General features: G+C 64.3%; 76 protein-coding genes, 1 tRNA gene and 1 pseudogene (1 of these 78 running past the window's edge). 41 read left to right on the top strand and 37 right to left on the bottom strand.

Annotated elements, in window-relative coordinates:
* The 4 genes from C8J46_RS15035 to C8J46_RS15020 all read left to right on the top strand — a co-directional run.
* On the top strand, nucleotides 1-592 hold a 592-nt coding region (locus tag C8J46_RS15035), incomplete at its 5' end, for a transposase (protein ID WP_207894191.1).
* A gap of 931 nt (nucleotides 593-1,523) precedes the next feature.
* On the top strand, nucleotides 1,524-3,269 hold the full coding sequence (locus C8J46_RS15030; protein ID WP_132740743.1) for a type I secretion system permease/ATPase: 1,746 nt from the start codon (nucleotides 1,524-1,526) through the stop codon (nucleotides 3,267-3,269).
* On the top strand, nucleotides 3,266-4,639 hold the full coding sequence (locus tag C8J46_RS15025; protein ID WP_132740740.1) for an HlyD family type I secretion periplasmic adaptor subunit: 1,374 nt from the start codon (nucleotides 3,266-3,268) through the stop codon (nucleotides 4,637-4,639). Before C8J46_RS15030 ends, C8J46_RS15025 begins: the two co-directional genes overlap by 4 nt.
* Nucleotides 4,629-6,224, top strand: a complete 1,596-nt coding sequence (locus tag C8J46_RS15020) for a TolC family protein (protein ID WP_132740737.1) — start codon at nucleotides 4,629-4,631, stop codon at nucleotides 6,222-6,224. Before C8J46_RS15025 ends, C8J46_RS15020 begins: the two co-directional genes overlap by 11 nt.
* Before the next feature lie 298 nt (nucleotides 6,225-6,522).
* Here C8J46_RS15020 and pelF read toward each other — a convergent pair whose 3' ends face one another.
* From pelF to C8J46_RS21415, 8 genes are read right to left on the bottom strand one after another with little or no spacing between them, the layout of a single operon-like run.
* Nucleotides 6,523-8,058, bottom strand: a complete 1,536-nt coding sequence (gene pelF, locus C8J46_RS15015; protein ID WP_243643417.1) for a GT4 family glycosyltransferase PelF — start codon at nucleotides 8,056-8,058, stop codon at nucleotides 6,523-6,525.
* Complete coding sequence (locus C8J46_RS15010; protein WP_132740732.1) at nucleotides 8,034-9,032, bottom strand: hypothetical protein; 999 nt, start codon at nucleotides 9,030-9,032, stop codon at nucleotides 8,034-8,036. The genes pelF and C8J46_RS15010 overlap by 25 nt, the downstream gene beginning before the upstream one ends.
* Nucleotides 8,957-9,925: a hypothetical protein gene (locus tag C8J46_RS15005; RefSeq protein ID WP_132740729.1), complete on the bottom strand. Its 969-nt coding sequence runs from the start codon at nucleotides 9,923-9,925 to the stop codon at nucleotides 8,957-8,959. The genes C8J46_RS15010 and C8J46_RS15005 overlap by 76 nt, the downstream gene beginning before the upstream one ends.
* Complete coding sequence (locus C8J46_RS15000) at nucleotides 9,922-11,397, bottom strand: hypothetical protein (RefSeq protein WP_132740726.1); 1,476 nt, start codon at nucleotides 11,395-11,397, stop codon at nucleotides 9,922-9,924. The genes C8J46_RS15005 and C8J46_RS15000 overlap by 4 nt, the downstream gene beginning before the upstream one ends.
* On the bottom strand, nucleotides 11,394-13,115 hold the full coding sequence (locus C8J46_RS14995) for a hypothetical protein (RefSeq protein ID WP_132740724.1): 1,722 nt from the start codon (nucleotides 13,113-13,115) through the stop codon (nucleotides 11,394-11,396). Before C8J46_RS14995 ends, C8J46_RS15000 begins: the two co-directional genes overlap by 4 nt.
* Nucleotides 13,112-13,990: an endo alpha-1,4 polygalactosaminidase gene (locus tag C8J46_RS14990; protein ID WP_132740721.1), complete on the bottom strand. Its 879-nt coding sequence runs from the start codon at nucleotides 13,988-13,990 to the stop codon at nucleotides 13,112-13,114. Before C8J46_RS14990 ends, C8J46_RS14995 begins: the two co-directional genes overlap by 4 nt.
* Before the next feature lie 14 nt (nucleotides 13,991-14,004).
* Nucleotides 14,005-15,402, bottom strand: a complete 1,398-nt coding sequence (gene pelG, locus C8J46_RS14985; RefSeq protein WP_132740718.1) for an exopolysaccharide Pel transporter PelG — start codon at nucleotides 15,400-15,402, stop codon at nucleotides 14,005-14,007.
* 24 nt (nucleotides 15,403-15,426) lie between these two features.
* Nucleotides 15,427-18,822, bottom strand: a complete 3,396-nt coding sequence (locus C8J46_RS21415) for a cadherin domain-containing protein (RefSeq protein WP_165886565.1) — start codon at nucleotides 18,820-18,822, stop codon at nucleotides 15,427-15,429.
* Nucleotides 18,823-19,513: 691 nt separating this feature from the next.
* Here C8J46_RS21415 and C8J46_RS14975 point away from each other — a divergent pair.
* Nucleotides 19,514-20,455 (top strand): catalase family peroxidase, encoded by a 942-nt coding sequence (locus tag C8J46_RS14975; RefSeq protein ID WP_243643416.1) that lies wholly within the window; start codon nucleotides 19,514-19,516, stop codon nucleotides 20,453-20,455.
* Nucleotides 20,456-20,687: 232 nt separating this feature from the next.
* On the opposite strand, the gene C8J46_RS20885 is transcribed toward C8J46_RS14975, so the two are convergent.
* The 3 genes from C8J46_RS20885 to C8J46_RS14955 all read right to left on the bottom strand — a co-directional run bounded on the left by C8J46_RS20885 (nucleotide 20,688) and on the right by C8J46_RS14955 (nucleotide 24,688).
* Nucleotides 20,688-21,020, bottom strand: a complete 333-nt coding sequence (locus C8J46_RS20885) for a hypothetical protein (RefSeq protein WP_165886564.1) — start codon at nucleotides 21,018-21,020, stop codon at nucleotides 20,688-20,690.
* A 25-nt stretch (nucleotides 21,021-21,045) separates the two neighbouring features.
* A complete protein-coding gene (locus C8J46_RS14965; RefSeq protein ID WP_132740710.1) occupies nucleotides 21,046-22,206 on the bottom strand; it encodes an aminotransferase class I/II-fold pyridoxal phosphate-dependent enzyme in 1,161 nt (386 codons plus the stop codon).
* A gap of 1,309 nt (nucleotides 22,207-23,515) precedes the next feature.
* Nucleotides 23,516-24,688 (bottom strand): alpha-hydroxy acid oxidase, encoded by a 1,173-nt coding sequence (locus C8J46_RS14955; protein ID WP_132740704.1) that lies wholly within the window; start codon nucleotides 24,686-24,688, stop codon nucleotides 23,516-23,518.
* 207 nt (nucleotides 24,689-24,895) lie between these two features.
* Here C8J46_RS14955 and C8J46_RS14950 point away from each other — a divergent pair, with 207 nt between their 5' ends.
* The 9 genes from C8J46_RS14950 (at nucleotide 24,896) to C8J46_RS14910 (ending at nucleotide 35,311) form a co-directional block, all read left to right on the top strand.
* Nucleotides 24,896-25,363, top strand: a complete 468-nt coding sequence (locus tag C8J46_RS14950; RefSeq protein ID WP_207894190.1) for an NUDIX domain-containing protein — start codon at nucleotides 24,896-24,898, stop codon at nucleotides 25,361-25,363.
* A 132-nt stretch (nucleotides 25,364-25,495) separates the two neighbouring features.
* Nucleotides 25,496-26,980 carry a carboxylesterase family protein gene (locus tag C8J46_RS14945; RefSeq protein ID WP_132740702.1) on the top strand — a complete coding sequence of 495 codons (1,485 nt, stop codon included), beginning with the start codon at nucleotides 25,496-25,498 and terminating at the stop codon, nucleotides 26,978-26,980.
* Between the two features lie 9 nt (nucleotides 26,981-26,989).
* Entirely contained in the window at nucleotides 26,990-27,751 is a 762-nt protein-coding gene (locus tag C8J46_RS14940) for a glucose 1-dehydrogenase (protein ID WP_132740699.1), read from the top strand.
* 129 nt (nucleotides 27,752-27,880) lie between these two features.
* The gene (locus C8J46_RS14935; RefSeq protein WP_132740697.1) at nucleotides 27,881-30,037 is read left to right on the top strand and encodes a TonB-dependent receptor; all 2,157 of its coding nucleotides are present in this window, start codon (nucleotides 27,881-27,883) and stop codon (nucleotides 30,035-30,037) included.
* Between the two features lies 1 nt (nucleotide 30,038).
* On the top strand, nucleotides 30,039-31,442 hold the full coding sequence (locus C8J46_RS14930; RefSeq protein WP_132740694.1) for an FAD-linked oxidase C-terminal domain-containing protein: 1,404 nt from the start codon (nucleotides 30,039-30,041) through the stop codon (nucleotides 31,440-31,442).
* A 51-nt stretch (nucleotides 31,443-31,493) separates the two neighbouring features.
* Nucleotides 31,494-32,429 carry an alpha/beta hydrolase gene (locus C8J46_RS14925; protein ID WP_132740692.1) on the top strand — a complete coding sequence of 312 codons (936 nt, stop codon included), beginning with the start codon at nucleotides 31,494-31,496 and terminating at the stop codon, nucleotides 32,427-32,429.
* A 9-nt stretch (nucleotides 32,430-32,438) separates the two neighbouring features.
* Entirely contained in the window at nucleotides 32,439-33,743 is a 1,305-nt protein-coding gene (locus C8J46_RS14920; protein ID WP_243643415.1) for an MFS transporter, read from the top strand.
* Nucleotides 33,744-33,839: 96 nt separating this feature from the next.
* Nucleotides 33,840-34,592 carry an AraC family transcriptional regulator gene (locus tag C8J46_RS14915; protein WP_132740689.1) on the top strand — a complete coding sequence of 251 codons (753 nt, stop codon included), beginning with the start codon at nucleotides 33,840-33,842 and terminating at the stop codon, nucleotides 34,590-34,592.
* Nucleotides 34,589-35,311 (top strand): FadR/GntR family transcriptional regulator, encoded by a 723-nt coding sequence (locus C8J46_RS14910; protein ID WP_132740687.1) that lies wholly within the window; start codon nucleotides 34,589-34,591, stop codon nucleotides 35,309-35,311. The genes C8J46_RS14915 and C8J46_RS14910 overlap by 4 nt, the downstream gene beginning before the upstream one ends.
* 289 nt (nucleotides 35,312-35,600) lie before the next feature.
* On the opposite strand, the gene C8J46_RS14905 is transcribed toward C8J46_RS14910, so the two are convergent.
* The 7 genes from C8J46_RS14905 to C8J46_RS14875 form a co-directional block, all read right to left on the bottom strand.
* Nucleotides 35,601-35,744 (bottom strand): entericidin A/B family lipoprotein, encoded by a 144-nt coding sequence (locus C8J46_RS14905; RefSeq protein WP_132740684.1) that lies wholly within the window; start codon nucleotides 35,742-35,744, stop codon nucleotides 35,601-35,603.
* A gap of 12 nt (nucleotides 35,745-35,756) precedes the next feature.
* Complete coding sequence (locus C8J46_RS14900; protein WP_132740682.1) at nucleotides 35,757-35,939, bottom strand: hypothetical protein; 183 nt, start codon at nucleotides 35,937-35,939, stop codon at nucleotides 35,757-35,759.
* Nucleotides 35,940-36,129: 190 nt separating this feature from the next.
* Nucleotides 36,130-37,254, bottom strand: a complete 1,125-nt coding sequence (locus C8J46_RS14895; RefSeq protein ID WP_132740679.1) for a LuxR C-terminal-related transcriptional regulator — start codon at nucleotides 37,252-37,254, stop codon at nucleotides 36,130-36,132.
* A 283-nt stretch (nucleotides 37,255-37,537) separates the two neighbouring features.
* Nucleotides 37,538-38,326 (bottom strand): aquaporin Z, encoded by a 789-nt coding sequence (aqpZ, locus tag C8J46_RS14890; protein WP_132740927.1) that lies wholly within the window; start codon nucleotides 38,324-38,326, stop codon nucleotides 37,538-37,540.
* Nucleotides 38,327-38,516: 190 nt separating this feature from the next.
* A complete protein-coding gene (locus C8J46_RS14885) occupies nucleotides 38,517-38,801 on the bottom strand; it encodes a CsbD family protein (protein WP_132740676.1) in 285 nt (94 codons plus the stop codon).
* Between the two features lie 33 nt (nucleotides 38,802-38,834).
* A complete protein-coding gene (locus C8J46_RS14880; RefSeq protein ID WP_132740673.1) occupies nucleotides 38,835-40,259 on the bottom strand; it encodes a mechanosensitive ion channel in 1,425 nt (474 codons plus the stop codon).
* A 94-nt stretch (nucleotides 40,260-40,353) separates the two neighbouring features.
* Nucleotides 40,354-40,716: a hypothetical protein gene (locus tag C8J46_RS14875; protein WP_243643414.1), complete on the bottom strand. Its 363-nt coding sequence runs from the start codon at nucleotides 40,714-40,716 to the stop codon at nucleotides 40,354-40,356.
* A gap of 530 nt (nucleotides 40,717-41,246) precedes the next feature.
* On the opposite strand from C8J46_RS14875, the gene C8J46_RS14870 reads away from it, so the two are divergent.
* Together C8J46_RS14870 and C8J46_RS14865 are read left to right on the top strand one after the other, a co-directional pair.
* The gene (locus C8J46_RS14870; protein WP_132740670.1) at nucleotides 41,247-42,755 is read left to right on the top strand and encodes a tryptophan halogenase family protein; all 1,509 of its coding nucleotides are present in this window, start codon (nucleotides 41,247-41,249) and stop codon (nucleotides 42,753-42,755) included.
* On the top strand, nucleotides 42,752-43,423 hold the full coding sequence (locus C8J46_RS14865; protein WP_132740667.1) for a DUF6445 family protein: 672 nt from the start codon (nucleotides 42,752-42,754) through the stop codon (nucleotides 43,421-43,423). Before C8J46_RS14870 ends, C8J46_RS14865 begins: the two co-directional genes overlap by 4 nt.
* On the opposite strand, the gene C8J46_RS14860 is transcribed toward C8J46_RS14865, so the two are convergent.
* Nucleotides 43,420-45,441: a hypothetical protein gene (locus C8J46_RS14860; RefSeq protein ID WP_132740664.1), complete on the bottom strand. Its 2,022-nt coding sequence runs from the start codon at nucleotides 45,439-45,441 to the stop codon at nucleotides 43,420-43,422. The genes C8J46_RS14865 and C8J46_RS14860 overlap by 4 nt on opposite strands.
* A gap of 78 nt (nucleotides 45,442-45,519) precedes the next feature.
* On the bottom strand, nucleotides 45,520-48,075 hold the full coding sequence (locus tag C8J46_RS14855; RefSeq protein WP_132740661.1) for a TonB-dependent receptor: 2,556 nt from the start codon (nucleotides 48,073-48,075) through the stop codon (nucleotides 45,520-45,522).
* Between the two features lie 285 nt (nucleotides 48,076-48,360).
* Here C8J46_RS14855 and C8J46_RS14850 point away from each other — a divergent pair, with 285 nt between their 5' ends.
* Nucleotides 48,361-49,509: an ABC transporter ATP-binding protein gene (locus C8J46_RS14850; RefSeq protein WP_207894187.1), complete on the top strand. Its 1,149-nt coding sequence runs from the start codon at nucleotides 48,361-48,363 to the stop codon at nucleotides 49,507-49,509.
* On the opposite strand, the gene C8J46_RS14845 is transcribed toward C8J46_RS14850, so the two are convergent.
* From C8J46_RS14845 to C8J46_RS14835, 3 genes are read right to left on the bottom strand one after another with little or no spacing between them, the layout of a single operon-like run.
* Nucleotides 49,470-50,318: a carbohydrate ABC transporter permease gene (locus tag C8J46_RS14845; protein WP_243643413.1), complete on the bottom strand. Its 849-nt coding sequence runs from the start codon at nucleotides 50,316-50,318 to the stop codon at nucleotides 49,470-49,472. The two genes, C8J46_RS14850 and C8J46_RS14845, sit on opposite strands and share 40 nt — an antisense overlap.
* The gene (locus C8J46_RS14840) at nucleotides 50,309-51,190 is read right to left on the bottom strand and encodes a sugar ABC transporter permease (RefSeq protein WP_132740658.1); all 882 of its coding nucleotides are present in this window, start codon (nucleotides 51,188-51,190) and stop codon (nucleotides 50,309-50,311) included. Before C8J46_RS14840 ends, C8J46_RS14845 begins: the two co-directional genes overlap by 10 nt.
* Nucleotides 51,187-52,464, bottom strand: coding sequence for an extracellular solute-binding protein (locus tag C8J46_RS14835; protein ID WP_165886563.1), 1,278 nt, complete (start codon nucleotides 52,462-52,464; stop codon nucleotides 51,187-51,189). Before C8J46_RS14835 ends, C8J46_RS14840 begins: the two co-directional genes overlap by 4 nt.
* Before the next feature lie 175 nt (nucleotides 52,465-52,639).
* On the opposite strand from C8J46_RS14835, the gene C8J46_RS14830 reads away from it, so the two are divergent.
* Nucleotides 52,640-55,546, top strand: a complete 2,907-nt coding sequence (locus C8J46_RS14830) for a TonB-dependent receptor (protein WP_132740652.1) — start codon at nucleotides 52,640-52,642, stop codon at nucleotides 55,544-55,546.
* Nucleotides 55,547-55,618: 72 nt separating this feature from the next.
* Complete coding sequence (locus tag C8J46_RS14825) at nucleotides 55,619-56,053, top strand: acyltransferase (protein ID WP_207894186.1); 435 nt, start codon at nucleotides 55,619-55,621, stop codon at nucleotides 56,051-56,053.
* A gap of 204 nt (nucleotides 56,054-56,257) precedes the next feature.
* On the opposite strand, the gene C8J46_RS14820 is transcribed toward C8J46_RS14825, so the two are convergent.
* A complete protein-coding gene (locus tag C8J46_RS14820) occupies nucleotides 56,258-58,864 on the bottom strand; it encodes an HWE histidine kinase domain-containing protein (protein WP_132740649.1) in 2,607 nt (868 codons plus the stop codon).
* Between the two features lie 446 nt (nucleotides 58,865-59,310).
* Here C8J46_RS14820 and C8J46_RS14815 point away from each other — a divergent pair, with 446 nt between their 5' ends.
* Nucleotides 59,311-59,883, top strand: a complete 573-nt coding sequence (locus C8J46_RS14815) for an RNA polymerase sigma factor (RefSeq protein WP_132740646.1) — start codon at nucleotides 59,311-59,313, stop codon at nucleotides 59,881-59,883.
* Between the two features lie 959 nt (nucleotides 59,884-60,842).
* Here the strand turns inward: C8J46_RS14815 and C8J46_RS21225 are convergent.
* Nucleotides 60,843-61,100: pseudogene (locus C8J46_RS21225) on the bottom strand (efflux RND transporter permease subunit); the annotation flags it as partial.
* An 828-nt stretch (nucleotides 61,101-61,928) separates the two neighbouring features.
* Between C8J46_RS21225 and C8J46_RS14795 the strand changes: the two are divergent.
* The 11 genes from C8J46_RS14795 to C8J46_RS14745 all read left to right on the top strand — a co-directional run bounded on the left by C8J46_RS14795 (nucleotide 61,929) and on the right by C8J46_RS14745 (nucleotide 71,933).
* Complete coding sequence (locus C8J46_RS14795) at nucleotides 61,929-63,437, top strand: EAL domain-containing protein (protein WP_165886562.1); 1,509 nt, start codon at nucleotides 61,929-61,931, stop codon at nucleotides 63,435-63,437.
* A complete protein-coding gene (locus C8J46_RS14790) occupies nucleotides 63,434-64,174 on the top strand; it encodes a LysM peptidoglycan-binding domain-containing protein (protein ID WP_132740640.1) in 741 nt (246 codons plus the stop codon). The genes C8J46_RS14795 and C8J46_RS14790 overlap by 4 nt, the downstream gene beginning before the upstream one ends.
* Nucleotides 64,174-65,850, top strand: coding sequence for a serine/threonine-protein kinase (locus C8J46_RS14785; protein ID WP_243643412.1), 1,677 nt, complete (start codon nucleotides 64,174-64,176; stop codon nucleotides 65,848-65,850). Before C8J46_RS14790 ends, C8J46_RS14785 begins: the two co-directional genes overlap by 1 nt.
* Before the next feature lie 11 nt (nucleotides 65,851-65,861).
* A complete protein-coding gene (locus C8J46_RS14780) occupies nucleotides 65,862-66,872 on the top strand; it encodes a type VI secretion system-associated FHA domain protein (RefSeq protein WP_132740637.1) in 1,011 nt (336 codons plus the stop codon).
* Between the two features lie 95 nt (nucleotides 66,873-66,967).
* Nucleotides 66,968-67,624, top strand: a complete 657-nt coding sequence (locus C8J46_RS14775) for a protein phosphatase 2C domain-containing protein (protein ID WP_243643411.1) — start codon at nucleotides 66,968-66,970, stop codon at nucleotides 67,622-67,624.
* A gap of 93 nt (nucleotides 67,625-67,717) precedes the next feature.
* Nucleotides 67,718-67,936, top strand: a complete 219-nt coding sequence (locus tag C8J46_RS14770; RefSeq protein WP_132740634.1) for a hypothetical protein — start codon at nucleotides 67,718-67,720, stop codon at nucleotides 67,934-67,936.
* Nucleotides 67,933-68,193: a hypothetical protein gene (locus C8J46_RS14765; RefSeq protein ID WP_132740631.1), complete on the top strand. Its 261-nt coding sequence runs from the start codon at nucleotides 67,933-67,935 to the stop codon at nucleotides 68,191-68,193. Before C8J46_RS14770 ends, C8J46_RS14765 begins: the two co-directional genes overlap by 4 nt.
* Nucleotides 68,190-69,176: a CHC2 zinc finger domain-containing protein gene (locus C8J46_RS14760; RefSeq protein WP_243643410.1), complete on the top strand. Its 987-nt coding sequence runs from the start codon at nucleotides 68,190-68,192 to the stop codon at nucleotides 69,174-69,176. The genes C8J46_RS14765 and C8J46_RS14760 overlap by 4 nt, the downstream gene beginning before the upstream one ends.
* A gap of 155 nt (nucleotides 69,177-69,331) precedes the next feature.
* Nucleotides 69,332-70,729, top strand: coding sequence for a DUF3987 domain-containing protein (locus tag C8J46_RS14755; RefSeq protein WP_243643409.1), 1,398 nt, complete (start codon nucleotides 69,332-69,334; stop codon nucleotides 70,727-70,729).
* Nucleotides 70,713-71,168 carry a hypothetical protein gene (locus tag C8J46_RS14750; protein ID WP_132740628.1) on the top strand — a complete coding sequence of 152 codons (456 nt, stop codon included), beginning with the start codon at nucleotides 70,713-70,715 and terminating at the stop codon, nucleotides 71,166-71,168. Before C8J46_RS14755 ends, C8J46_RS14750 begins: the two co-directional genes overlap by 17 nt.
* A 195-nt stretch (nucleotides 71,169-71,363) precedes the next feature.
* Nucleotides 71,364-71,933, top strand: coding sequence for a hypothetical protein (locus C8J46_RS14745; protein WP_207894184.1), 570 nt, complete (start codon nucleotides 71,364-71,366; stop codon nucleotides 71,931-71,933).
* Between the two features lie 40 nt (nucleotides 71,934-71,973).
* Here the strand turns inward: C8J46_RS14745 and C8J46_RS14740 are convergent, their stop codons facing one another.
* Nucleotides 71,974-72,162 (bottom strand): hypothetical protein, encoded by a 189-nt coding sequence (locus C8J46_RS14740; protein WP_132740625.1) that lies wholly within the window; start codon nucleotides 72,160-72,162, stop codon nucleotides 71,974-71,976.
* Between the two features lie 756 nt (nucleotides 72,163-72,918).
* Between C8J46_RS14740 and C8J46_RS14735 the strand changes: the two genes are divergently transcribed.
* Complete coding sequence (locus C8J46_RS14735) at nucleotides 72,919-76,086, top strand: YadA-like family protein (RefSeq protein WP_165886561.1); 3,168 nt, start codon at nucleotides 72,919-72,921, stop codon at nucleotides 76,084-76,086.
* A 206-nt stretch (nucleotides 76,087-76,292) separates the two neighbouring features.
* Entirely contained in the window at nucleotides 76,293-76,526 is a 234-nt protein-coding gene (locus C8J46_RS14730; RefSeq protein ID WP_132740619.1) for a helix-turn-helix domain-containing protein, read from the top strand.
* 140 nt (nucleotides 76,527-76,666) lie between these two features.
* On the opposite strand, the gene C8J46_RS14725 is transcribed toward C8J46_RS14730, so the two are convergent.
* The 3 genes from C8J46_RS14725 to C8J46_RS14715 are packed head-to-tail and all read right to left on the bottom strand — an operon-like array spanning nucleotide 76,667 to nucleotide 78,615.
* On the bottom strand, nucleotides 76,667-77,935 hold the full coding sequence (locus tag C8J46_RS14725) for a Y-family DNA polymerase (RefSeq protein ID WP_132740616.1): 1,269 nt from the start codon (nucleotides 77,933-77,935) through the stop codon (nucleotides 76,667-76,669).
* On the bottom strand, nucleotides 77,932-78,408 hold the full coding sequence (gene umuD / locus C8J46_RS14720; RefSeq protein WP_132740613.1) for a translesion error-prone DNA polymerase V autoproteolytic subunit: 477 nt from the start codon (nucleotides 78,406-78,408) through the stop codon (nucleotides 77,932-77,934). Before umuD ends, C8J46_RS14725 begins: the two co-directional genes overlap by 4 nt.
* A gap of 3 nt (nucleotides 78,409-78,411) precedes the next feature.
* A complete protein-coding gene (locus C8J46_RS14715; RefSeq protein WP_132740610.1) occupies nucleotides 78,412-78,615 on the bottom strand; it encodes a hypothetical protein in 204 nt (67 codons plus the stop codon).
* Between the two features lie 135 nt (nucleotides 78,616-78,750).
* Between C8J46_RS14715 and C8J46_RS14710 the strand changes: the two genes are divergently transcribed.
* The 4 genes from C8J46_RS14710 to C8J46_RS14695 all read left to right on the top strand — a co-directional run bounded on the left by C8J46_RS14710 (nucleotide 78,751) and on the right by C8J46_RS14695 (nucleotide 80,739).
* Nucleotides 78,751-78,987 carry a hypothetical protein gene (locus tag C8J46_RS14710; RefSeq protein WP_132740607.1) on the top strand — a complete coding sequence of 79 codons (237 nt, stop codon included), beginning with the start codon at nucleotides 78,751-78,753 and terminating at the stop codon, nucleotides 78,985-78,987.
* Nucleotides 78,988-78,989: 2 nt separating this feature from the next.
* Nucleotides 78,990-79,406 carry a hypothetical protein gene (locus C8J46_RS14705; RefSeq protein WP_243643408.1) on the top strand — a complete coding sequence of 139 codons (417 nt, stop codon included), beginning with the start codon at nucleotides 78,990-78,992 and terminating at the stop codon, nucleotides 79,404-79,406.
* 320 nt (nucleotides 79,407-79,726) lie between these two features.
* Nucleotides 79,727-79,945: a hypothetical protein gene (locus tag C8J46_RS14700; RefSeq protein WP_132740604.1), complete on the top strand. Its 219-nt coding sequence runs from the start codon at nucleotides 79,727-79,729 to the stop codon at nucleotides 79,943-79,945.
* 389 nt (nucleotides 79,946-80,334) lie between these two features.
* Nucleotides 80,335-80,739, top strand: a complete 405-nt coding sequence (locus C8J46_RS14695; protein WP_207894183.1) for a hypothetical protein — start codon at nucleotides 80,335-80,337, stop codon at nucleotides 80,737-80,739.
* Between the two features lie 1,359 nt (nucleotides 80,740-82,098).
* On the opposite strand, the gene C8J46_RS14690 is transcribed toward C8J46_RS14695, so the two are convergent.
* From C8J46_RS14690 to C8J46_RS14680, 3 genes are all read right to left on the bottom strand, one after another.
* Nucleotides 82,099-82,452: a hypothetical protein gene (locus C8J46_RS14690; RefSeq protein ID WP_132740601.1), complete on the bottom strand. Its 354-nt coding sequence runs from the start codon at nucleotides 82,450-82,452 to the stop codon at nucleotides 82,099-82,101.
* Nucleotides 82,453-82,717: 265 nt separating this feature from the next.
* Entirely contained in the window at nucleotides 82,718-82,966 is a 249-nt protein-coding gene (locus tag C8J46_RS14685) for a hypothetical protein (RefSeq protein ID WP_132740598.1), read from the bottom strand.
* Between the two features lies 1 nt (nucleotide 82,967).
* Nucleotides 82,968-83,387, bottom strand: coding sequence for a hypothetical protein (locus tag C8J46_RS14680; protein WP_132740595.1), 420 nt, complete (start codon nucleotides 83,385-83,387; stop codon nucleotides 82,968-82,970).
* Between the two features lie 406 nt (nucleotides 83,388-83,793).
* Here C8J46_RS14680 and C8J46_RS14675 point away from each other — a divergent pair, with 406 nt between their 5' ends.
* Entirely contained in the window at nucleotides 83,794-84,210 is a 417-nt protein-coding gene (locus C8J46_RS14675; RefSeq protein WP_132740592.1) for a hypothetical protein, read from the top strand.
* Between the two features lie 2 nt (nucleotides 84,211-84,212).
* Here the strand turns inward: C8J46_RS14675 and C8J46_RS14670 are convergent, their stop codons facing one another.
* Nucleotides 84,213-84,419 carry a hypothetical protein gene (locus C8J46_RS14670; RefSeq protein WP_132740589.1) on the bottom strand — a complete coding sequence of 69 codons (207 nt, stop codon included), beginning with the start codon at nucleotides 84,417-84,419 and terminating at the stop codon, nucleotides 84,213-84,215.
* 275 nt (nucleotides 84,420-84,694) lie between these two features.
* Here C8J46_RS14670 and C8J46_RS14665 point away from each other — a divergent pair, with 275 nt between their 5' ends.
* Nucleotides 84,695-85,780 (top strand): helix-turn-helix domain-containing protein, encoded by a 1,086-nt coding sequence (locus C8J46_RS14665; RefSeq protein WP_165886560.1) that lies wholly within the window; start codon nucleotides 84,695-84,697, stop codon nucleotides 85,778-85,780.
* Between the two features lie 242 nt (nucleotides 85,781-86,022).
* Here the strand turns inward: C8J46_RS14665 and C8J46_RS14660 are convergent, their stop codons facing one another.
* Entirely contained in the window at nucleotides 86,023-86,856 is an 834-nt protein-coding gene (locus C8J46_RS14660; RefSeq protein ID WP_132740583.1) for a DUF4145 domain-containing protein, read from the bottom strand.
* 237 nt (nucleotides 86,857-87,093) lie between these two features.
* Here C8J46_RS14660 and C8J46_RS14655 point away from each other — a divergent pair, with 237 nt between their 5' ends.
* Nucleotides 87,094-88,656, top strand: coding sequence for an ATP-binding protein (locus C8J46_RS14655; protein ID WP_132740580.1), 1,563 nt, complete (start codon nucleotides 87,094-87,096; stop codon nucleotides 88,654-88,656).
* A 378-nt stretch (nucleotides 88,657-89,034) separates the two neighbouring features.
* On the opposite strand, the gene C8J46_RS14645 is transcribed toward C8J46_RS14655, so the two are convergent.
* On the bottom strand, nucleotides 89,035-89,376 hold the full coding sequence (locus tag C8J46_RS14645) for a hypothetical protein (RefSeq protein WP_132740574.1): 342 nt from the start codon (nucleotides 89,374-89,376) through the stop codon (nucleotides 89,035-89,037).
* 267 nt (nucleotides 89,377-89,643) lie between these two features.
* Between C8J46_RS14645 and C8J46_RS20880 the strand changes: the two genes are divergently transcribed.
* Nucleotides 89,644-90,132: a hypothetical protein gene (locus tag C8J46_RS20880; protein WP_165886559.1), complete on the top strand. Its 489-nt coding sequence runs from the start codon at nucleotides 89,644-89,646 to the stop codon at nucleotides 90,130-90,132.
* 416 nt (nucleotides 90,133-90,548) lie between these two features.
* Here C8J46_RS20880 and C8J46_RS14635 read toward each other — a convergent pair.
* Together C8J46_RS14635 and rodA are read right to left on the bottom strand one after the other, a co-directional pair.
* Nucleotides 90,549-90,624 (bottom strand) — tRNA-Lys (locus tag C8J46_RS14635).
* 156 nt (nucleotides 90,625-90,780) lie between these two features.
* Nucleotides 90,781-90,987, bottom strand: partial view of a rod shape-determining protein RodA gene (gene rodA, locus C8J46_RS14630; RefSeq protein WP_132740894.1) — the final stretch only. 858 nt of this gene lie beyond the right edge of the window; 207 of the gene's 1,065 nt are visible here — the last part of the coding sequence; its start codon lies off the right edge, out of view; its stop codon occupies nucleotides 90,781-90,783.

Genomic DNA, 90,987 nt, shown 5'->3' with positions numbered 1-90,987 from the left:
CCGGCTGATGTTGCTGCACGAAACTGGGCGCCTCGCGTTCTACGGCAGGCTCGCGCACCTCGCCGACCGGCGTGCATTCCTGCGGCACCTGTCCCTGGTCAGGAAGAAGCGCTGGGTTGTCTACGCCAAGCCGCCGTTTGCCGGCCCCGAGACGGTGCTCGCCTATCTGTCGCGCTACACGCACCGCGTTGCGATCTCGAACAGCCGGATCCTGCGCTTCGACCAGACCGGCGTTACCTTCCGCTATAAAGATTATCGCCGGGGTGGCGCCGACCGCCAGCAGGTCATGACACTGACCGCCGACGAGTTCATCCGCCGCTTCCTACTCCACGTCCTGCCGAAGGGCTTCCACCGCATCCGCCACTATGGCCTGCTGGCAGGCGCCACCCGCAAGGCGCATCTCGAAAGAGCCCGCGAACTGCTCGGGGTCGCACCGCCCGCGGCGTCCGACGCACGAGCCGAACCGGACGACATCCGGCCGCCATGCCCGTGTTGCGGCGGGCGTATGGTGGTCATCGAGACCTTCCTTCGCCAGCGCCAGGCCCGCGCTCCACCGGCTCCTGCGCCGTTATCCGGGATACAGGCGTCGTGACCCGGCACGGCCAAGGAGTTATCTATCTCGCAGGGCTCGTGCTTGCGGAGACGATGTTACCTGCGCCGATAGCCATCAGAGGGGCGGCCACACCGAGCAAAGCCGCGCTGTCCGCGCTGGCGAACCCATCATGCTCACCCGGATTCGGGCGGTCTGCTTTCAAGCCCGCGCCTACATCTGCCGTGGCGCTGGTCACCAAGACCGGCCGGAAACCGAAAACCCCATAGCGCATCGCCTGCGGCCCGCGGGTTCGGGCTTCCAAGACTTTCGTACGCCTGCCGGCATCCGAAACTCTTCAGGAAAGCGGACCGGCCGTTTTCGAGCAGCGATCACCGTAACCGGACGTTCGTTCAGACTACGGGCAGGGGGCGAATCCAACTTTTGGTGGAAACCAAACTGGCTTCTTTCGAGCGGCGCTCACCGTAACCGGCGCTTCGTTCATGCGGTCGGGTAGGGGGGGACCTCAACCAGATCGGCGCTCGCATGGCGCTTAGCGCTCGAATGATTAAGCTTGATGGAGATATCGGTATCCGCGGTGTTGTGGAAGATCGTCGTCGAGATGTCTGGACTAGCAAGGAGTGCGAACTAGAGGGCTTCGTTCGCCAACGTTTGGCCAAGTGTTAGACCGTTGTATTTGAAGTGATTCTTGTCTTAAGCTGTCTTCGCTATTCCGACATGCAGTGGTCGCTGTACGCGAGGTAGTCGAACACCGGGGCGATCAGCGAGACGGGGCCTTAGATATGTTCGCCAGTGTAATGATATCTCGATTGAAAAGCCGTAATTGCCTGCGGCATACCGAGAACGGTGTGGCGGCAGTTCATTCGGATCTTCTCGAATTGCCGCTATCGGACAACCCGCTTGTCGGGTGTCCCCGACGATCGCAAGTGCCTGCGAAACCGTTCGTTTAACCTTTGGCGGCTAAGCGGACGGCATGCCGACGTCCTTCTCCGCGCCTGCGACGGCAACGTCCGGGCATCGCCAGAATGCCCTGGCCAACGCCGTTCGGGGGTGTCGACGCCATCTCGTCTTCGCCGCGGTGTTCTCAGGGCTGGTGAACGTCCTGTACCTCGTCCCGTCGATCTTCATGCTTCAGGTGTACGACCGTGTGGTGCCGACGCGCGGCGGTGCGACCTTGCTGTTGCTGACGCTGATCCTGGTGCTGTCGCTGATCGTGTTCGCGATCCTCGACGCGGTGCGGATGCGGCTGCTGCTGCGCGCGAGCACGCGGCTCGAACGTCAGGCCGCGCCGGGCATATTGCTGCGGATTCTTGGCACCGATGGCGCGACGATCGGCCAGCGTAGCCAGGCGATGCGCGATTTCGATACGGTGCGCGGCACGCTGACCGGGCCGACGATCATCGCGCTGTTCGATGCGCCCTGGGCACCGATCTATATCGGCATCGCGTTCCTGCTCCATCCGTGGATCGGTGTGCTGGCGCTGGTCAGTGCGCTGCTGCTTGGCGGGATCGCGATTGCTAGCGACCGCGTCACCGCCGCCGCGGCGCGCGACACGCATGCGCGCGCGGTGTTGGCGACACGCGAACAGGACGTGTCGATCCACGGATCGGAGGTTGTGCGAGTGATGGGCATGCGCAACGCGCTGATCACCCGCCACCTGCTCGAGCGTGCCGAACTCGTTCGCCGCCAGTCCGCGCTAGCCGGCACCGCAGGGCAGTTCCTCGCGATCACCAAGTTCCTCCGCCTGCTGCTCCAATCGTTGGCGCTGGCGCTGGGGGCGCTGCTGGCGATCCGGCAGGATATCTCGGGTGGGGCGATCTTTGCCGCGTCACTGTTGCTCGGGCGCGCGCTCCAGCCGGTCGAACAGATCCTCGGCGCGATGAAGCCGCTCGCCGCCGCGCGCAACGCCTACCGCGATCTCGATGCGTTCTGCGCGATGCCGGGGCCGTCGCTCGATGCGACCACGCTGCCGACGCCGGTCGGCCGGATCGACGTGCGCGGCGTCACCGTCCGTGCCGAGGGGACCGACCGAGCGCTGCTGTCGGACATCAGTTTCGCGATCGAACCCGGCGAGATCGTCGCGCTGGTCGGCCCGAGCGGGGCGGGCAAGTCGACGCTGCTCCGCGTGCTGTCGGGGGCGCTGTCGCCCGACACCGGCGAGGTCCGGATCGACGGCGCGAGCCTGGCCGACTGGAACCGCGAACAGCTCGGCCGTCACGTCGGGTACATGCCGCAATCGCCGTCGCTGTTCCCGACCTCGGTCCACACCAACATCTCGCGGTTCCAGTCGGTGCTGGCGGGCGAGAGCGATCAGCTCGACGCCGCGGTGGTCGAGGCGGCGCGGGCGGCGGGCGCGCATGAGGTGATCCTCGGGCTGCCCAACGGCTATGCGACGATGCTGAGCATGGCAGACGGATCGGGGCTGTCGGCGGGGCAGAACCAGTCGGTTGCGCTGGCGCGCGCGCTGTTCGGGACGCCGACGATCCTGTTCCTCGACGAGCCCAACGCGCATCTCGACAGCGATGGCGAGGCGCGGCTGGTGACGACGCTCGCGGCACTGCGCGCGCGCGGCGCGACCGTGATAGTCTCGACGCACCGCACCGGGCTGCTCCAGGCGGTCGACAAGATCATGGTGCTGCGCGGCGGCACGATCCAGCTGTTCGACGAACGTGCCAAGGTTGTTCGACCGCATGTCGCCGCTGCGGGAGGCGTACGATGATTCCCGCCGAACTGGCGAGCCCGGTTCCTTCTGCGGGCGGCGCGAGCCTCGCCGATCGCCTCCGCCTCGATGACTCGCCTCGTCACGCGATCCTCGTCGGCGGGATCGTCGCGATCCTGTTCTTCGTCGTCGGGCTTGGCTGGGCGGCGTTCGCGCGGCTCGATGCCGCGGCGGCGGGCGAGGGGCAGGTGGTCGTCGCGGGCAATCGGCAGACCGTCCAGCACCGCGAGGGCGGGATCGTCGCGGCGATGGCCGCGCGCGACGGCCAGCACGTCCGCGCCGGCGACATCCTGTTCCGGCTCGAAGGCACGGAAGTGACGGCGAGCGAACGCGCGCTGGCGGCGAGCGTGATCGATCTCCAGGCACAACGCGCGCGGCTGGAGGCGGATGTTCGCGGCGGCGCGATCGTCTGGCCCGCCGAGTTCGCCTCCGCGCAAGGCGACGACCGCCGCCTCGTCAAGCGGGCGAAGTCGCTCCAGATCGCACAACGCACCGCGCGCTCGGCAGCGCTGGCGGCGAACGGCGCGGTGCTCCGCCAGCAGGCGGCGACCGTCGCGCAGCAGACCACCGGGTTCAACGCACAGGCGCAGGCGACCGCCCGCCAGCGCGCCTCGCTCCGCCAGCAGCTCGAGAGCACGCGCACGCTCGCCGACCAGGGCTATGTCTCGCGCAATACCGTGCGCGCGATCGAACGCTCGATCCAGCAGCTCGAAGGCACCGACGCCGACTATGTCTCGCGCTCGGCCGCAGCGCGCGAACAGATCGGCCAAACCCGCGCGGAGGGCGTCCAGACGCGCCGCAAATATATCGAGGACAGCGCCACGCTGCTCCGCGACACGCAGTTCCAGCTGAACGAGGTCATGCCGAAACTCGCCGCCGCCCGCGAGCAGTTGGCGCGGACGATCATCCGCGCGCCGGTCACCGGCCGCGTGGTCGGGCTGCGCGTCTTCTCGGTCGGCGGCGTGATCCAGCCGGGGCAGGCGATCCTCGACATCGTCCCCGACGCCGCGCCTTTAGTGGTGCGCGCGAACTTCTCGCCGAGCGATATCGACGGCGTGTTTGCGGGGCGCGAGGCCGAGGTGAAGTTCCTGTCGTTGCACGAACGCGACCTGCCGATCCTGCTCGGTACGGTCCGCACCGTGTCCGCCGACTCACTGCGCGACGAGCAGACCGGCCACAGCTATTTCAGCGCGGAGATCACCGTGCCGCGCGACCAGATCGCCAAGATCGAGGCGGTGCGGGGGCGCGACACCGGGATCCGCGCAGGCGTCCCCGTCACCGTGCTGGTCAAGCTGCGCTCACGCACTGCGCTCGACTATCTGCTCGATCCGTTGACCGAAGCCTTTTCCAGGTCGCTCCATGAACGCTGACATGATCCGCTTCGCCGCCGCACTGCTGGTCGCAACGCCGGCGGTCGCGCAGACGGCGCCGGAAACGCAGGTCGCTGCACCCGAAACGCTGGGACAGGCGATCGCCGACGCCTATCGCACCAATCCGTCGCTGGAGGGGCAGCGGGCACAGCTCCGCGCGCTCGACGAGCAGATCGTCCAGGCCGGCGCGGCCTACCGGCTGACCGCGGGCGTTAACATGACGCTGCAATACCAGTCGCAGGATCAGCGCGGGCTGCTCGGCGATTTCGCGGTCGCGCGCGGGCGGACGATGGGGGCTACGCTCACCGCGTCGCAGATCCTGCTCAACGGCGGGCGCACCGCGGCGCAGGTCTCGGCCGCCGAGGCGACCGTGCTCGCCGGCCGTGAGCGGCTGCGCGAGGCGGAAAACGCGATCCTGTACGAGGTCGTCGACGCGTTCGTATCGGTCCGCCGCGATCAGGCGTTGGTGGCGATCCAGCAACGCTCGCTCGAGTCCTACGGCCGGCAGGTGACGCAGGCGATCGCGCGCGAACGCGGCGGCGACCTCACCCGCACCGACATCGCGCAGGCACAGGCGCAACGCGAGATCATCCGCGCTCAACTGGCGCAGGCGACGGTCAATCTCCAAGCGAGCCGCGGCCGGTTCGCCGCGGTGGTTGGGCGCAATCCCGGCACGCTGTTGGCGCCGCCGACGCTGCCGGGGCTGCCCAACTCGCTCGATGCCGCGTTCGCGATCGTCGAGAAGGAGAGCCCGACGCTGTGGCAGGCGATTCTCGCGACCAAGGCGGGCGACGCGCGGATCGCCGCGCAACGCGCCGAGCGCGCACCGATCGTCGCGCTGTCGGGCAGCTATGGCTATGCCAGCCCCTATACCTATCAGGTGCGTGATCTGGGCGCGCAGGCGAGTGGCGCAGTGACGCTGACGATGCCACTGCTGAGCGGCGGCGTGATCGGATCGCGCGTCCGCGCTGCCGTCGCCGAACGCCAGCAGCTCGGGTTCGAGGTCGAGACCGCACGGCGCACGGCGCTCGCCAATGCGCAGAACGCTTGGAATCAGGCGGTCGCGGGCGGCGAGCAAATGACCGCGGGGCAGCGCGCGACCGAGGCGGCGGAGTCCGCGCTCACCGGTGTCCAGCGCGGGTTTGCGGAAGGCTTTCGCTCGAATTTCGAGGTGCTTGATTCCGAACAGCGCCTGCTCACCGCGCAACTCGTCTTCGTCAACGCGACCTACGGCGCCTATGCCGCGGAAGCGCGTCTGCTGGCGACGCTCGGCCGGCTCCAGGCGGCAGCGATCGACCAAGGCGTGCCGGCCTATGATCCCGCGCGCAACACGCGGCGGGTGCGCGCGCAGACGTTCGGCCCGTTCGACCCGATCCTCGCGCCGGTCGATCGCGCGCAGGTGCCGAGCAGCCGCACGCGTGCCGCGCCGATCGTCGCCCCCGCCACCGATACGCGGATACGCCCTGCGATCGTCGAGGCCTTGCCCGGCCCGCTCGGCGCCACCCTCCCGATCGCAACGATCCCCGTACTGGCGACCCCGGCAAGCGCCGACCTGAGCGACGCGGTCGTGACCGGCGGGGCCTGAGCCGCCGCGCGACATCCTCCGTCATCCTGACGAAAGTCAGGACCCCGAGCTAAAGGGAACAACACCTGTAACCCTGGGTCCTGACTTTCGTCAGGATGACGGGAGGGGCGCCAGCCCCGCACGCCCGCAATCCTCCCCCGGCACGGAGAGGTGGCGCCGAAGGCGACGGAGGGGGCGGACACGGACCGCGCGTCATCGTTTCCTCCCCCTCCGTCTGGCAAAGGCGTCAGCCACCTCCCCCTGGCGGGGGAGGATCATGCGGCTTGAGCGCTCGTGAACCGGGTTCGGAGCCGGCCATCTATGCCGCCATCAGCGACCCGTATAACGCGGCATAGGCGCCGATAATCGTGTCGTGATCGTAATCGCGCCGCACCCGTTCGCGCATCGTCTCGCCCATGGCCGTCCGCAGCGCGGGATCGCCGGCGATCGCCAGGATGCCCGCGGCGGTCGCGGCCGGGTTGACCAGCGGCGTGACGATCCCGCCATGTCCCGAGTCCGTGCCGCCGCGGCCCTCGATCATCTCGCGGCAGCTGCCGACGTCGGGCGCGACCACCGGGATGCCGCACGCGCCGCCCTCGAGGATCACCAGCGGCTGCGCTTCGGACAGGCTGGTCAGCACGAGCAGGTCGATCCTCGCCATCCAGTCCTCGATCCGCACGCGGCCGGCAAAGCGGAACACCGCACCCAGCGCGAGATCCTCGACCAGCCGGGTACATTCGGCAGCATATTCGGGGTCCTCGTCCTCGGGGCCGAGCACGACGAAGCGCAGGTCGGGGCGTTCGGCATGCGCGATCGCGGCGGCGCGGATGTACGTCTTCACATCCTTGATCGGTACCACCCGGCCGAGCAGCGCGACCAGCGGATGCGCCGGATCGCGCTGATCCGGGAGGCTTGCGAACCGCTTCGAGTCGATGCCGTTGGGGATTACGCGGACCCGGTCCGCGGCGGCGCCCAGGCGGCGTTGGACCGCGGTGTTCTCACCGTACAGCGCGACGATCGGATCGCAGCTGTCGTAACAGGCTGTCGCATAGCTGGTGAACGCGCGCACCCACAGATCGCGCAGATCGCGGACGCTGCGTTCGAGTTCGAGCCCGGTATCGACCTGGTCGCCGATCCAGTCCGCCATCATCACCTCGATCTGGCGTTCGAGCAGGTAGATGCCATGCTCGGTGATGAACGCCGGACGTCCGGTCTCGCGCGCGGCGCGGGCCGCCAGCAGCCCGGCGAACCCGGTCGAGATCGTGTGATACGCCTTCGCCTGCGGCAGGGGCGTGGTCAGCACCGCGAGCAGCCCGCCCAGCAAAACGCGCATCGCCCAGAAATAATGGTGGAACGATGCCTTGGGCAACATCGCTTGGTAATGCCGCCTGAGCCGCGCGAAGACGGCTGGGTGCGATAGGATGTCGCCGGGCGCCAGCGGCCGGGCGTTGCCGCCGATCAGGTCGATCAGCGTCGCGAGCCGGTCCGCGCCGCCGGTCGCGACGAACGCGACCAGCGCATCGGCGATCGGTACCGCGATCCGATCGGGGATCGCACGCGGCACGGCGGGCGCGGGCGCGAGGCCGATCTCGACGATCCCGACGACGTTGGGCGGCGGGGTCAGCTGGAACGGCAGCATATCCGCGCCGGGCTTGATCGCGACGATCACGAACCGGACGTCGGGCAGATGCGTGATCAGATCCTGCAGCCAGCCGGACACGCCGCCGATCACATAGGGATACGCACCCTCGACGATCAGGCAGATGTCCGCCTCGGGGATGTCGCGCGACGCGGACCGGGACCGGTCGGGGGCCAGGGCCGACAGCGCGATCACGCCGCGGCTCCCGTCAGCCACCATGTCGCCAGCGTCGTCGCGCCGCGGTCGCTACCGTCGACGGGAGCGTCGTCCCGCTCCGACGATGCCTCGATCATGGTCGCCATCCGGTCGATCGCGTCGTAATCGCTCACGGCCCAAAATGCCTCGATCATCAACGCATCGCGCGTTTCCGATCGCGGGTCATTCGCCCCGGACGCTACCGAAGCCACCATCGTCGCGACCGCGTCTTCGCGAAGGTGGCGGCGTTGCGAATCGGACAGCAGCACGTCCGAGCGGGCATGATCGCCGAGCAGCGTGGCCAGGCTGAGCGCGGCATCCGGATCGTCGCCCTCGGCAACCCGCGCCGACAGCCGCACACGCGCCAGCACCAGGTTCTCCGCGACCCGCGACGACGCGGCGGCGGCCAGCGCGCGGATCGTCTGGTCGCCGTCGGTAAGCGCCAGCGCGATGAGCGGTGACAGCGCCGGCTCGAACGATCGCACCACAGTCTCCAGCGCCCGCCGTCGCTCGGCGACCGCACCGTGCCGCATGATCGTCACCAGCGAACTCAGCGTGTCGGGGGTCGCATGATGCACCCGTCCATCGAGCATCCGCGCGACCGCGAGACGCGCGCCGCGCTGCGCGGACCCGCCGGCAACCGGGCCGAACATGGCGTCGTCGCTCCGCTGCGTGGTGGACCGCGATAAACGCCCAAGCGACCCGGCGAGGAGGAGCGCGACGAGCAGTCCGAACGGCCCGAGCACACCAAGCATCGCCGCCGCAAAGCCGGTCGCAGTGCCACCGCGAAGCCACACGCCGAACCCGAACGCGCTCACCACGGCGTGCGCAGCGAGGCCCCAGCCGACCGCGACGCCGAATATCTGGCACGCCGTCAGGATCAGCAGTTCGACGATCGCCAGCGCGATCAGGCGGAGGATCATGCGACCAGCCCGGCGGATCGCACCGACGGCCGTGTCGTGTTCGGCATAGCCGCGAGCAGGGGCGTCAGCCACGTGGTGATCTCGGCGAGTTCGGCGGTACGGCTGGCGTTCAGCGCCTCGAAGGGCAGCGTATGGAGGACCAGGCATCCGACGACCTCACCGGTCTTCCGATCGGGCAAGGCGATGGCGGCAACGCCGATACCGTCGAGCACGTGGCGATCGCTGCGCTTGGCGACATGCAGGACCCGCTTATGCCGTTCGATCCGCTCCATGAGCGCGGCGGGCAGGACGTCGCGTCGTCCCGCGGTGACTGGCCCGCGAAGCCAGGCGCGTGCCTCGTCGCCGGTGACGCGGTAGCAGGTGAAGTCGGGGGTCCGCGCGGCAAGCGCGATCAGTTCGGCGATCGCGCCGCGCCGTTCGGCGGGGTCCGGCGAACACAGCCGCGCGGCGGTCTCGATCGCATGACCGACGGTATGCGCTTCGGTTGCGATCTGGACCTGCAACTGGCGATTGGTCTGCGACAGTGTTGCAAAGGCCTCGGTCAGTCGCGCGAGATTACGCGTCGCGACACGGCCGCGCGTCTCGAGCCGATCGTGACGCCCGGTGCGGATGATCGTCACTTCGCCGATGACCCCGGCAACGACGAACCACATCAGTGGCTGGAGCGACAAATGGAACAGATGGTCGAGATAATCGCGCTCGCCCGGATTGTCGTGGACATGGGCGAGCCACAGTCCCGATGCGATCGCGGCGGCTAGAACGCCGGGGCCGGTGCCGTAGGCGAGCGCCATCACCAGGACCGGCAGCCAATAGGGGTTCGGCTGGACGCGCGCAAAACCGGTGCCGCCGGTCAGCCACCAGTCGAGCGCGGCCAGCGCGGCAAAGGCGATTGCGATCTCGACCGCGATGCGCACGGGACGTCGCCACCGGGTCAGCGATTGGATGCCTTGTTCGTCGTGAGTCACTGCGTATCCCCAAGGCTGCGTGTCAGCAGCGCCCGCGCATAGAGTTGGCGTCCCGAAAAGCCGGGGCGCGCGATCGAGGTGATGCCGCCGCTGCCCTCGACCCGCCAGGCCACCGCGATCGGCGCGGTTATGCCCAGGCTGGCGGTCGGGCCGTCGCCGCCGAACCGGTCGATCGTCCACCCCGCCAGCGCGGTCATCTGGACGGCACCGACCGCGCCGCTGACCAGGCCCTGGATAGTATGGTTCTCGCGGGTGGCGAGCGGAATGAGCGGGAGCCCGTTCACGCCCAGCTGTTGGCGTTGAACATATTCGGCCTCGAACCGATAGGTCAGGCCAAGCGCGGGGAACTGGCGACGGATGAGATAATCCACCCCGCCACTCGCGACGATGGTGTCGCTCGCGCCGTTGCTGCCGGCGAGCCCATACCGGCTCGCGCCGATATCCGCCTGCCCCAGCAGGCCGGGTGTCAGGCGGTAGGTAACGCCGATCAGTGCGCGCGACAAATATCCGCCCGCCAACACCTGCGCCGGGGTCGAGTAGTCGGGCATGTGCCGGGTCAGCGTCGCGCGAAACTGCGCATCGGCGGATCCCACGACCGCCTTGGCACCACCGCCGGTAACGCCGTCGTCGAGCGCCGCGGAGGCGAGCAGTTGGACGCGGACGGCGCCGTCGAATGCAGCGGCCAGCGAGGCGTCGAGGATGGTTTCGCCGCTGCGGACGGTCTGCGCAACGGTGCCGACGCGGCTGACGACATGGCGAAGGCCGCCACCGGCGACCAGCGTATTGCCGACCGCGGCGTCGATCCGTGCCCCAAACTCCGCCTGCGACAGATCGCTGCCGTCGCGCGCGGTGACGCCGATGCTTGCGGTCCCGGGTGCGGCGGCGATCGCGCGCCGTGCGGTCAGGTCATCGGCCGCGAGTGCGCGGTATTCGCGCGCCGCCCCGCGCACGTCGCCGTCTGCGAGCCGCGTGGCAGCGAGCATGCGCGCGGCGCGTCGATCGGTCGGATAGCGTGTCGCCAAGGCTGTCGCGGCGCGTCGTGCCGGCCCCGGATAGCCCGCTGCGGCGTCCGCCTCGATCGCGGCCAGCGCGGCATCGGAGGCGGTGTCGTCGGTGCTGTCGGCCAGCGGTTCGCTCGAGGCGGGCGGTGAGAAGGCCAGCGCGACCACCGGTCCCGCCTGCCGCCACGTCATCGTCCAGCCGGCGGCGGGACGCAGCACGAGGCTGTCGTCGTTCCAGCGCAGATCGCCGATCGCATCGCCTGCCGCGTCACGAAATGCGGCGATCCGGTCGGGCGTGATCGGCTGGTTGAACCGCGCGACCAGCTCGCCGTCGCGGTCCTCGATGCGGACCACGGCCGCGTCGGGCCAGGCGAGCCTGGTCTCGGGCGCGGCGATCCGGCTGTCCGCGAAGACTGTACGGGGAACGGTCAGCACGGGTGCATCCGTCAGGCAGAGCAACAGCGCGATCATTGCGCCAACACCGTCCGCGCCCGGCCCGGCTGGCCCTGCGCGATGAGCAGGCGGGCGTGCAGCGCGGCGAGCGATCGGTCACGCGGCATCTCCGACCGCAGTGTTTCGACCAACACTACCGCCTCGGACCGACGCCCGAGCTTTTCCAGGATCTCCACGCGTGCCTTGCTGTCGGCCGGAGTCTGGGCGAGCGCGCGGTCCAGCCAGGGGCGGGCCGCCCGCTCACCGCCGAGCCGCGCCTGCACGTCGGCCATCAGCCGCAGCGCCGGAAGGTCGGTCGGCGCGGTCGCCAGATGTTCGTCAAGCCCTGCCGCCGCGCCCTTGGCATCGCCCGCATTCCAGGCGGTCCAGGCGAGGTCGAGCTGATCGCGGGGTGCCGCGACTCCGGCTGCGACGCGGCGTTTCGCGATTGCTGCCGCTTGGGTCGAATCGATCCGTGCGGGGGCGGCGGCCGACAGCGCGCCGAGCTGCGCCGGATCGAGTGCGCGCCCGTCGAGCAGCGACGTCACCAGCGTGCGACCGGCGGCATCATTGCCCGCCGCGCGGGCCAGCGACAGCCGCATCAGCAGCATGTCGGTCTGGCTCGCGAGCGGATGCCGCGTCACGAACGCCAGCGCCTCGCCCGGCCGGTCCCGCTCGGCATAGCGTACCAGCCAGCCACGCTGCTGGCTCGCGGTGCCCTGCAGCGCTTGTTGCTTCAGCCAGGAGAGATCCTCGGACCCAGGCCGTGGGCCCATCAAGTACAGCAGGCGCTGCGCTACCGGCGCGGTGGGTGGCATTCCGCTCGCCGCCCGGCGCAGGACGGCGATCGCATCGGCGCGATAACCCGCCGCCAGCAAGCGTTCCGCTTCCCGCTCGGGCTGTGCGCCCGGCGCCGCAGCACGGGCCAGCAATTCGGTCCGCAGACCCTCGCGGTCGCCCGCCTTGGTCATGATTTCCTCGCGCGCGGCCGGACGCTGCGCGACCGGGAGATAGCCGGCCGCCCGCAACCCTGCCGCGGTATCGTTCGCACGCGCCGCCACGCGGATCGCCAGCCAGGGATCCGCCGCCCGCCAGTTCGCGGCCGTCGCCTTGTCAAGCAGCGCGATCAGGTCGCCGCGGCCGGCCGTGTCGGCGCGGCGCGCGAGATCGAGCGACAGCGTGGCATCGGGCGGCGGGATCACATGGTTCGCCGCCGCCGCGATCACGAGGTCGGGCCGATCGATCGCATAGGCCGCCGCGACGATGTCCGTGGCCGCCACGCGTCCGCGCGTCTGCACCGCCTGCGTCACGAGCGCGACGGCATCCGCGCTACGCTCGGTCTGGCGCAGGAGGTCGACGCGCAACCGCCACGTCGCGGCGGCAGCGCCATCGGGCCGCGCCGCGAGATAGTCGAGCGCCACCGCCGGCCGCTTCGCCGCGGCCAGATCATAGGCGACTTGCAGCGTCGATACCGGCTGACCTTCCGCGATCAACCGCGTGGTGAGCGCGGCCAGCGTCGCCGCGTCGGCGGTCGCGATCTGCGCTGCGATCGTCGGGTTCGCCGGTGGCAGTACCGGCGGCGATACCAGCGCGGCCGGCATCGAACTCACCGGCGCCGGCACCGGTTGCGCACGACGCTCGGCGTGACGGATCTCGCGCGCGTTCGGCAGCAGCATCAGCCCGCCCGCGAGCAGGCCGAGCCCGGCGATTGCGGGCAGGACGATCGCGAGCCGTCCGCGTCGGCGGTCGATCCTCATCCGGTCGGTTCCGGCATCAGGCGGTCGAGCGCGAGCGTCGCAACATAGGGGCTGAACCCCGCCGCGCGCTCACGCGCATACAGCGCCGCGATCTGCGTCGTATCGGCAGGATTCCAGTAATCGAGCGTCATCAACGCCAACGCCGGGTTCCGGGCTCGCGCGGCGCGCAGGCGAGCCGCTTGCCACGCCCAGTCCGACTCGCTGAGCAATTCATAGCGTTTGGCAGCGAAATTCCACCGCGACGCCATCGCCTCGCCGAGCAGATAATCGATCTTGGGCGCGACGTCGGGCAGCAGCGCGTAGCCGCGGTTGAGCATGATGCGAATTTTGGGAAAGCGCGCGCGCACGGCGGCGATCAGCGTCGCGCCTGCCGCCACCATGCCCGTGTTGGCGACCGGATCCTGCCGTTCCATCGCTTCGGCGTTATCCATCGTATCGATGAAGATTCCGTCATAGCCGAGCGCCAGGATCGCGGGGATGAGGCGGTCGAGCACCGCCGCACGCCATGCCGGGTGGCGCAGGTCGGCGAGCCGCGCGTCGGGCCAGTTGGGATTGGCGGCGTTGAGCGCGCCGGCCTTGTCGAGCGCGGCGAAATACGGCCGGCTGCGCTCGACCTCGCCGAAGCTGACATAGCCGAGCAGAATGCTGCCGGGGCCTCGCAGTGGTGCGATCGGCCGGGCATGATGCGGCTCGAGCACCAGCAGCGCGCACGCCCGCGCGAGCGCGGGATCGGTGGTGGCGCCGTAATCGATGCCCCAGCGTAGCGCCGTGTCCGGGGACGGTTTCGGTGTCGCCTGCGACCGCGATCGCGCGCCGATCGTTAGCCCGATCGCTCCCATCGCGAGCACCCGCCGCAGGATCGTCCGGCGTGCCATATCATCAGATCCCGTCATAACAGACGCCCTCCGTGCCCCACAACCGAGGGATTGTTGCCGACGAACAGCAGATAGGTGAGGCTCACCGTGGCTTCGGCGACCAGCGCGATGCCGACCGACGCTCCGACCACCGCACCCGCCATATAACCCCAGCCGAACGCGGCAAACCCCGCATGCCATTGCGCCAGTGTCGCGATGGCACTGCCGACCGCGAAGGCGCTCCAGGTCAGCAGGATCCGGCCGAACAGGTCGTAATAGGCCAGCACGACGGTCGCGGCGATCACCACGAGGTGGAAGACCGTACCGAGCGAGGTCTGGCGAAAGGTGAAGATCGCGCGCGCGTCCGCCCCGATCAGGTCGAACAGCGGCACCGCGAACACCCAGGCGAGCGCCGCGACGAGCGCCTGCACCAGCAGCATGATCCGCAGCCCGTCGAACATCGTCCGCGCGAGCTCGCTGCGCGCCTCCTCGATCCGTTGCAGCGTAGAGGTGCCGGTACACCGCACGATCAGGTCGCCGAACGCGCGATCGAAGCGCGTCTCGGTGACGATCAGCAGCAGCGTGAGGCCGGGCACCATCGTCAGCAGCCCGAGAAAGCTGCCCTGGTCGTTGATCGGATTGAGCCGCAACAGGCCGATCGCGCGGAGGCTGTCGGGCCCCAGCCATAACAACCATTTGTCGATCCAGATCGCCGCGACCCCGGCGACCCCCGCCGCAGCGACGATCCAGGCGAGCCGCGGCGTCATCGCATCGCGCGTCGGCAGGACGGGCGGGGCGGAGAAATGCCGGCGGATCACCACCATGATCGCCGCCAGCGTCAGGCCGATGCCGCCGGCGATGATGGCGAGCACGGTGACGACGTCGAGCTTGGGCAACAGTGCCAGCAGTAGTGTCGCGAAACCGATGCCGAGCAGATAGGCGAGGGGGATCGCGCGGTAACGGCGAAGCGCGGTGAGTAGCGGTGCGGCGATCCAGACCTGCGTCAGCCACGCGAGGATCAGCGTCGCGAGCGCCGCCTCGCCGAGGGGAAGCCGCGCGAGCATGCCATACACGACCGCGCCGACGCCCAGCGCGATCGCGCCGCCGATCGCGAGCGCCACCAGCATGATCCCCGACACGCCGCCTGCATCGCGTGCGAAAATGCGATCCGCGACCATCCGCGTCGCCAGGATGCCGACCGGCGCCGCGGCGAGCGCGGACAGGCTGAACGCGTAGACCAGGATCGTCTGCACGGTCCGCGCGCCATCGGTGCCGAGATGCGCGCCCGACCAGTGGTTGAGCATCGCCATCGCGACCGCGGTGATCAGCCACGGCCCGGCGCTGATCACCGCACCGAACGCGGCGGCGCCGACAATCCCGCCGACGCCGCCCTCCCGCGCGGTTTTCGCTAATTGGAAGCCTATGCCCGCCATAACACTGCCGGCCTATGTCGCGAACTACATGAAGAAATCGTTCGCAGTCAGGACATGATGGCCGGTCAGCGCGATCGAGAAATCGGCGGCCGAACCGCTGTCGGTATTGCCTTCGACGACGGTGAATTCCTTCCCACCGATCATCTGGTAGCTGTAGCGTAGCTGGCCCGCCGCGGAGAATTTCGCGGTGGTGCCGATGAAGCTGAACGCCTGGTCGCCGCGCGCGAACAGCGAGCTGTTGGCGTCGATCATCGACAGGTCGATTTTGTCCTGCCCGACGGTGAAGTCGGTGATGACGTCGCGCGACGACGAAGGCAGGCTGTCGCCCTTCACCTCGAAGCGGAAGATGTCCGCGCCGGCGCCGCCGGTCATGAAGTCCATGTCGTCGCCACCGATCAGGATGTCGTTGCCGTCGCCACCGTTCAGCACGTCCTTGCCATCGCCACCGATCAGCGTGTCGTTGCCCGCGCCGCCGTTAAGCGTGTCGTTGCCGAGACCACCGATCAGGCGATCGTTGCCGCCCAGCCCGTTGAGCACGTCGTTACCCCAGCCGCCGTCGAGCACGTCCTGCTCGCCGGTGCCGGTGATCGTGTCCGCGAACATCGTGCCCGTCTTGGTGATGCCGACGATATCGGTAACCCCGATCGTCAGCGTCTGAGTGTCGATCGCGCCGCGCGCGTCGGTCGCAACGACTGTCACGCCGTAGATATTGTCGCGGTTGAGGTCGGTCGGTGCCTCGTAATCGGGCGCGGTGACGAACTTCAGCACGCCAGTGGTCGCGTCGATCGAGAAATTGGCGCCATCACCGCCGGCACCGATCGAATATTTGATCGAATCGCCCCAGACGATGTTCGCGTCGGTCGCGGTGATCGTGGTCAGCGCGGTGCCGTTCTCAGCGATCGACAGCGCGCCCGTGGTGCCGCCGCCGAACGAGGTCAGCACGGGGTCCACATTGGCCTGATGGCCGATCTTGACGTCGTGGACGCCGATCGCGCCGAGGTCGATCGTCAGGATCTCGCCGATCTGGCTCGCGATCTTGCCACCGCTCAGCGTCGTCCAGTCGGTGCCCGGCGCTTTGAGGTCGACGGTCACCTTGCCCTCGCCCTCGACGGTGAACGCCAAGTCACGGCCGTCGCCGCTCAGCGTCGTCAGCGTCGCGCGCATCGGCAGCGCGGTGATGTGCGTCACGTCGTCGGCAACCGCGCCCATCGTTATCGCATAGGTGCCGCCCGCCTTGGGCAGGAACACCGTGTCCGCGTCATACGCGTACCAGTTGGCGACGCCCTTGATCACCTGGCCGTTGCTCTGGCCGTCGACGCCGAGCGAGAAGGTGCCGGTGGTCGCGCCGACCGTCGCGGTGATCGTGTTGCCGACCACGGTCGAGGTGATCGTCGCATTCTGGAACGCGCTGACCCGGCCCGCCAGATCGGCGAGCGTCACGAACTCGACGCCGGCGGCGGCGGCCTGCGCAATGAAAGTCGTGAACATCTGCTTGGTGTACAGGCTGGTGGCGCCGTCGCTGGCCCACATCGTCGGGCCATAGTCATGCCACGGCCACACGATGACGGGAGCATCGGCATTCGCGGTCAGCGCGCCGAATTCCTTCGCCCAGGTCGCGCTGGCCTCGGCGACGGTCTTCTTCTGGAACTCGATCAGCGAGAAGTCGAACGACGTGTTCGGCGCCAGATAGACCTTGTCGTCGGCGGCGTTCTGCGGCGTCATATAGCCGATCGCGTTGGGATAGCCCGCGCCGACGCCCGAATAGCCGCCGCTGAGATACGTCACGTATTTCAGGATCTCCTGACTTGTCGCGATCTGCTCGGGTGCGCCCGGCACCGCGGCACCGCCGACCGTCACGGTCTTGCCGAGATACGCGCTCAGCTGCTTTTCCAGCTCGGCGCGCGACTGGCCGAACTCGAACGCGATCTGCGCATCGGTCAGCAGGTTGGTGTCCATCGGATGCGTGTAGCTGTGCGTGCCGATCTCGTTGCCCGCATCGAGCAACGCCTTGTACACCGGCAGCGACACAGCCCAGTCGGTCGCCTCGCCCTTGGCCGGATCGTTGCCGATATTGACGTAATAGCTGCCGACGAAATTATACGCGGTCTTCCACTCGGTCAGGATCGGCAGCAGCTTGTCGTAGATCCCGGGCGTGGTGCCGGCCGGATTGACCTCCTCGATCTGCTTGCTCTGGTCCATGTCGACGCGCGACGCGAACAGCCCGGCCTGGCGGGTCATCTGCAATCCGACCGACAGCGTATCGCCGTGGACCGAGTAATCGATCGCCTTCTGCAGCAGGTTGTCGTCGGCCATCACCGCTTCGCTCGAGAACAGTACGTTGCGGCCGCCGGTCTGCGTCGCGATCGCCGCCGAATAGGTCTGGCCGTTCACCGTCTCGGTGGCGATCGTCGTGCCCGTGCCGCTGACGCTGGTGAACGCGTTCCAGCCGACGCCGGTATATTGGCGGATGACCTGCCCGTCGGCGTAGCCGTCGAGCACGAGGTGCGATGCGTCGCTCGCCTTGACGGTGACGTCGGCGGGGAAGCCGCCGGTCACGCGCGTCGCGTCGAACAACAGCTTCATCCGCGAATACGAGTCGCCGGCGAGCGCGGTGTTGTCTGCGCCGTTGGTCATGAACTCGCCCGCCGCGACCAGGCCGATGCCGAACTGCTTGGTCGCCTGCTCCAGCGTCTGCGCGATCAGGTCCGCTTTGCTCGTCTCGACGTTGCGGAACGACGGGAAGACGATCGTGTCGTATTTGGCGAGCGTCGCGAGGCTGGTGAGGTCGCCTTCGGTCAGGATGTCGAACGGCACGCCGGCCTGCATCGCCTGGGACTGCGCGGCCATGAACAGGTGCGAATAGGCGGTCTTGCTGAAATAGGCGTTGGCGGTCGAATCGGACCAGACGATCGCGATCCGGTGCGACGGGTCGGCGACGATGCCGGTGTCGTTGAAGACGGTGAACGCGGGGTTCGAATAATTGCCGGGCAGGAACGCGGTGTCGTTGACGTCGTAGATCGTGTCGATCGCCTGCGGATTGCCGATCGCCGTCTTGGGCACCTTGAACTCGACGGTGGTGCGATCGGCGGACCACGCCGCCTGCAAGCCGCTGGCGACGAGGGTCTGCTCCGCCGCGCCGTTGTATAGCGACACGGTGCCGTCGGCCGCGAAGTTGACGTTGTACTCGGCGCCACCGGCGAAACCGAACACCTGGTAGCCGGTGGTCGCGTTGCGATCGGTGTTGAGCCACGCGGTGGTGTTCGCGCCGATCGCGGTGGGCGCGGTGATCGCGAACGCGAAGTCCGCGCCGTCGCTGCGCGCATAGATCGCGTATCCGGTGCCGAGCCCGCGATCGATGCGGTCGCCGGCGGTCCAGTCGTTCAGGTTGCCATCGACCGTTATCGGTGCTGCGTTCGCCATCGTTCGTCCCCGTTTCGCCACAGGCCTCACGGCCGGGCTGAGGCTGCCCGCCATGAAACTGACCGTGCCCTAGCGAATACAGCCAGCCTTTCGAACAGCTTAGATGGTCAGTTTGCACCGAACCTGTATCAGCGTGGTACGGGGATGGCTCTTTTGATCCTGGGGCCCGGGCGGGGGGGGCGAGATCAGCCAATACACAACAAAGGTAGGATTTGATATCCGCCAAGGGTTCGGGCTTCCGCGCCGGCTACATAGTAGTTTTGATGCAGGCGTGAACGAGCGCGCGAAGTCGAAAACAGAAAATGGTGTGCGAACGTCTTAAATGGGGTCTTGCCCGCCAAGGACTCTCTATCGGTGAAATACAACCAGGGTATGTAGATCCATAATCGGGTAGCTTGGTGTCAAATTTAGAATGTCGCGGAGATGAACGAGCGCCTAAAGTTGGTCTGATGAGAAGGAAGCGGTAAATCCGACTGTGGGTCATGCCGTCGATCGGCGATGGTACGGTCGTTTTGCAGGTTCTTGGGCCTGTCGGTTTTGGAAACGCAGTCTACTCAGGACTCATCGCCGATGTAAGGCGAAGGGGAATTTGCTCATGTCGAAGGTCAATAGCCAAACCCTGGCGGCGTCGCAGTCACGCTCCTTTTGCACGAGAGCGCTCAGCAACATCCTCCGTTCGGCTGCTTCAACGGTGCTATTGCTCACCGCGACCGCGAACGCGACCGCACAGGATAAGCCTGTCGAAACGGGGCGAGACCTGGTCGAGGATCTCCATACCGCATTTGGCGAGCATCACGCGCGCGCCGTGCACGCCAAGGGTATCATTCTCGAGGGTCGGTTCGAGCCCACGAGAGCCGCGCGATCGCTGAGCCGGGCGCCGTTGTTCGAGCATGCTACGCCGGTCATCGTGCGCTTTTCGAACTTTACCGGTTTTCCAAACATTGCCGACAATGACCCCGGCGCCAACCCACGTGGCATGGCGATAAAGTTCGGGTCGCCTGCCGCTCCTTCACTCGACATCGTCACGCACAATTTCGACGGGTTCCCGACCCGGACCGCCACGGAGTTCGGCGCGCTGCTGCGTGCGATCGGCACGAGTGGTCCCGGGGTTGCCGCACCGACGCCGCTCGACGGGTTTCTTGCCACACATCCAGATGCCAAGACGTTCCTGACGACGCAGCACCCGGCGCCGCTGAGTTACGCGACGACGGCGTATTTCGGGGTCAATGCAGTGACTTTCACCGACCGCAATGGACGTGCGCGACCGGTGCGCTATCGCTTCGTCCCCGCCGCGGGCGAGCATTATTTCGGTACCGGGGCGGGCCCGGCGCCTGACTATCTGCAGCCTGAGATCGCCAAACGCTTCAAGGACGGGCCGGTCCGCTTCGACTGGTATGCGCAGCTCAGCGAGCGCGGGGACCTGCTTGACGATCCGTCGATCGCGTGGCCGTCGCGCCGGAAACTGGTAAAGCTGGGCACGATCACGATCGCAATGCTGGCTGCGAACACCGCCGAAGCCGACCGTGCGCTGACATTCCTTCCGGGGCGGATGCCGGACGGAATCGCTGCCGCCGACCCGATGCTCGCGACCCGCACCGAGGCGTACCCGGTATCGTTCGGCGAGCGGCAATAATTTGCGGCCGCTCGCCGGTGGTTCATGGAAGATCGCCAATGTTGAAGCCGCGCCGGTACGATCCCGCGATTAGCGTGTCGTTCGGTGCAGGCGCGTTTAAGGAAACCCAGTCATGACGGGAACCCAGCATGCAACAGCCGCACGGGACGCGAAGCGGCGAAATGCGGAGGCGCTCGGTATCGACGAGGCCTTTGTCGCGCGAATGATCGAGCGGTTCTACGCCAAGGTGCGGCTAGACGACGTCCTCGGACCGATCTTTGCCGCGCATGTGGCCGACTGGACGCCGCATCTCGTACAAATGAACCACTTCTGGCGTTCCATACTGTTCAGCTCGGGCGAATTCGCTGGAAATCCGATGCTCAAGCACGTCGTCATTCCCGATCTCGGGCGTGCCGAGTTCGCCCATTGGCGCATGCTGTTCGAGGAGACGCTCGGCGAAATCGGAACCGAGGCGGCACGGGGTCACGTGATCGAGCGCGCCCGGAACATCGCGAACAGCCTGCTCAGCGCGGCGATCGTGCATCAAGGCGGCGGCCTTGGCCTGAGCAAGGCCGATATGCTCCAAGCGGCGATGCGCGGGGCTCTCGCGGTCATCGAAGGGGCCGGGTCCGCACAGTCCCATGCTGCTGCGCAAGCAACGCATCGATCAGCAATCGCACTTGTCGCTGGACGCGGGGCACGACCGAAGCATCGCGAAGCGGATCCGCGGCAAACGCGTCATCGGCGAACACGAGTGCATCGGGCATCACGATCACACCCATGTGCTGGAGAATCGTGCGAAGGTGCTGCAGCGCGATCGCGCCGCTCTCGACGTCTTCGGTAATGGACATGATCGCTGCGATCTTGTCGGGGAAAGGGGCAAGGCCGCCGGTGCCGAAGGTCGGCTGAGATCCCCATTCGAGGGCGTTCTTGAGCAGGATCGAGCCCGAGCCGTTATACCCCGGGTAACAGATGAGCAGACCCTCGGCGAGAAAGGCCGCCAGCGCGAGTTGGGTCGTGGCATTCGGCGCGGGATTGAGGAAGGCTGCGACCTCGCCAAACCGCTCGGCGAGCGACAGCGGCGCGACGACGAACCCGAGGCCGAGCGCCGGGCTGAGCATCTTGCCAAAGCTGCCGACATGGATCACCCGGCCGTTCGGATCGGTCCCCGCGAACGCCGGCACTGCGCGTCCCGACAACTGGAGTTCGCTCAGGTAATCATCCTCGATGATCCAGCCGTCTTCGCGCACTGCCCACGCCACGAGCTCCCGCCGGCGCCGTGGCGACAGGGCGACTCCGGTCGGCGCCTGCTGCCCCGCCGTCACCACCGCGATCGCCGCGTCGGGGGCGATCTCGACCCCGCGGGCGACCTGGATACCCTCCGCGTCGACCGGGACATAGGCGATCGACATGCCGGTGAGTTCCAGCGCCCGCCGCGCCATCGGAAATCCCGGATCTTCCATCCAGGCGGTGCGGCCTTGTGCCTGCAACGTCAAAATCGCGAGGCTCAGGCCATTCTTGTAGCCGCTTGTCAGGATGATCTGGTCGGGCAAGCACCGAATACCGCGCGCGATCGCCAGATAGCTTGCGATCTGCGCGCGAAGATCGGGATGGCCGCGCGGATCGGGAGGGCCAACCGGTGCCATCGCATCGTCGCGCACCGCCTTCGTCCGCATCCGTGACCAGAGTTTCGCCGGGAAAGCGTCCTGGGCCGGTACGCCCATCTGGAAGGGGAGCGGCTTCAGATAGAAGCCGCGCTCGATCCCCTGCATCGGGCGCGGAATGTCGACATGAACCGCGGCAGGCAGGATAATCGATTTTCCGCGACACGCGTTCCGGCGGCGCCAGAGGATATCACGAGCGACTCATCGATCAGCCGTTCGTACGCCGTCCTGACGGTACCTCGGGCGACGCCAAGCTGAGTCGCCATGTCGAGCCATGATGGCAGCCGGGCGCCAGGCTCCAGCCGCCCCTCGACGATCGCTTCGCGCAAATTTATCGTTATCTGTTCGGCGATTGGAACAGGTCGATCGCGATCGATGACGATCGACAGGGGCGAAGCAGCCGATGGCATGCTCATGTTCGTTTCCCTGAAAGTTAGTTTGCCCTGCCGGTCAGGTGGTATCGCTGTACAGCTTCGTCGCAGGACTGTCTCGAGGTCTTCCAATGTTCTGAGGAATTATAGATTCTTGGGTCGAGGGTATTGGACAGGCACTGGGCACTGAGCAACGGTAGTCCAAGACTAAGCTTATCACGCAAAAGCAGCGAAGTCTCGTGGCTCGCCTGAAGCCTGCCTAGCCGTTTGCGACCTGAACAGAGATCCGAAAATCGCAACTGAACGAGCGGCAGGTTTCGGGAGGCGATGAGCGCCACTTGAGCGACTGCTTATAGTTCCTGCCGGCCGTAAAAGGATTATAGGCCCGCGAGCCCATGCAGTAACGTCAGTCGATCTGCTGCTGTTATGGCTGGGTGAGAGCCGTAGAAGCCGACTAAATGGTTAAGCTAAGCCATGGAACGTCTAAACTTAGCAAGAATTACGGAATAACCATCGCCGCGTTGTTAATGTTACTGCTTGCTTCCTGCGCGTCTCAAGAGGCGATGCATTCACCGACGCAGGGCATGACAGCGGTGTACTTGCCGCCTGTGCGCTTGGGCGGACAGGGACGCTTGATCTTCCACCAAGCGCCCGCACCGACGCCGCGTGCGCCTCTCGCCGGGTTGACGGCAGATTACATACCCGGTCCCTGGTCGATCTTTTCGAGAAGAGCGACAGGCCCAATTTCGAGTTTCAATTGGCGCTCGAAAGATCGCGGGAGTGCCAAGCGATAACTGGCACGCCCAATTGTGGGCGAAAACAGAATGACCAGAGTGGGAAGAAAAACGGAACAGCCGCTTTCAAGCGCTCAAGTGGCGAAAGCTGACGTTCGCTCATACGGTGAGACAGGGCGATTGCGGAACGACTGTTCATAGTCGTGAACTGTCGGTGCAATGTTGTTAATTAATCGGTTCTAGCTTCTAGACCGACGCGGCATAGACCAAATTTTCAGTCGGCTCGGATATTTCCGACGTATTCTCAAAATGCTACGCCGGATTGCGCGAGTTTACCCGAACTCGAACATGGCGGCGGGAAAGGGTCGCGAGATCGTTTACGCCGGCTAGGGTCATCGTGCGCTCGAACTCCTCGGTCAGCAGCGTCAGCGCGCGGTTGACGCCTGCCTCTCCGCCTGCCGCTAGGCCGTACAGATAAGGGCGCCCGATCGAACAGGCGGTCGCCCCCAGTGCGAGCGCCTTCACGATGTCCGAGCCACGCCGAATGCCGCCGTCGCAGATCACATCCGGCGCATCGCCGACGGCGTCACGTACTGCGGCGATCTGATCGATTGGCGCAGGCGCTCCATCGAGTTGGCGTCCGCCGTGGTTCGATACCATCACGCCGGTCGCGCCCGACGCGATCGAACGTCGCGCGTCCTCGGGCGTCATCACGCCCTTGATCGCGAGCGGCCCGTTCCACTCGCGGGCGAGCCATTCGACATCGCGCCAACCGACCGACCTATCGAACTGGCCGCCGATATAATCGAACAGGCTCATCGGCCCCGACGCGAGCGCGTCGATCTTGTGGCTGACGTTCGCGAGATCGAATTTGGACCCCGTCAGCGCGGGCAGCGACCATGAGGGATGACGCGCGAAGCTCAGCAACGACTTCAGTGTCAGCTTGGGCGGCAGGGACAGTCCGCTACGCCTGTCTCGCTCGCGGTTGCCGGCTACAGGTGTGTCGACCGTCAACGCCAGTCCGTGGAAGCCTGCGTCCCGGCAGCGAGCGACGAACTCTGCGGTAAGGCCGCGGTCCTTGAAAATATAGATCTGGAAAACCTTCGGTCCGGCGAAGGCCTGGGCAAGGTCTTCCAGCCGCGTCGTTCCCATTGTCGACAGGCTGTAGAGGATGCCGTGGCGTGCGGCCGCGCGCGCGACGGCGAGTTCGGCATGGCCGTGGAACATTCGGGTAAGCCCTGTCGGCGCCAGCATCAGCGGCCAGCGCGATGGCTGTCCGAACAGCGTCGTGCCGGTCCGGATTTCCGAGACGTCGTTCAGGACGTCCGGCACCAGCTCGTAGTCCGCAAACGCGCCGACGTTTCGGCGCAGCGACACTTCGTCGTCGGCGCCGCCGTCGATATAGTCGAAGATCGGTCGCGGCAGCCGTTTGCGTGCCATCAGGCGCAGATCGGCTATGTTGTTCGCACGTTGAAGTCGCGTCATGGGCCCTGCCACTGGTTAAAGTCGGTGCGGATTGCTCCCGTGATCAGGATGTCGGAGAAGCCATTTCCATCTGACCGCATTCGGAGCGAGCTACAAAACCATTCGCTGTGCCCGTCCGCTGCTTGGTTGTGCCTCCCAACGCCATCGGGCGTAAACCAAGTTCCCGGGTACTTTGGGACGAGTCGACAAACGCAGAGGGATAGAAGCGTGGGTGTACCTCATCGATTGATCGGCAGGATAGCGAGGCTCGTATGGCGGATCGGCAAGCCGCGGACGATCGGTGTTCGTGCGCTGTTGCTGGACCGGGACGGGCGGGTCGCGCTGGTACGGCATACCTATGCCGATCACTGGTATCTGCCGGGCGGCGGCGTGAAGAAAGGCGAGAGCACGGTCGCTGCGCTGGCGCGCGAGCTTGCCGAGGAAGTGGCGATCGCTGACCCGGTGATCGAGCGAGTACTGGGCGTCTATCACAGCCGCGGGGAGGGCAAGGACGACCACATCGTGATCTTCGTCGTGCGAACCGCGGCGAGCGGGATACTAGACCGTGCTGACCTTCGGGAGATCGAACAGGCCGGCTGGTTCCCGCTGGACGACCTGCCGGAGACAACATCGCCGGCGACCCGACGGCGCATCGCCGAATACCAGCAGTGCGCGACCGGGACCGGGGCCTGGTAACGGGGGCGCTTGTCGGCCCACCGGACTGCACGATAAAAGCAACGATGCGCATAACGTGAGTTCGCGACGTGCGTTGCCGGACTGCTACCTTTGTCCTCCGACCGCGGTTGCGGATCGGGAGGAGAGAACATCGTGAGCCAACCCATCGTCTCGACCGCCGCCGGTATCGTGCAGGGGAGTGCCGCGGGCGACGTGCGGCGGTTCCTCGGCGTGCCCTACGCCGCGGCGCCGGTGGGTGCGAACCGGTTCGCGCCTCCACAACCGGTCGTGCCGTGGTCAGGCGTACGCGACGCGACGGTGACCGGCCCCAATGCGCCGCAGCGGACCAAGGCGTTCCCAGGCCTCGATACCGTACCGCTGATCGGCGAGGGCTGGATGCCGGGCGACGAGTATCTGACGGCGAATATCTGGCGGCCCGACGACGACCGGACTAGCCTGCCGGTGATGGTGTTCATCCACGGCGGCGGGTTCGTGATCGGCAGCAAGGATGCGCCGGTGCAGGACGGCAGCACGTTCGCGCGAGACGGCGTGATCTGCGTCGCAATCAATTACCGGATGGGCGTGGACGGCTTCCTGCCGATCCCGGGCGTGCCGACCAACCTTGGGCTGCGCGACATGATCGCGGCGCTGACATGGGTACGGGACGGCATCACCGCGTTCGGCGGCGATCCGGACAACGTCACCGTGTTCGGTGAGTCCGCAGGTGCTATGGCAATCGCGGACCTGATCGCCTCGCCGCTCGCCAAGGGATTGTTCCGGCGCGCGATCGTCCAGAGCGGCCATGGCGGGATGACGCGCTCGGTCCCGGTGATGCAGCGACTGGTAAAGAAGCTGGCCAAGATCCTGAAGATCACCCCCGACGCGACCGGCTTTAGCAGCGTGCCGTACGACGCATTGATCGACGCGGTCGAGGCGGTATCTGCACCGACCGCGCGGATCGATCTGCGCGACGAAGCGGGCCACGAACCGGTGTTCGGGATCAGCCGCTTCGTCCCCGTCCACGGCGACGACGTGCTGCCGCGGCGTCCGCTCGATGCGCTGGCGAACGGCGCGGGCGCGCAGGTGGACCTGCTGATCGGCACCAATGCGGAGGAGATGAACCTGTATCTCGTCCCCACCGGCGTGCGCGACAAGATCGGACGGTTGCTCGCCACCTATGTCCTCCACAAGTCGCAACCGCATGCGCGCAAAGTGCTGAAGGCGTACGGGATCGGGACGAAGGGCAAGAAGCCGGGGCAGGCGCTGACCGATGCGATGAACGATCTCGTCTTCCGCTGGCCCGCGCGGCGCTTTGCCGAGGCGCACAAGGGGCGCACGCACATGTACGAGTTCGATTGGCGCTCGCCGATGTTCAGCGGCGAGCTTGGGGCCTCGCACGGCATGGAGCTGCCGTTCGTGTTCGACACCCTGGCGTGTGCCACCGGCGAGCAGGGTCTTTGCGGACCCAATCCGCCGCAGGATCTTGCCGAACGGATTCACGCGCTATGGATCCGGTTCGCGACCGACGGCCGCCTGCCCTGGGTCGAATTCGATGCCGAAACACGGCAGGTCTATTCGCTTGTCCGGCAGGAGGCGCGGCACGAGCCCGTCATGCCGGCCGCACCCTTCCTGCCTTGAGGACCGACGATGTATCTCGAACGACTGAAGCTGACCGGCCGCCGTGCGCTCGTGACGGGTGGCGCGGCGGGGGTCGGCCTGGCGTGTGCCGAAGCGCTGGCGGAGATGGGCGCGCACGTAACGATCGCCGACCGCGACGAGGCGGCGATTGTAGCCGGACAGGCGGCGCTCGCGGACAAGGGCTATGCGGTCGACGGCATCGCGATGGACGTGACCGACTCGGCACGCGTCACCATGGTCGCCGATCAGCTCGGGGCGATCGACATCCTCGTCAACAATGCCGGCATCGCGCGCAGTGAAACCCCAGCGGAAGACGTCGCCAACGAGCATTGGCTGAACGTGCTCGACGTCAATCTCAACGGCACCTTCTGGTGCGCGCGCGCCTTTGGCCGGCACATGCTGGCGGCGGGGAAGGGCGCGATCGTCAATGTCGGGTCGATGAGCGGTTTCATCGTCAACCGGCCGCAACCGCAGAGCTATTACAACGCGTCGAAGGCCGCAGTGCACCAGCTCACCAAGAGCCTCGCTGCCGAATGGGCGCCACGCGGCGTCCGCGTCAACGCGGTCGCCCCGACCTATATCAACACCGTCCTCAACAGCTTCGCGGATCGCGAGGGCGAAATGTACAAGCGCTGGATTGACGGCACGCCGCAAGGTCGGCTTGGCGAACCCGAAGAAGTTGCGTCGATCGTTGCATTCCTCGCGTCGGATGCGGCCAGCCTGATGACCGGCAGCATCGTCCTGGCCGATGGCGGTTACAGTTGCTGGTAACGCACCGATCGGCGAAGTCCGCGAGCCGGACGGCATAGCGCGAGACCTTTCATACAGGTAAGCTATCGGATAGCTCTGACTGTAGAAGTAGCCGGCAATGGATCGGCGCTCTACAGGGATGAGGATCCAATGCGCTTTAAGACATTGCTCGCCGCAGGATGCGCCGCCGCCTTCACGACCGTGCCGGCCTATGCACAGGACGCCGCCGATACGGCCAAGACCGCAACGCCCGTCAGCTCCGATGACATCGTCGTCACGGCTCGCCAGCGCCAGGAGTCGCTGAAGGACGTGCCGATCGCGGTCACCGCGATCACCGGCGACCGGCTGAAGGAGTTGCAGGTCAACACGGTGAAGGACATCGCGTCCTACACGCCGGGGCTCAACATCAACTCGGACAGCGTCGGTCGCGCGTTCGTCTCGATCCGCGGGATCGGTACGACGCTGATCGATACGGTCCAGCCAGGCGTCGGCATCTTCATCGACGGCGTCTATCAGCCGAACACGTCCTACCTCAACTCGCCAATCGTCGACGTCGCGCGGATCGAAGTGCTGCGCGGACCGCAGGGGACGCTGTTCGGCAACAACACGCTGGGTGGCGCGATCAACGTCATCACACGCCAGCCGGGCAACGAATGGGAAGGGCGGTTCGACGCCGCGGTCGCCGGCACGGACAATTACGCGTCGGTCTCGGGCTCTGTCAGCGGGCCGATCGTACGCGACCTGCTGCAGTTCCGAATCGGCGCGTCCTACCATGAGCAGGACGGCTTCATGCGCAACACGCTGACGATCGGCGACATGAACCCGCTGAAGCAGCAGAGCGTCGGCGGCACGTTGCGCTTCACGCCGGCCGACTGGGCGGTGTTCACCGTCAACGGCAATTACGACCAGGCCGCCGGCGGCAGCACGTCGTACATCCACGTCGCCGGGCCGACCGATTACCGCCTCGACGGCGCGACCAACGTGCTGAACCGCGCGGTGATCGATTATTACGGCGCGAACGTGAAGGGCGAGTTCGACGTCGCGTCGCTGAAAACCAAGATCACCGCGATCGGCGCCTACAACCAGAAGGATCTCTCCACGACGGGTGATGGCGACTACAGTGCTGTCGATCTGTTGCGCGTAAGCGGTACGTCGACGCTCAAGACAAAGACCGCCGAACTGCGCTTCGATACGCAGTGGAGCGACGCGTTCTCGACGTTGATCGGGCTGTACGGCAACCGCTACACGCAGACGAGCGACCAGCTGACGACGATCGATTTCCGCGCGCTGCTGGGGCCGACCTTCCCGGTGCCGCCCTCGACCACGCCGTCGTCGACCTATGTCCGCAACGACACCCGCGCGATCTTCGCCACCGCGTTCCTCAAAGTCGGCACGCTCGATCTCGCGGTCGGTGGGCGCTACGATCACCAGAAGCTGGTCGCGAGCCAGATCAATGGGACGACGCCGTACACGGCGCCCGAGTACAAGAAGGACCAGTTCCAGCCGCGCGTCACGCTGACGCAGCACTGGACGCCGGCGGTGATGAGCTATGCCTCGGTCGCCAAGGGTATCCGCGGCGGTGGCCAGAACGGTCCAGGTACGCGGCCGGAGGATGCGACCTACAAGGGCGACAATGTCTGGACCTACGAACTCGGCACCAAGTTCGACGCGTTCGACCGTCGCCTGACGATCAACGCCGACGTGTTCTACAACGACTACAAGGACTTCATCGGCCAGAACTCGCTGGCGCCCAACACCAGCGGGGGATTCGTCGCGATCAACCTCAACACCGGCACCGTCGAAAGCTACGGCGCCGAAGTGGAGGCGCATCTGCGCGTGACGAACCAATGGCGGATCGATGCCGGCGCATCCTATCTCCATGCCCGCATCACCGACGACAGCCAGTATTTCGCGACCACTGGCGTCCACGTATCGAGCGATCGGATCATCTTCACGCCCGATTACAACTTCAACTTCAACACGACCTACACCGTGCCGGTCGGCGCCAACGCCGTACTGCTCGACGCCGGGATCTTCGGGAAGGGTAGCCGGGTCGGCTCCTCGCTCGACCCCAATGTCGCGCCGAAACTGTCGGCCTATGCGATCACCAACGCCTCGCTCGGCTTCCGTTTCTCGAGTGGCCTTACGGTCACCGCGTTCGGCACGAACCTGTTCAACACCAAGTTCATCGAAAGCTATATCGACAAGTCGGCGCTGGTGCGGGCCGGGCTCGCGCCGCTGGCGTCGAACCTCGCCATTCAGGGCGACCGCCGCCGCTACGGCGTGCGCGCGAGCTTCCGGTTCTAGGATGACCATGCACTTCGACCCCACAGAGCGCGCGCCGCTCGACCCGGCGTTCGTCGCGGCGCTCAAGCAGCGGTTCGGCGATGCGCTCCAGATGAGCGACGCGATGCGGCTTCACCACGGCAGCAGCGAGGCGCATTTCGCACCGATGCTGCCCGACGCGGTCGTCTTCGCGCGATCGACCGAGGAGGTGGTCGATCTCGTCAAGCTGTGCACCGCCGCCAAGGTGCCGATCGTGGCGTTCGGCGCTGGTACCTCGATCGAGGGCAACACGCTGGCGGTGCACGGTGGCGTGTCGGTCGACCTGTCGGAGATGACGCAGATCGTGGCGATCAACGCCGAGGATTTCGACTGCACGGTGCAGGCCGGCGTCCGCCGCGAACAGCTGAACGAGCATATCCGCGACCTGGGGCTGTTCTTCCCGATCGATCCCGGCGCCAATGCGACGATCGGCGGGATGGCGGCGACGCGGGCGAGCGGCACTAACGCGGTGCGCTATGGCACGATGCGCGAGGCGGTACTGAGCCTGCGCGTGGTGACGCCCGACGGCCGCGAGATCCGCACCAGCCGCCGCGCGCGGAAGTCGGCGGCGGGGTATGACCTGACCCGGCTGTTCGTCGGCTCCGAGGGGACGCTCGGCATCATCACCGAGGTTACGTTGCGGCTGCACGGAATTCCCGAGGCGATCTCGTCGGCGGTGTGCAGCTTCGACACGCTGAACGGCGCGGTCGATACGGTGGTGCAGGCGATCCAGATCGGCGTGCCGCTCGCCCGCGTCGAGATCCTCGACGACATGCAGATGAAGGCGGTCAACGCCTGGTCGAAGCTCGATTACCCGGAACTGACGACGCTGTTCTTCGAATTCCACGGCTCGCCGCGCTATGTCGACGAACAGGCCGAGACGGTCCGCGAACTCGCGGCGGCGAACGGCGGCGGCGACTTCCGCTGGTCGAATCTGCCCGAGGAACGCTCGAAGCTGTGGAAGGCACGGCACGAGGCCTATTATGCGGCGGTCAATCTGCGTCCCGGCGCGGTCGGCTGGGCGACCGACGTGTGCGTGCCGATCAGCCGCCTGGCGGAGTGCATCGGCGAGACCAAGGCCGATCTCCAGGCCTCGTCGGTCCCGGCCACCATTCTCGGCCACGTCGGCGACGGCAATTTCCATGTCGTCTTCTCGATCGATCCGGAGTCCGAGGCCGAACTGGCCGAGGTGTCGGCAATCAACGCACGGATGGTCGAGCGCGCGCTGGCGATGGATGGCACCTGTACCGGCGAGCACGGCATCGGCATCGGCAAGCAGGACTGGCTGGTCGCCGAACTCGGTGACGCGGTCGATCTGATGCGGACGCTGAAGCATGCGCTGGACCCGCACAACCTGTTCAATCCGGGCAAGATCTTCGCGTTCTGAACGCCGTTCCGATATCGAACGCGCGTCATAACAAAGATCGTGGAGAGAATGATGGACAGCCTGCACCTGGTGGATCCGACGCTGCGCCCGCTGCTGGAGATGTTGCCGCCGATATCGCTCACCGCCGATATCCTGCCGGCGATGCGAGACCGGCCTTCGATGTTTCCCCCGGCCGACGAGTCGCTGGCGACGCTGGAGATCCATACGGTTCCAGGGCCTGCCGAAGCCCCGGATATCGACCTGCACGTGTTCCGCCCGGTGGGCGTCACCGGCGTCCTGCCCTGCATCTACCACATCCACGGCGGTGGCTATGTGATGGGCAAGGTCAGCGACTATGATCCGCTGGTCCGTCCGCTGATCGCCGACCTGCAATGCGTTATGGTGTCGGTCGAGTATCGCCTCGCGCCCGAGACGAACTTTCCGGGTCCGATCGAGGATTGCTATGCCGGGCTTGCCTGGACGATCGCGAATGCCGACAGGCTCGGGATCGATCCGACCCGGCTCGGTGTGATGGGGCAGAGCGCAGGCGGGGGTTACGCGGCGGCGCTGGCGCTGATGGTGCGCGACCGTGGTGAGTATGCGCTCGCGTTTCAGCACCTGATCTACCCGATGCTCGACGATCGTACGTGCACCGCACCGCCGCATCCGTACGCCGGCGAGTTTATCTGGACCGCGCAGAGCAATCGCTTCGGCTGGAGTTCGTTGCTTGGCCACGCGCCCGGTGGCGACGACGTGTCGCCCTACGCCGCGCCTGCGCGTGCCACCGATCTCCGCAACCTGCCGCGTACCTATATCGCGACCGGTGCGCTCGATCTCTTCGTCGACGAGGACATCGACTACGCGACGCGGCTGATCCGCGCGGGCGTGCCGGTCGAGCTTCACGTCTATCCCGGCGGCTATCACGCCTTCGATGTCTTCGCCGACGGTGCGGTCTCGCAACAGGCGCGCCGCGACAGCCACGAGGCACTGCGCCGTGCGCTTGCATAAGGACCTCCCATGACCGATTTCGCCCGACCGATCGAGGCAACCTCACCGCCGTTTGCAAGAACGCTACTGCCGTTGCTCGCGCTCGCGCTGGCGATGGCGGTCGGCTTCACGATGATGGGTTCGTTCGGGACGGTCCAGGAGGGCGCAAAGGCCGAACTCCATCTCAGCGACTATACGCTGAGCCTGATCCAGGGACTGTCGGCGGCACTACCGCTCGCGGTGTTCTCGATCCCGATCGGTATCCTGGTCGATCGCTACAACCGCGTGCGGATGATGATCGCGCTCGCGCTCGTGTGGACGCTGGGCACCGTGCTCACCGGCCTCGCGCAGAGCGTGCCGCTGCTGTTCGTCGCGCGCATGCTGACCGGGATCGGCACGACCGGCGCGCTGACCGCAGCGCTCTCGCTGTGCGCCGACTTCTGCGTCCCTACGCAGCGGGGCAGGGCGATGCTGGTCGTCAACCTTGGCAAGTCGCTCGGTATTGCGCTCGCCTTGGGCTTGTCAGGCGCGCTGTTCGGCCTGTTCGCGCATGGCGGCGCGCCGTCATGGTTCGCAGGGATGATGCCGTGGCGCAGCGTCCATCTGGGTCTTACGGTCATCAGCGTGATCGCGATCCTGCCGCTGTTCCTGTTGCGCGAACCGGCGCGGCAGGAGGTTGCGGCGGGCACGCACGCGCCGTTCAAGGTTGTCGCTGGCGAGCTCTGGGCGCGTCGGGTGTTCCTGATCCCGTTATTCATCGGACAGATCAGCGTCGTGATGGCCGATGCCGCCGCCGGGATCTGGGTATCACCGGTCCTGTCGCGCAATTTCCATCTGCAGCCCGACCAGTTCGCCGGCTGGATGGGCACGCTGCTCTTTGGCTCGGGCGTCGTCGGTGCGATCGTCGGTGGCCTGTCCGCCGATCGGGGACAGAAGAGCGGGCGGCGTGGTGGCCTGTTGATCGGTGCGATCGTTGCCGCGGCGGTCGGCGTGCCTGCCGCGCTGTTCCCGATCATGCCCTCCGTCCCGCTGTTCGGGGTCGCGGTCGGCCTGCTCGTGACGTGCGGCGCGGTGACGGGCGTGGTGACTTCGGTGGCGTTGACCGTGCTGATCCCGAACGAACTGCGCGGGTTGTGCATCGGCGCGTTCATCGCGATCGCCGGGCTGATCGGCTACGGCCTCGCACCGACGCTGGTCGCGGCGGCAAGCGGCATGCTGGGCGGCGAGGCGCATCTCGCGCAGGGTCTCGCGATCGTTGGCGTGGTGACCAGCGTGATCTCCGTCATCGCCTTCACGATGGCGATGCGTCGCGCGCCGGTATCGGCAACCGACTAACCTGTAAGATAGCTCTTGCGCGAGCTATCCGATAGCTGCATGATCGACCCAATCCCGGCAATCGGGAACAGGAGATCGGTGTTGGGCGAGGGTAGCATGCAGAAGGAACGGGTCACGGTGTCGCCAGAGATGGCGGCATTCATCGGCGAGGGCCTGGTCGATCCGGCGGCCGTTTCCGCCGACGCGGTAGTCCTTTGCTTCACGGTGGGCGAGGACGCGCCGGCGCAGGTTACCGTCACCACAGGCACGGTTCCTTCGGAGGAGCGCGCGATCCTCGTCCTTGCGGTCGAACGTGGCGCCTGCCTGCGGGTCTTCGATTATGCGCCCGACGCGAACATCGCGTGCCATCTGCCGAGCGAATTGCGGATGATGGTCGCGGCGATCCTCGATTGCACGCTGCCCGAACCGTGGCGCAGCACGCATCGTTCGGCAAAATGCATCGAGCTCCTGTCCAGCACGTTTCAGCGGATCGTCGAGGACGACCTCGTCCCTCTCGCGGGCGCCGGGCAATTGTCCGCCCGCGACAGCCAGCGGATCGTCGCGGCGAAGCGGATGATCGACGAACGCTGGGGTGAGAAGATGACGCTCGATTCGATCGCGCGCGCCTGTGGACTGAACCGAGCGAAGCTGACGCGCGGCTTCCGCGACATGTTCGCTTGCACGGTCGCCGACGCGCTGCTCGACCGGCGGCTCGGAGCGGCGCGTCAGCTGCTGATCGCGACCGACCTTCCGGTATCGTCGATCGGATACCAGTGCGGCTATCTCAACAACGCCAGTTTCACGCGTGCCTTCTCGCGGCAGTTCGGAGCGACCCCGTCGTCGCTGCGCGCACCACGGCTCGCGGCATGAGCGCGGCGAGCCTGCGACTAGTCGAGGGCGGCTCGCTCGTCGATCAGGCGGTCCACGCGGTCCGCACGCACATCCGCACGAACGACCTCAAGGTCGGCGATACCCTCCCCTCGGAAGGGCACTTCGCGACCGAGTTGGGCGTCAGTCGGCCAGTATTACGAGAGGCGTTCGGTGCGCTTGCTGCGCTGCGGTTGATCGACGTCGGCAACGGCCGGCGCGCGCGCGTTGCGGCGATCGATGGTTCGGTGATGGCGACGTCGCTTGATCACGCGGTGGCGACGGCGCAGATCTCGATGGTGCAGATCTGGGACGTGCGCCGCACGCTGGAACTCCGCACCGCCGAACTCGCCGCGATCGAGCGCACCGACGACGAGGCACGGACGATCGTCGGCCTGGCCGAGGCGATGGAAGCGGCCGGTACCGACGTCGACGCGCTGACCCGCCACGATATCGCGTTCCACCAGGCGATCGCGCAGGCGGGGCGCAACATGCTGTTTTTGCAGATCGTCCGCTCGTTCGCGCCGATGATGGTCCATGCTGTGCCTGCCGCCTGGGCAACGCGAACCACCGCACGGCAGCGTACCGCCGTGTTGGCGCACCATCACGACCTGGCGCGCACGATAGCCAATCGTGATCCGAAAGCTGCGATCGCCGCAATGAATACGCATTTCGTCGCATCCATCGGCGATCTGTTCGCCCGTCGTGAGAATGGTAATTAGTCGGCGTCCACCATCTGGATGGAATGGCTGTAGCTGACGATAATAGAGCGTTCGTATCCGGGACGCCATCGACCGCACTTGAGCATCGGCGACTGCGCCTGGGCACCAAAACCTAGTCTACCTCACGAGTTTACGCCGAACGATACCTGGCAAGAGGCGTAGTAAAAATCCCGCCAGTAGCCGCATATTATAAAGTCCGGCGCGTTGAAAGTATAGGCAATCGAAAACGCCAAGAGCGGATGAATGATTGGGGAGCGACGATTTGACGAAGTCCCCAATCTATTGTGCGCTACTTCTTCTTGCCGCTCTCGCCTGAGGCGTTCGATACAGCCGTTCCTGCGGATTTCACGTCTTTGCCGACGCCGTTGACGGTATGGCAACCGGTCAAGGACAGGCCTGCGGCAAGGACGATCAGTGTAAATGCTTGTTTCATATGTTTTCCAATTTAGTGCTTGAGGTGAATCGTGCCAACACGGCGCGAAAGGGGTTTGGCCCAAGAATATTCTTCGGTATCTACCGACTTCACGCCGGCATTAGTCTGCGATGGCGAAATGCCGGTAAGTTTACACAGCGTATCCGTGACCGAACTTTTGGCCACGTTGGAAAGTTTGCTGGTATCCTTCTGCATGATGAACGCTCCCTCGTTCGGTGGCTTGGCCAAGTTACTGTTATCTAACCAAAGGCGAACGCAGCCGACAGATCGATTTGTCGTGCCGAAATAGTATTTTCGACATGAGCGGCGGATGACAGCGTTGTTCCGAGTCCCCCAGGCGCGATTTTCAAAGCGTGGGCATTTGCATGATGAAGGGGATATGCCTTCAGTTCGATAGAGCGTCGGTGGCGCATGCCAGTAGCGCAACACGATTGCTTCCGGTGTCAAACCCTCGCGCGCGGCCCCAGGTGGCAGCTGCCACTCTGCGATTGACGCCGATCTTGCTGTAGACGCGAGCGACGTGGTTGCGGATCGTATTGCCGCTGACTTGCAGTGTACGTGCCATCGTCTTGTCGTCCATTCCCTCGCAGATCAACGCCAGCACATCGCGTTCGCGTGCAGTGAGTTCGCTCAATCCCGATGCGCCATCGTCTCGCGACGGTTCGGACCGAAGCGCCATATTATCCAAGATGGCGTGGCTGAGCCATTTGGATTCCGAAATCGTCGCTTCGATCGCCGCAGCCAGACTGCGTTCGTCGATCCGACGACTGGTCACGTCCTGAAACGTCCACAGGGCGTAGGCTTTGCCAACGACGAGGATCGTGGCCTCGGAAATGACGCATTCGAGATGCTGTCCGCACTTCGTACGGACGAAGCCGGTTGCAATTCCCGATGGCCAGATATCGATGTCGTCAGTTGATCGACCGGATAGTTCGTTGAGTGAGTAGCCGAGCAATGAACAAAAACTCTCATTCGCAACTGTCACGACGTTGTCGGCCGGATCGACGATCATCATGCACGCCGACGAGGTTGTGAACGCGGTTTGGACGCTTGTGCGCAGTTGATCGTGGCAGCGTTCAGTCTCTTGCCATGCCCCAATATCCGTGAAGGTAAACAGCATGCACGGCTGGCCGGCGACGCCCACGGGCTGGCCTGTGACGATCACGGGCCGGTACGTACCGTCAGGCATAGCCAGACGGACCCGGGTTTGCGGGATCGTCTGCGCGTTGACGAGCGCGCGCTTCACCAACTCGTAATTCGCGACGCCCTCAAGGATGCTGCGCTCGTACATCGAGCGTCTCAGCCAATCCTCGTCCGCGCTAACGGTAAGCGCAAGAAAACGGCGGTTGACCATCACGTAACGCAGGTCCCGCAAGCCGCAGACGATCGCAGGGGCGGGGTTCGACTCGATCGAGCATTCTAGCCGCGTTGCGTGTTCGGGCGCATGCCACATAGTGCCCGCGAGCGTGTGATGGGGGCGTGTGAAGATATCCAGGCAATCGTTCGTCATGGTCGTCCCTCGTCGTCACGAAGATACGCCTCAGTTAATCGATAGATGTAATGAAAAATCTGTCATACTAAGAGTGCCCCATTTTGATACAAAGTAAAGATGTATGGTAGCTCACAATCTGTACGACAGATAAGGTGAAAGATAAGGGTCGGTTACTTATGCCGATATTGGGAAGCTTAACTATGATATACATTCAAAGCGGTTCGTTTAGTGTCGCCTCGAGACGTGCGTTGCTGTCTACCCGTTGCACTACCGCTCGCCGTCCTCGGGATTGCCCGATGGTTTATCTTTCAAGCGGTGCAGTATTGCGGTCATCGCCGACCATCAGTTCGACCGGTGTATCGCCGATCGGCCCCGGCGACTGATCTTCATCGGTATGCGCGAACAGCCAGCGACCAAGAAGGCCGGCTACGGCGGCGCCACCCAAAGGAGCAATCCAGAACAGCCAGAGCTGCGACAGCGCCCATCCGCCGACGAACAGCGCGGGACCCGTGCTGCGCGCCGGGTTCACCGACGTATTGTCGATCGGGATCGAAATGAGGTGGATCAGCGTCAATGCTAGACCGATCGACAGTGGTGCGAACGCTGCCGGGGAGCGCTCGTCGGTCGCGCCGAGGATGACCGTAAGGAAGCCCGCGGTCAGCAATGCCTCGGATAGGAATGCGGTTGCCGCGCTGTATCCACCCGGCGAATGCACGCCATAGCCATTCGCGGCGAACCCGCTCGCGACCAGGTCGAATCCTGCGGTGCCCGATGCCAGTGCAGCCAGTGCCGCGCTGCCCAAGATGCCGCCGATGACCTGCGCGATGACATAGCCCGGCAGGTCGCGAACGGGAAAGCGGCCGGCGACCGTCAAGCCGACGCTGACGGCCGGGTTGAAGTGGCCGCCCGAGATGAAGCCGACGGCAAACGCCATCGTGAAGACCGTGAGGCCGAACGCCAGTGCTACGCCAGCCATGCCGATCGTGCCGGGAACGCCCGTGCCCGCGGCAAGTACCGCAGCGCCGCATCCACCCAGGACCAGCCAGAACGTGCCGATGACTTCGGCGGCCAACCGTCGCGCGGTAGCGATACGGCGGGGTCGGGCTACCTGACCGACGGGCGTACCAATGGTCGATGCGCGCTGGAGGTGTGGACTGTCGGCCATGTCTTTCGTGCCTAACATGGGGTGCATCGATGAGCGCCCGTCGGTCTTTGGGGTGGCGGGCAGGGCGCGGCGATCGCTGCCCGGCCCGCCGTTGGGAATCGGCGTTTCTGGCGGCTTACTTGCCGCGCAGGGTGTTGATGACCGCGATGCCGAGCACGCCGGCTAAGGCCGCAGCGGTGAAGGGGCGTTCCTTCGAGAATTGGCGGACATAGTCGAGCAGCGGGCGGATGTTGTCCTCGACGGCATCCTTGGCTTGGCCAACAGTCTTCTGGATGGTGCCGCCGAGTTGGTCCTCGGCACCTTCGCTCCGCAGCGACTTGTCGCCGATCGCGCCGCCGAGCGTCTCCTTGAGCTTGCCGCCGACGTTGGCGGCGGTGCCGTTGAGGGTATCGGTGTTCATAAGAGTTTCCTTTGGTTCTCTCGGGAAGGGCAGTCAGATCAGGGGGCGGTCGGTAAGGTCCTGGACGTCGCCGCGGTCATCCTGACGGGCGAAATTGCCGTCCGACTGGCGATCCATCGACGCCATTCCTGAGGGGGGCGTCGTGCGGTCGCTGTCGATGGCCGGGTTGGCGCGGTCGTCGGTCGACTTGGCACCGTCGAGCATCCGCTTCACGGCATTCCCGGCCGCATCGCGACCACCCAGGCCGAACGCCAAGGCAAAGGCCACTGCGATCGCACCGAGCAGCAACCCGAACGCCAGGTTGATGATGTCGTCGGCGAGACCCATGAAGCGCAGGCCGATCGCCGTGCCGAGCACGATGATCGCGATCCGCACGACGGGGGCGGCAACGCGCGTGCCATGGTCGCCGTTACGCTCGATCGCGTGCGCCACGAAGCGGGCAATGACGACCGATGCGAAGATGATGATCGCCCCGAACACGACCTGCCCGAACAGCGTCAGCACCTCGGCCATGATCTGCGAGCCATAGGCGAAGTTCAGCTGGCGGAAAGCTTCCATCAGGCCGAAGATCAGGATCGCGACGAATGCGCCGGTGCCGACCGTCTTCGAGGGCACGAACGACGGACCGGTCGACTGGCTGGTGCTGCCGAGCTCGCGGTTTTCCGTGTTGCCGAAGATGCCGATCGAACCGATCGTCCGGTCGAAGCCGGTCGTTGCCAGGAACTGCGTCAACAGGCGCGACGCGAACTTGGCGATGACATAGGCCACGGCGAGAATCATGCCGGCGGCGATGACGTGCGGGATGGCGTCGAGGATGATGCGCAGCATGGCGGTTGCCGGCTGCGAGATCGCCGCGATGTTGAGCGTGTCGAGTGCCGCGATCGAGACCGGGATGATGATCAGCGCGAACACGATGCCACCAATGGTACGCGGCAGCATCGTCGGATCGGTCGGCGTGGTCGCGCCGACATGCGTCGAGAAGCGCTCGACATGGCTGGCCGTGATGACTGCCTCGACCGCCTTCTTGGCGACCTTGGCGAGCACGTAGCCGAGGAAGAAGATCAGCGCAGCGCCGATGATCCGCGGAATGGCCGTGCCGAAGCCCTGCAGCATGTCGCCGAGCGGGCCGGTTGCGCCGGCGAGACCCAGCGGCTGCGTCGCAAGGAACAGCGCGATGAGGAGGACCACCCAATAGGCGGCATCACCGACTTGTGCGCCGATCGTCGTCGGGTTGCGCGGGTTGGCATTCGGCTCGTTGGCATGGATCGCGAGCGGCGTCTTGTTGACGAGCTTGGCGACGCCCCATTTCACGGCGCGGGCGATCGCCCAGCCGATGACGAGGATGATCAGCGCCGCGATGATCCGTGGTGTCCAGATCTCGACATAGCTCCAGGCTTGCGCCCCGAAGTCGCGGGTGTTCGATACCACCGTATCGCCCGCATAGGTTACGTCTTGCATGTGTGGTGTTCCTGAAAACGCCCATCCGGGACGTGTCTTGCATGACGCCGCCGCCCCGCCGTTTCGGGCGCGTGCAGCGGCGCGGCTGGCGTGATTAAAGTGGCGAGGCGGGGTCCGTCAGAATGCCGCACGCCGCAGCGGCCTTGCCGACTTCCAGCGGAACCTTCGGGTCCTTCACCTGCGCGGATACGCGAATGAAATCGCTGGCGGTCAGGCGCCCCGGTGTGGTGTCGCCCTGGCGCGATGCCTTGGCGGCGCGGCCGAGCTGCTGAAGCTGACCGAGCGATAGGTTAGCCTCGAGCCGATCGCCGACGCACTGCGACTGGGCAGGCTGGAAGCCATAGCCTTCGAGCGAGGTCGCGATCTTCGCCGACGGGTTGACGCACGCGGTGAGCGACATCGTCGTGATGCCGACGGCAACAAGCCCGACTCGTGAAAGACTACGATATTCTGTCATAAAAGCCCCTTTTGTTAGGGGTCACACAGTCAGACCGGAGCAGCCGACAATCTGATGATCCCAAGCGCCAAACCAGCGAGGCGGACCAAAGTTTCTAGTATAATCATCAACTTGTCCGGTGCAGAAGTACTAATAATATCAAAACTCGGCCGACAGCACGGTATCGGCATGGTCGGCCTCGGTGCGCGCGATACAGGCTTGCGAACTTTTCGTGCAGGATGCTCGTCCTGCTATCAACCGCGACCGCGGCACGGTGGCTATGCCACTCGACCCGGGCAGCTTCGCAAGCACGGTGGCGCGGTCTGAACGACCGGTTGTGGGCCCCGTAACGTGTCCGAATGGCTGACCCGCTGCGGAGCTTGCGCATGGCCCAGTCTACGCGAGCTAGTTTGATCGATCACGCGCCCGCGGAACGCCACTGGCCAACCGGGACTTCAGGGCACTGGGTACCGATCGACGCTGACCGTCGTGCGGGGCATGGTCAAGGAAGCAGCTTGCTATCCAAAAGAAATTGCGCAGGACTGCGCGGCATGAAGCGCGTGCAACGTCTTGTAATCCTTGGCGGAGGAACCGCGGGGTGGATGACCGCCGCAGCCTTGAGCGCCACGTTCGGCGACCTAGTCACGATCAGCATCCTCGAATCCGACGCGATCGGTACCGTCGGTGTCGGCGAAGCGACTATCCCGACGATCCACTGGTTCAACCAGTTGATCGGACTGGACGAGGCGGCGTTCGTCGCGGCGACGAAAGCCAGTTTCAAGCTGGGTATCGAATTCGTCGACTGGGCGCGACCCGGCGCGCGGTATTTCCACCCGTTTGGTCGCTACGGCGTCGATCTTGGACCAGTGCCGTTCCACCAGCACTGGTTGCGCGCGAAGGGGGATGGGCTCGATCGGCCGCTTTCAACCTATTCACTCGCCGCGCAGCTTGCCGCCGCCGGCCGCTTCGCGAAGCCCGTGGACGATCCGCGGTCGATCCTGTCGACGCTCGGCTATGCCTATCATTTCGACGCCAGCCTATACGCCCGCCACCTGCGCCAACTGGCCGAAAAACGCGGCGTCGTCCGACACGAGGGCCTGTTACGCGACATCGAGCGTGATCCCGACACGGGCTTCGTGACCGCTTTGACGAGCGACCGGGGTGAGCGATTGAAGGGCGATCTCTTCATCGACTGCTCGGGATTTCGTGCCCTGCTTATCGGCGAGACGATGGGGGTGCAGTTCGAGGACTGGTCGCACTGGTTACCTTGCGACCGCGCAGTCGCGGTGCCGTGCGCGCGCATCGCCGCGACGACGCCGTTCACGCGGTCGACGCTGCTCCCCGCCGGCTGGCAGTGGCGGATCCCGCTCCAGCACCGTACCGGCAACGGCTATGTCTATGCGAGTAGCTTCGTGTCGGACGACGAGGCGGTGGCGACTCTGCTCTCCAACCTTGACGGTGAACCGCTGGCGGATCCACGGATGTTGCGCTTCACTGCAGGGTTCCGGCGCGAGGCATGGCGCGGCAATGTCGTCGCGATCGGGCTTGCATCGGGGTTCCTCGAGCCGCTCGAATCGACCAGTATCCATCTAATTCAGAGCGGCATCGCCAAGCTCATCACGCTGTTCCCGGATGCCGATTGCGACCCCGCGCTGGCGCGTCAGTTCAACACGCTGTTCGCGCGCGACATGGACGGCATCCGCGACTTTCTGATCCTGCACTATCACGCCACGCAGGGCCATGACGCGCCGCTCTGGCAACACACGCGTCATATGACGCCGCCTCCCACGCTGGTCGACAAGATGGCGCAATATACGCGCGCCGGACGGCTGATGCTGAGTCCCGACGAATTGTTCCGCGAAGCAAGCTGGCTCGCGGTGCTGGAGGGGCAGGGGGTGGGCGCACTAAGCCATGCGCCGTTGGCCGATACCCTCGATGCAGGGATAAATCGCCGCCAGCTCGACCAGATCGAGACGGTCATCGCGCGCGCGGCGCCGACGTTGCCGTTGCATGACGCGGCCATCGCAGCGCTCGTTTCCCCGCGGGTCGCCGCGCGATGACGGCGCCCGACGTACGGGCGCGTCGTATCGGCACGGAGGGGGAGCCGGTGGTTGTCATCGACCACTTCGCCCTCGATCCCCACGCGTTGCGAGTTTTCGCCGCGACGCAGGATTTTGGCCCGGCAGGACGACATTATCCCGGCATCGCGGCGCCGCTTCCCGATAGCTATATGCGCGATCAAGGGGCGCTCATCGCGACGATCGCGAAGCAGGTTTTTGGCATATCAGCCGGGCTGTCGCTGCTAGAGGCGCGCTTCTCCCTCGTGACGATGGCGCCGTCCGCGCTGTCGATCGAGCAACGCCTTCCGCACGTTGATGCGGTGGAGCCTGGACGGCTGGCGCTGATCCATTATCTCGTGCCCGACGAAACCGGCGGTACCGCGTTCTACCGGCATCGTTCGACCGGGTTCGAGACGATCGACGCCAGTCGCCGCGATCCTTACTTCGCCGCGCTCAACCGGGATCTGGCGAAGCACGGCGTACCCGGTTCCTATATCGCCGGCGACACGCCGCTGTTCGAACGGATCGCGCGCATCGACGGCCTGTACAATCGTGCAGTGCTGTATCGCAGCCGCCTGCTACATTCGGGTGAGATCGCAGAGGGCGCGTCGCAGGCGTCCGATCCGCAAACCGGACGCCTGACGATCACCGGCTTCTTCGCCGGTTAACGAGTCCCGGGCGGCTGCACGGCGAGATAGACCGTGCTCCACAATTGCGCCGCGTTCGATTCGTCGACATCGGCCTTGCCCGCGCCGAAGGCGACGATGCGGTAGCCGCCGTCCTTGTACGCCCACGACCAAAGCTCCGATCCGCGAATCGTCCTGCCTGCCGCGATCGCGCGCCACAACGCCGCCTGTGCCGTCTTGAGCCGAGACCGGGTCGCCGCGGGCAGGTCGGTCCGCTGCAACTGGCGTTCAAGCCCCGCCGCCAGCAACGCCTGCTGCCACGACCAGACGACTGCGCCGTGATATGCCGCGGGCGTAAAGCGCGCCTGTGCCGCCCCATCGGCGAACGCCGGATTGGCTACCAGCAACCCGATGTCGGTCATCAGACCCGCCGGGAAGGGCCGCATGATCGCGCCTACAAACGTGTCAAGGTCGGCCGAGGACGGTCGCCCGAACAACAGCGTGAAGCCCTCGTCCGAATTTACGATCTTCACCGGCGTGCCATCGGCGCTCAGCGACAGTGCGTGAAACACGACCGGGGCCCGGTCGAGCGCAGCCAGCGCCGGCGCGGCGGGTACGCGGAGGGCGGCCGCATAGCGCCGCACGTCCCCCGCTGCGGTAGCGGCCGGAATTTCGACGCGGAACAGCGCGGGCGCTTTTGCCCGCCAGACTCCGGCCATCCCGCCGGCCCGGGCAAACATCGCGCGATCGTCTGGCGAGAGATACTTGTCGAGCAAGCCCGCGCGCATGAGGTGGTCTGTTGCTTCGATTGCCGCGGGGACGAGGGCGGCGTTCACGTCATACGCGTAGATGCCGCGGCCAAGGCCTTCCTCGCTGTCGCGCCACTCGCCTGTCATCCGCCCTGGCTTGATCGCGACGAGGTTGCCGGCCGACGGGGCTGCGGCGAACGAATCTGCCTGCGCCAGCACGAAGCGAAGATTGCGGACCAGCGCGGCACCGACCGGCTCGCGGCGCCCCGGCTGGCTTTCGCTTTCGAGTGGTGCGGCCAGATAGGCGGACGCGCGCGCCTTGCCCGCCCCGAGCAGATAGTCGGCGGCGACCGGCCCGAGCATGTAATCGTCGTCGACCATGCCATAATCGAGCTCGGCGGCGTCACCGCTGCGGCCTGTCTTACGGTTGGCGAGGATCGCAAATTCGCCGATCCCTTCTTCATGCGCGACTTCGCCGCTGGGCGACAATCGCGCGATGACGGAGTTAAGGCCGGCCTCGATCGCGACGGGTCTGAGCGCCGGCATCAGCAGCCGCAACGACATCAGCGTGTCGCGCCCGAAATAGGTATCGAAGCGCCATGAGCCCGCCAGGAATTTCTCCCGGTAGCTGAGGAACGCCAGTGCATTGCGCGCGGCGGGATCGGCGGCCGCCCTCGCATTGAGCAACTCCGCCGCCGGGATCGGGGTCAGCGGTGCGTCGCCGGTCAGCGCCGTGATCTCCAACCGGATCTGCCCGTTCGCGCCGGCAACGATCGCGCCCTGGTCGATCCGTCCCTCCATAACCCGCAGTGTCAGTTCATAGCCTGCCGCGCTGTCGAGGCGCTTGCGGCGCCACGTGATCGTGTTACCGGCGATTACCGGCGTCGCGGTGAGCTCCGCGGGAAACGTACCGACCGCCTGATAATCGCGCAGGAAGCGGATATTGGACAACACCACCTGCTTTGGGACCAACCGCGGCGCATCGACGGTCGCGACCGCGACGATGCCGTGCAAGCTCCCGCGGTTCAGCGGTAGCGGCGCCTGGTCCAGCCGCCAGGTCACGGGGCGTGCGGTGTTCGCGAACCACAGGCCGACACCGCTGTTGCCCGCCGGAAACGCTACCAGGATGCGCGGATCGTCGCCGTTGCGCAGCAGGACGTGCGCGGCCACCGCCTTGTTGCGGACGAAGGCGTTGAGGTTCTTTCCCTCGGTCAACTGATAGGCAAGCTCCGGTCGAGCCGTGATCGGCGCCGCGGCGCAGGTGAGGAGTGCGAGGCCACCTGCCATCGCCATGCGCGCTATCGTTTTCATGATTGTCACTCCGCGAAAAGGGGCGGCAGAACAGTCGCCTGCTCGCCGCCCCGTTTGAACCCTCACATCGTCAGTCGATCAGAACTTCAGCGTCACTGATCCGCCATAGGTCGTGCCGACAATGCCGCGGGCATAGAAATAGCCATCGGTTACCGCCTGTGTCTGGCCCTGGCGCGGATTACCCTCGGTCAAGCCAACGACATTGAAGATGTTGTCGGCGTTGAAGTTCGCCTGGATTCGGTCGTTGACGTTGATCGTGATCCCCGCACTGGTCACGCCGTAGCTGGGCAGCGCGACCCCGTTGCCGGCATCGGCGAAGATGCGCCCGATATATTTATAGCGACCGTACACTTCGCCCAGGCCACCTGGCAGCTTGATCGCCGGCGTGATCGTGAAGAGCTTGGCGGGCGTCCGTTCGGGTCGGTTGCCTTCGTACTGCGCACCTTGGCTGACGCCGTCGATCTCCAGGTTGAGCAGCTTGGGTTGCTGGAACACGCCCTGGAAATCCACGGAGAACCACGTGATCGGACGGATGTTCAGATCCACCTCGACGCCGCGGGTGCGCAGGTCGGCGTTGATGTTCTGCTGTTGCGACGGGTTGGCCGGGTTGACAAAATTGTAGTTCTGGTTCTTGAAGTTGGTCTGAAACACAGTCGCCGAGCCGCTGATGAAGCGCTGGTATTGATAGCGGACACCAGCCTCGTACAGCTCGATCGTCGTGATAGGATCGGTGTTGTTGGTCTGGAAACCGTTCGCATAGCGCGCGTAGATCGCGAGGTTAGGCGTGAACTGATAGTTCGCGCCGGCGGTGTACGCGGCCTTCGACTGCGTCCGCTGCGTCCGTGCGAAGGTCCCGTCGAAGGTCGATCCGACCGTGCGGATGAGGCCGGGCACGTTCGGCTGCACCGGCTGGTTCACCGTCGCGGCCTGACCGTCCAGGAACGTCGCGGAGTCGCGCTCCCAGCGGATTCCGCCGTCGAGATGGAGGTCGCCGATCGACAGCTCGTCATTGGCATACAGCGAGACGGTGGAGTCCTTGCGCGTGCGGATGCCAGCGCCCCAGTCGCCATACGAAACCAGGCCGTTATCGGACAGCGTGCCGACGACGCCGTTTGCCGCGTTCAGCGCGACGATGTCGTAAATGTCGCTGTTCGACCGAACGTCGTTGACGACGCTCGCCGTCGCCGACTGGTCCTGCTCGCGTGTCACGTCGTAATACATCGCGCCGACGGTCAGTGAGTTCTTGAACCCGCCGCTCTCATATTCCCACGTGCCGCCGCCGTTTAGACCGAAATCCTTGCCGTCGATGTAATCGTGGTTGAGCGTCGTGCGCTGGAGGAAGCCATTGCCGTTCAGCGCATTCAGGTCCGCGACTTGGTTGCTGCCCAGCACTGTGCCGGTCCGCAGGTTGCGGATGCCGAACCGCGTCGCGGCCGGAAACGCCGTTCGACCCGCAGTCAACAGGTCGTTGATCGGCGAACCGGCGCCGGGCGTTAGATAATTGACCGCACTCGTAAGGCCGGCGTTGCCGGTACCCGAGCCAGGGAACAGGCCGTTGAAGTCGTATGAGTATTTCAGGTAGCGACTGTGCAGGAACAGGTTGACGCTGTCGCTGACCGGGGTCTCCATGTCGATCCGGAACTGCGCCGTCTTCGCCTTGATGCCATCCTGATACCGGAATTCGCGGAAGCCGCTTGGATGCGCGAAGGTCGAGACGGGGACCTGGATGCTCTTGAACGCATCACCGCCGACATTGCCGAACTGGGTGCTGAGGCTCGGGATACCGCTCGGCTCGCCATCGATGAAGCGGTACGGCTGATCCGCGTAATAGGCATTCTCGATATCGCCGCCCTTGGCGGAGATACGGATATAGCCACCGGCCTCGGGGCGATATTCCAGCGCGCCCTTGATGCGCCAGCCGCGATAGTCGAACGGGTTGTCGCGCACGCCGGGGCTCGACTGGAAATAGCCGCCGACGTTGAACGCCAGCTTGTCGGTGATCGGCGACGACAGATACACTTCGCCGCGCTTCTGTCCGTAATTGTAATAGCTACCGCGCGCCATCGCTTCGGTACGCGTGAAGTTCGGCGTCTTCGAAATGAAGTTGATCGTCGCGCCGGCACCGTTGACGGTCAGTACACCCGACGAGCCGCCCTTCACCGCTTCGAGGCGATCAATCGTCAGGTCCTGGTCGAAGAAGAAGTCGGCACCGCCCCCGCTGTACAGGATCGGCATGCCGTCCTCTTCCAACTGGATGAAGCGCTGGCCGCCACCTTGCAGGCCGCGCACCGAATAATTGTTCGATACGGCGCCCGCGGTCGACTCGACGAAGATGCCGGGGATCAGTTCAAGCATGTCCGCAGTCGATCGCGGAGCCTTGCGGTCGATATCGGCGCGCGAGGCGAGCGTGATGTCGGCAGAAGCGGTGATCAGCGGACGGTTACGCGTGGTCTGACCGGTGACGACGATATCCGGGGTAGTCGAGTCGTCGGCAGCCGTAGCAGTCTGGGCCGGGTTTTGCGCACTGGTCGCGGCCGCTGACGCGGTCGGTTCTGCGGTCTGCGCGTAAGCCGGCAGCGACACGGTCGCGCAACCAGCCAAAAGGAACACGCGAAGCGCGCGTCGATCAGTCATCATAGCTCTCCCAACGGCCAGCTTTTCTAATGAAGCCAGTGGGATACCCTGTAATCCCCGCGCCGGTTCGCGCCAATCACCGAAGTGAGACTTGAGGTAGATTAAGTTGCAAGTGTGTCGAATCGGTCGCACTCGCCGGCGCATCGAGGCCAATCTGTAAACTCAGGAAGCATCTGCATCCGCTCCGGGCAGCGCTAGAACGGATCGTTCCTGGCAAAACACCGGTTGTGAATCGTGTCGTTCGTCGTTTGCGTCACGCGGTCGCTGCTTTGCACGCTACCGTTCATGCCGCTACCCAAGGCGGCATGGGTAAAGGGGCATGCGGTGGCGAGCGTTGAAATCTGGGGACTTTCCAAGCGTTTCGGTGACACGACCGTGCTCCAGTCGACCGACCTGGCGATCGAGGAGGGCGAGTTCGTCGTGCTCGTCGGGCCATCTGGGTGTGGCAAGTCGACGCTGCTGCGGATGATCGCCGGGCTCGAGGTGCCGAGCGCGGGGCGGGTGGTGATCGGCGGGCGCGACGTGACTGATGCGGCGCCATCGGACCGCGGGCTGGCGATGGTGTTCCAGTCCTACGCGCTTTATCCGCATCTCACGGTCGCGGAGAACATCGCGTTTCCGTTGAAGGTCGCAAAGGTCGCCAAGCGAGAGATTGCCGAGCGGGTTGCGGAGGTTGCGGCTATGCTCGATCTTTCGGAGCTGCTCGACCGGCGGCCGCGTGCGTTGTCGGGTGGGCAGCGCCAGCGGGTGTCGATCGCTCGCGCGGTGGTGCGGCGGCCGAAGGTGCTGCTGCTCGACGAGCCGTTGTCAAACCTCGACGCCAATCTTCGCGCGCGGATGCGGCACGAGTTCGCGCGGCTGCATCAGCAGCTTGGCGCGACGATGATCTATGTCACGCACGATCAGCTGGAGGCGATGACGCTCGCCAATCGCATCGTCGTGATGAGCGAGGGGCGTGTCGAGCAGGTCGGGCCGCCGATTGAGGTGTATCGGCGACCGGCAAGTCTTGCCGTTGCGGCGGCGATCGGCTCGCCGGGGATGAACCTGCTCGCGGCGACGATCGCGTCGGTCGACGCCGACGGCGCCACGGTAAGACTGGCAGGCGGTGAGACGGTGAGGACCGGCGCGATCGTCCCGAAGGGTGCGGTCGGCGCGGCGGTTACACTCGGCGTCCGGCCCGAACACCTGCACGTCGATGATGCAGGACCGTTCGTTGGCGCGGTCGAATTGTTCGAGCGGCTCGGGCCGCTGTCGTTCGCGCATCTCGGCGCCCGTGGCGCGGCGGATACGATCGTCGCGCAGTTGCCGGGCGATCAGGCGGTCACGCTTGGGGAGGTCCTCCGCGTAGGCGTTGCCCCCGAGAACGCGCATGTGTTCGGCGCCGATGGTCGCGCCTATCCCTTCACGCTGCCGCCGAGCAGTCCGGTCAAATAGTAACGCTGCATCGCGAGGAAGAGCAGCAGCACCGGCATCGTTGTGACCACGGCCGCGGCCATCATCAGCTCGCCGTCCGCCGAATGCTCGCGCGCGATCGCCGCGACCGCGACCGGCAGCGTGTAGAGATGCTGGTCGGCCAGCACGATCAGCGGCCAGAGGAAGTCGTTCCACGAGCCGAGGAACATGAAGAGCGCCAGCGTGACCACGATCGGGGTGAGGAGGGGGAGGACGATGGTCACGAAGATCCGCGCCTCGCTCGCGCCGTCGATCCGCGCCGCGTCGATCATCTCGTCCGGAATCGCCAGCGTCGCCTGCCGCACGAACAGGATCGCGAAAATCCCCGCAAGGCTCGGCAGGATCACGCCGGCATAGGTGTTTACCAGCCCGAGTTGCTTGAAGATCAGGAACAGCGGCAGCATCGCGACCTGACCGGGCACGACCAGCGACGCGATCAGGATCTTCAACAGCCGCTCTCGCCCGCGGAACCGCAGCTTGGCGAACGCATACCCCGCCGGCACCGTCAGCAGCAGCCCGAGCAGCGTCGAGATCGCGGCGACCGCGATGCTGTTGAACAATGCGGGGACGATCCGGTAATCGAACCACGCCCCGTCGATCAGCCGCCGGACGAGCAGTTCGTGGTAATTCTCCAGCGACCAGTGCGACGGCCACAGCGGCGTCGGCAGGTTGCTTGACTGGCCGCGCGGCATGAACGACACGATCACCATGTAGAGCAGAGGGGCGATCGTCAGCGCGGTCAGGGTCGCAACCGCCACATTGGCGAGGACCGCGCGCGGTTTCACAGCCATTCGTAGCGCCTCCCGATCCGCGTCTGGACCATCGTCAGCGCGAGGATCATCAGGAACAGCACGAACGCGACCGCGCTCGCCTGCCCCAGGTTCCACCATTTGAAGCCTTCGTCGAACATGAAATACAGGATCGTTGTGGTGCTCTGCGCCGGCCCGCCAAGCGTCATCACATAGGGTTCGGCGAAGATCTGGAGGAAGCCCGCGACGCTCATCACCGCGGCGAGCAACAGTGTCGGGCCGATCGCGGGGAGGGTGACGTGGCGGAAGCGGCCCCAGCGGCCGGCGCCGTCGAGCCGTGCGGCCTCCATCAGGTCCTGCGGCACCGCGGACAGCGCGGCGGTGAAGACGATCATGTTGTAGCCGAAGATCTTCCACGTCACGAAGATCAGGATTGCCGGGATCGAGGTGTGCGGGTTGCCCAGCCAGTCGACCGGCGCCGCCCCGATCGTCGCCAGCGCGCGGTTGATGAGCCCCGAGCGTTCGTTGAACAGGAACCTCCACACCACCGCGGTCGCGACGATGCTGGTGACGTAGGGCGCGAACAACAGCACGCGCCAGAGCGGCTTCCATCGGACCGTCGCGTCGTTGAGCAGCAGCGCGACGGCGAGCGATGTACCGATCGCCATCGGTACGCCGAGCACCGCGAACAGCGCAGTATTGCCGATCGTGCGCCAGAACAGCGGTGTCGAGAACAGGTCGACGAAATTGCCGAGCCCGACGAAGCGCAGGTTCGCCCAGTCGGCGAGCGCGTAGATCGAGTAATCGGTGACCGACAACGCCATCGCCAGCGCGGTCGGCAGGACGAACACCAGCGCAATGATCGCGAGGACGGGGGCGGAGAATAGCCAGGCGGCACGTTCCTGACGGGTCATGCGAGCGTCCCCGCCTCTACCAGCGCGCGGCGCTTGGCGAGCAACTGGTCGACGCGCGTGTCGAGCCCGGTCAGCGCCTGCGGGATCGTCTGGACGCCCCGCACGACGCGCTCGGCGGCGAACTGTATCTCGAGCTTGATCCGTTCCCACTCGATGACCTTCGGCGCGGCGGTGGGGAAGCGCATCTGCTCCTTGAACGGCGCGAGTATCGGTGCGCGCAGCTGCGGCGACGACCACGCGCTCAGGCGGGCCGGGAGATTGCCGATCAGGCGCTGGTAGCGGAGTTCGCTTGCCGGCGAACTGAGATGGCGGACCAGTGCCCACGCCTCGGCCGGGCGCGGCGTCGAGGCGGAAACGCATAGGCTGGTACTCAGTCCCGATACCGCGCCGAGCCCATGCGGACCGGCGAGCCGCGCCGTACCCCAACGCTCGGCGGGGATCTCCGCGGCACGCCGATGGAGGTCGAGCAACGTCGTCGGCCCGGTTGGCCAGATCGCGAAATAGCCTTGCGCAAAGGCCGCGACCGGGTCCTGAATCTCGGTGGAGAGCGCTTTTGGCGCGAGCCCTTCGGCGAAGAGCCGCACGTAGTAGGCGAACGCGGCCCGTGCTTCCGGGATCTGGAAATTGCCGCGCGTATCGTGGTCGCGGAGCATCGTCGCGCCGGTCTGGCCAAGCATCGTGATGAGCGTGTCTGGCCAGTTGAGCAGGAGCATGAATACGAAGTCGTCGGGTCGCTGTCGCTTGATTGCATGGCCCATGCGGAGCCAGCCGTCCCAGTCTTCAGCAGGCGCGGAATAGCCTGCCCTCGTGAGAATATCCCGGCGGTAGAACTGCGCTTGAGGCGCGACCGACCAAGGCACCGCGAAGTCGCGTCCCTGCACATGCGTTGCATCGAGCACGCCGGGAAACATGTCGGCGACCAGAGCGGGCGACGGGACTGGGGCGATCGCGCCGATCGTCGCGAACTCCTGCACCCAGCCGTTATACAGCATCAGCACGTCGGGCATCGCGCCGCCGGCCTGCGCGGTCAGTAGCTTCTCGTGGCTGGCGGTCGCCGGCAAGGATTGAACGTCGACCGCGATCCCCGTCGCGGCGGTGAAGGCGGGCATCAGCATCGGCGAATAGTCGCCCTCGTAGCTCATCGCCCAGAACTTCAACGGTTCGGCGCCGCGCGTGCCGGCACAGGCCACCAGGCCGAGCGTCGGCAGGAGTCCCAATACGTCCCTCCGCGTCCAGTCCTGCGCCTGCTCCCCCATCGTCGGATCGTGGCGCATCGCAGCGTTCCGCGCCACCCCCTGCATAAGGCGATAACCGCCGAAATATTGCGCCAGGTTAATGCCTTGGCAGCGTTTGCAAAGTCGATGACCTTGCTCCGCAGCCGACGATGCGCCTAAGCCGAGTGCAACGAACGCCGGCGGGGGCCAACGCCGGCGAACAGGGAGAGAAGTCATGCGTATCCTTCGCCGCCGTCATCTGCTGTCTGGCGTCGCCCTGCTTGTCGCGACTTCTGCTCAAGCGCAGGTCATCCCTCAGACTACCAGTACGCCGACCTCCGATACGCCCGCGCCCGCCGCCGTCGATCCGGCCCCGGATCCGGCAAGTGAGATCGTCGTCACCGGGTCACGCATTGCGCGCCCGGACTACGAGGCGCCCAACCCGATCGTCTCCTTCAGCGCCGCCGACCTCCAGAAGTCGGGCAACACCAACGTCACCACCTTCCTCCAGCGCGTGCCGGCGCTCACCAACTCGCGCGACAGCACGCGGACAGCCGGCAATTCCCAGGCCGACGGCAGCTTCGGGCAGGTCGGGCTCAACCTGCTCGACCTGCGCGGTCTGGGGCCCAACCGGACGCTGGTGCTCGTCAATGGCCGCCGCCATGTCGCCGGCCAGCCCGACACCGCTGCCGTGGACATCAACGCGATCCCGACCGACCTGATCGAGCGCGTCGACGTGCTCACCGGCGCGGCGTCCGCGGTGTATGGTGCGGACGGCGTCTCTGGCGTCGTCAATTTCGTCCTGAAGCGCGATTTCGACGGCGTCGCCGCCCGCAGCCAGTTCGGCATCTCCGAGCGCGGCGACGCCGCCAACCGCTTCGCCTCGCTGATCGCAGGCCGCAACTTCGCCGACGGTCGCGGCAACCTGACGCTTGCCTATGAGTATAATGCCGACCAGCCGCTCGCGAACGACGACCGCCGGTATCTCGCCCAGGGCGACCGCCAGTATTTCGTCAACCTCGACAATTACGACCCGACGCGCGCCGGCAGCTACAAGATCGGACCGGTCGGCGACCTGCGCTATCCGTACAGCTCGAACCAGGGCATCGTGTATATCGGCGACCAGACATTCCGCGGCGACGGCGCGCTCTACACGCCCGGCCGATTCCTGCAGAACGACGGCTACTCGGTCGGCGGCGACGACACGCCGGTCGCGGGCTATATCGGCGATATCTTCCCGCGCACCCGCCGCCATGCGGTCAACGCGCTGACGCACTACGACGCGTCGGACGCGTTCAAGATCAGCCTGGAGGGCAAGTTCGTCCAGTCGACCGTGACAAGCTTCGGCGGTTATGGCGGCAATTATCCGGCGACCATCGCGCTCGACAACCCCTACATCCCGACCAGCATCCTCGCCGCGGCGACCGCCGCCGGACTTGGCTCGGTCGACGTCAACCGCAACAATTTCGACATCCCGCGGCGTGGCGAGGAAGACCGCCGACGCACATATCGCGGCGTCATCGACGTCACCGGCCGCATCTCGGAGCATGCCAGCTACGACGTGTCCTATACCTATGGCCAGACCGACGTCCGCGCGACCAAGCTCAACGACCGCCTGAACGATCGCTTCCTGAACGCGCTCGATGCGGTGCGCGCGCCGGGGGGAACGATCGTCTGCCGTTCGGCCGAGGCCCGCGCGGCCGGCTGCGTCCCGGTCAACACGTTCGGCGGCAACACCGTGAACCCGGCCTCGTTCGGCTATTTCCTTAGCAACCCGGCCAGCAATGCGCGACTGACTCAGCACGTCGCTAACGCCTCGCTGAACGGCGACTTCGGACAGTTTTTTACACTGCCCGGCGGCCCGGTCGCATTTGCTGTCGGTGGCGAATATCGCCGCGAGTCTAGCAGCTTCCGTCCGGCGCAGGCGATCACCGACAATCTTTTCTACCAGTTTGACGAATACATCCTGCCGACCCCGTCGAGCGGCCATTTCGATGTCTGGGAAGCATTCGGCGAGCTGAACGCGCCGCTTCTGAAGGACGTGCCGTTCGCCAGCCTGCTCTCGATCGGTGCCGCCGGACGCTATTCGGACTATTCGACGGTCGGCTCGACCCGAGCCTATCAGTTCAACGGCATCTACGCGCCGATCCGCGAGATCAGCTTCCGCGGCTCCTACGGCCGCTCGGTCCGCGCGCCCAACATCGGCGAGATCTTCCGCCCGCAGACCGGCAGCAGCAACTTCTTCTCCGATCCCTGCTACCTCGGCAACCGCACGCTCGGCACGCAGTTCCGCACCGCGAACTGCCAGACGCTGATCACCGGGGCAGGGGGCAATCCCGCCACCTTCACCGCGCAGAACAACCCGAACGCCACGATCTTCATTCCCGGCACGCAGCAGGGCAATCCGGACCTGCGCGCCGAAGTCGCTCGCACCTGGACGGCGGGGGTCGTGGTGCGGCCAATCTCGGGGCTGTCGATCGGGCTCGACTGGTACGATATCCGGTTGCGCGACGCGATCAACACGCCCGATGCGAACACGATCGCGTCGCTGTGCGTCGACCAGCCGACGCTCGACAACGCCTATTGCAACGCGATCAGCCGTGAGCGCGGCACTGGGTTCATCAACGGCTATGTCGTCCAGCCGCAGAACGTCGCGGCGTTCCGCACCGCCGGCGCCGAACTCAACATCGCCTATCGTTTCCGGACGGCGCGAATGGGGGCGTTCGATATCCGGTTGATAGGCGGCTATCTCGACAAGCTCGAACAGGTCGCCACGCCCGGCGCCACTACCGAGGACAATGTCGACCAGCCGTTCCGCCCGAAATATACCTTCACCTTCTCGCCGAGCTGGACCGCGGGGGCGCTGACCCTGAGCTACAATCTGCGCTGGCAGGACGGCGTCCGTCGTTTCGCCAAGGCCGATACCGACGCGAACCCCAGCCTCGTCGATCCGCGCTATTTCCGGTACAAGGAGCTGTGGCAGCACGACGTGCAGGCCGAGGTCGCGGTCGACGCGCGGTTCTCGTTCTACGGCGGCGTCAACAACCTCGCCGACCAGAAGCCCGATATCGGTTTCGAGACCAACGTGCCGATCTCGCCGGTCGGTCGGTATTTCTACGCGGGGGCGAAGGTCCGGTACTGAGACGCTTGGGAGTTGACCGCGGGGGACGTCTCGACGACGGACGGCGGATTGCAGAACTGAGAAAAGACGCCCGTGCTGACCGAAGACATGCTGCGCCTCATCACGATGGAAGAAGGCGCGTTTATCGATCCGAGCTGTACGGTCATCGATCCGCATCGTCTGACGCTGCGCAAGGGTGTGTTCGTCGGCCCGGAAGGACTGATCGACGCCGGCGGTGGCGTCGAGATCGGCGAAGCGGTGCGAATCAGCTACCGGTGCACGATCATCTCGCTGACCCACCACATCACGCGCTCAGTCTGGCGGCGAGGCGTCGACGGAGATCGACTCCGACCCGTTCTCATCGAACGTGGCTGCTGGATAGGCGCCAACGTCACGCTTTATCCGGGCGTCATTGTACGAGAGGGGTGCGTGATAAATGCAGGATCGGTAGTTGCAAAATCTACCGAGGCGCACGGGCTGTACTGTCCGCCCTACGCTGCTCGGACCAAGGACCTTGAGTTCGACTGATTGTTGAAATCTAAGCCGGCTATCTGCTTTCCAGCACGCTTCAAGCTGTGAAGACATGCGATCCGGACCGCCGAGAAATGGCGATCAGCCGAATGATTTGATGCCTGGAGTTGGGAAGCGTGGGAAGGGGCGTGAATGGCCGACTATGGGTCGGAGCGATTGCCTGTCGTTTCTACAATTGGTTCGGCTATCGCATTGCCGATATCAATCGCTTGCAGACATCAGCGCACCGATCGATGTTTTCGAATACGGCTTGGTCGCGACCGGGACTTGACGGTGCTCAATGGGGAAATCGATCGCGTCGCCATAACCGGACGCAAAAATGAAGGGGACGTCGAGTTGACGCAAGCGTTCGGCAATCGGCCAACTCGTCTCGGTGCCAAGGTTGATGTCGAGAAGCGCGAAGCCCGGGGTTTCCGATTCCAACAGGCGCAAAGCCTCCTCCACGGTGCTCGCCACCAGCACGCTCTGGGCGCCCAAGTCGATCAATAGCTGTTCCGCCTCAAGGGCGATGATGATGTTGTCCTCAACCAGCAGCGCGACGCCCGTGATCCAGGACTGCGCGACCTTCTCTCGCACGCTGATGGGTACGGTAGGTGGCGTATCGTCGCCCTCCCGGATGAGAGTCGCAGGGACGACGAAACGCGCGCGCAGTCCGGGCGTCGCGTAGTCGAGGCTCGCTTCCCCGCCAAGTTCGTGTGGGATCGACCGCTCGATAATCGTCGATCCAAAACCGCGCCTCGTTGGCGCCGCGACATCGTTGCCGCCATTTTCGGTCCAACGGAGGACGAGATCGCCCTCTGGCAGGAGATTCCAGGCGATCGTGACATTGCCCTTGGCACAGGCAAGTGCGCCGTGCTTGGCAGCGTTGGTCATGAGTTCGTGAATGACGAGCGCGACGGTCGAGAAGGCTTGCGGCTGCAGCAGCGTCGGAGGTCCGTCGAATGATATTCGTGCGGCGTCGTCGCCGAGGAACGCGCCTGCCTCGGTCGCGATCAGCGCCGCTAGCGAGCCTGGCCCCCAGTTCTTGGCGGTAATCTGGTCATGGGCACGCGCCAACGCATGAATGCGGTCGCCCAGTACCGAGGTGAAGGTATCGACGTCCTGCGCACTGAGCCGGCTTTGCGCCACCAGACCACGGATCAGCCCGAGGATGTTGCGAACGCGGTGGTTGAGTTCTGCTATAAGCAATTCCTGCTTCTGGGTCGTCGCCCGACCTTCCGTTGCCGACATGCCCGCATTTTGCAGGACGATCTCGAGCAGGGTAACGCGCATCATCTCCGCAGCCGCAAGTTCGGCCGTCGTCCAGATCATCGACTTGCCGCGGACGATCTCGCGCCATGCGGTAAAGCTCTTGCGGGGCGATATGCGCGGTCCGTCCGGACCGACTTCGTGCAGTTTGTCTGGGCGGCCGGCCCATGTGACGGCATGCGCCGTCTCGTGCCGGAAAAAGACCAGATAATCCTTTGTTATGCGAGAGATGGGAAGGACGAGGATCCCGGCCCCGCGGTCGACGAAATCTCGTGCCGGCGGATACATGCGTCCCAGTTCCGCGGTGGCAAATATCCGATCGGCAGCGTGTTCGTCCAGGAAAGGACGCAGGTTCTCACACTCCGGAACGGTAGGCGTGTCGCCTTTCAAGGTCACCACCCCATCGACATAGATCGCGAACCCGTCACACGGGATGAGGTTAGCTACATCGGCTGCGAGATGCGCGACGGTACGCTTCGTTGCTCCGCGCTCGACCACTGCTGCGATCAACTGCCGGCGAAGATCTCGCGTGTGCACTTCATAAGATTCGATCTCGGCGCGCTCGCGCTTTTCGATCAGCAGCGACAGGACTTCGCCAAAGAGTTCGGCAGTAGTCCGCTGCTCGAACCCGACGTGGCGCCGGCCGCGATGGTGACACGAGATCAGTCCCCATAGCGCTCCGTCGCGCACTAGCGACACGGTCATCGTCGCGCCCACGCCCATGTTCTGTAGAAATTCGACGTGCATCGCGGAATGCGTGCGCAGCGTGCTCATGGACAGGTCGATCGGTCCCGTTGCAGCACCATCCAGGGCAAAGATCGGACTGGGTTCGGCGTCGACCTCGACCAGGATCCGGACGGGATTGCGCACCAGCAACGCGCGCGCCTGTTTCGGAATATCGCTGGCGGGATAGCGCAGTCCCAGGAATGGCTCGAGCCCGCTGCGTGCGCGCTCTGCCACCACTTCGCCCGATCCGTCTGGATGGAACCGATAGATCATCACGCGATCAAAACCGGTCAGGGCCTGCATGAGCCGCGCCGCTTCGGGAAGAAAATCGGCCTTCGCCTTGATGCGCGCGAGCATCGAGCGGACCATTGCCCCGGCGTTCAGATCGATCGGTGTAGCGCTGGGCTCGGCCTCGACGATGATCAGGTCCTGAGATAGGTGGACCGCGAGATCATAGCATCGACCGCCGTCTAGAAGCTGAACGCTAAAGCATCGCTCGACGCCGTCCGGCGAGATCAAGATCGACAACCGGTTGCGGATAGCGTGGACCGCTTCGTGCCGGATGACGTCCTGCAATCGGGCACCGAGCACTGAATTTAGGGGCAGACCGAGAAAATGATCGACGTTCGCGGATACGTGCGAAATCGTCCAGTCGCCTGATATGCCCAGCAGAAATCCAAATGACTGGATCGAATTGATGTGCTGGATTTGCTCTCGATCGCAGCTGGTAAGATCAGCGGCATTTGCCGCAGGAGGTGCAAAATCGAGATTGGACACGTGAGCTCCCCAAACACCAATATTCGAGGAAAGCGCTGCATCGGCGAACAGCTCCAACGTACTGCACTACAAAGGTTAAGCACGCTATTTTAATCGACGGTATGATTTAAAATCGAGGGGCTACCCGAAGAATGAGCGGCTACCTGAAAGGCGGTGCTATCGACAAATGTCGCTGACCGGAAAGCTGGCTGGACTTGGCTCTCAAGCTGGGAAAATTAGGCTCGTCTGCTCAAAGGTACTTCCAAGGTGAACCTGCCGATCGAGCGGCGGGAGCCTAAAGTCGCGCTGCTTCCGTTGGTGGGCCCAAAGCTGAACGCACGTCCGAAGTCTGGATGAGCTTCGGACCGTTTCGATGTCTGCTACTGGGTCGTTTTACGGGGGGCGAGCATACAGCCGCAGGGCATTAGCAGAGGGCTGCGTTCGAATGCCACGTTTCAATGACACTGTCCCCGTCGTGTAAGAATACCGGGCTAGGCGGCTCAGCATGGCTTTTGGAGCATGTGTTGAGCTGGCTGCGTGACATCGACCGCTGGTTTCTCGCCGAGGTGCTGCCGCATGCGCCGGCCTATCGTGCGAAGGCGGCGTATCTGTGCGGCCGCGACAATGCCGAGGATCTGGTCCAGGATGCCTATGCGCGGGTCCTGAAGACGCCAGATTACCGCGCGATCGTCACGCCACGCGGCTTCGTTTTGACGATCGTGCACAATCTGGCGCTCGAACGATTGCGTCGCGCGAACGTGGTGCGGATCGACGCGTTCGCGTCGCTCGATCTCCTGGGTGTCGCGGACCCGGCGCCCGATGCGTTTGCGGTGGCGTCGGGGCGATCCGAGTTGCAGCGCCTGCTCGACCTGATCGACGCGCTGCCTGCGCAATGCTCGCGCGTCCTGCGCATGCGGAAGGTCGAGGGGATGCCGCCGGGCGCCATCGCCGAAGCGCTTTGCATATCGGTCTCGACCGTGGAAAAGCATATCGCTAAGGGGCTGGCGCTCATCACGAGAGCCCGGCGCGATAGCGAAGCGCAGGCGGAGGAAGCGTGCCAGGCCGTTCCGACATTCCGCAGCGTCATGCCGACCTGACCGACGAGGCTGCCGGCTGGCTGGCCGCGCTCGACGCGGGATCGGCGGATGTCGCGGCATTCGAGGCGTGGCGGGACTCCGATATCCGCCATGCCGTGGCCTTTGCCGAGGTCGCCGGGACTTGGCGCGATCTCGACGGACTGCGCGGCACACGGGGCGAGGCGAGGGCTTCGCCTGAAGCGCAGCCTGCGTCGAAAACCATGGCGCGGCCGAACCGGCGCCAGCTCCTGCGTGCTGCCGGCTCGATCGTCGGTGTCGCAGCAGTTGGCGGGGGTATCGCCTACCGCGCTGCGGCGCGCGATATGGCCGAGACCCGGGTCGGTCAGCGGATGGCGGTCGCGGTGACGCCCGGCATAGCGCTCGACCTCAATACCAATAGCCGGGTGTATTGGCGGACGGGTGCGCCTGTACAGGTTCGACAACATCCGCGATTTCGCGCTGGCCGAGCAACTCGCCACGATCGTCCAGAACGGCGGCACCCCGCCGGCACCGTTCGCGGCCGCCGACGACACGATCTACCAGGGCGGCGGCGTACGGCGCGATCTGCTGGCGTACGAGAAGCTCGACTATGCGCTCGGGGCCCGGCTGAGCGGTTTCACGACCGGCTACATCCATCTCGACAAGGGGATCGGCACCTATGCGAGCCCCTACGACGCGACGCCCGCGGCGTTCGGCGGCTCGCCCGTCTCGGTGTCCGCGCTCCGCTACGCGATCAACCGGAAAGGGGTGATCTCGCGGCTCAAGTTCGCCGCCGGCGACCACAAGATCGAGGGTGGGATCTGGTACGAACGCAATGCCTTCGATCAGGGTTCGTATCTCTACGGCCTGCAAAAGGGCGTCGCGCCAAGCGAGTTCCAGCAATTCTACACCAACCCGTTCAAGACCAATTTCTACAACGAATACGTCACGAACACCGTCCAGCTCGACATCAGCGACACGTGGCAGGCGACCGACGCGCTGCGGCTCTCCGTCTCGTCGACCGGCCTGCTCAGCGCTATCGCGATCGCGGCCGGCACGAACGTCATCGACAGGACGAAGGCGAAGACCAGTGCGATGATGACGGTCAATGCCATCGGTTCGAACATCTTGCCCTCGACGCCGGTGAACGTCAGCAGCGGGGCGTAGACGAGGATGATGATCGCCTGGCCATAGACCGAGGGGCGGATCATCTCGCGCGCCGATGCGGCGACCAAATCCAGCCTGTCCCGCAGCGGCAGCGGTCCGTCCCCGTACGGGAATTTTCTAGCTCGGCCTGCGTCCGGGCGTCGAGCATTATCTTCCGGATGGACCCTCAGCATGGGCTGAGCAGCCTGTCGTCGATGCCAAACTGAACTCGCATCGTTACCTCATGTCGGCACGAGGGCGTGGACTTTATAGCGTCTTTTACGTCGAACGCTCATGGGCGCCGCTAGGCTGTGCGCCAGCGACTGAGAACCAGCAAGTTAAGGTGGCTGCATGTCCCCGCAACCATCTTCTACAATAGCCCCGCCCACAAAGCGGGGCTTTGTTGTGTCTGCGCTACACGCACCGTTCGCAAAATTCAGTATGCGTACAGATCGCCGCGCAGCTAGCGTTTCCGGCGTTCGCCGCCCCCTCAGCGACGGCACTCTCTCAGGTGGGCAAACAAACTTCACTTCCCTGAACGGAGTCTGCGCTCAGACCTTGATTGGACCGGTCGAGGTGGTCGATGCTCATTCCGCAGCGTGGCTGAATGCATGGCTTCTGCCGATCGCAATGGGCGAACTTGGTTCGTGGCTTTCCCCAGGATCTATACTGACAGTCGGGGCCACGCGACGTCTCGAATTGGACGGGCGGCCGGAGACGATCACGTCGGCGTAGAAATCCCTAACGATGGTCCGAGGATCGATGCGATGGCCTTGCCATAAATCATCCTGGATTAACCGAACCGTATCATTCTGGTCGTTATTCAAACCGTTATGGCAATGTCCGTGACTTTTCAGCGACCCTCGCTCTGGCGATTCGGGTTCGCATGCGTGGCGATTGTCAGCCTTGTTTGCTGGACGCTTCGTGCCGGTCTCGCTCCCGTGGGTGTGATTCTCGGTGGTGCCGCGATCCTTGTCCTGGATCGCCTCTTTGCGCATTGGAGCTGGTCTGCGCGGCTGGCGCAACGGCTCGGTGACCTGGCGGAAACGAGCGATGGGGGCTCGCTAGATGCGCGCGTAACCCGAAGTCTCGCGACGATCGCCGATAAGCTGCACGCAGTTGGGCATCGGACCGAGCACCGGCATGGCGTGACCGGATTGCCCACCCGCGAGCCCTTGATCTGCCGGATGAACGCGGACGGACACGGCGTACTCGGTGTCGTCGGGCTCATGGATTTCGATCGACTATGTGCGTTCGATCCGGCACTCGGCGAACGCGTCTTGCTCGCGGTCGTCGATCGCCTGACCCGCATGTTGCCCGCCGACCGGCTGGTTGCGCATGTCGATCGCGCTAGCCTCGCAATCTGGTTCGGGGCGGAAGTGGCCGAGGAGGCCGCACGGACCGAACTCGACGTACTCGGTTATGCCTTAAGCGGCGTCGTGATCGATGGTGATCGCGAGATTCTACCCGAGGTTCGTATCCGGCAGGCGACGATGCCAGCAAACGGTCAATCGCAAGCGTTGTTATCGCGAACGCTGGCGTCGCTGGCATTGCAACCGGGTACGACCGCCGCGGTCGTCGAGCCTGCCGTCGATCCGGTCTCGGTAGCGCGAGAGCGCTATGCGCTCGAACAGGATCTGCGTCAGGCGGTGACGCGCGGCGAGTTCGAAATGCGCTATCAGCCGCTGATCGACGCGGGCGAGGGCCGGGTCGCAGGCGCAGAATCGCTGATCCGCTGGTTTCATCCGACACGCGGCCAGATACCGCCATCGCGCTTTGTCCCGGTGATGGAGGCGATGGGTCTAGCCCATGAAATTGGCATGTGGACGCTGAACGCCGCCGCACGCGAAGCGCGGGCATGGCAGGCACAGGCGCTAAGCTCGCTGCGCGTCGCGGTAAACGTGTCGGGCCACCAACTCGATCGTGACGACATGGCCGCGCTCGTCGCGCGGACGTTGGCGCGACATTCGCTGGGCGCAGAGGCGCTGGAAATCGAACTGACCGAAAGCGTTGCGATGAGTGACGGGACGCGTGCGGCGCGGCTGTTCGATGCGCTGCGAAAGACCGGCGTGCGGATTGCCATCGACGATTTCGGTACAGGCTATTCGAGCTTCAGTACGTTGCGGACGCTTGCGTTCGACAAGATCAAGATCGACCGCGAGTTCGTGACGAACGTCGACACGCGACGCGATAGCCAGGCGATCTGCCAAAGCATCGTCGCGCTGGGCCGAGGGCTCGGTATCCGCGTCCTTGCCGAAGGGGTCGAACGGCGTGCCGAGTATGAATGGCTGTTGCGGCACGGGTGCAGCCATTTCCAGGGCTATTATTTCTCGCCACCGCTAACCGGCGCGGATTTCGTCGCGTTTGCGCGCGACACCACCGGTCTCGCCAAGTTGCTGGCCATCCAACCGCGTATCCAAAGTCGGATCACCGAAAGGCTTACCGCATGACTCCCTCCTTCCGCACCACGACACGCGTTGGAGCGCTGATACTGACTCTGGCGATAGCGGCCTGTTCGCATGGACCCAAGGCCGGGCCGCAGCTCGCGCCGATCGCAGCACCCACACCGGCGAACGAGATCGAAACGATCCTGTCTCTGCTCGATCTGGGCGAGGTGGGCTCTGCGAAGAAGCGCATTGCCGCAATACTGAAGAACGATCCGATGAACCCGTCGGCCCAAGTGCTGCGCGCCTCGATCGATGAGGACCCTAAGGCGCTGCTTGGGCCGACGAGCTTCGCCTATGTCACGCAGGCAGGCGACACGATGTCGGGGCTGGCACAGCGTTTCCTGGGCAACCGCCTGAAGTCGTATCAGCTGGCGCGCTACAATGGGATTGCCAAGCCCGCCGACCTTACCGCCGGACAGACGTTGCGCATTCCGGGCGTGCTGCCACGCGCCCAAATGCCCAAGCGGGTCGAACCACGGTCCGCGACGCCTGCTGCATCGAAAGCTAGGTCCGCCGCACCGAAGCCTGTATCGGTCGCCAAACCGTCCCCCGTGGTGGTTAATCCGGGCGCGGCACGGCAGGCACGCGTGGCGGGGCTCGCGGCGCTCAACGCAGGCAATGTCGCCCGTGCGGTAGGTCTGCTGCACCGCGCCGCCGCGCTCGATCCGCGGAACCCGGTGATCTCGCGCGACCTCGCGCGCGCCGAGCGGATCGCTGCTACCGTCAAGGCGCGCAAATGATGACCGAGATGCTGGGACGCTACCGGATTGACGGACGGCTGGGCGAGGGCGCGATGGCGGATGTCTATCGTGCCTTTGATCCGGGGATCGGCCGGACCGTCGCGATCAAGGTGCTGAAACCCGACTATGGCCGCGATCCTGAACTCGGCGAACGCTTTCTGCGCGAAGCGCGCGCGGCAGGCGCCCTGAACCATCCGAACATCGCCACGATCTACGATGTCGGCGAAGCGCAGGGCGTCGCCTATATCGCCATGGAGTTGATCGAGGGACAACCGCTCGACACGCTTCTCCAAGAGCAGGGTCGTCTGCCCTATGAGCGGGTGCTGGCACTGGGGCAGCAACTCGCCTCGGCACTCGATTATGCACATAAGGCAGGGGTCGTTCACCGCGACGTCAAGCCATCGAACATCCTATTGTCGGCGGACGGCCGCACCGCAAAGCTGCTCGATTTCGGTGTCGCGCGGATCGGCGAGATCGACGTGTCGGGAGCGGAGGGCCGGCTCGCGCGGACGCAGGTCGGGCAGATGATCGGTACGCCGCGGTATATGAGTCCCGAGCAGGCGCTTGGCATCCCGGTCGATCGACGCTCCGACCTCTTCTCGCTCGGTGTGGTGCTGTACGAGATGGTGACGGGCAAAGTCGCTTTCCCGGGCATGGGGCTGGCGACGCTTGCCATTCAAATCTCACAGGAACGCGTCGAGCCGATCGCACGCTCGGTTGCCGATTGCCCACCTGGCCTGCGGTTCGTCATCGACAAGTTGCTCGCGAAGAAACCCGATCAGCGTTTTGCCGATGGCGACGCGGTGTATCAGGCACTGACCCGCGAGATTGCGGCAACCGGCGAAGCGTCGACGGGGCGGCGTGGCCTGCCGTTGAAGATCAAGCTGCCGCTGGCGCTCGTCACCGTTACGGCGATCGCACTGGTCGCGAGCGTGTCGTCGATTCTCGCGCGCGAACAGCGAACGCTTGAAAATATGGCGATTGTTTCGGGCGGCTCGATTGCCGCCTTCGTTACCAGCAACACCGCGGTGTTGGCGGCCGACAATGCAGGCCTGGCGCCCGAGCAGCAGGACTGGACCGCGCTGCAGGCGTTCGTCGCATCGGCGTCGCGCGATCAGGAGATCCGCGACCTGGTGGTCGCGGATACTGGCGGGATCGTGCGCGCCGCCGAGAACGTCAAGCTGATCGGTACACGCTATCGCGCGCCCGCGGGCGAGGCCGCGATCAGCGGGGATGCGGGCGTCACGGCCGCACCGGATCGTGGAACGGGTGCCGGGCTGCGTTTCGTCCGACCGATCCGCTATGCCGGTGCCCGGTTCGGCACGGTCGATCTGGTGCTACGCCGCGCCGCGCTCGACGCGGCGATCGACAATGCAAGAATGCTGCTGATGGTGCTGTCGCTTGTCATCATGGGCGTTGTGCTGGTGATCGGCTATCTCAGCGGCGCGATGGTCGCGCGGCCATTGGCACGATTGCGGAAAGCGCTCGACGAAGCCGCAAAGTCCGATTTTGGCCTGCGCATCTCGCATCGCCGCCGCGACGAATTCGGCGCGGCGTTCGATGCCTTCAACCGTGCCGCCGCCGCGGTCGAACCGCATCTGGCTGGCACGGGCGCGCAGGCCGACAGCGCCATGCGTGCCACGCGTGTGGCGCCGTCTCCCCGTCTGGCTGCCTGAGGATCGTCTCTATGTACATGTTGCAGCTATTCGACACCGACGACGTGATCCAGCCCCTCGACGTGCGGCTGATCAGGGAGGGCCTGTTGACGATAGGGCGGGATGCCGATGCCGACTGGCCGATTGCCGATCCCGATTGTGCCTTGTCGCGCGCGCATTGCGAACTGAGCGTCGATCGCGATGGCCTGACGCTGCGCGCGCTGGGGGCGAACGGGGTGTTCGACGCCGATACGGGCGAGCGTTTTCCGCAGGCGATCGACGTGCTGCTGCCGGTGCCGAGCGCGCTCCGGCTTGGGCGGTTCAAGATGGTCGCCACGCATGCACCGCACGGCGACATCGAGGTCGATGGCGCGCTGACCATGGTGCTGACGCCGCCGCTCGGCTCTTCCGTCGATGTGCCAAGCGACTGGGTCGATGCCAGCACGCCGCACGTTGCCGGCGAGGGATCGCTGCTCGAGGCGTTCTGCGAAGGCGCCGGGCTCGACTGTTCGCTGTTGTCTGCCGAGGAGCCGACCGAGATCATGCGACGGGCGGGGGCGGTGTATCGACAGATGGTGCTGGGCATTGGTGATCTGATGGCCGAGCGCGACCATGCGCGCGGGCGCTATCAGCTGACCCGTACGACCATCAGCGGCGCGGACAATAATCCGTTCAAATGGGCACCGACGCAGCGACTGGCGATAGACCTGCTGCTCGCGGAGTCGACGGGGTTCTTATCGGGACCCGCAGCGCTCAAGGCCTCGTTTCGCGATGTGAAGCGGCATCTCGTCGCAACCTTTGCGGGCTTGCAGGGCAGCCTTCGCGCGGCGATCGGAAGTTTTGCGCCTGCGGTGCTCGACGCAGCGGTGGCAGACCGCGTTACGATGCTGAAGAGCCGTGCGGGCTTGCAGATGGCGGAGGTGGCTGAGCGTCACGCCGATTTGACGCGACAGATCGCGGAGGCCGCGCCGGGGTCGCTCGATCGCGCCTTCGCGGTGGCCTACGACGCCACCGACTCTGCGATGGCGCGTGACAGCGTATGAATCTCGGCGGTCTGCTGCGCCGCAAGGTGCGTATGGTCCCGGGCAGGGTCTGTCCCGCCGGTTTTCGATCGGAGGGGCGGACGCACGTTGGGCGCGTGCGGGCGGTTAACGAGGATCGGCTCCTCGACCGTGCCGACCGGGGCCTCTGGGCGGTTGCCGACGGTATGGGCGGACATAGCGGAGGAGCAGCGGCAGCGACGACCGTCGTCCAGGTGCTCGATGCGCTGGCGGACGATCCTCGACCGATCGACGATGCCCGTTTGCGCGACGCGCTCGCACGCGCCAACCGCGCGATTCATCAAGACGGCAGCGCCGACGCGACCAGCGGTGCGACGGTGGTGGTCGCGCTGACCATGGGACCGACCGCGGTGATCTGCTGGGCTGGCGACAGTCGCGCCTATCGCATTCGCGGCGGACGCGCCGAGCAACTGACGCGGGACCATAGCGTCGTGCAGGAGATGATCGATGCAGGCGTACTGAGCGCGGCCGCGGCGGAGCGGCATCCGCAGGCGAATGTCGTGACGCGCGCGCTCGGTGTTGCGCCGACGGTCATCGTTGACAGCGTGCGGGTCGCGCTGGAACCAGGCGATCGCTTGTTGCTGTGCTCCGACGGCGTGTCCCGGTCGGTCGACCCCCGCGATTTCGTCACCATGCCGGACTCGATAAGCGACAGTGCCGACCGGTTCCTCGCAAACGCCCTGCAACGCGATGGAGGTGACAATGCAACCTTGGTCGTGGTCGCTGTTTCGTGACCTGAGTGCTGGACATGGTCCGCTCCGCCGCGGCATCCATAGCGATCCTCGACTGCGGGAGGTTCGCTCGCTCGCGACCTGATCGCTTCGGGATTGGCGGCAACATGGCCCCAGTGGACCGGCTCTGGCCTCACGGTCGACGAGACCTGCGCGCGTGCCGACTATCGGCGGTATAGCCTGCAACCTCGCTTCACGGCGCTGAAGGACCGCGGCGCAATCCGCGACACCGGCCTGCGCCGCAAGAACGAGTCCGGCCGTAACGCGATCGTATGGCGCGCTTGCCACCATGACCGACGGGAGGCGCAGGCATGAGCGCCCCCGACAGGCGCAACCTGTGCGTCGTCTTGCAACAGGTCGACCGGTCAAACTGGTGCGTCGTTCGCCGTAAGCTGGTTGACGGAAAGCTGACGTTCGCCAGCCGGATCGCCACGGCTCGGCCCTTCAAGCCAGCATGTGCGCTCGCGTTGGCGGCGGCGGAAGCTGAAGGTCTGCGCCTTGTTTTCGGTGAGACGGGCAAACCGCCGCGCAAGTTCGATCCTCAAAACGACACGAGGGAGCCGCGTCCATGACCACCCATATGGACAACGCGGCTTTTGCCGCGACCGTGCAGCACGTCCGCGACCGCTTCCCTGTGTCGGGGGTGGCGAGCAAGGCAGGCGTGAAGCTCTCGCGCGCTGGCCGGGAGTGGAAAGGGTGCTGCCCGTTCCACCCGGACAAGTCACCTTCGTTCACAATCTACGCGGACGATCGGCGGTTTCAGTGTTTCGGATGCGGGTTGCAGGGCGATGTAATCGACTTCGTTATGCGCGCGTACAACGTGAAGACTCGAGCCGCGATCGGGATGCTAGACGGTGGCGCGCTGCGCGAGCTGGAGCAGCAGCGTGCACCCGCCAAGCCTAAGCAGGACATGCGCCCGGTGGCGCAGCGGATCGTTGCCGCCTCGGTGCCGATCGAGGGGACGCCCGCCGCTACCTACTTGCGCCGGCGTGGTATCACGATGGGTTTACCGCATACGCTGCGGTTCGCTCGTCTCGCCCCTCCCCAGATAAAGGGGAACGGCCTGCTGGAAGCGAATGGCCCGGGTCTGTTGCCTGCGCTGGTCGCGATCGTCACGGACGCGGTCGGGGATCTTGTCGCGCTGCAACGCACCTATTTGACCGAGGGCGGGCGCAAGGCAGCGACGAAGCCAACCGACACCGATCGTAAGCCCAAGGTGAAATACAGCCTCGGCAACGTCATCGGCGGTTCCGTCCAGCTCGGACCACCGTCGGCGAGCATTCTCATCTGCGAGGGTTTGGAAGATGGACTGACGTTGGCCCAGGGCCTTGGCAGATCGGTCTGGGTCGCGGCTGGTACGTCGATGATGCCCGCCATGATCTTCCCGTCGGTCGTGCGCTCGGTCGTGATCGGGGCGGACGGCAACGCACCGGGGGAGGTGGCGGCGCAGAAAGCGGCCGCAGCTTACACAGCCTCGGGTCTGTCGGTACGCATCATGCGCCCGACGCCGCCCTTCGTGGACTTCAACGCCGAGTTGATGGGGGTGAGCTCATGAACGCCGGTCTAGCTGCGCGGTTCGACGCCGCGGAAGTGTTCGAGGATGCCTCGGACTATATGGGGCGCGGGTCGCAGTCGGCTCCGGTCTGGTCAAAGCCGGATATGACGGTGCTGGCCGGTGGCCGCACGGCTCCGCCCGGTATGCCGACTGGAATGTTCGGCGACCTCTGGCCGCTTGTGCGCGATCTGGCGGCGGGTGCGGGTGCGCCCGCTGAGTACGTGGCCGTAAGTATTATCGCCGTTGCGGCCTCGCTGATCGGTGCCAAGCGGTCGGTGCAGCCGTTCGCGACCGCGCCCCAGTGGCGTGAACCGTGCGTGTTATGGATTGCGCCGGTTGGTGATCCGTCCTCGAACAAGTCGCCCGCGATTGATGCCGCTACGGGGCCGCTCAAGGGCATGGAGAAGGAACTAGCGGAGCAGTTCAAGGCTGGGTTGATCGGGTGGCAGACAACCGCTGAGCGCTCGAAGGCTGAGAAGGCTGCGTGGCTTGCCGACGTTAAGACGGCGACCAAGGAAGGTGTGGCAACCCCGTCGATGCCAGACGCAGCGGTCGAGCCGGACGAGCCCCAGAGGCCGCGCCTCACCGTGCAGGACGGCACGCCAGAGGCGGTGATGGAGATACTGTCGGGCAACCCCAACGGCATCTTGCATTTGCGCGACGAGTTGGCCGGGTGGCTTATGAGTTTCGAGCGCTATTCGCCTGGAGGCCGGGAGTTTTGGCTAGAGGCGTTCGGCGGTCGCCATTTCACTGTCGACCGCAAGAGCCTCAAGGCCCCGCTGTTCATTGAGTTTAACGGCGTCACGGTGCTTGGGGGGATCCAGCCCGAGAAGCTATCCCAATGCCTGCTCAAGTCCGCCGACGACGGCCTAGTCGCTCGCTTCCTGTGGGCGTGGCCCGATCCGATCCGCTACCAACGCCCGACTGGCGTTGCCGACGTAGCATTGCTCGAACGGGTCTATCGGCGGTTGCTCGGGCTCCAGCCCGCTCGCGACGAGGAAGGGAAGGCATCGGCCGTAGTCCTCATGCTCAACGACGCAGCGGGCGCAATCTTCGAAGAGTGGATCCGGGACAACGATGCGGTGATCCGTGAGGCGGCGGGACTGTATAAAGGGTTCCTCGGCAAGCTGCGCGGTATGGTCCTGCGGCTGGCGCTGGTGGTCGAGCTTATCGGCTGGGCGGCAAGCGATCGGCGCGAGCCTGCTTGCATCAGTGCTGAAACGCTTACGGCGGTGTTGGGCTTCATTGACGACTATGCCAAGCCGTCTGCGGTCCGTGTGTTCGGTGACGCCGCCTTACCTCTGAGCGAGCGTAACGCGGCGGCTCTGGCCCGTCATATCCTGAAGACGAAGACGCAACGCATCAACCTGCGCGACGTGCGCCGGGAAAGCGGTATCGCAACGTTGAAGATCGCGGCCGATGTCGAGGCGGCGACTGAAGCCCTGGTGGAAGCGGGGTGGCTTCGCGGCGTCGGGGAGCGCGCCGGGGATACGGCGGGCAAGCCGCGCAAGGATTACCTCGTCAATCCGATGGTGCATGATGGGTTGGCGTGAAGTCGCGGCGACGGTGATGGCGGAGGGTGTCGCGCCCTCTCCTTGCCCGACTGTCGAGAACTTCGGGCTACCCGATTACCTGGCGAACGCTCTGCGCCGGCTGGAGCGGTTGTCTCCCCCTCGCAAGCTGGAGCGCGCCGCTAACTGGCAAGGTGTGGTTGCGGACGCCATGACGATCGCGCGGGATCGGTGGGCCGCTAAGGCCCTCGCGCTCGGGTGGACGGCTGGCGACCTGTTCGGGGTGGGGCCGCTTGACGATTGGGACTTTCAGGGGCTGGCGGTCTGGCTCGACGGGCGCCGGATTGTCTTGCTCGATGACAAGCGGGCGATAGCTGCTGACGCCTCGGGCGCGGCGCGCTCGTCGTTCGAGCGCGGGGGGCCTCGGCACGGTACGCAACCAACGATCGAGCCGGTAATGCTGTGGGAGTTTGGTCGGTAACCGCGCTCGATTGTTTCCGTCGGCACTATTGTTAACAACGCCCTTGGCTCGAGTAAGCCGCACAAAGCGTTCTTATGCCGATCCGGGATCCTATTTGCGTCCATTTTGAACGCGTATTTATCGTTGACCCTGAAAGACTTGCGCGACAGGCTTCGAACACCGGCCTGGGGAGGCCGAATCAGGAGGGGTTATCTTATGAAATTTACAATTGGCGCGCTTGCGTGCGCGATTACTTTCGCTGTGCCTGCGGTTCAGGCGCAGACCGGTCCAATCGCGACCGCGGCTACCACGTCCGGAACGCTTCGTGCCGGAACCTCGGTTCCGCTGAAGATGGCCGAAGGGCTGACTACGAAAGGCAAGAAGCTCAAGGTCGGTCAACGCTTTCAGATGGAGACCGCGGAGGCTGTTACGGTCGACGGCAACGTCGTGATTCCAGCAGGTAGCCCTGCGACCGGCGAGATCACCGAAGTCCGTAACAAGGGCATGTGGGGCAAGTCCGGCCGCATCAACGGCCGCGTCCTGTACGTGCGTGCGAATGGCCGGCAGATCCGCATGAGCGGGTCGATCGACGACAAGGGGACCACGGGCACAGCAGGTGTTGTCGGCGCAGTAGCACTGCTCCCCGTAGCAGGCTTCTTCATGACCGGCACCAGCGCCGAAGTCCCGCTTGGGGCACCGGTGACTGCTTTTATCGACGAAGACGTCTCGGTTGCGGTCGTTCCGGCGAGCGCACCGATGATCGTCACTGCGCCGGTCAAGAACTGACCCTGCGAGCGCGGGTGTGATCGCCCGCGCTCGTCTAGCTTCAGACTGGCTTGGCGCCGGCCGTGCCACACTTCGCGAACTTGCCATTCGCGCTCTTGCATCGGATCGTCTTGGCGGGTGCCTTTGGGCATTTGGTGAAGCGCCCCTTAGCGTCCTTGCACGGCGCAGCCATTGAGGGTGCCCCGACGAGCAGCGACAGTGAGGCGGCAGCGAACAGCAGTTTACGCATCTGGCATTCTCCTGCCCGATAACCGGGCAAGGTAAAACTGCGCCGCTCAGTGGCGGGCGTCAAATGGGCTTTCCTTTATCTCGTTCGACGGCGACCGCGCTTTCGTTCCAGCGCGGCATAATGCGCTCCGACCCCCGAGTACGGAATCATATCTCGGTGTTGTTCGAGTGGCGCGATACTCTGCTGATCCATGATAACAGCCATACACGCGGCCACCTCATTTTTGAGGGACGGGCGGCTGCTATGCCGTGTTGCTGCCCCTTCCCGTGGGGGTGACGCCTAATGGCAACAGCAAGATCTCTAGAGACGTGTAACTTAATTCAAAATGAGCCCTCTTCTAAAATCATATTGGTGAATAAAATGATCTCCACGCTCGATAGTATCAAAACGGTTGTAATAACCCTAGATCCTTACTTGCGACAAATAAAACCAATTTGGTATTTACTGTCAATTAGGAGGATTCCGTACCGAATGGCATCAACTATCTGTTAGTGGATTCGATGTTCTCTTGTGATCAACGCCGCATGAATGGCGCAAAGGAGACATCGGATGACAAAGAAATCCATTTTGCTTGGGAGAACCGCGCTTCCAATCCTTGCCGCGACTGTGATCGCAGTAGTATTTTCTACCCCAGCCAGCGCAGCATGCGTCACCCTGCTTGGCCAAACCATTTCAGTCGATCTTCTTGGAAACGTTTGCTTGGGCGGGGCTCAGACCTCGCCAGGCGTATCTGGCGGATTGGGTCTCGGCGACGGCGTGCAGATCGGAGGCACGCGCGGCATCGGCATCGGCACGGACGCAACGATCTTAGCGCAGGACGGCGTGGCCATCGGCGCGAACACTGACATCCTGACCGGCGCCATCGGCGGTATCGGCATCGGCGCGGGCGCCCAGGTCGGGGGAATCAACGGCATCGGCATCGGCGCAGGATCGAGCGTGCTGAGCCAGAACGGCATTGGTCTGGGCGCCGCGGTGAACATCCTCGGCCTCAACGGCATCGGCCTGGGCCTGGGCGCCAACGTGCTGGGTGACAACGGGATCGGTCTGGGCGTCGGCGCTAGTGTGCTGGGCGGGAGTGGCATCAGCATCGGCGATGGATCGGCGTCCAACGGTATCGCGGGCATCGCCATCGGCGCGAACGCGCTGTCTCTACTGGACGCCGACGTGGCCATCGGCCTCGGTTCGATCGCAGGCGACGCGCTCGATCCTGTCGGCAACAACACGGCGCTCGGTGCGGGCGCGAACGCCACCGGCGGGTTCTCTTCTGCCTTCGGCGCCAACGCCACCTCCAGCGGCTTCGCCTCGACAACGGTCGGCGCAGGCGCGGCGGCGACGGGTGACGGTTCGCTAGCTCTCGGCTTCGGTGCCGTGGCGGCACCGCCGAACAGCGTCGCTCTCGGGACGGGTTCGGTCGCGCTTGCGACCACGCAAGGCACCGGGACGTACCTCAGCGGCGTGATCGGTCCGGTCGCCGGCGTGCAGTACGACACCAGCACCGGGACCAACGTGGGCTCCGTCTCGATCGGTGCGGTAGGCGCGACCCGTCAGCTGCGTAACGTGGCGGACGGCGTGTTCGCAACCGACGCGGCGACAGTGCGTCAGGTCGCCAGCGTAGCCGACCAGACCAACGTTGCCCTCAACGCGGTCAACGGACGCGTCGATGCTACCAACGCCAATCTCGGAGCGCTCAGCACTCAGGTCGGCGTCAACGCGGCCGCCGTAGGCACGCTAGGCGGCCGCATGGGCGCAGCCGAGGCAGCAGTAGGCACGAACACCGCAGCCATCGCCGGGCTCGATACCCGCGTCGGCGCCGCGGAGACCAACCTGACCGGCGTGACAGGACGTCTTGGCGTTGCCGAGACCAGCATCGTTACCGCCAACAACGGCATCGCCGCCAACGTGGCGGCGATCGGTGGTCTTGATACGCGTCTCGGCACGGCGGAGACCGCCCTCGCGTCCAACGCGACTGCGATCGCCGCTAACGGAGCCGCGATCACGGGTCTGGACGGGCGCGTTGGGGCGACCGAGACGGGCCTCGCCGCCAACTCTGCCGCAATCACCGGACTGGACGGCAGGGTCGGCGCCACGGAGGCCGGACTTGCCAACAACACCACCGCGATCGCAGGACTGGACGGTCGCGTCGGTGCGACTGAGACCGGCCTTGCTGCCAACGCGACGGCGATCGCCGCCAACGGCGCCGCCATCACCGCACTCGACGGACGGGTGACCGCCACGGAGACGGGCCTTGCGGCGAACTCTGCCGCGGTCACCGGTCTGGACGGTCGCGTGACGGCTAGCGAAACGGTCGGTGCGCAGAACTCAGCTGCGATCGGCACGCTGCAGGGGCAGACGACCGCGAATTCGACTGCGATCGCGGGTCTCGACACCCGTGTGACCGGACTGGACGGACGAGTCACCACCAACGAGCAGCAGATCGCGGTCAACACCACCGCCATCACCGGGCTCGACGGTCGCGTAACTGGTCTGGACGGGCGTGTGACGGGCTTGGACGGGCGTGTGACAGTCAACGAGCAGCAGACCGCCAGCAACACCACGGCGATCACTGGCCTCGACGGCCGCGTCACAGCCAACGAAGGCGCAATCGGCGACGTGCGCAGCCAGGTAGCTGCGACCAGCGCCACGGTCACCGGTCTCGATGGACGGGTGACAGCCAACGAAGGTGCGATCGGCGACGTGCGGACGCAGGTGGCGGCCACCAACGTCGCCGTGACTGGGCTCGACGGACGGGTGACCGCCACGGAGACCGGACTGGTCGCTGTGGCGGGTCAGACGGCGGCGAACACGTCGGGTCTCTCCACCCTTCAGCAGAACATTGCCAACGGTACGGTCGGCATCGTCCAGCAGGATCAGACCACCCGCACGATTGCGGTAGGCGGCAGCACGGACGGCACGGTCGTGAACGTGGCCGGCACGCAGGGCGACCGTACCGTGACGGGTGTCGCGGCGAGCGGCCGCGCTGACGCTGCGGTCAACGGCGGTCAGCTGGCGGCGGTGGTCTCCACCTTTGGCGCGGGCGCCACGCTCAACGCCGACGGATCGATCACCATCCCGGCCTATGCTGTGCAGGGGCGGACGTACGCAAACGTGGGGAGCGCGCTCGGCGGTCTCGACGCCAGCCTGACGACGGCACGGACGCAGCTCGACGCCATCAACCGGACGGCCGACGGCGCGTATGTGGCGATCAACGGCACCGGACCGGTGGCAAATGCGACCGGGGCCAATTCGGTGGCCATCGGCACGGGCTCGACGGCCAACGCGGCGAACTCGGTCGCGCTCGGCGCAGGAAGCACGGCGGATCGCGGCGCACAGACCAACTATGGGGCGACGGGTCTGCAGACTGCGCAGAATTCCGTCGGTGAAGTCTCCGTCGGCTCGGCTGGGGGACAGCGGCAGATCACGAACGTGGCGGCCGGCAGCGCGCTAACCGACGCCGTCAACGTCGCACAGCTGCAGGGTGTCGCGGCATCGGCGGTTCAGTACGACCGGACGGCCTCGGGGGCTCCGGACCGCTCTTCGGTCACCTTTGGAACGCCGTCCGCCGGCGCCGTCCAGCTGCACAACGTGGCTCCTGGCACAAGCGGACTCGACGCGGTCAACCTGAACCAGCTGGCGTCCGTCGACTACGATCTGCGCAACGACATCCGCAGCGTGCGGACCGAAGCGCAGCGCGGAACGGCAGTAGCGCTGGCCGCCAACGGCATGCGCTTTGACGACCGTCCGGGCCGGACCTCGATGGGCGGCGCAGTCTCGTACTACAAGGGAGAGGCGGGCGTGGCGCTTGGGATCGGGCATACGTCAGGCAATCAGCGCCTACGTTATAACGGTGCGGTTAGCTTCAGTCCGAACGGTGGCAGCAATGTCGGCGCGGTAGCCGGCGCCACCTTTAGCTTTGGTGGCGACTGACACTAGCAGGGACGGGCATCCAGAACGCCCGGGTGTCCGTCCCGCTAATAGGGCTGCTCAGTAGAAGATCGCGGCGATAAGGAACTGCTCGTGTTGAGCAGCTTGAACCAACAGGCGTTGTGAGCCGCGCTAAGCGGCGTGGTCGTCTGGCAACAATTTAATTACACTAAACTGATCCACCGACAGGTAATCATAGGATAAGCCACATGGTCACCTTCACGAGCCGCTCCCCGCCAGGAACACGACTATCTCACGAACGGCGACGAGCTCAATTGATTGATATTGCATGGTTGATCATCGAAGAAACCGGTGAGGAATCACTGACATTTAAAGAAGTTGCAAGTCGTGCTAAGATAACGCCTCCCGTCGTTTATGCTTATTTTCTGGACAAAAATGCGCTTATCAATGAGGTAAAGCAGAAAAAACGTGGCTCGGAATAAGCGCAATCAGTCACGTTCATTCCAGCAGTCACAACATTTACGGCCGTCATCCGCCCCGGCAACTAATGGCACGAAAGATGGCGAGCCGTGCGTAGAATCGCAAAAGGCAGGATCGTCGGCGCACAGAAGCAGGGCGTGAACTAAGCGCGCACCGTCGGCACCTCGGAGATGTTGGTAGTCCACGCCGGCGATCGCATCTCCGAACGCATCTTCCACTCGCGCTTGAACCCCTGCGACGCCGTCACCGCGGTCCACGTCCCGAACTTGCCGTTGATCGCATCGAGCGCCCCCATCAGCCGGTCGCGTTTTGCCGTATCCTCCTCGAACAGCGTGCGTGGTCGATCCTCCTCGGGAAGCAGATCGTCGAGCATGATGCCGGCTTTCGTGTACGCGTAGCCGTCGCGCCATGCCTTCTCGGCACCGCGCCTGGCCGCCGCGATAAGCTCGAGGCTGTCGTTCGTCATCGGATGCAGGGTCACCATGCGCGATGCGCCGTACTGAGGCCGGTCGGGCTTATGCTTGTTCGTGTGGAAGAACGCGGTCAGTCGGGCCGCAACCAACCCGTGCAATCGCAGCTTCTCCCCGGCGCGCAATGCGTATTGCGACAGCGCGCCCATCATCCGCTCGAAGTCGCAGATCGGCGTTCCAAACGACCGCGTGACGGCCATGCCCTTCCGCCGTGGCTCGACCGACTCAACGGCGTTAGACGGGACACCGCGCAGCTCGGCCACCAGCCGCTCGAGAACGACCGTGCCTACAGCGCGGGCCTGCTTCATCGGCATGTCTCGCAGGGCGCCGGCGGTGTCGATGCCGAGATCAGAGAGCTTGCGCGCAGTCGCACTGCCGACGCCCCAGACGTCGCCGACGGCGAAGGCGTGCATCACATCGCGCCGTACGTCGTCGTCACGAAGATCGGCCACCCCGCCGAATTCCGGGTTCTTCTTGGCGGCCGCGTTTGCCAGCTTCGCCAGCGTCTTGGTCTCAGCGATGCCGACGCATGTGGGTATCGTCGTCCATAGCTGGACCTGGGCACGCATCGCGTTCGCGTGCGCCACCAGATCACGGCCCTCGAAACCCGAGAGATCGAGGAACGTCTCGTCGATTGAGTATATCTCGAAGTCACGGGCGAAGGACTCGCAGGCGGCAATCACTCGACGCTGCATGTCGCCATAGAGCGTATAATTCGACGACCGCACCTGGATGCCATGCTGCTTCACCTTGTCGCGCAGATGGTGGATGGGGTCGCCCATCTTGATCCCCAACGCTTTCGCCTCGGCCGATCGTGCGATGGCGCATCCGTCGTTGTTCGAGAGGACAATGACCGGCACGCCGACCAAGCTGGCGTCGAAGGCGCGCTCGCAGGAGACGTAATAGTTGTTGCAGTCGATCAGGGCGATCGGCGTGCTCATGCCATCTTGCGCGCGACGCCGACGACCGTGCCCCATATCTCGACATGTTCGTCGACTAGGATGTCAGCGAACCCTTCGGCCTCTGGGACAAGCCAGTGGCGGCCATCAACGTAGCGCAGACGCTTCAGCGTCCGGTCGCCGTGCACCAGCGCCACGACGATCGAACCGGCTTTCGCCTTCTTGGCGCGGTTCACGACGATCATATCGCCATCGTTGATCCCGGCGCCCGACATGGATCGGCCATCGACGCGCATGATGTAGCTGGCGGCCGGATGCTCAACGAGCCATGCGCCCAGGTCGATGGGTTCCTGCATGTCGTCCTGTGCAGGCGACGGGAACCCGGCCTGAGTGTGGACGAGGAAGAACGGCACTTCGCACGGCACCAGTTCGAACGGCACGTCGTGAAGCCGTAGCGCATCGTCACGACGGTTCAGCGGGACGACGACCGGGCGGCCTGAGTGGGTTGCGGGCATGATCTAGAGGATCGCGGCGAAGAGGAGCTGGTCGTGCTGCGCAGCCAGGACGGACCGTGCGTCCTGAGCAGCGCCGACGGCTTGCCGGTACTCCACGGTCCCCAATCGCTCGGCCTCGTCGAAGCTGAATGGAACGGGATCTATCGGCGGATAGACGTTGTCGTATATCGCGCGGGCAGCCGCTCTAAGCTGCAGATCATGCTGCATTTCGTTGCTCCATCAGTGTCGAGTCGCCGCGAGCGGCATCCCCATAGCTAGGCGCGATCGTGATTGATTCGCAAGAACATTGCGGGAACATCCATCCGGTGCGATGAGCGGTCCGACGATTCGAAGGACATGATCATGACCGATTACGACGACGACCAGCAGGAACCGAAGCCGGCGTTCGGGAAGTGGCTGCTGTCACAGCGCGACCGCGGCGATTGGGTTGATGGTATCGCCGACGCTGCCCGCGCTGATCGGACATTCCCGAAGAACGGCGACCCCGAAGCGGTGCGCGCGCATCTGCGCAAGCAACAGGCCGACGGCGATGCGTTCGCGGCAATCGACGATGCCGAGAGCGACTGGATGGCCGTTTAGTCGTGCTGTTCGTCATGCTGGCCCTGTCGACAGCGACACTAACGGCGCCATTCTCCTGCACGGTGACCCGCGTTCATGACGGCGACGGACCCTTGTGGTGTTCAAACGGCATCAAGGTCCGAATTGCGGGAGTTCAGGCCCCGGACTTCGAAAGCGCTTCACCTTGTCGGGCAGCGGATCCGCGGCGGGTAAACTACCGCTGCGACAACACCGCCGCTAAGCGCAGCCAGCAGATCGTCGAGCGGCTCGTGCTGCGCAGGACGCTGCGATGCGAGGCGACGGGCAAGAGCTATAGTCGCATTGTCGCTCGGTGCACGCTGCCGGACGGACGATCGCTGTCCTGTGCGGCGATAGCGTCCGGCGCCGCGGTTCGTTGGGACCGCTACTGGCGGCAGTACCGCATGGGTGAGTGTCGGTAGTCTACCGGTCGCAATGGAAGTTGTAAGACAGGGGGAGGTCGCACGGTCGGGGTAGAAGGCATCGCGCCACACGGACAGTAGCGCGAGGCCTCTGAGCCTTGCTGCCTACTGATAGCCGCCGTTTTCTTCACGCTCTTTGGCAGCGTCCTCCTGCACCTTTTCCATTTCCTCAGCCTCTTCAGACTGGGGCGCGTCGTCGGTTTTTGGATCGTCGATCATGGTTATCTCCTCGCCTGTCCAACGCGCGGCGCAGCTTTCAGGTGCAGCGACTCGTTACCATCCCCGTGTCCATGATGCCGGGCGCGATATGGGAGACGACCATGCGATTTGTTCAGATCGAGACGCTGCCTTCGGGCAATGCACTCGTCGACATCGACAAGCTGACCCATGCGGTGCCTGAGGGCGAGGGGTCGCGCTTATTCCTCGGGGCTCAGCACATCGACGTTCCGCATTCGCTGTCCGAGCTTGAGAATGTCCTGGCCGGCCGCGATCGCACTGACGATGGCGAGAACAGCAGGGCAGGGTTCGGCGTTCGGTAAGGTTGGATGACGCTATTGGCACTATCGGCGCTATTGGCACGGGGCCTTTCTGTCGATCCGCGAGCTATTGGCACTAATGGCGAGCCTTCGCTACGTAACCAAAAATAGGTTCTATCTATCTATATATTTACAGGGCGAAGGCGACGGCTCGGGAGCGAGATAGGCTCCATGCCAATAGCGCCAATAGTGCCAATAGGTCGGCGCAGCTCTGTTTTAACAGGGGGATAACAGAGAGGCGGCGGTGATCTTACACCGGGATTACACCGGGCCCGCCGCCTTTCTTGGCTCCAACGACGGCTGCAGTGGTTCACTAAAATAGTGAAATGTAGTGAACGATTTTCACTCGCTGACGGCGCTGGTGGCGCGCTCGAACCTCTGGGGGCAGTCTTATGCCGATCAAGATAGTCGCAGATGACCGGGTGCCGCAGTTCTTGGCGGATGCTTTGGGCGTCACGTTCTCCCAGCCATTCGTAACGATGGGGATAGAGAAGGGAGGCAGGATCTGCGCGGGGGCGCTGCTCAATTGCTTCAACGGCGGCAACGTCAATCTAACTGCGGCGGGTACGGGGTGGACGCGCGCCTTCCTCAATGAGCTTGGCGCTTATGTGTTCGGCGCTCTGTCTTGCAACCGGATGACGATCGTAACGGCGCAGGTTCATGTTGCCGAACTAGCGTGCCGCTTGGGGGGCAAGCCCGAAGCCGTGATGCGCAATCACTTCGGCCGCGGGATAGACGGGATTGTCGTGGGGATCCTGGCGCACGAGTACCGCTATGGGAGTGGCGCACTCGCATAGGACAGTTTCAGGACACTATGCGCGCGCGTAATATAAGGGGCGGCGGCGCCGCTTCCCGCAGGTTTTAATAACGGCGGATAACGGGGCACGCGTCCGTAAAGGGCGGTTTGCGTGCTGGCTCCAGGCCGCAGGGAGTTATCGGAAGCCGTATATGGCGGGGTCGGCAACAAGGTTTTGCGGCACTGTAAAACGGGGCGGGTCAGAGGTTCGTGCCACTAATTTGAGCGATCAGTGGGGCGAGTTTCACGCTTCCTGGGGAAAGCCTAAAACTCGGGTGAGCCCGCGGGCGATGGACTCGTAGCCAAACATCGGGAACAAGCTGGCGCGGGGAAAATATCAGCGGTGCTTTTGATCTAATGCCTAGAGGCTATCGGTACGCAGTCGCTGCAGCTCTCGGACTATCGCCCATAGCATTCGGGCTGGGGGCATACCTTACCCCGTCAAATCCCGTCGCGCCGGACCGGTATCAGAGCTACCGATACGCCGCCGACAAGCCAGTAGAGGTTGAACCGGCCACTGCCAAAGCGGGCGCCATACCCTTAGAACATCGCACCCCATGCCAGGAACCAAAGGGTAAGGACGAAAGCGACCTTTGCGCCCAATGGCGCGCCGCTGAGGCCGCGGAGAATAGCGCGCTTTGGGCAAAGTGGGGTTTCTGGATCGGTGTAATCGGCTCGACGCTGCTGCTCTGGCAGATCATCCTTACCCGTCGCGCGGTTAAGGACACTGGTGAGGCGACAGAGGCAATGCGGGAGGCAAATAATATTGCTCGTGACGCATCCGCGAGGCAGCTCCGTCCTTACTTGGTGCAGGCCCCTATGGAGCAAGCCATTCTCAGCAGCGCGGACGGCGAGAGTTTAGGCGTTCAGTTTGTTATGAACTTTACGAACACGGGGGGACCCCGGCAATCGATGTTGAGGTATTCGCGGCGCATAAGATTATGCAGTATGGATCAATTCCAGCTTTTACCCCCAATATAAGTGAGGGTTTACGCGGAGCGGTAGGCGCCGGCCTACTCTGTCCATGCTCACCGCAATCTATCGGGACCAGCGACTTTGACCGACTTAAAGACGGGAGTCATGTTGTATGGCTTTACCAATACTGTGACTACAAATCTATGCACACTGGCGACCAGCGCTTTATTAGCGAGACGACTATGCGCGTGAACTACATGGGATCCGACGCTAATGGGGCGCCGCGCTGGGGAGGATCGATAGCAGGCCCTCGTAATACAATGTCCTGATTTTTCAGATTTTTCACCTAATAATAGCCTGCTTTCCTCCAACCGCTTAATATTTCATCGACAATCAAGCCGATCATGTGGGTCCCATAGCGCCAGCGTCACTTAGGCAGCTGTGATTAGTTCGTTCGCGCCATACCTCTTGCCACGCCTTCAAACCGTTCAACCATTTGAAATATTGTGTCAGTCAGCTTCGACATTGTCGAACAGACCGCGCCGGTCAGAAAATATCCATCTGGAAATACGACGCCGGGCTTCTCATCAGAGAATGATAGGCCATCGTTCGGGTTGTTGACGTAAGACATTTGGGCGATCGGTTCGCCTTCCCTTAAGGCAACGGTCGGTGCGCCCATAGGTGAATAGGTCCGAAAGCCTTGTTGCTTGAATCGCGCAAAATTTTCCCGCTCCTTAACAGCGTCGGCCGGTAACTCACGCAAACGCTCTTCGAGCGCGGATAACAACATCGCGTCCAAGCTAACCCCCAGCACGGAGTATTGGGTGGTTGGGAGTACCATTCGATGCTTGTCATGGTTATTCAGATCGTGAAGTCCTCTGAGCATCGGATTGCCCCCTTTGTAGGGTTGATACTCGCATACCAGGTCAACAACCTCTTTTTCTCGTCCATTCGCTCGATCATGCGAGCGGTGAGACGGGCGAGGATCGCACGGGGCAGGCTGGGAACGGACGCTAGCAGCACGTCCAGCGGGGTTGCGTCATAGGCGGGGGCTCGGCTTGCCATTACAGTGTCCCTCCGTTCTGGCGGCGCTCTATGGCGGACCGCACGGCTTCGACGCGATCGGGGTGGCCGATCAGCGGGCGCATCAGATCCTCAATGTCGACCGTCGCGCATTCCTCGACCACCAGCCAGAGCTTGCGGCCGGACGCGAGGGCATAGCCTCCGCCGATCGACACAAGGGCGCCGAGCCATGCGGCGGGGTCGAAGGCGGGGACGGGCCGCGCCGCCCCCGGGTTGAGTTGGGTTGCCATATCAGCGGCCCTTCTGGGCAAGTAGACGGCGGGCGTCGGCAAGCACCAGCGCCATGTTGCCGTCATTCTTTGCAAGGTCGCGTTCCTCAAAGAACGCCAGCTTGGCTTCAAGGTCTGCGAGGTTCGACGCCGGATAGGCGCACACGGCGTCCTCGGCTTCGACCATGATCTCTAACAGACGGTCGCTCTCTTCGCAGCGAGGGCCGATGCCGGAAGTTTTGTGCACCTGGTCTATGGCCCGCGCGCGGCGGTGATTGGCGGCGATCAACTTGCGCGCGCGGATCACGTCGCCTTTCTTGCTCGTCCGTGGGTTGCTCTCGACCAATTCCTTCGCGAGCTGGATCGCATGATCGTTGTAAGTCGCCCAAAAGGTGGGTGACCCGCGCCATACCGCTGACGGCGCGATGACCGCGTGAGGCACGGCCTCTTTCGCCGCCAGCCATCGCCGGCGCGTCGGCGTGAAAACGGTCTCCTGATAGTGATCCAGAATGCGTTCCGCGGTCGCGAGTTTAGCAAGGGCATGGCGTAGGCCGGGGCTAATGCTCGTAGGCGCTGCGCCCTTTGCCTGCGACGCCAGTGCAACGCCCCCGGTGACGATCGACGCGCCGGCTGCGTAGGCGGCTGCGGTGGTGCCGAAGCGCAGGAGGTTGCGACGTGTGGTGTTCCAGTCGCAGCTTGCCGAGAACGCCGGGCGCCTACGCTACAGTTCGAACCCGTTTGAAAGCGTACTCGGGACCCCGGCAATGGAGCAGCGCCTGGGCACGCTATACCCTGAGGGAGGGGACGACATTGCGCGCCTACTGTCGCAAGCTGACATGGAGCGCCAGATGGCAGCATCGAGCAATCGCCTTATCGGCAACTCGATGACGGCCGAACGGCAAACGGCGGATCAAGCGTTCCAGGGCGGCGACTGGCTTGGACCGGCTGCGGAGGTCGGCGCCAACGTCCTGCTAGGGCAGGTCCCGATCGGCACGGCAATTCGCGCGGGTGCCTCGCAGCGCGCGCGGGATGCCATCACGCTAGGTCTTGGTGCACGAGCAACGGCGAAGGCTGAGCAGATCGCACCAGTCGCGCTCAACCCGGATCCAGCCGCGACGATCGCTCAGCTATTGTCCCTCGACCAGCGCCGGCTTGCAAACCGCGAGGCAGCTAGGGCGCTGGAGGAACGAGGCCAACGCTACGGGAGTAATTCGGGGTCGTCGGTTGCTGCGGCGCTCATACCCTACGCCGCGGCGGGGCGGTGAAGCTACTTCGTCGCCCCGTAAACCGCGCCGACGATCGCCAGCAGGATGCAGAACATTCCGAAGTAGGCGACCCAATCAGCGGCGCGGTCGACATTGTGGACCAGCCCGGACGGGCGCCACACGCCGCCACGTAGTTTCATCGGCACGGGTTCGCCTGCGCGCTTGGCTTTGAAGCTGTCCCACCAGCCGCCGATAAGGCGACGAAGCAAGGGGCCTCCGAAACATGCAGCGAGAAAGCTCATGCAGGCGGCATAGCCTTATTTGTATCCGGAAGAAAGCGAACGGCGCAGCAGGCTAATGCTGGCCAATGGGGCGAGGCCCCGCCTCAGGTCGCTAACTAATACTACACAGCTCGGCGGGCGTTTCAGTCGGCTCGTACCGAATCTGTTGAGGACTTTGCGCCTTGGTGTTCCCTTCCGTCCTATGGGACTTGGCGGGAGTGCCGCGCATGGCGAGAAGGTCAGACGAAGATCAAGGTGTCCGTATGGCAAAGAGGTACGCGCTTTACAAAGCCGGCCTTAGCGACCGGGCAATATCGCGAGAGCAAGGTGTTAGCCGAACCACTATACAGGATTGGCGTCTTCGCAACGCGTTCCCAGTCAACAGCAATCCAAATGTGCCAGCAAAGGCCAAGCTCCGGAACGCTGAAACGTCGATCGAGCTGCCTCCCGAGCATCATAAAATCTCTCCTGAGCGCATGAAGCTCCGTCGTGAGCTTTATGACGCCGGCAATACGGATTCAGTCATTGCGGAAGCGGTGGGTATCCGGCCCAATAGCGTGTTCACATGGCGCCAACGGAGAGGCCTGCCGCCCAATTTACCGCCGGGGCGAACCTTGCGAACTTCTGAGCATCTAGCCTTCATCACCCCAGATCTAAAGCGTCGCGCTGTTGCGTTATTGAAGCGCGGCGTCGGCGCTCCGATGATCGCGAGAGAAATGGCCACTACGGTAAAGTCTGTTGAAAGATGGTATACAGAGGCTCTTCTCGGCACGCCCTACGTTCGACAATCTGGAACAACCCGTCGAAGTACCCCGCGCCACCCAAGTGGTCGGGCGTATTCCAAGATGCGCACGGATCGTAGAGCCCGAGCATTCGTGTTGTACGCGGACGGCCTCGACGACTACGAGATAGCCAAAGATCTTGGCGTCCATAGGGAGCAGATCTGGGAATGGCGACACGCGCTGTTTCTACCCTCAATCGGGAAGGCTTGGCGGAAGCACGCGGTTAAGCCAAAGCCGAAGCTGCTTGGTGCGGCCATCTCACCGATGTCGAACCCGCTCTACGCGCACATTGTTGCCTCGATCGGACGTGGCATAGCCTCGGATCTAGTCGACGACGCGGTTTCGGACATTTGGCTTGCCCTCGCTGAGGGGCAGCTTTCACCTGATCAAATCAGCGCGCAGGCGGGAAAATTCCGAAACCGGGTAATCAGAAACTACGCCAGCAAGTTCGGCACGCGATCGTTGGACGAGGACATTGGTGACGGTGACGGCTTCCGAATGCTCGACTTGCTGAAAGATCATGGCTCGTCTGACTGGTTGGAGGAGATGGGGGCCACGGTTTGGTGAGGTGCGGCAACGAAGGGCAGGGGGCCGTTTCAGTGATCCCATAAGTACCGCAAAGGATGCATAAAATGCATTCCGCGATAGCTGAATTTGCAATCGCCACGACGCGGTTGGCCCGGCATAAAGACTGAGCCTTTCAGGCATCCTCTCCTAAAAACTTTCAGGGTCGCCTTGGCGGCCCTTTCTTTTTGCTTGCGCCAGACCGTACGCCAAGTCCGTCAGGTTCAGGCCAAAGCGCCAGTCAGCTACTTGGCCGCCTCCGTCGGCGGACTGGGAACCCCTCCCGCGCTATATGGCGCCCCCCGGTCCTCACTGGCCAAGCTCGACGCACCCGTCTCCTGTGGGCCTAAGCCCTTTGGTCGCCGAGCCTGCCTCGCCGGGATGTCGGCTCCGATCTCAACAGCTTGTCGACCATTAACGATCACGCGCTGCACGAAATTCTCTAAGACATCCAGAAGCCGAGCAACCTGATCTTGTTCAGCGCGCCAGCCTTGATGGGCGGCAGCGTTGCCTGCGTTCACTAAAACAGTCAGGCTATCGTACTCCGATTTTCCGATATAGTGGCCGACTTGAAGCGCAGTTATCTTCTCAACGTAAGTCATGGCGGGATCGATGTCCAATAGCGCGAAGCAGCGATCCAGCGTACTTCTTAATCCAATTAGTGAAAGCGTCAGACTTCCCGCTTCAATCGCCCCATAAGTTTCCTCGAGAATGCGACGTAGTTCGGCATCTAGTTTACCCTCTTTCTCTATCCAGTTTGGCCGTTCACGAAGGGAAGGGCGCGGGAATGTAGCTTTGGTAAGGTTCGCCTGCTGCTGCTCTTTCCCCCAGTGATCATACCACTGGTCATAGTCATTTTCGTCCCACGCGCTGGTCTCGTAAAAAACGGTATTGCAGCCCCGGCATTCAAACAGACTATGGGTGACGCCGCCTGATGTCGAATTGCCGCTGCGATCCGAATACTCCCATGGTCGGTATACCCGACCATGCAGATCACAATTTTGCTCTCGACCGCACGTCGGGCAGTGCGACTTCTCGCAGGTAATTACCAGTTTTGTGTCACCAGCGACTTCAGCCACGAAACATCCTCGACATAGCTTCTAAACCTGAGCGACCACCGGGTGCTTGTCCAGCCACATACTAACCGTCGATGCCTCCCGCCACTGAGCCCCGGCTATGCCCGTGCGGCACGGTTGGCGCTGTTCTTCGCCCACGAATCCCAGCATAGTAGAGCATCGAGCTCGTCACACAGTGTGCGAGGAAACGAAAATCAAGGGGTAGTGTGATGAGCAGGTGCTCGTCACACCAGATATGGTATGGCAGGCGAGCAGCTTTCGTTATTCGGATTTGACAAAAACCACGCGGCCACCTGGTCCCCCCGTGACCTATGGCTCAAGCTGGACAGCTTGAACCTAGATGCGTTTCTCGAAGACAGGCGACTTGAACGAAAATCGGCTCGTAAGATCCATTTTGACATTCTGGCCGAATACCTAAGCATGTGGTCGAACACGGTGGATGGCGGCATCGTTTTAGTCGGCGTCGAGGACGATGGCACGGTTTCTGGATGTGCAAATCTAAGTCAAGACCAACTGAATAACCTTGAAAAATTTCATCTCCAGAAGTGCCCTGATGCTGCTCCTGAATCCCGTCGGATCGCTACACCCATCAACGGGAAGCCGGACTTCGTCGTCTTGATGTACGTTCCTTACAGAGGTGTTCTCGTTGAAACCAACAAGAACGAGGCTTTCATACGGAGGGGCGATACGAAGCACCGTATGTCTCCTGAGGAAAGAGATGATTTTCGGTCTACTCGTCATGAGCGGTCGTGGGAGCAACGTCCGGGCGGTATGTTTAATTATCCTAGGGACTTTGACGCGGCTATCATTCAGGAGTTTTGCGATAACTTTAGAGAGCGGGAGGGGAAGGACTGGTCGAATGAAGATGTCTTAGTAGACCGGCATCTACTGCTGCGGGATGCTGATGGAGTCATACCCCTCAATTGTCTCGTACTGTTTGCGGCGAAAGATCCGCGTTATCAACATGCTGGCTGTAGATTGCGCGTGCAGCGCTTTGAAGGCACCGAGGAAGGCAGCGGGCAGACTTTCCGCCCCCTCCGAGATTATTACGTTGAAGGAAATATCCCGGCAATATTGCAGAAGGCTGGCGTCAGTATCGCTGACCTAAACTACAACGTGACATGGCTGAGCCGTGACGGCAAGTTTGTTACTACGCCAGAATACCCGCGCCATGCTTGGCTGGAGGCGATAATCAATGCGCTAGTTCACCGGTCTTATAGCTTCAGTGGTTCGGAAATAACCGTAAAGTTTTTCTCGGATAGGCTGGAGATTGAAAGCCCGGGAGGTTTTGTGCCGCCCGTTAATGCTGAAAACGTGTATCACCATAGAGCGTCCCGCAATCCACACTTGATGGAGGCTCTCCGTTATTTAGGGTTTGTCCAAATGACGAGAGAGGGAACGCGCCGGATGCGAGAAAGTATGGAACGGTACAATCTTCCAGCTCCAACATTTTCGCAAGAGACTATGCATGGAGTATCTGTGCGCGTAACTCTCCGGAATGACCACCAGACGCGGAAGCGATCTACAGATAAAGACGTTGCGACATATTGCGGCGTAGATCTGTGGAAGCAGCTGGCAGAACACGAGATTCAGATTGTAGGGTATGCATTTAATAACGGAACCATCCAAGTTGCCGAAGCGGAACGCCTGACCGGGCGCCGGTGGAGCACTTCAAAGAAAGACCTAGATAAGCTGGTTACAAAAGGCCTTCTCACTTTCGAGGGTCCAAAATATCAGCGCGATCCTAAGGCTCATTATAAGATAGTCGACCGCGGATATGTGACCGAAGGAATGTTCGACTGAGGATGTCGTAAGTTTTCGAAGCTCTGCGGCTTCGGTACCCCGACCCTACTAGGCTACTGATCGAAGCGAGATGTTCTGTGGCGATCACATCGCGCTTATTGACCCCCAGCGCGACGGCCTTGATGCCGAGACGGCGAAGTGGATATAATAGGCCATGGCGTCCGAACACGAGCTATGGGCTATCGCGCTGAAGGTCGAGCGAGACCACGGCGACAGCGCACCCCGACACATAGCTCAAACGATTGGAGCCGCTGCGATCGCCGGCGAGTGGGACACAGTGACGATGTGGAAGGCCATAACTGCCCGGTTCGATCAACTCCGGAACCAGCCTTATCATCGCGCATGATCGTCACCCGCAACGTCGGATTGCCTCGATGTTCACTTAAACCCTGCCAAACGCCAGAGCACGGGTGCGACCGCTCCAATGACCGTCCCGGTGATGATCATGCGCGCCGCCATTTTTTCGGCGTCGCGATATAGGCCTTGGATGGCAGACTCGACTTCCTCGGAGTCGTCGATGTTGGCACCTGTGGTTCTAGATAGCGGTTTGAGATCTCTATCGACCCGATCACGATAGGCGGCGCCGAACCGCCAGACTCCAATCGCAACGAACACCCCGTTTACAGCGACTACCGTGTCGATCTGCTTCGCGACCAGGCCGGTCAACGTCCCTGCAATCCAGCACGCCCAGATCATACCGTCATTATGCGCATCAAGCATGCCGAGACCCTCGACATGTAGGCGGCGCGGAGAATGCGTCAGCCGACGCGCGGCGTGTGATCGAGCGAGGGAGGCTCTAGCGGCGGCAACCGCCTTCTTGCTGGGTCTTGGCATTCCGCCAGTATGCGGAGCGGATGGGTTTAGCGCCATAGGAAGTCGCGTGACGTGCGATAACGACATTCGGAGCAAGGACCCGATGCTGCACGCGAAGCGCCAGTTGTACCGGCCGCGATCCTCACTTTAAGGCGGCAGCGCTACTCACTCCGAGTGCCTGTTCGTGACCGGTCGCGCATACACGCTGCCTTCGCCCTGCGGTCGACAGCCAAACGCTCTAAACAACTCGGCATCATCGCGACGGCGTGGCTGAGCGGCAAGCATGTCGCGTTGTATGGCAAGGCATCGCCTTTCATTGGCGACGTCTACTCGCTCGAGCACGTGACCGAGTGCCGCTACGGCAAACAGGGTGGCGCCGCCGAACAAGAGCCAGCGTTGCCAAGTGTATGCCTGTCCTGCGCGCCGATTTGCGTTGTTGAAGGCGTCTCTGGTCTCGCCAAACCGTGGGTGTCGCTCGCCGCCCTCGTTCATCGCTCCGTTCGCCCGGATAGCGTCAAAGACGGCGTGCCCGCGGGCAACACCGGCAAGAAAACTACCTGCCCAGGCCATCCCGGCCACAAGCGCAATGGCGGCAGACTTAGACGGCTCCCACTGGCTAACCTCATGCGCACCGAACGCGATTGCCGCGACCGTGAACCCTAAAAAAAGGTTGGAGAGCCGATTGGACTCTTCGTTGGCAAGCTGGCGTAGGTTCATGACAGCTAGACTAACCCGGCCCACCGATGCGCGGAAGGCCCTTAGGGAGCAGTACGCACCCGCGCCTGCGCGCATTTGTAGGGTTCGTACGTTGCGATACCGCGACGACGGGCGGCACTGTTTGCAACGCCAGAACAGCCGAGCGGCGGCGCAGACGTTTGTCGCGCGCTGGTACGAACGTCGCGGCGCGATACCGCGTTATTAATAGCAATGTTGGTCGGTGCCTAGGCCGGGCTTGTGACGAAGCGCGACGGGCCGAACTCACACACCGTGGGTACCGGGTGGTTACACGGTGAAAAAAGGGAGGGGTTTCGCTCGAGAGTGAACGGCCTAGAAACGGCAGTTTCCCGCGAGTTTGAAGGTGGTGGACGCACTTGGGCTCGAACCAAGGACCCGCTGATTAAGAGTCAGCTGCTCTACCAACTGAGCTATGCGTCCATTCCGGGGCGGTTTTGAGTGGCGCCCTGGTGTGGCGCCCCGCTGCTGGAGGCGCGCTGTTAGCAGACTCATCGGGACCCGCAACCCCCTTTTCGTCGATCCGAGTCCGTTTTGGTCAAATACGCGGTCTTTTTACGGATCAGGCCGCTTTTCGACCTACCAACCGACCGTCTTGCGGTTCTGGCGGTCGATCGACATCAGGATGCCGAGGCACAGCAGCACGGTCATCTGCGCCGAGCTGCCGAAGCTCACCAGCGGCAGCGGGATGCCGACGACGGGCGCCAGGCCCATCACCATCATCAGGTTGATCGCGACGTAGAAGAAGATCGTCGTCGACAGCCCGGCCGCGGTCAGGCGGCCGAA

Origin of the sequence: Sphingomonas sp. PP-F2F-A104-K0414 (assembly GCF_004340945.1) — a bacterium.
In the GTDB taxonomy this organism is placed as follows: Bacteria; Pseudomonadota; Alphaproteobacteria; order Sphingomonadales; family Sphingomonadaceae; genus Sphingomonas.
The sequence above is the reverse complement of the archived record's forward strand: the minus strand, read 5'-3'. Positions and strand labels throughout refer to the sequence as shown.

Excerpts from the sequence above, each read along its gene's own strand:
- C8J46_RS14760 (WP_243643410.1), top strand. The coding sequence starts at position 68,190 with ATGACCACCCATATGGACAACGCGGCTTTTGCCGCGACCGTGCAGCAC.
- C8J46_RS14745 (WP_207894184.1), top strand. The coding sequence starts at position 71,364 with ATGAAATTTACAATTGGCGCGCTTGCGTGCGCGATTACTTTCGCTGTG.
- C8J46_RS14855 (WP_132740661.1), bottom strand. The coding sequence starts at position 48,075 with ATGACTGATCGACGCGCGCTTCGCGTGTTCCTTTTGGCTGGTTGCGCG.
- umuD (WP_132740613.1), bottom strand. The coding sequence starts at position 78,408 with ATGCCCGCAACCCACTCAGGCCGCCCGGTCGTCGTCCCGCTGAACCGT.
- C8J46_RS14725 (WP_132740616.1), bottom strand. The coding sequence starts at position 77,935 with ATGAGCACGCCGATCGCCCTGATCGACTGCAACAACTATTACGTCTCC.
- C8J46_RS14740 (WP_132740625.1), bottom strand. The coding sequence starts at position 72,162 with ATGCGTAAACTGCTGTTCGCTGCCGCCTCACTGTCGCTGCTCGTCGGG.
- C8J46_RS14850 (WP_207894187.1), top strand. The coding sequence starts at position 48,361 with ATGCCGCTACCCAAGGCGGCATGGGTAAAGGGGCATGCGGTGGCGAGC.
- C8J46_RS14695 (WP_207894183.1), top strand. The coding sequence starts at position 80,335 with ATGCCGATCAAGATAGTCGCAGATGACCGGGTGCCGCAGTTCTTGGCG.
- C8J46_RS14940 (WP_132740699.1), top strand. The coding sequence starts at position 26,990 with ATGTATCTCGAACGACTGAAGCTGACCGGCCGCCGTGCGCTCGTGACG.
- C8J46_RS14895 (WP_132740679.1), bottom strand. The coding sequence starts at position 37,254 with ATGACGAACGATTGCCTGGATATCTTCACACGCCCCCATCACACGCTC.
- C8J46_RS15030 (WP_132740743.1), top strand. The coding sequence starts at position 1,524 with ATGCCGACGTCCTTCTCCGCGCCTGCGACGGCAACGTCCGGGCATCGC.
- C8J46_RS14865 (WP_132740667.1), top strand. The coding sequence starts at position 42,752 with ATGACGGCGCCCGACGTACGGGCGCGTCGTATCGGCACGGAGGGGGAG.
- C8J46_RS14730 (WP_132740619.1), top strand. The coding sequence starts at position 76,293 with ATGGTCACCTTCACGAGCCGCTCCCCGCCAGGAACACGACTATCTCAC.
- C8J46_RS14990 (WP_132740721.1), bottom strand. The coding sequence starts at position 13,990 with ATGGCACGCCGGACGATCCTGCGGCGGGTGCTCGCGATGGGAGCGATC.
- C8J46_RS14665 (WP_165886560.1), top strand. The coding sequence starts at position 84,695 with ATGGCAAAGAGGTACGCGCTTTACAAAGCCGGCCTTAGCGACCGGGCA.
- C8J46_RS14700 (WP_132740604.1), top strand. The coding sequence starts at position 79,727 with ATGCGATTTGTTCAGATCGAGACGCTGCCTTCGGGCAATGCACTCGTC.
- C8J46_RS14685 (WP_132740598.1), bottom strand. The coding sequence starts at position 82,966 with ATGGCAACCCAACTCAACCCGGGGGCGGCGCGGCCCGTCCCCGCCTTC.
- C8J46_RS14675 (WP_132740592.1), top strand. The coding sequence starts at position 83,794 with ATGGCAGCATCGAGCAATCGCCTTATCGGCAACTCGATGACGGCCGAA.
- C8J46_RS14860 (WP_132740664.1), bottom strand. The coding sequence starts at position 45,441 with ATGAAAACGATAGCGCGCATGGCGATGGCAGGTGGCCTCGCACTCCTC.
- C8J46_RS14835 (WP_165886563.1), bottom strand. The coding sequence starts at position 52,464 with ATGCGCCACGATCCGACGATGGGGGAGCAGGCGCAGGACTGGACGCGG.
- C8J46_RS14955 (WP_132740704.1), bottom strand. The coding sequence starts at position 24,688 with ATGACGCGACTTCAACGTGCGAACAACATAGCCGATCTGCGCCTGATG.
- C8J46_RS14655 (WP_132740580.1), top strand. The coding sequence starts at position 87,094 with ATGGCAGGCGAGCAGCTTTCGTTATTCGGATTTGACAAAAACCACGCG.
- C8J46_RS14645 (WP_132740574.1), bottom strand. The coding sequence starts at position 89,376 with ATGCTTGATGCGCATAATGACGGTATGATCTGGGCGTGCTGGATTGCA.
- C8J46_RS14995 (WP_132740724.1), bottom strand. The coding sequence starts at position 13,115 with ATGAGGATCGACCGCCGACGCGGACGGCTCGCGATCGTCCTGCCCGCA.
- C8J46_RS14935 (WP_132740697.1), top strand. The coding sequence starts at position 27,881 with ATGCGCTTTAAGACATTGCTCGCCGCAGGATGCGCCGCCGCCTTCACG.
- C8J46_RS14885 (WP_132740676.1), bottom strand. The coding sequence starts at position 38,801 with ATGAACACCGATACCCTCAACGGCACCGCCGCCAACGTCGGCGGCAAG.
- C8J46_RS14845 (WP_243643413.1), bottom strand. The coding sequence starts at position 50,318 with ATGGCTGTGAAACCGCGCGCGGTCCTCGCCAATGTGGCGGTTGCGACC.
- C8J46_RS14900 (WP_132740682.1), bottom strand. The coding sequence starts at position 35,939 with ATGCAGAAGGATACCAGCAAACTTTCCAACGTGGCCAAAAGTTCGGTC.
- C8J46_RS21415 (WP_165886565.1), bottom strand. The coding sequence starts at position 18,822 with ATGGCGAACGCAGCACCGATAACGGTCGATGGCAACCTGAACGACTGG.
- C8J46_RS15020 (WP_132740737.1), top strand. The coding sequence starts at position 4,629 with ATGAACGCTGACATGATCCGCTTCGCCGCCGCACTGCTGGTCGCAACG.
- C8J46_RS14920 (WP_243643415.1), top strand. The coding sequence starts at position 32,439 with ATGACCGATTTCGCCCGACCGATCGAGGCAACCTCACCGCCGTTTGCA.
- C8J46_RS14710 (WP_132740607.1), top strand. The coding sequence starts at position 78,751 with ATGACCGATTACGACGACGACCAGCAGGAACCGAAGCCGGCGTTCGGG.
- C8J46_RS14910 (WP_132740687.1), top strand. The coding sequence starts at position 34,589 with ATGAGCGCGGCGAGCCTGCGACTAGTCGAGGGCGGCTCGCTCGTCGAT.
- C8J46_RS14790 (WP_132740640.1), top strand. The coding sequence starts at position 63,434 with ATGACTCCCTCCTTCCGCACCACGACACGCGTTGGAGCGCTGATACTG.
- C8J46_RS14755 (WP_243643409.1), top strand. The coding sequence starts at position 69,332 with ATGTTCGGCGACCTCTGGCCGCTTGTGCGCGATCTGGCGGCGGGTGCG.
- pelG (WP_132740718.1), bottom strand. The coding sequence starts at position 15,402 with ATGGCGGGCATAGGCTTCCAATTAGCGAAAACCGCGCGGGAGGGCGGC.
- C8J46_RS14930 (WP_132740694.1), top strand. The coding sequence starts at position 30,039 with ATGACCATGCACTTCGACCCCACAGAGCGCGCGCCGCTCGACCCGGCG.
- C8J46_RS15000 (WP_132740726.1), bottom strand. The coding sequence starts at position 11,397 with ATGATCGCGCTGTTGCTCTGCCTGACGGATGCACCCGTGCTGACCGTT.
- C8J46_RS14915 (WP_132740689.1), top strand. The coding sequence starts at position 33,840 with ATGCAGAAGGAACGGGTCACGGTGTCGCCAGAGATGGCGGCATTCATC.
- C8J46_RS14870 (WP_132740670.1), top strand. The coding sequence starts at position 41,247 with ATGAAGCGCGTGCAACGTCTTGTAATCCTTGGCGGAGGAACCGCGGGG.
- C8J46_RS14925 (WP_132740692.1), top strand. The coding sequence starts at position 31,494 with ATGGACAGCCTGCACCTGGTGGATCCGACGCTGCGCCCGCTGCTGGAG.
- C8J46_RS14780 (WP_132740637.1), top strand. The coding sequence starts at position 65,862 with ATGTACATGTTGCAGCTATTCGACACCGACGACGTGATCCAGCCCCTC.
- C8J46_RS14715 (WP_132740610.1), bottom strand. The coding sequence starts at position 78,615 with ATGCAGCATGATCTGCAGCTTAGAGCGGCTGCCCGCGCGATATACGAC.
- C8J46_RS14830 (WP_132740652.1), top strand. The coding sequence starts at position 52,640 with ATGCGTATCCTTCGCCGCCGTCATCTGCTGTCTGGCGTCGCCCTGCTT.
- C8J46_RS14875 (WP_243643414.1), bottom strand. The coding sequence starts at position 40,716 with ATGACAGAATATCGTAGTCTTTCACGAGTCGGGCTTGTTGCCGTCGGC.
- C8J46_RS14765 (WP_132740631.1), top strand. The coding sequence starts at position 67,933 with ATGAGCGCCCCCGACAGGCGCAACCTGTGCGTCGTCTTGCAACAGGTC.
- C8J46_RS15025 (WP_132740740.1), top strand. The coding sequence starts at position 3,266 with ATGATTCCCGCCGAACTGGCGAGCCCGGTTCCTTCTGCGGGCGGCGCG.
- C8J46_RS14905 (WP_132740684.1), bottom strand. The coding sequence starts at position 35,744 with ATGAAACAAGCATTTACACTGATCGTCCTTGCCGCAGGCCTGTCCTTG.
- C8J46_RS14965 (WP_132740710.1), bottom strand. The coding sequence starts at position 22,206 with ATGCAGGGGATCGAGCGCGGCTTCTATCTGAAGCCGCTCCCCTTCCAG.
- C8J46_RS14785 (WP_243643412.1), top strand. The coding sequence starts at position 64,174 with ATGACCGAGATGCTGGGACGCTACCGGATTGACGGACGGCTGGGCGAG.
- C8J46_RS14880 (WP_132740673.1), bottom strand. The coding sequence starts at position 40,259 with ATGCAAGACGTAACCTATGCGGGCGATACGGTGGTATCGAACACCCGC.
- C8J46_RS14750 (WP_132740628.1), top strand. The coding sequence starts at position 70,713 with ATGATGGGTTGGCGTGAAGTCGCGGCGACGGTGATGGCGGAGGGTGTC.
- C8J46_RS14840 (WP_132740658.1), bottom strand. The coding sequence starts at position 51,190 with ATGACCCGTCAGGAACGTGCCGCCTGGCTATTCTCCGCCCCCGTCCTC.